Raw genomic sequence first — 115343 nt, forward strand, 5'->3', positions numbered from 1 at the left:
CCACCGCCACCAGCTCAAATCGAGGAAGTGGAGGAAGAAGTAGAAGAAGTGGAACAGGAAGATCAAGAAATAGAAGAGGATACAGAAATTAATGATACTCCTACCGACTATGATGGTCCTTATGGAGATGGTCCAGCTCCAGAACCGGAGCCAGAACCAGAGCCGGAACCAGAGCCAGAGCCAGAAATCTTTACAATTGTAGAGCAAATGCCTCGCTTCCCTGGTTGTGAAGATCAAGCAGGTGACAATAATGCAAAAAAAGCTTGTGCGGATCAGAAATTATTGAAGTTCATCTACGAAAACATCAGCTATCCTACTATGGCTCGTGAAAACGGAATTGAAGGAATGTCTGTTGTAAGTTTTACCGTTATGGAAGATGGTTCTATCAAAGATGCTAAGATTTTGCGTGATCCAGGAGGAGGATGTGGAAAAGAAGCATTAAGAATCATTAACATGATGAATAGAATGCCTCAAAAATGGACTCCTGGAAAACAACGTGGTAAAGCTGTACGTGTAAAATACAACTTGCCTGTTCGATTCAAATTAAACTAAACTATTTTTATAATAGTAACGATATAAAAAGTGCTTCTCAATTAATGGGAAGCACTTTTTTTTTTACCTTCTTGCCAACAAGAAAACAATTTATAAAGACAAATTTTAGGGGATTAAAAAAACAGCAAACGACTTTAGGTAAACAAATTCTTTTATCTAAACTGTTTTAATTATGATGAATCAGCAAATTCTTATTTTTTTTATAGGCTTGTCTTTCGTCCTTCTTTCCCTCTCCTCTTGTCAAACCGAAGCCATTACCTATGATTGTACGGCTGTTGCTCCTACCTATACCAATCATATAAAATCTATTATGGATGCTAACTGTGCTTATAGTGGTTGTCATGATGCTACAACAAAAGCCGATGGGATTAACCTTAGTAACTATGGTGCTGTTGTTTCAGAATCTTCTAGAGCAAGATTTATGGGAAGTATGCAGCACGAAGGCAGTTATAGTAGAATGCCAGAAGGAAAAGCTCAATTAAGCACTTCTGACTTGCAAAAAATCTACTGTTGGATTCAAAATGGCACTCCAGAATAAACTTTTCATATTTCTAGAATTAACAATGCTATCTTGTTAGCAGTTAGCTTAGTTACTCCCTGCGGTCATCAGCCAGCAAGCTGGGTTTGCTGCTACTTCGTGGTCGTTGATTCGTCTATTCGTAATATCAAAAAAGTGGTCTCTGTCAAAAGAAAACTGCTCTTTCATTGAATCAAAAGACCCTATCTAAAAGAATAGAGCCAATTATAATACCAATCCATGCTTAGAATATGGATTGGTATTAGACCATAAACTCACCTTTTTTTCGTATTTTTGAAAAAACGAATAGAATACATGAAAATAGGACTTTTTTTTGGCTCTTTTAATCCCATTCATACAGGACATTTAATCATTGCTAATCACATTGTAGAAAATACTCCTTTGGAAGAACTTTGGCTGGTAGTTACCCCACACAATCCACATAAAAAACGGGCTACTTTGGCGAATGATTATGATCGATTGCATTTGGTCAACCTAAGTATTGAGGGACATTTGAAGTTACGATCTTGTAATATTGAATTTGAGTTACCCAAACCTTCTTTTACCATTGATACTCTAACCTATCTCAAAGAAAAACACCCAGAGCATGATTTTGTATTGATTATGGGTGGAGATAATTTAGGGTCTTTCCATAAATGGAAAAATTACGAAGTCATTTTAGCTAACTACGAAATTTATGTCTATAGTCGTCCTAATTATGATTTAGGTGCCCTACAAGAACATCCTAGTATTCATATGGTGGAAGCCCCTTTGATGGAAATCTCTTCCTCTGTTATTAGAAAATTAATTAAAGAGCGTAAGTCTATTCGATATTGGGTTCCTGATAAAGTTTTGGAAGAAATAGAACAATCGGGAATGTACTTGTAACATTTTTATATCGTGATGGCTCTTGTTAACTTTTCAACTTCTAGAAATTACTCCATGCACTATTTTTTTATCTTTTGGCTATACTATTGTTGCTGCTCTTGCCAATCGGCAGAATCGACATCAACGGTTGTGGAGGTTCCTAGTCCATCTATCACAGATAGCTTAACAGCATGGGAACAAAATTTATTAGCAATTCCTGAAATCATACAAGATACCATTGCTCAAGAGCTTTATATTAAGTCATTGCCCAAGCTTCCTGACACAAAGAATTTTTTTGGAAATTTGCAACTGAATGCCTTACAACATGGCAGTAGAAAGTCATTGAGAAAGGTCTATCAAAATATTGCAACCCCTTATCAAAATAATGCTTACGAACGCACCAAACATTTAGACTTATCCTATCAAAACATCTACTACATCCCCAATAAAGTTGCCAACTATCCCAACCTAAGGTATCTATCATTGAGCAACAATAGGGTTCAAGCCCTCAACCCTAATTTGGCTTCTTGCAAACAACTTAGAAAGCTTGACCTTTCGTCCAATGGCATGTTACAACTCCCTATGGGTTTATCATTGCTTACACAGATTGACGAATTGGTATTGGCTGATAATCGCTTAAATTCGCTACCCAATTACTTTTCAAATTTAACCAATTTAAAAACAGTTGACATCAGCAATCTACACACAGGAATGTCTGAGTTTTACAATAACTTTACTAAATTTCCTATGGTATTAACTCGAATGTCAAACGTTGAAAAATTGTTTTTGGAGAAACTCCCCATACGAAGCTTGCCTAAAAGCATTCAAAATATGACAAAGCTTCAAGTTTTGAGTTTGAATGGGAATCGTGTCATCAACCTAAATCAAGCATTTAATGCTTTGGCGAATGTTCCCGATCTTATTGCCTTAGACCTTTCATTTATTGGTCGTAAAACGCTCCCACAAAGCATTCAAAAATTAAAAAATCTAAAAATATTGGTGTGGCACGAAGAAAAACAAAGGAACCGTGCTTTTGTAGAAGAAACATTGCAAAAATGGCTGCCCAATACCAAAATATATTATGGAAAAAAAGGAATGGCAACGCTCTTTCTTAGAGGCAATACCGTAACTACTATTCGTACTATTGGAAATGAATGAATAGTATCCGATGCTTCTACCGAAGCGGGTATTTTTTAACATGACCATCTGGGTGTATCAAAACTACTTCTTTATTTTTATATTTGTATTTATAAGAACTATACTCAGCTGGAACAATGACACGTCCTCCTGCAGCTACAACTCCCCAAAGTCCTTTTACTTTGACCATATAAGTTCTATTCGGAAGCGCATACATATCTTCATACTTAGGAGGCAAAATAACTCCTTTGGTAATCGAGACAATCCCCCATTTACCATTTTTTAAGACAAAGAAAAATTTCTTTTTAGGTCGATAATCAAATTGATCATAAATAACAGGAATCATTTCCTTTCCCTGCCCATTTAACACTCCCCATTTAGTCCCCTTTTGCACCATAAACTGATTGGCATTCATAACATGAATTTTAGAATAAGCAATGGGAATAATTTGTTCACCTTCTACCGTTAACATCCCCCATTTAGTGCCTTTTTTGACCATCACACGATTAATATCTTCATAGTATTGCACATCGTTATACGCCAAATCAAAAAGCGTTTGATCATTATAATAATAATCGATTTTATCGCCTAATCGAACTTTTAGTTTAAAGTTATTTTCATCAATCCAAATATCGCTATATTCAATTGGTACCGCAGTATGTACTTGGTCACTAGTATCTATCCTCAACAAGCCTACTTTTTTATCCTTCCCTACCAAGACACTATTCAAGTATTTCAAGAAAAATGGAGACATAAAATCATATTCAAAAGGCAGAATTTCTTTTGCATTAATATCTAACAAACCAAACTTACCCTGTTCTCTAACCACAAAGTAACGAGAGAAATAATCAATATCATCGTATTTTTTTTCTGTCTGACAAGGGTTATCCTTAATCCAGTTATAAACCGACCATTTCTTGCCAATTTTCACACGAGTGTGGCTAATATATTGGTGATCCCCTATTTGATCAAAACAAGTAGGAATTAACTCCTCTCCTTTGGCATTTTTTAGCCCCCACTTAGCTCCTTTTTTGACCTTATAACGGTAACCATCAAACAAAATATCATCGTAGATCGCTTCTAAAACAGGGGTTCCATCAGTATTTAGGACACCATATTTATCGCCGATTTCAATACTGATATAAGGATGTTGACGTTTAGATATATAGTTTAAAGCATCGTATTGTACAGGCACCCAAACGCTACGATCGTCCCCCAACATTCCCCATTTGCCATTTTCTTTGATTCTATAAAAACCTTTTTTTTCTTGATGCAAGTAACGATAAGTTATAGTATCATACTTAGCCTTGGTTAACTTTTCTTTGGTTTTATCATCATAAAATCCCCAATTAAATCGCTCTCCATCCCAAACTTTATAAATACCATCTACATACAAAAACTCCTGCCCTTTTTCCAAACCTTCTGTTGGGTCTTTAATTTGAAAGGCATATTTTTTTTGATAATTACTAGAATCCTGCTGTGCGACAGCTATTTGTAACGTAAAAAATAAGGTAAAAAAAATACTGATTTTATAATGCATATCGATTTAAAATTATAGTCCTTGATTTTATAAATGTACCAATCCTTGGTAAAATAAAAAACGTCTTAATATTAAAACTAGTATGTGTTTTGTTTTTTTATGGCGCTTATTAGACATTAAGTAATCGTTCATAAAAATTTATAGGCAAAATAGAATTCTTTTTGCACTGTTCTTCATCAAAAAATCTCGTTTTAGCCCGCTAAAACTTCAATTCTTTTCTTTGAACAGCACTAAAAACAATTACATTTTTAACTATACTTTTTTCTGTCCACTTACTTATCACGAATTAATTTGTATAGCTAAAAAATAGCATTTTCCAATTTCTCATAAAACCAATTCGTGATAATGTCTTTTTGGGGAGCATTGAGCAGATTTGTAGTAAGTAAGAACAAGTTCTAAAACTAGATTTAAAGCCTCCTTACTTATTCTGAAAAAAAACGTCTTGCTCCTCTATCCAAATACTTAAAACCCCTGTTGTCTTACAGCCTTGATCTAGATTGATAACATTACCCATTTTTTGTGGAATCGACCAATTATACTTAATCGTTGGCGTATGCCCGATGTAAATTTTCTCAAATTGATCTATTTTTGTTACTTTTTTATCAACCCAAGCCCCCTCCTGTTCCAAATTCCATAATTGTACCACTTTTCGAAACAAGGTTCTATCCCATAGCAACGACTCTGGATAAAATTGCAACGATGCTTCAAAGCCCATTTGATAATCAAAACCAGCATGTACAAATAATTTTTGGTTTTCGATGTGATATAATTTTAACTTATCAAAAAATGCCGTTTTATGCCTCAAAATTTCCGCATCACTTCGTTGCGCATAAGATAGATAGGTAGACAAACCACCACTCAGCATCCAGTCTCTGTATTTGGTAGTTATAAATCGATCTACTCTAAATTGTTCAAAATTTTGATTCAGTACCTCCAAAAACCATTCTTCATGATTCCCTTTCAAGTAAATATTTTCAAAGGGCGATGCTGCTTGCAACGCAATCAACTTATCTACCACCTCATAAGAATACTTCCAACCATCAATATAATCTCCCAAACAAATAATTCGATCTTCGCTAGGAGAATAATGGGCTGCCTTCAAAGCACTTTCTAGTGCATCAATACTGCCGTGAATATCTCCGATAACTAATGTTCTTTTATATTCCATTTTGATGTGTTTAGATATCAGTTTTTAAATCAATGGCATAAAAAAGTATAGATAAATTCAACGATGCTTGCTACTACATGAAGTTGCTTGCCTTAATGAGCTATTATCTTAATGAGCTATTATTAAAAGAAAAAGGAAACTGCAAACAGTTCCCTTCCTTTTCTTAACAACTATTCTGTTTATAGTTTTTTTCCCTTCATCGCATTGGCGATATTAGCATCCAAAGCTCGATGTGCCAATGGCGTTGTATATTCGTTTAGTTCTTCCATTCGTTGATGAATCAAATCTTTGTCTTCACCCTTAGAAGCTGTTTCAAGAGCTGTTACCAACTCCATTGTCTTCTCTACCTCTTCTTTGGTCAATATGGTGACATTTTGTTGGATAAATTTACGAGAAGCCAATACGACATTTTGAGCTTCGGTACGAGCCTCAATCAACGCCCGTACAGCCATATCTCCTTTAGCATTCTGAATTGACTCTAATAGCATACGCCCCATTTCTTCTTCAGAAATCCCATAAGGAGAACGCATTTCTACTGTTTGCTCTACCCCTGAGCGTAATTCTTTTGCCCGAACTTTTAAAATACCATCCGCATTCAACAGAAAATGAATTTCAATTTTGGGAATTCCTGCCGCCATTGGAGGTATGCCACGCAAAACAAACTCTCCTAACTTTCTATTATCAGCAACCAAATCACGTTCACCTTGATATACAGCTACTTTTAGGTTGGTTTGCCCATCTACCGAAGTAGTATATTGACGACCAGCTTTGATTGGAACTTTTGTATTTCTCGCTATAATGGTATCCATTAGCCCTCCTACTGTTTCAATTCCCAACGACAAAGGCGTTACATCTAATAACAATATATCCTGATTATTTCCTGCCAAAATATCCGCTTGCACTGCGGCGCCCAAAGCAACAACTTCATCTGGATTAAGCGTATTGTTAAGCTTTTTATCAAAAAACTGTCCTACCCGTTGCTGTATTAAATCCATTCGAGTCGAGCCACCTACCATAATAACTTCATCAATATCTCTAATACTTAACTCTGCATCTTTGAGTGCATTTTCGCAAGCTGCCAAAGTTCGTTGTACCAAAGGTTGCACCATTTCTTCAAATTGATCTTTGGTCATTTGGCAAGTAATTCCAGCGATAGTTGTTTCAAAAGTAGCTTTCTTTGCAAAAGATTTTTTGGCTGCTTCTGCTGCTAATCGAAGTTCTTGTGTCAGTGCGGCATTATTATCTGTATCAAATTTGTAGGTATCCATCCAATATTGCTGAATCGCACGATCAAAGTCATCCCCTCCCAAGAAAGTATCTCCATTTGTAGACAACACCTCAAAGATACCATGTTCTATCTTAAGAATAGAAATATCAAATGTTCCGCCTCCCAAATCATAAACAGCAACCGTTTTAATATCATCTGCATCCAACCCAATTCCATATGCCAAACTTGCCGCAGTGGGTTCATTGACAATACGCAAGACATCCAGTCCTGCTAATTTCCCTGCATCCCGTGTTGCTTGACGTTGGGCATCGTTAAAATAAGCAGGAACTGTAATAACGGCACGAGTCACCTCAGCACCAAGCGTTTTCTCAATACGTCGTTTGAGTTGTGCCAAAATTTTTGCCGACAATTCAATTGGCGTATAAAATTTATCCTTAATCCTAATTTTAACCAAGCTATCTTCTACCTCATTATCAATAATTTGATAAGAAAAAAAGCGCTTATAGTCTTCCACATCTTGATACGATTTTCCCATCAATCGCTTAATCGAAAAAATAGTATTCTCTGGATCTGTCACTAATTTTTCAATCGCATCATGCCCTACCACTACAGAATTTTCATTTTCAAAATGTATAATAGATGGGACTAAGGCATTTTTACCAATATGATCCGTAACAACAGTCGGCGTTCCATCTAACATATAAGCAACTAAACTATTTGTTGTTCCTAGGTCTATACCAATAATAACGTTTTCTTTTGGTACTTCTACTTCTTTTAATGTTCCCTTCGTTAAGTCTATTGGAATTTTTGCCATAACGTTTTATTTGTTCTCATTTTGTTGGTTCTTGTACAAATCATGTTTTTACTATTATTATAGTACGTAAAAAATCAACGAACTACTTATATATAAATACACATTATTTATCAAAGAACAGTTTTGTTTAAACTAAAAAGTTTGCCTGCTGTATTTCAGACAACATATTATCACACAAGTTTGTTGATATCTTATATGAATTAGCCACAAAAGTACTAAGAACCAACTATAATTTAAACCTATTGGTCTAAAAACATTTGTTCTTCTTTAACAAAATGAAATTCTCCTTCTAGTTTTTATGCTTCATTTTCTTCTTTTAGTTTTTTATTTTTAATATAAGGCAGTGTCCTCTCCAATAGAAAAAGAAAAATGGTTTGTTTTTTCAGTTTTTTTTTCTTAAATTTACTCGAATTCTTAAAGTCCACCTATTGGAGTATTGGGCTTTGTAGGTAATTGTTTCTATCAATCATTTTTAACCCATTTTACTGTGGCATTTAATATTCTAACCAAATTCAAACCGGATCAAATAAAAAGTAGAAATCTTGATACTGGCTTTTTGAGTAAGTATTATAAAGGTATACAAAACATACTGATTCAAAAGACGCATGTTGAGCAAACAACAGAGTATTTCTTTTGTGAGAATTATACTGCTGATGAGCATCTACTAGTTTTTGGTACACCCACAGCAACGCAAAAAATGCTATTTAAGGCAGCAGGAAAAGGGCAAGAAGGATTTGATAAGACAAAAGTCTCGATGGGAACTTGTTTTATTTTGAACGAAAAAGGCAGCAAAGTACTTTGTCTTTATCCCAATTTATCGCTAGCTAAAGGCAAAAAAGCTAGTGTCATGAGGACACTAAAAAAAATGCAACGTACTTCATTAAAATTAATTGATGAAATTCGTTGGTTAGATGCTCCTCTTATGGTCGATTCTGAAGATCCTTCGAAAATAGAACAGGTTGTTGACCCCAATACTTCGAATACTGAAAACAATCAAACGGTACTGGTTAGTACAGAGGAAATTGTAGATAAAGCCAAAAACTTAAAACGGGGAATTGAAAAATTGGTAAAGGATGTCATGCCTCGTTATAAAAAGAGAGAAACCACCAATAACGATGCTGCTTTTGTAAAAGCGCTTCGAAAAGCAGGGCATCTTTTTTTAGCGCAATTAACTCAAACCGATGAAAAAACTAGAAATAGTTTTACTTCTCAGAAAAAAGTTTTGGAATCTGGATTACCTCAATGGAAAGAGTTAGAATCAAGAATTCATTCACAAAAAAGCAAAGCAGAAAGTAGGGCAACATTAAAAAAATCACTACTAGGAGTAGTTGAAAAAATGAATGAACGCCGATCTGAAATAAAAACAATTTTGAAACGAGTAAACCTTAAAACACTTGGATAAAATATAGCATTTTGCTTCATGGATTACTCTTATCTGTAATTTTAACATTCACACTTAAAAAAACATAAAAACCAATGGCAAAGGAATTATTTGACTTTAAGGCATTTCAAGCATTAAAATATGCAGAATACAAAAAACAACACGCTAAAACAGCTGTTGTAAAAAAAGCAAAAGCAGGTCTAGTATTTACAAAGTATAACCTTGGTAGCAAAAAGAAAATTGCTGTTTTTATTCCTTTTCTAAAATGGGACGAAGCAGACAAAGCCTATAAAGCATTAAAAAAAGACAAGAGTATCCACTTAGTTAAATGGACTTCTTTGGTAAAAGCAACTCAAGGCAAAGGTGAAATCACTTTAGAAATCAAAAAAGGAGGTCTAACAGCAGATGTCATTGTAGAAGAATTGAACGAGCTATTTGACAAAACAATTAAATTAAAACTAAATGTAACGGGTACATCAGAAGATGCTTCTGAAATTGATACCAATACAGAGCTTGAACCTGAAACTAAGACTGAACCCAATAATAACACGGACGATACGCTTGAAGAAGAAACGGAACTAAGTACATTAGGTGACTTGAAAAGCGCATTCCAAGAGGCTAAAAAGATTTACGATCAAGTTGCAAAAGTAGACAGTTCTAAAAAGCCTAAGGTAATACTTTCTGCTTGGAATAAAATTGAAGAATTGATGCCTCAATTGGAGACTTTCATTTCTAGCTCTGATAAAGACAAACAAGTAGAAGCGGCTAAAAAAATTAATGAAGCGGCTAAAACTATTCAGAATAAACTTCAACCTCATATTGACAAAATTAGAGCAAAACAAGGAGAAAAATCTAATAGCAATTTAGATACCTTAACTAGCGGTATTAGCAACAAAGCAGCTCAGTTATTATCTAAATACAAAGACCAAATTGAATCTATCGAAGGTTTGGCAGAAAAATTACAAAACATCAGTCAAATTGCCTAAATTGCTCCGTAAGCAGCGACTAGGAAAAGCGCTGTTTTAAGACTCGAATTATACAATACATTTAATATAAATCAAAGGTTGTGTTCAATGAATGCAACCTTTTTTGTTGAAGTAGATGAGCATAAAAACTAAGTTTATTTATAGTATTAATCGAAAAGCAAAGAGGAAACAGTTCGATGTTACGATACAGTAGCCCCCAAGATGTTTTTTGATAAAAAATCGTACAAAAAGAAATGCAGTTTACTTGTATATTTTCTAAACGATTAGTTATTTTAATTAAATTTGGATTTAACTTTTTGTCTCTCAAACTACTCAAATTGGACTAAGTATGATAATCAAAACTAATTACGTTGATATAAACAATCGAACCATCTTTGCTGCTAAAATTGAGCTAAAGGACAAAAAAATAGCTCAAATTACTCCCATTAATGAATCAGTGGAAGGCTATGCTATTCCTGGATTTGTCGATGCACATGTGCACATAGAAAGTTCTATGCTCATTCCTTCTGAGTTTGCCCGTTTAGCAGTCATTCACGGTTCCGTCGGAACGGTCTCTGATCCTCATGAAATTGCTAATGTAATGGGGCTTGAAGGGGTTTATTATATGATTGAAAATGGGAAAAAAGTGCCCTTTAAGTTTAATTTTGGGGCTCCTTCTTGTGTTCCTGCTACTAGTTTTGAAACAGCAGGGGCAGAAATTGATGTGGAAGGAATCAAAACATTGATGGCGGACAACGACATCAAATATATGGCAGAAATGATGAATTACCCTGGGGTAATTTTTGAGGATCCCATGGTTATGGCTAAACTAGCAGCTGCCAAGGCTGCTAACAAACCTATTGATGGGCATGCTCCAGGTGTTCGAGGGGAACAAATTCAAAAATACATTCAGGCAGGTATTAGTACCGATCACGAATGTTTTGAATTGGAAGAAGCCTTGGAAAAACTCAGCTTGGGTATGAAAGTTATCATTCGAGAAGGTTCTGCTGCTAAAAATTTTGACACCTTAATTTCTATACTTCCCGAGCATACAGCTAACGTTATGTTTTGTTCGGATGATAAACATCCTGATGACCTTATGTTGGGTCATATCAACCAACTAGCAGCAAGAGCAGTGGCACAGGGTATTCCCTTATTTGATGTCCTTCAAGTTGCCTGCATCAACCCAGTACAACATTACAATTTAGATATTGGATTATTACAAGTGGGCGATTGGGCAGACTTTGCCATTGTAAAAGATCTACAGAATTTTGAAGTTGAAGCTACCTATATCAATGGGCAACTTGTTGCTCAAGACGGTAAATCACTTATTCATAGAGTGGATGAAGTAGCTATTAATAACTTCAATACCTACCCTAAAGAGGCTAAAGAGTTTGTCTGTGTTCCTCAAACAGAAACCCTTCATGTGATCAAAGCAATTGATGGCGCCTTGATTACTGAAAGTTTTGAAGCCCCTGCCAAAATTGAGCAGGGCAATACCATATCTAACACCGAAACAGATGTTCTCAAAATGGTCGTTGTGAATCGTTATTCCAATACACCTCCCGCTGTTGCCTTTATCAATGGATTTAATTTAAAAGAAGGGGCATTGGCATCTTGTGTAGGACACGATTCTCACAATATTATTGCGGTCGGAACAGATGATGATGCCATTTGTAAAGCAGTTAATTTAATTATAAAAAACAAAGGGGGTATTTCGGCAATTGGTTCTCAACAAGAACACGTTTTGCCACTTCCTGTCGCTGGTATTATGTCAACCGATGAAGGTGAGCTTGTCGCCAATTTATATTCTACAATTGACCGATTTTCAAAGGAGCAATTGGGCTGTAGTCTAAGAGCCCCTTTTATGACACTATCTTTTATGGCTTTGTTGGTTATTCCTAGATTAAAATTAAGTGACAAAGGGCTATTTGATGGAGGTGATTTCAAATTTACGCCTTTATTTGTATAAAGCTATCTATAATGGGTACAATAGTTCGTTCCAAAATGAATGGGCTATTGTATTCCTATTCCTTTACTAAGGCTGAATAGTGCATTCCCTACTAGAAGTAACAGGCATTTGCTCCTCGCTTTCAGCTTCTTTTTCATTCCATCCCAAGCGAGCAATCAAAAAAGCCCCAACAACAGATGGCAACACAACATTGATCATCCAAAGACTAAACGTAGCAGACAAGATCGCCATTGATGCATCTTCTTTTACAGTCAAATATCCCAAGATTAACACGGCAATATTACCTCTTGCCAATAGACCTGTTGAGGGTGGTAACGGTATTCCTGTTTGCAATAAATAGACGATTATGACCCCCAAAAAAGCGCTTAAAATGTTCGCATCAAATCCAAAAAAGAAAAGCAGGCAAACATACTGAGAAGAATAAATCCAGTAACGTGTTATTGAATAGCCTAAGGCTTCTATTAATTCTTTGTTATTGTAATAATCAAAAGAAGAACGTTGCATCTTCATCGCCCAGTTTCTTGTCCATTTAAACTTCATGCTATACGGCACAATTTTTCGTAGATTAAAATAGATTCCCAACAAACAACTCGATGCGACTCCACCCACTAAGATCAAGCTACTTAACAATGCTTCATGGATAGGAATAAGTCCCCCATAAAATGCGCCCATCAATCCCCACCATCCTCCAACAACCAAAACAATCCATTGGCTAGAAATACCAACCATTGTTGCCCAAATAGCCAATAAGCGGTTTTGGGGAGATACCATCATTACACGTCCTCCATACTCTCCTACTCTATTGGGTGTAAACAAAGAACAACTCAATCCGATTAGCACTACTTTTAGGGCTTGGAAAAATGAAATAGATTCAATTTTACGCATCAAAGCTAGCCATTTTTGAGTTTCAAAAAACCAATTCAAAGGCATTAATACAAGTACAAGCATCAATAAAGGAACTTTTTTCCAAGACAAATGCTGCCAAAATTCTACTCCTAATTTTTGCAAGGTCAAATCTTCTCTGCCAAAAATTTGATGATATAGAATAGCTCCCAAAACAATAACCAATGTCAGTTTTAGAATACGTACAAAAAATTTATGTTGTGCTAACGACTTAAAAAGAAAGCCTTTACCTTTAATAGATAGCGATGATGTTGTATTTGTATGCATGTTGCAAATTTACAAGAATTTACTAATCTTCTGTAAGATCGTAAGCTTCTAATTTTGTGTCTCAAAAAAAGAAACAATTTGTTTTTCGCTTTGTTTTTTAAACTTGTTTGTATCTTTGTCTTTTACCAATTAGCAAATAACGAACTAAACGTATGAGCATAAAACCAAAAATCATATTGGGCATAGACCCTGGTAGCAATGTCTTGGGCTATGCCTTTATACAAGTTATTAACAAAAAAAAGCCGCGCATTATTACAATGGGCACCCTCAGTATGGCTAAATATGACAATCATGGTCAAAAGTTAGCACATATTTTTACAGAACTTCAAAAACTTATCCAACTTTACCAACCTACAGATGCAGGCATCGAAGCTCCTTTTTATGGTAAAAACGTGCAATCTATGCTAAAACTAGGTAGAGCTCAAGGAGTTGCTATGGTAGCCATTGCTCAGAAAGGCATTCCCGTTGAAGAATATTCTCCTCGTAGCATAAAAAAAGCTGTTACAGGTAATGGAAATGCCTCCAAAGAACAGATTGCTAGAATGTTGCCACACGTCGTAGATGGAGATATTAAAACAGACCTCTTGGATGCTACGGATGCCCTAGGGGTTGCTTTTTGTCATCACATCCAAACTCAAGGAATGGCTTTAGGGCAAAAAAAATACAACGACTGGGGTAGTTTTTTAAAAGATAACCCTAATAAAAGAGCAAAATTTTAGTCGTTTTGCCTATTGAATGGCATACCCTCTTCTACTTTTATAACTGCCTATTCATACTGCTTTGAAGAATAAAAAGCTTATTATTAACAAGCAAAAATCTCAAAAACAGAAAGATTTTTTTGACACATTATTCACAAAAAAGATAGAATCTATCTAAGCACTTTTTTGTCCTTGCTAAAAATAAAGCGTATTTTTGTAGGCTTACTCTTAAGAAGTATTTACGAATCATTTCATGTTTAAGTAATCGTTCAGAAAAAATTATATAAACCACGCTAGCAACGTAGCTAACTAAAAGCAAAACGCTCACGAAGTAAACAACCTTTTTTGTAAAGACATCAACTTAGTTTTTCAATTTCTTATAAACTAAAAAAGGCAACTTGCCTTAAATTAATAACTAAGTTGACGGACTCCTTTGGGCAGACTACGATTAAAAAAACATTAGAATTAAAAAAATGATTTTGTAGCATTTACAACATCAACTCTAACATCAACTAACCAGTATAGATTACAAGGATATAATGGACGAGAATAAAAATTTCACAAAAAAATTTACTAAAAAGAAAGATGCTTTCTCTGAGCACGGGAAGGTGCAACCTCAAGCTATTAACTTAGAAGAGGCGGTACTTGGTGCATTAATGCTTGATAAAGATGCCGTTGCTTTGATTATTGATATTTTACGTCCTGCTTCTTTTTATAGGGAAGCTCATCAGCATATTTATAAAGCTATCTGTGTACTCTTTGAAAAAAGCCATCCTATTGACTTGTTAACAGTGACAGAGGAGTTGAAGAAAATGGGGAAACTGGAAATGGTCGGAGGACCTTATCAATTAGTAGAATTGACCAATCGTGTCGCTTCGTCTGCTAACATTGAATTCCATGCCCGAATCATAGCTCAAAAATTTATTCAGAGAGAACTAATCAGAAGTTCTACCGAAACCATCCGAGCTGCTTATGAAGATACGGTAGATGTTTTTGACTTGCTCGATAGCGCAGAGCAAAATTTATTCAACATCACAGAACAGAACCTAAGCCGTGGCTCGTTGGGTATGAGTACATTGGTCAATATGGCTGTTAAACAGCTGGAGGAAATGAGTGGAAAAGAAGAGGGCTTAACAGGGGTTCCTACAGGTTTTGTCAATTTGGATAAATTGACATCGGGTTGGCAGCCTTCTGATTTAATTATTATTGCAGCTCGACCAGGTATGGGAAAGTGTTTGGGCAAAGGCACGAAAGTGCTCAAATATGATGGACAACTTGAAAAAGTCGAAAATATCCAAGTTGGAGATTTATTGATGGGAGATGATTCCACGCCTCGAACAGTTGCGTCTATTGCTCGTGGCAAAGAAAAAATGTACTGGATTTATCAAAATGAAGGCATTCCTTACAGAGTCAATGAAAGTCATGTCTTGTCACTAAAATCTAGTGCTACTTATGATTCTTATGCCAAAGGAGAGGTCTTAAATATTTCTGTTAAAGACTGGCTTGGCAAATCGGATTCTTTTAAATCTAATTTCAAAGGATATAAAGTTCCTGTTGATTTTCAAGCACAAACAACCTCATTGCCTTCTTATTTCATTGGTTTGTGGTTAGGTCTTGGTACAGGTACAGCTAATCATGCATCATATAAAACACAAAACCAAAAAGCGGTTCGTTATATTCGTCAATTTGCGACACAACAAAACTTGTCAATTGAAACCAGACAGTTAAGAGAAAATATTTCTCAGTCTACTGTTGAGCACTCTCAAATATCTAGTGGTTATAGTTTGATGAATGATTTACAGCAATTGAACTTAATTAAAAACAAACATATTCCGACAGAATATCTTATCAACTCCTCAAACAAGCGTTTGGATTTATTGGCAGGGTTCATTGATAGTAGTGGGCGTTATATCGCTGCATCCGATTGCTATGAAATTGCCATAACAGAGCTATCTATCGCTGAACAACTTAAGTTTTTATGTGATTCTCTAGGATTTAGAACCTCATTGGTAAGCACCGAAAAATCCCAAACCTCATCATCTAGCCTTGCTACTTATACCCTTTCTATTCGTGGTAACATTGCCAATATTCCTGTAAGGATCAACAACCAAGCCGAAGTTCGTGCTTATCAAAAAGATTGGCGCTTAACGGATATTCGAGTTGAAGAAGACATAGTAGACGATTATTATGGTTTTACTCTAGATAAAAACCACCTGTTTTTATTAGAGGATATGACTGTGACACACAATACTTCTTTTACAATGGCTGTCGCTAGAAATGCTGCTATTGAGTTCAACAAAGGAGTTGCCTTTTTCTCTTTAGAGATGTCTTCATTGCAGTTGGTCAATCGTTTAATTTCTATGGAAACAGAAATTGCTTCTGAAAAATTACGTAAAGGACAATTGGAAGACTACGAATGGCAACAACTACATGCTCAAGTCGATAAACTAAGTAATGTTCCATTGTATATTGATGATACACCTGGTATTAGTATCTTTGAACTACGCGCTAAGTGCCGCCGTTTAAAAATGCAACACGACATTCAGATGGTTATTATTGACTACCTACAATTGATGACTGGTGGTGGCGATAATAAAGGCAATCGAGAACAAGAGATTTCGATGATTTCTCGTGGTTTAAAAGGATTGGCAAAAGAGTTAAATGTTCCTGTTATTGCACTTTCTCAATTGTCTCGTGCTGTAGAAACTCGTGGAGGGTCTAAACGTCCTCAATTATCGGATTTGAGGGAGTCTGGAGCCATCGAGCAAGATGCAGATATTGTATCCTTTATTTATCGTCCAGAGTATTATCAAATTTTAGAAGATGAAGAAGGGAATTCGCTCAAAGGTATTGGAGAAATTATTGTCGCTAAACACCGTAACGGAGCGTTGGATTCTGTTCGCCTTAAGTGGGATGGGCAATATGCAAAATTCTCAAATTTAGATGATGATGCCTTTACTGGTTTGGATGATTCAAGTTTCTTTGATCAAGCTAACAACGAATTAAGCGGAGAAACTTTTTCGTCTAAGATGAATGAAGCTAATGAAAACAATAATGGGATTGATGATGTTCCATTCTAGCCTATACGCAAGCCTTGGTATTTTTCTCTAAGGAAAATTTATCGTTTTTCTTTTACTTATGAGAACAATAACAAAAAGTTAACATTTTTTTTTGAAAAAAACTTTTTTTTACAGTCAACATTAATTTAGATTCCTTGTTAATTATAATACAATCACTTATCCGTATCTATTCCTTCTAATGTAACCTTTAGAACCTTAGCAGATACACCGTAAGAATATAAAACAAGAGTCTTATGCAAAGACTCTTCATTCGGCAACAACAATAGTTGCACAGCTAGTTGACAGGGAATGAATTATAATTTGTATTATATAATTCATACCACCTAACTATGCATGTCAATGATTAAAATATTATACACACATGGAAACTACTAATACTATCAAGAGCTTCTGGAACGAGCGTTGGGCGAAAGTAAAAACTAGAGTTCCCACCAAACAAAAAGATTACTACTTTTCCGATTATGGTCGAGTTAAAAGTATAGACAAAGTCACAAAAAAGGAGCAACTTTTGAAAGGTTCAAAAACCGTTCAAGGTTTTATGCTTTTAAATTTAAGGCTAGAAGGTGACTCAACACAAGGGTGCTATATTCACAAACTGGTAGCAGAGGAGTTTTGTCCTAAAGACAATGAAAATCAAAAATTTGTAGTTCATTTGGACCAAGATAATTTAAACAACCATTACCAAAATTTGAAATGGATGTCGCAGCGAGAAATGACAGATTTTCAGATTAAAAATGGCGTTTATGATCCTAAGAATAGAAAACCTTCTCCATTGAATAAAATGAACCCGACGAGAGTTCGTCTGCTAAAACAACGTCTCAAAGAGGGAAAAACCAAAAAACAAATTTTGGCTAAAAACTTCAATATTACAATGGCTCAACTCAGAAAGATTGAGAAGGGTATTGATTGGGGCTACATTACTTTAGATGACGATGATAATAAAAGTTCTACTTCCTCCTAAACGTGTTCGCCAATATCCTAAAATTAATTAGTGGGATGCTTTGTCTTCAACATCATTGATAAACAACTATTAGTAAAGCCTTAACACATTTCACTAATTCTACTATCATTACACTAACCAAAGTTGCCATTTTTTATTTCAAAAAATAGGTAACATTTAAAATAAAAAATGCATTAAAGTTCAATTACAAAACAAAACACCACTGCCGATGAAGTAAATGAATTTTAATCTTACTTTTAAAGTCACATTACCTTTTTAATTATGCTAAGTTTTAAAGGTGTATGAAACAAGCTTTCTTTTTTAAGGTAGCTTGTTTTTTTTGTACTATCAATACCATCTCCTTCTAACAGTATTTATAAAATTAGAACTTTAATAAGTTGAATTCACATTTTATCTTATTTTTGTTCTATTCTAGAATAGATTACTCCATTGAAACCGCACAACAACAGCGCATCTAAAATATATTTATTTGATTATCAAAAAGATAAACCCTCACTGGTCTATCAACGGAGTATTAAGAATAATAATAGTCTTAAGTAAGAAAGCAGAATTAGTTTAAATTATATTTTGTATTGGTGTCTGAGTTCTCACTTAGTATAAATTACACGGTAACATGGCAAATAGATTAGTAACAGGTGGTACAGGAATGGTTGGTTCAGCAATTCATGCAGATTTAAAAATTGGTCGTAAAGATTGTAATTTGACAGATTGGAATGCTGTCAATGATTTTTTTGAAATGCATAAGCCGAAAGAAGTCATTCATTGTGCGGCAAAAGTTGGTGGTGTTTGGGGAAATATGCACTATAAAGGTGATTTTTTTAGAGAAAACATTCTAATGAATACGCATATTATTGAGGCAGCTCGTTTACATGGAGTAGAACGTCTTGTCGCATTTTTGTCTACTTGTATATTTCCTGATACCGTAGAATATCCGCTTTCTGAAGAAAAAATTCATCAAGGACCACCTCATATTTCCAACGATGCTTATGCCTATGCCAAACGAATGACAGATGTTCAAATTAGGGCATACCGAGAACAATATGGACTAAATTACGTTTCAGTCATTCCTACCAATATCTATGGTCCCAAAGATTTATTTGATCTAGAAAATGGTCATGTTGTTCCTTCGCTCATACATCGTTGCTTTTTAGCTAGAGAACAAGGCAAGGATTTGGAAGTTTGGGGATCAGGCAAACCTCTGAGAGAATTTATCTACTCTGAAGATGTCGCTCAACTATCCGAATGGGCACTGGAAAAATACGAAGAATCCGAGCCTATTATCTTTTCTACTTCAGAAGAAGTGAGTATCAAAACGTTGGTAGAAATGATTGCCGAACTTCTGAGATTCAAAGGCAAACTTATTTGGTTGAGTGACAAACCTGATGGGCAATTTCGCAAACCAAGCGACAATTCTAAATTACGCAGCTATTTACCAGACTTTCAATTCACACCCCTCTATGAAGGTTTAAAGAAAACGGTAGAATGGTTTGAAAACAACTATCCAAACGTTCGAAAATAAAAGCCCTGTTAGACCTTAACGAATAGAACCTCGTTTTAGAGCTTTGACAACTATCCAAGCGTGTTGCCACAGTGTTGAAACGAGTCCAAAATGTTTTTGAAGAATTGCAAATCGTTCTTTCAAAGATGCATTCCTATGTTGAGTGGAGATGCCTCCCTCAGCAAAACGACACCAATAGGTTCCTGTATCCCGAACCGTTTGAGATGCTTTTAAGACTCGTATTAACCAGTCAAAATCTGCAACATAACGATACTGCAAATCGTACTTCGGAGCAATAGAACGCTTGACAAGCATGGATTGATGGCTGATCGCCATCCCCTGTTTCATCGTTTTCCACGATAAGTCTTTATCCTTAGGATGGGGCTTTCTAGTCTCCAAACTACGTTCATTTCCTTTCTCATCAATCAATAGAGCTTTGCCATAAATAAAATCCTCGTATTGGTGATTTTTCATGATAATACTTAGCGTATCTGGGGCATAAATTTGGTCATCAGCATGCATATACCAAATATAATCCCCTGTTGCCTTTTCCATGCCTTTATTCATAGCATCATAAATTCCTTTGTCTGGTTCGCTTAGTATAAGTGCAATTTGATCTTTATACTTCGATACGATCTCTAAAGTGTTGTCTTTGGACTTTCCATCTATGATTAAATATTCTATATTCGGATAATCCTGTGCTACAACGCTTTTAAGCGTTTTTTCGATGGTTTCAGCAGCATTATAACAGATTGTAATAATAGAGACTTTGGGAAATGATTGATTCATTGGATAGAACTAATATTGTTTAGCGTTTTGTTTCGGTCTAATGACTTCTTTAAGCAAAGGCAAAACGCAAGTTATGGTAATCTGAAGTATTTGTCAAAAGTAGGACTTTTTTTTATAAAAATTTACTTTTAATAACTTATAGAGCATCTTTAAAGTAGTTCCATAAGTATCATTAACAGGTATTATTTTAGGAGAAATTCATTAAACTAATTATAACCTCCTACTTACTCATAGGAATTTTACTATATTTAAGGTTTATTTGTAACATCGTTTGTTAATTTCTCAAGCAAACAATTAGATAACTATTACTCAGAACAATATATCTAAAACACTAGATGAATATTTTTAATAAGATATTTAATTCAATGAACGAGGAGCTTCCCACATTCAAATCATTGGATGAAGGAATTGACTTCTTAATGAGATATCTGGCTCGTTTTAGCGAAGATTTGTACGAGCAAGAATTTTATGTCAATAGACGTTGGATGGAAGTTCGAGATGACGTGCATTTTCAGGAAGCTATTTTACATATTTTTGAAGATAATGGTAGTTATCTACGCATTTTAGATGGAGATATTTCTACAGGTAGTTGGGAATATACCTTGGGGGGATTAGTAATTAAATTTGCTGGACGCCACGAATTATACGAACGAGTATTTCTCAACGAAAGTTTCTTTATTTTAAAAAAACACGGTGACCACACCTCTAAAGGCAATCGTTCAAAGTACTTTTTTGTTGCAACCGAATCCCTAGCTCGAAGAATGGAGTGGACAGATTTGCTTGTCATTATGTATGAAATTTATAAAAGTAATACCAACTATATGGTGCTTGTCGTTGGCTTCTTCGTTTTAGTTGCCTTAATTATTTTTCTTTCCATTATCTAAACATTCTATACAAGTTTGCCTTTTGAGAATTGTTATAAACAATCGTATAGAACAGACATTTATAACTTACACCATACAATGCTCCCTAGACTACAAAAATTAGTAGCACAATTTGCTCATTTGTCACCCAAAGACTGGGATAGAGCTTTGTCCAATGCCCAAACAATCTCGTTAAAAAAAGGTGAATATTGGGTACAAGAAGGTGCTATTTGTCAATATATTGGCTTTGTACAGACAGGGGTACTTAGAATTTTTTCTACAGTAAATGGAAAAGAAATGGTTTCATACTTTTCTTTTGAACGACGCAACCCTGTGCTATCAGCTTATCATAGTTTTATTGATCAAGTTCCTTCTATAGAAACGATACAAGCCTTAGAAGATAGCACGCTGTTGGTCTTGCATTATGACCATTTACAAAAGTTATATGAAGAAAAACCTGTTTTTGAACGGCTAGGGCGTTTGCTGATAGAACAAATGTACGTGCTCGCTAAAACTCGCATCTATGATTTGCAGCACAAAACTGCTACGGAACGTTACGTAGAGTTATTAGAAAAGTACCCGCAGATTACCAATAGAATTGCCCATCACCACATAGCATCTTACCTAGGTATTGCCCCTGAATCTTTGAGTCGGTTGCGAAAAAAGCTACAACAAAATAACTAATGTTTCAAATATTCACTAGGTTTCTTTCCATACTGCTCTTGATAAATTTTAGAAAAATAGTGCACATTCGAAAACCCTATCTTATAAGCAATTTCCGAAACAGTTTCATAATGTCTATTCTCTAGGTACTCTCTAGCCTTTTCCAATTTCACAACCCTAAAATATTGATTGGGAGTCAAGCCCGTTTTGGTTTTTATTTTACGACGCAATTGTCGTTCGCTAAGATTTAAGTCATAGGCTAGACTAGTAATCGTAAACTGTGTATTTCCAACCTCTCTTTTTGCAATGGCTTCTAAGTTTTCCATCCACTTATCTCCTCCTACTTTAGAATCATTAACTGACAGTTTGGGGCTTGTTTCTTCCTCTTTAGCTGCTTCCAGTTGCCAAGCTTTGCGTTGCGCATAGTTTTGTAATAAATTTTGAATACGGATAAGCAACTCTTGACGAGAAAAAGGCTTTTGCAAATAATCATCTACTCCTATTCTAAGTGCAAACAACTTATCTTGCTCGGTTGCTCTTGCTGTCAACATAATCATAGGTAATTGTTGCCATTCAGTATGTGATTTGACCTTTTGCAATAATTCAAAACCGTCCATTTCTGGCATCATGACATCGGAAAGAATTAGATCAATTTGATGCGCTTGTTTGGATAAAATATCCCAACCAATACGACCATTCTCGGCAGTTATAATCTGATATTCTTGTAATATATCTGCCAGAAAACTCCGCATATCGTTGTTATCCTCAACAATCAAAATAGTTGTCGTAGATTTAGAAATAGTCGAAGTAACAATTGGAACAGACGCCTCTTTTTCAGGCTCTGATACCCATTCTTGTACAGGATGCTCCACTTTAGTAGAAGGGATCGTTACCAAAAAACTAGCACCTTTTGTCCATTCACTATGTACCTCTATCCTACCTTTTAGCAACTGCACCAATTCTTTGGTCAAAGCCAAGCCTATCCCAGTTCCACCTTGAACAATCGCTTCCTTTTGTTTGGATTGATAAAACCGATCAAACAAATGAGGCAAATCATCTGGATGAATTCCTGTTCCTGAATCGATAACTTCTATCAAAAGCATCAATGCTTTATTATCCATCCATTTATTAGTTACTTTAAGCTCAACCTTCCCTCCTCTTGGAGTATGCTTCAACGCATTCGACAATAAGTTATTTAGAATTTTTTCAATTTTACTAGCATCCAATACGACATATAAATCCTCTGATATAGCACTATTAAAATACCAATCCAATCCTTGTAGATTTGCTTGTGCCTCAAATGCAAAAAACAAACGTTTGAGAAAAGGAATGAGTTGCAGCTCATTTTCTTCTATTTCAACACTCTGCGCCTCTAGCTTTGATAAAATAAGAATTTCTTCAATGAGTCCTTGCAATTGAATACCATTTCGTTTGACCAATTCTAGTACCTGTTCAATATCTTCGAACTTTTCTCCATAGTGCTTTTCTAAAATCGCCCCAATTGGTCCCAACATCAATGTTAAAGGCGTTCTCAATTCATGCGAAATATTGGCAAAAAATCGAGACTTTACATTGTCCAACTCCCTTAGTTCATTTGCCTGTTGCTCTATCTTTTGTGTCCGCTTGGAGACTTCTTGTTCTAAGTGCATCTTGACACGGTACAAACGCTGCACCCGCCACCTAGAGTATAATAACACCACTACAAAAAGCAAAATAGCAATAAAAAGCAAAAATTGCCAAGTTAGGTAAAACGGTTGCTTTACAATAATAGGAATTTTTAATGGCTCTGTTGACCACAAACCATTGCTACCCTCTCCTTTTACCAATAAGGTGTAGTTCCCTGCTGCTAAGCTATTGACTCGAATAGAATTATTAGTTGTAAAATTCCAATCTTTTTCCAACCCCTCTATTTTGTAGGCATATTGTCGTTTGTTGGAAGCTTTGTAGTCTAGCAATGCTAATTCTACCGTAAAAAAACGATCCGTATAATCCAATACAATCTTTCCCTGTTTTACGACTTCTTCGGTCGCATCAATCAAGGCTCCCTCTTTGCCATTAAAATATTGAAATTGGACAAGATGAAGTGGTACATCTTGTAGTTTTTCTTCTAAAAAATCAGCAGGATCAAGCCCCATAATTCCCGACAAGCCCCCAAAATAAAGCTTTCCCGTAGAAGCTTTGTATGCTGATTTTCGATTAAACTCTGTATGCAAAATACCATCTTCTGTTAGATAGGTATTAATGATATCATTTTTAGGGTTTAAACGCATCAAGCCGTAATCGCTACTCATCCAAAAATAGCCATAATCATCTTCTAAAATAGCATTTACGACATTGTGAGATAGACCATTTTCGGTTGTAAATTGCTTAAACGTTCCTGTTTTTATATGATAACGAATTACTCCGCCTCCTTTGGTCGATAGCCACAAAATCCCCTTCTTATCTTCATGAATATGATAGATATGGTTGTACGGCAACTTATAAGGCGCCTTCATTTCCTTGCTGTAACGTTGAATTACCTCCATTTTTAAATTCATCAAATAGAGTCCTTGAGAAGTCCCCAACCAAACACCATGTTTGTTGCCATGCAGAGAATTAACAATAGCACCTGCTAATTCTGGATAATCGCCATAATTATCAAATACAGAAATAGAATCTTCTCCTTGTTGAATATAACTCAATCCATTCACAGTCCCTACCCATACGCGTCCTTTTTCATCCTCATAAATAGACCAAGCTGCGGACAAACGCATTCCCGTTTGCTGCTCCTTTTTGTTCTGGTCTTTTTTCTTGTAAAAGAAAAATTGTTCCTTAAAAGGAGGCATTCGTTCTAATCGCTTGACATGCAATCCAGGAGAACTCAACCAAATAAAACGCCCATCTTGACTTTTTTGAGCATCCAAATAAGCCAATGTATCCAATAATTTTTTTTCTTGTGTAAACAAATGATACGCATATTGCCCCCCATAACTATTCAACAACAAAACACTATCTTGATATAGTTCAATAACAGAACGTGCAGACGTATCAACCAAATATGGTTCAAATCGATTTTTTTGGTAACTGACCTTTACTAGCCCCTGTGCAAGTACCCCAATCCAAACATTTTCTTGGCGGTCAACATATACGGTTCTTACAAAACGTCTTCCTTTGAAAAAGGATTGGCTATAGATCACTTTTTGGTTGGGGGCAAAAATGCACACAGATTTTCTATCTTGATACACCAAACAATTGGTTTTAGGACGGTGCTCAAATCCGGCATTTACTTCCATAGGAATCGTCTTTCCTAAAAAATCAAAAGGCTTGTTGATTACCAATGAATCTTTTTTTACATTCCAATAGTAATTATCATAAGCATGAAATTTATCATTCGTCTCTAGACGAATTGTATACGGACTCTCCTCCCCCATAAAACTGCATCGATAAAGAGCATCTATTTTTATATCCTTTTGATACACAACCTGCCCCTGTTTGTCTAGTGCCATTAATGTATTTTCACAAACTACCCAATTGTACAACGTTCCCCAAAAAAAAGCACGTATTGTAGATGCTTTTGGGTGTTTATAATACAATTCAAATTTTTTGTTGCCCTTATAAATATAAATCGCTCCCTTTTGAGTCGTTATATACAAATTCTTATTTTCAGAGATACTATAGATCTTATAAATGTCTTGAATTTGGCAAGGCAGTTCATCTGCTAGGTGTTTTTCCAAAGGTTTTATCTCAAAAGTATTGATATCCATGATATCGATAGCTGAAAACCTCTCTGTTGCTCCATCGTTAACAGCATGTCCTATCCAAAGATTACTATCAGCATCCTCAAAGATTTTATCAATAAAACTGCTTTGTAGATTGGTGTTTTTTTCTGTAAACACATCAAAGGTATAGCCATCGTAACGGTTTAGACCGTTCTTGGTAGCAAACCACATAAACCCCTTTGTATCTTGAAGAATAGAACGAACAAAACGATTGGACAAACCATCTTCTATTGATAATTGTTCTGTTTGTACCAAATACGACTGCCCCTTTGCAGCAAAACCGTTCAAAAAAAGGAGTAGGAATATATAATAAAATAAATGTAGTTTAATGGGATGCATAAATATTTGTTGCTATTAACAATTATCACGAAACGTCGTTTCTATAATAATAAGGATTGGCTGTAGCCTTTTTCTCTTTATCAGCATCATCAAAAGAGAAACCATCTCTCCTCAGATGCTTGTTTTCACTTCTTGGATAAAAGAATTAATCAAAATAGCTTACTTCTTATAAAATCATTGGTGATAATCGTTATTTTAAAAGGGGAATTTTTCTGAAATAAGTAAGTAATCGTTCAAAAAACGGAGCTTTAGTGGACGACTAAAACGAGTATTTTTGAAGCAAAAAAAACTCAACGGACTTATAAACACAATTTAATATAAAACTAGCGATTAAAAAAAAGAACTGTATCAATTCACACAATATCCTTAGAGACAGGGTAAGACAATACTTAAAAATAAAGAAAATTCAGGAAAAATTCTTCCTAAGAAAAGGATGCAAAGGCTTTTAGTAAAAAAGATACTTTGGGAAAAGTATGTGCTTATTCGGTTATATCTAAAGATTCGTTTTGCTTCTTCTTGTATTGACTGTAACCTAGAACTAGTATAAGTACACCGACTGTGCCAGCCACCAACCACCAGTACCACTGTTTTTTCGTTTCCAATTTTATCGCATGGCTATCTCCTATTTGTATAAATGCAGACCAAAGTGCAGGATGGACTGCCATGCCGTCAAACAACTCTAAATAGTTCAATTTTGCATAACGAAGTGCTTCCGATTTCGTCATTCCTTCTGCTAAATTCTGATAAAACAAACGCATAATAATAACTGTGGCTTGATCGTTAACCTGCCACAAACTCACGACCAAAGAAGGAGCACCTGCATACATAAACGAACGAGCTAATGAGATGATTCCTTCCCCTTGTTGAAATTTTCCGTATCCTGTTTCGCAAGCAGATAGAACGACAAGATTGGCATTGAGGGGCAACTGTGCGACTTCATACGCTTGCAAAAAATTATCTTCCGTTGCTTGATAATCCTCTGAAAAGGCCAAAGCTGATAAAATTGGTTCTGCTTCGTTTGATACTCCGTGCATTGCTAAATGAATCACACTATACTGAGCTGCTAATTTTTTAAAATTTGTTTCACTTGCCTGTTCTCCCGTCAAAAATTCTCCATAAAACATCTTAGACAAACCTTTGACTTCCTTCGTTGCAGCTGGCAAATCTTCTAAAACACTTCGAATAGCACAAACATTTTCTGAACGTAAACTATACAAACTGTGCTGCGGCTTGGGGTAACTGGCAGCAAAAGCCAATACTTGTTGTTCAACACCAGCGCGAGCAATACTAGCAGACTGTTTCAAATTTTCGACCCAAAGACTAGCGGAATAACTATAACTAATATTATAATCCCTTACCAAATATTTCAACGCGCTATAATTGACGCCATTTTGTGGACCAGGCTGAGATAGTAATACCTCAAAAGGAATGTGTCCCAACTCCCCATCTGTCACCACAATCAAATCCTTAATATCCTTGTTGTTATCTAATACTTGTTTTAATAACGTTTGATACAGCCATTCTGCCGATTTGATATAAAGTAGATAAGCCTCCCTAGGTGCTTTATCAAGTAAGTCATAGTCGCTCAAAGACAATCGCAAGCTCCGAATATACTCTGATAATTTGTGTTCTGCACAAGAGATATTAATCACTTCTATCTTATTTTTAGAAATGGCAAAAAGATAGGTAGAGTCTTCCAAGATGAAATATTCCAATAACAAAGCTTGTGGTTCTAATAGAGCCTGTATTTCTTCTACACTAGCGGTTAAGCTATTGTATTTTAGTTGGTGGTATTGAGGGTAATGATGCCGTATCTTTGCCACAAAGCGTTCAATTTTTATATTCAGTTTATTGAGCTGCTCTGTCAATTTCTGTTTTTCAACCAAAGTTGTCGCCAAGAGCTTTTTTTGAAACAATTGCTCCCGTTGTCGTTGTAAACTAGACTCTAACCAGACCAAAGAATCGGGCAAATTTCCCAAAACACGAGTTTGCTGACCTTTTAAGGCTTCCATTAATAAAATGGATTTGTTTTGTTCTGCAAATGCAAACGCTTTTTTATAATACGAATTGCCGCCTAAAAAAACAGCCGCATGAATTCCACATCCTAGACTTTTTACATTGCTTTCTAAAATTCTTAGTTTATTCGCATTACTAGTAAAATCGTTTCTAATTCGTTCATTCAGATGCATAACAACCATACTAATGGTAAAAAATTCTTCCCACTTCTTTTGGAGTATTGTTTCCTTGCAGATTTGCTCAAATATTTCTAACAAAGTCAACAAAGATGTTCTTGCACGCTCGTTACTAAAATAAGTTATGGTATCCAATTGTTGCCAATCTGTAAATTCCGCATCTTCCAAATTAGGAATATTCGCTAGAATCGCTTTTCTGCAATATATTAAAGCCTTTTCTTCACTTCCCTGCTCTAAATACAACCTAGCTAGTTGGTCCCAATATTGAGCCGTAGAAGGGTGCTTTTCTCCTAGTCCCTTTTGGCTACTTGTTAATGCTTGTTGCCACAACGATGCTGCTTTTTCATAGTTTTTTTGTTTAAAGTGCAATTGGGCGGAAGCATTTAGATTATAAATATAATAAGGACTATGGGCATCTAATATCTTCCGAGCTTGTTGATAATAGGTTTCGGCTTGAAAAAACTGATTCATAGCAGCATATAAATTACCTATATTATTTAATCCTAAAGCGTAATTTACATGATTCGTTCCGTATATTTTTTCTCTAAGTTTTTGTGACTCCAAGTATAGTTTTTCAGCTTTTTCATAATGCCCCATATCCTGATACAAAACCGCCAAATTATTGAGACTTGTTGCATAATAATGCGTACTATTACTTTTTTTATCAATTTCTAGAACTTCCAAATAGAGTTGTTCCGCCTCTTCATATTTTCCTAGCGTATTGTATAATAATGCCAAGTTATTGAGTAGACTCGAATAGGTAGGTGCCTCGTCTTCCAATATAGAACGAGCGATTTTTAATGCTTCTAAATAAGATACTTCTGCCGCTTCATAACGCCCCATTCCATAGTAACAATACCCTAACTGACCGATACATTGAATATAAAAGAGATGTTCAACCTGATTGGAAGCCTTTTGCAATTCAAGCAACTTTAAATACAAGCGTTCTGCGGAGGTATATTGCTCGGTTTCTAAATACAACGCAGCAAGATATTGGAGTTCTCCTAAATATGCTTCCTCTAAGCCATGCGTTTCTATAGTTGTTTTCATTTGTTCCCAAAAATGAGTGGCTTGCCTAAAATCTTCTTGATAATAAGCTAATACACCGAGACTATCTAGCTTGGCTATAGCTAGTTTGGGGTTTTCTTGTGCCAACAAAAAAGAGGGAAGTAATCCAATAAAAAAGCAGAAGTATAAAAAATAGTTCATCATACAAAAGGTGTTACAAATGCGGTACCAATAATTTGATCCATAGAATTTGATATTGGTGTATGTTATCATAATCAAACGAACGACAAGTGCTCACCACTATCCTCACTTCCCTATTTCTTTTCAATATCAGCGTATCAAACCCAAATACTCCCTATAAAAATAAAAAGAGTCTAACCAATATGGCTAGACTCCACTATATTTTCAAAAAAAAGCACTTAACTTTCTTTTGGTTTTAACTTATCTAAATCCATCGAGTCAATGAATTTGGTTGTAAAGTTACCAGAGATAAAGTTCTCATTATCCATCAACATACGATGGAAAGGAACTGTCGTTTTAATTCCCTCTACAATAAATTCATCCAAGGCACGACGCATTTTGCTAATACATTCCTCTCTTGTTCTAGCTTTACAAATCAACTTTGCAATCATAGAATCATAATAAGGAGAAATCGTATATCCTGCATATACGTGTGTATCTACACGAATCCCGTGTCCTTTAGAACTGTGGAAAGATGTAATTTTTCCTGGACAAGGACGGAAGTTCATGAAAGGATCTTCTGCATTGATACGGCACTCAATTGCGTGCATCGTTGGATAATAATTTTCACCTGAAATTTTCTCACCAGCAGCAATTTTAATTTGCTCACGGATCAAATCATAATCAATCACTTCTTCCGTTACAGTATGTTCTACCTGAATACGAGTATTCATTTCCATAAAGTAGAAGTTGTGATGTTTGTCCACCAAGAATTCTACAGTACCTACTCCCTCATAGTTGATTGCTTTACCAGCAGCAACCGCAGCAGCTCCCATTTTTTCACGCAATTCATCTGTCAAATAAGGAGAAGGTGATTCTTCCAATAATTTTTGGTGGCGACGTTGGATAGAACATTCACGCTCTGAAAGGTGACAAACTTCACCATATTGATCACCAGCAATTTGCACTTCAATGTGACGTGGCTCTTCTACAAACTTCTCGATATACATACCGTCGTTACCAAAAGAAGCTCTAGCCTCATTTTGAGCAGCAGTCAAATTAGACTCTAACTCGTCTTCATTCCAAACCAAACGCATTCCTTTACCACCACCACCAGCGGTAGCTTTAAGCATGATTGGGTACCCAACTTCTTGAGCAATGGTTTTGGCATCATCCAGATTTTTTACCAAGCCATCAGAACCAGGAATAACAGGCACGCCTGCTTTTACCATTGTCTCCTTAGCGGTAATTTTATCTCCCATTTTGCGAATATGGTCAGGATCTGGACCGATAAATTTCACTTCACTTTGCGCACAAATTTCAGCAAACTCAGCATTCTCTGCCAAGAATCCATATCCAGGATGCACGGCATCGGCATTGGTAATTTCTACCGCAGCCATAATATTAGGAATGTTTAAGTACGACAAATTACTTGCTGGAGGTCCTACACAAACTGCTTCATCAGCGAAGCGCACATGTAGACTGTCAGCATCTGCTGTTGAATAAATAGCAACAGTTTTGATGCCCATTTCTTTACATGTTCTAATAACACGCAAAGCTATCTCGCCTCGATTGGCAATTAATATTTTCTTGAACATATTATTTGTTTTTGATTAGGACTTTAATAGAATTCATCCCTTGTAGATAGCACTTATTTATCTTTATTGCTTATACAATAAAGCTTACAAAACAGTCCATCTACACGACGTTATCTAATATTAAGCTGGCTCAACTAAGAACAATACTTGTCCATATTCAACAGGGCTAGCATCCTCTACCATTACTTTCACAATACGACCTTCAACTTCTGCTTTAACCTCATTAAACAATTTCATAGCCTCAATCAAACAAACCGTATCATCACCACCAATAGAATCTCCAACTTTTACAAACGCTGGTTTTTCTGGTGATGCAGAGCGGTAGAAAGTACCTACCATTGGCGATTTAATTTCAATATAATTATTTGATTCTTCTGCTGCTGGTGCACTTTCTTTGGTAGCGGCAGGAGTGGCAGCATTATCATTGTTAGCAGCAGGAGCTACAGGCGTAGCAGCAACACTTGGTACTTGCATTCCTGGCATAACAGAAGGCTGTACAATAACCTCTTTCTGAGCAGAATAGTTTTTAGTACGAATACTAATTTTAGAAGCCTCGTCTTCATATTTAAATTCGCTGATTTTACTTTTCTGAATCAACTTAATGAGTTCTTTGATTTTCTCAAACTCCATAATAAGTTCGTTTTTATTAGGTATAAAATATTAAGTTTCTATAGTCTTTTAAGTCTTTTAACCACAAGGTTATTTTTTCATACGCTCCATATAAGCGCCTGTTTCAGACTCAATACGAATCAAATCTCCTTGCTTAATAAATAAAGGAACACGTACTTCCGCTCCAGTTTCAACAATAGCAGGTGTTAAGGTATTGGTTGCTGTATTCCCTTTTGCTCCTGGTTCTACCTCTGTTACCTCTAAGATAATATATTGTGGCAAACTACAAGCCAATGGAATTTCTTTTTCTGCATGGAACAATACTTCTACGTCCATACCTTCCTTCAAAAATTGAAGATTGTCTACCATTTCTTTCATGACATCAATCTGGTTGAATGTTTCGTTGTTCATGAAGTACAGACGCTCCTCATCATCATACAAATATTGATATTGACGACGCTCCACGCGCACATCTTCAATCTTGTGTCCTGCAGGAAAAGTGTGATCTACTACTTTTCCATTTGTTAAGTTCTTTAGTTTCGTGCGTACAAATGCGTTTCCTTTACCAGGTTTCACATGTTGAAACTCCACGATGATATATGTCTGCCCGTTGTGTTCAAGACACATTCCTTTGCGAATATCTGATGTTGTAGCCACTAGTATTTTTTTTGTATTAAATTTTGTAATTTGGACTTAAAAAAGTCAATTTTACCCATTTCTAATACCAGAAAGATAAAAGAAATTTGAAACAAATATAAGGCTTCTATTACAAAAAGCAATTATTTGGTACGCATATCTAAGGTAGAATTACCTCCCTCCTTACAACAAAAACACATAAACAACTAAATAACAACTACTTAAACACAAATATCAAATCCAAAAAATGAATGAAATTTTCATCTATACCCCTACTCTAAACCCTAGGATTTCTTATATTTTTGACTTAATATTCAATCAAATTTTAGGTATTCCTAAGGTAAGCCTTAGCACTGATCTTTATGCTTTTAACCAAACAAAAGAAGTCGCCAAAATCAATTATAGCAATCACTTTATTGAAGATGTGTTGCAGTTTTCTCCACATTCTTTTTTATTTGAAACGGGAATACGAGCTATTCATCTTGATTTTAAAGAGCATAAAAACTTAATGGCTGCATTTTTTCACCCTTCTACCCTTCATAATCAACAGGCTATTTTTCCTTTTGACCCATTTGCCCTTAGTTTTTATCTTGTCAGTCGTTACGAAGAGTACCTACCTTTTGATGCCGATCAGTTTGGGCGTTTTTCAGCCAATAACAGCCAAGCTTATAAACATGGATTTTTGCAACAACCCTTGGTCAATCTTTGGGCTCAAAGAATTAAAAGATTGTTACAACAACACTATCCTTACCTCGAATACCATTCCCCTTCTTATCAATACACGCCTACTTACGATATTGATTATGCCTATGCTTTTTTAAACAAAGGTTGGCTTCGACAAGGAGCAGCTTTTGCCAAAAACCTCTTGCGTTTAGACCGCACGACTCTTCTAGCACAAATCAAGACTTGGTTACGATTGCAAAAGGACCCTTATTATACATTTGATTATTTAGACAGTTTAGATTCAACCTATCAAATCCATCCCATCTATTTTTGGTTGGTAGGGGATTATGGGACTTATGATAAAAACATTCATCATAGTAATAAACATTTTCGAGAGCTGATTCAGACCAAAAGCCAAACACATCCAATAGGAATACACCCCTCTTTTGGATCTAATCGAAATCAAGCCATTACGAAAAAAGAGCTTTATCGTTTACGAGACATTACGCAACAATCCATACAAAAAAGTAGGCAGCATTTTTTAATGTTGCAATTCCCTAAAACATATTCTGAACTTGCCCAATTAGGAATTCAGGAAGATTATACCATGGGTTATGCCCAACAGCTAGGTTTTAGAGCTAGTATAGCCCATCCATTTTATTGGTATAATTTGGAAACAGAAGAATGTACCGAGCTCCAAGTTTTTCCATTTCAGTTGATGGATGTTACCTTAAATACGTATCTAAACCTTACTCCCAAAGAAGCTATTAAACAAGCTCATCAGATTATTGAGCAAACCAAGCAAGTAGAAGGGCATTTAATTAGTATTTGGCACAATAACTCTTTCTGTGAACAAGCTCAATGGAAAGGATGGCGAGCTGTTTATGAAGCAATTTTGCAAGAAGCAGTCACTAAGCTTTAAATTTGGCTTGTATTTGTTCGGCACGCTGGCATTCCATAGCTATTTTGTCTGCAAATTCGTGCAAAGCTTCTATACTAAGAGCTTTGCCCGTTACCTTTAACTTAATTTCTAAGGTATAATCCTGTGCCATCCGAAACAACTCCTTTTCTTGCTCAGCAGTCAATTCAAATATTTCTGCAAAACGACTTAACTTCTCTTGCTCCTCTATTTGAAATTGGTTGTCAGTCAAAGCGACCGCAGCTACAATAACAAAAATCGTCAAACGACCATGCAAGCTTACTTTTTGGCAATCCGACTTTGTTAAATAAGGAGCAGTAATTAAATCACTTAGTTTTCCCATTTCATTATTCAAAAAATGGCTAAAAAACAAGCGTTCTTCTTGCTCTATCCGACCATCCGCACGAGCCATCTCGACCAACATTCGAGACATAATTTTTTTATCATAATTCTCTGTCAATGGGTGTTGTCGAATATAGACTTCAAATTCTGAAAAATGAGTTGCCAAACGCCATTTTCCTGTTGTTTCAATATAAACAATCTCATCTAAAATAGATTCAAAAGCACGAACGACAGCCGCTTCCAATTCCTTTTTGGCAAAATAAACTGGTGGCGTATTTTCTGTAGCCGTTTCTTTTCGTCTAACCCCTTTGTTTAGAGCCCTCAACAACATGGAGCGCATCTTATTGGGATTCTTAACAATAATCCCTAAGCCACTAGCATCCTCTATTTTTTCTATCGTTGCATCGGCTTCAAACTCTCGCTCCTCTATTAAAAATCGACAGTACATCATTTCTCCCTGTTGTACTTCTGCGACAATATAAGGCTGAATAGCTTTGTAGGTTAGTTCTATCATGAACTCTATGAATTTTTAATCGTTAAGAAGCTGTATTGATATTATTAATACTCCGTTGATTTTTCAGCTTGATTATCAGCCTTTTATTGCAAAGATCAACAAAAAGTTCATTTTACTGATAATCAACTGCGAAGCACTCATGTAATAAACTAATACGATTTACTGCGTGAGCGCTTTGCTTTTAGTTAGCTGCGCTGCTACTGCGTGGTTTCAATGGAGTAATGATTATAGGAATTGCAAGGACAAATTCAATTTTCTATTTGAAGTTGAATCTAAACCTTAGGTCTCTTAATAGGACGTCTACTATCATCATCGGGGCGATCACCGTCACCACTCGCTAAAGGTTTTCCTTTGGAATTTACTAATTTATCTTCGGCTTCTTTTTGTGATTCCAAAACAATTTGGAAATTGTTTACAATAGCGCCAATTACCAAGTTAATAAGCAAATAAGCTGCTATAATCATCCAAGAAACATGATAAAAAGTAATCACCGTATTCGATGCGACAGGTACACTTCCAGTCACTTCTTTCCCTGATAATAAGTTGTATCTCAAATCGGTCCAGTCCTCCCCCGTTAAAATTCTAAACAACGTAAAAAATGCTTCTCCTAAATCACCGTAAGGGTCAGGATTACTAGATGTCAATTTGATATGCTCCGAATTAGCATAATCGGGATTTTTAAATAAAGTAACTCCTATGATCGCATAAATATACATGATTAGCAAGAAAAGAACAGCGATATACGATAAGGATCGTATCGACTTTATCAAGACACCAATTAGCAACTGAAGTTCTCCAATAGCGCGAATAGAGCGTGTCAATTGGACAACCCTTAGTATTCGCAGTGTCGACATGATATTTTGTTGCTCTGCACTACTGTTTTCGAGTAAAATATCGGCTACTTCAGGAATAACGCCCAACATTAATATAAAGATATCAAACCAGTTCCACCAATCTCCAATATACTCCTCTGTTGTTCTTCGTCCAGTCCAACGAATAATGATTTCCAAAAAGAAAACAAATAAAATGGACAACTGAATCACTCGAATAGAATCGGGGGCATTGTCATAAGTTTGAACTCCAATCAATAATCCGTTTAGGATAATGAGAAACATAATTCCTAATGTAAACCATTTGCTGTCTACAATCCGCCGCGCTATAAGCCTATATTTTGATCTATTTTTTCTCATTTTCAATCTTCACCCCGTTTTTTAGAAGGCATTCTGCCTAATAAAAATTTAGTCACACATGCATCAAAATATCTATATAACTAAAATTGGGCTATCTAAAATGTTGAATTGGTCTATTTTCATTATTTTGCTCACAAGTATAGGTATAAACATCCTTTTAAGCAAGAAGAAAGGAGATAAAATCTAAGTAAAAAGACGAGTTTCTTTAAAAGAGAAAAATCCCACAAACTTTTAAGTTTGCAGGATTTTTAGTAGAGGTCGGAAGCGGATTCGAACCGCTGTAGGAGCTTTTGCAGAGCCCAGCCTAGCCGCTCGGCCACCCGACCATCGTTCCTTGATGGAATGCAAATATACCTTCTTTTTATAAAAGTACAAGTTTTTTGATGACTTTTTTTAAAGTAATTTTGCATTTATTTTTTATACAACTCATTTCCAGAGCTTTAAAAAAAATATTTTTTTTTTAGTAGAATGTTTCTATTTATAATCCTCTACTTTTGTCCATTCTATTTCTTCGATCAATTCATCAAAGAAGTCTTGGTATTCAACCAATCTTTGTGGAGAATCGTTCCGATTATAAATCATTTTTTTCTGATCGCCATCACGAACACTTGTTATACATACAGGGAAGTCAATAATTCCAAGCCCTTTGATAGGATATTTATTTTCCAAATGAATGTACCCTATAGATTTTGCTTTGTCTAACAATTGACGAATTTGTTTGGCAGAAATTCTTCCCTGATACAGTCCAATATTCGCTACATTTTTTCGCCCTTTATACGTGACAATACCATTAGAATATACCTTTGCCTCATAATAAGGGCACTTTCCATAACAAGTTGTTCTTTCTAAAGAAGCTATCAACAACGATTCATCTACATTTTGAGCAATAGCAGTTAACGTCATTAATAGAAAAAAAGATAAAAAAAATACGATTCTCATATATCAGATATACTTTATTTTTTAACAAAAACTCATTCATACAACCATCGAGCCTCCTATTACTCTGTTAAGACTTCGACTCATAGCTATGTTAAAAATTACGCCTTAATAACCTCTAACTCTTTGCTTGTCATACTTGGCACAAATTCAACAATTGTATACGTTGCTACATTGTTTATTTTAAAAGGATCTTTATCCAAAATTTCTTCCAATTCTTTTTGGATAGTAAGGTTGCTAAGAATAATTCCTCCTGTTCTAGGCACCTTGCGTCCTGATACAATAAAATTACCATTGGCATATTGCTCCTTCAAATATTCGATGTGAGCCTCTAAATGTTCGTCTACTTGGTTAAGTTCTACTTTATAGGTTATATCTATTATAAACATCGTTTTGTTTTTTTTTGAAAATACTAATCCACAATTATTAAAAAGAAAAATCGTATGTATTGAATTTTAGAAAACAACACATACGATTCATAATTGTTGTGCCCTTAGTTAGAGGCAAGCAAACCTTAAACCTTTAAGTTAGGATCATTGGGATCAAAATCATCTTTGATATCTCCAGGCATTGGAAAATCAGGATTATCTAAATCGTCTGGAAAATCAGGAATATCAATTGTATCCACATCCTTTATTTCCACCACTTCGCCTTTATCATTAACAATAGGCTCATCAAAATTATCGACTACCTCTGGTTGGTAATTATCCTCTACAATAGGCACATCCCCCTTACTTGTTGTAGGTTGGACAGGTTGGTGTGTTTTAGTAAAATCAATATCAACACCACCTACAGGCTTCATGTATTCATTCATAATTTGATTTAGCCTAAAGGCAATATCATCTTTATTAGCCCCATAATTCAACTCCTCTTTTAATTGCATCAATTTGATCGTAGATTTCATACGTTCAGCACCTTCTATTTGAGCTGTTTTTAGTTTAATGCTATCAATTTGTTGTTGCATTTTTAATTTAGCCGCCTCTTCTCTTGCCACCACCATATCACGAGCAGAACCACTGATAAAGGTTTCTATTGCCTCTACCATAGAATTTAATATCTTGTGTACTACCCTAGCAGAAAAACCACCCAAAAAAGCTAAGACTGGCTTGTAAGTCATAAAACCGCCTAACTCTCTAGATCTAGTAACATTATCTGCTACATCTCCGACATCTTCTCCTAAAATCTCTGGAGATACGAAAATAAATTGTGCCAAGATAACCCCCGAAACAATCCCCAATACAAATCGAATCCAATAAATAGAATCATATTTAGGATCGTAAGAGTTTTTGGTAATGTATTTATAAACTTCAAACAAAGCGTAAAAAGAAGCACCTAGTGCTGCTATACACAAAATCACCAACTCATTGTAAACAAAAGCCATCCCTTCATAAGACAAAATATCGCCATTCACGGTCAAGGAATCTACTTCTGGCAAAAAGAACAAACCTAAGAAAGTCAACAAACAAAGCATGGTAATTACATTGAGTCGACGCACCAATGGTACTGGTCCCAAAAGTCCAAACATCCCACCGTGCTTATTCTCTTCCATCAATAATACCGTCGCAGGAGTTGCTGGAGCAATTACTTTTGCCATTTCACGATGCAGTTGACCAATCAAAGCCATATTTAAAGAACGTGGGTCTAAGTTCTCTATATTTCCTGCTTTTAACTCATCATTTAGCTCATGAGCAATGGCTTTTAAATCAGACATCTGTTTAAGAACATGCGAAGGAACTTTTTTGCCTTGCGACTGTGCATAGCGCACCATTGTTTCACACTCGTCTAATGTTCTAATTTGATTCTTAAAAGTTACAATATCTTTTAAGGCCTTAATTTCTTGTTTTGCCATCTTAGTTTATCTTTGGTCTATTAGATATTATCACGAAATGATTTTTGGGTAAGAATACATTGGCAAATCTAATGCATCAATTTTCTATTCTTGTTCTCTAGTTATTTCTGATAATTTTTAGTGAATGTTATATAGGTTGGGTATTTCCTCCCTTCTTCATATAGAGGAGATTCCCTCATATTTTCAAAGGTTGCCTTACCTCGGTATAAGGTAAATATATCATAAAATTTGTACTTTTCTTAAAGTAAAAGTTTTTTTTATCAAAAAATACCGTACTTTTGCAGAGCTAAAATATGATTTAGAATATCTTGATTAGTAATCAATACAAAAAAATTCAAAAAATGGGTATTTACCTAACAAAAGAAAAAACTGCTGAAATTTTTAAAAAATTTGGTGGTTCAGAAAAGAACACAGGTTCTACAGAAGGTCAAATTGCATTGTTAAGCTTTCGTATTCAAAACCTTTCTGAGCATTTAAAAGCAAACCACAAAGATCACTCTACTAGACGTTCTTTGTTGAAAATGGTTGGACATAGACGCTCTTTATTGGGTTACTTAGCTGACAAAGATGTTATCAAATATCGTGAGCTTATCAAAGAACTTGGAATAAGAGACGTTCTTGGTAAAAACAAATAATGATACATACAAATACGTTTGAAAGTGCTTCCTGTCGGAGCACTTTCTTGCTTTTTACAGGTAGGCTTTTAAAGGTCTATTCTATACCTAGAATAGTATTTTTGAAGCTGCTGCTGCAACTATAACTTACTAATAAAAGATCTTCTCAAAGATTTTTTCGTGATAAGTAAGTGGGCAGAAAAAAATATAGCTAAAAATAGGCTTATTTTTAGTGCTAATCGAAGAGGAACAGTGCAGCTTTAGCGGGCTAAAGCAAGATGTTTCGATGAAGAGTAGCGCAAAAAGAAGGTTGTTTTTTATATAGTTTTTTCTGAACGATTACTTATTAGTAAATTATCATATATTTTGACGCTAACAAAAGACAATGCGATGTTGTCTATGTTGCAAACTAAGGAACCTGTGGATATTTAGTTATACCTTGGTTCCGATTGCAGTTTTCAAGGCTGCAATTTTTTGGATGACGTGATATGTAAATGGCATATCATGATGGATAATATTATTTAAAACTTAAAATTTTTACCAACATGGGTAAACAAATTCCAACAACTGTTTCTAAAGTAATTTCTGGACAAGAAATTACGCTAGAAAGTGGCAAATTAGCTGCTCTAGCAGATGGTTCAGTTGTATTGCGCCACGGAGACATGTGGCTATTAGCAACCGCAGTATCAGTATTAGAAGCCAAACCAGATCAGAGCTTTTTTCCTCTAACGGTTGAGTTTCGCGAAAAATTTTCTGCTGCGGGACGTATTCCTGGCAACTTCTTCAAACGTGAAGCTCGTCTTTCAGATAGCGAAATTTTAGTTTGTCGTCTGATTGACCGTGTTATCCGTCCTATGTTTCCTGACGGATACATGAACGAAACTCAAATCTTTGTTTCGTTGATTTCTGGTGATACTGAAATCATGGCAGACGCTTACGCTGCTTTTGCTGCTTCTGCAGCTTTAATTGCTTCCGAAATTCCTTTCGAAAATCCTATCTCTGAAGTGCGTGTAGCACGTATTGACGGTGAATTTGTCATCAACCCAACTCGATCTGCATTAGAAACTGCCGATATGACTTTTATCGTTGGTGGTACAATGGATAATATTGCAATGGTAGAAGGTGAAGCGGACCAATGCTCTGAAGCAGAATTGATTGATGCTATTAAATTTGGTCACGAAGCGATCAAAGAGCAATGTCAATTGCAATTAGATTTGCGTGAGGCTTTGGGGATTACAGAAAATAGACCTACCGAAGAACCAGAAACCAATCCTGAATTAGAAGCTGAAGTAAACGAAGCTACTACGGATAAAATTTATGCCATTGCCAAAGGAGCACTTAGCAAACAACAACGCAAAGAAGGTTTCTCTCAAATAAAAGAGGAACTAAAAGAAAGCTTGCTAGAAAAATATGGCGAAGAATATATGGAAGAAAATGGTCACTTTGTTAGTGAGTATTTTTATAACAATATGAAAAACACCATTCGTGAAATGGTGATGGCTGAAAAAATTCGTTTGGACGGTCGTAAACCAGACGAGATTCGTCCGATTTGGTGTGAGGTAGATTCTCTTCCTTCTCCACACGGTTCTTCTATTTTTAATAGAGGAGAAACTCAAGCCTTGGCAACAGTTACATTGGGTTCTAAGCTAGATCAACCTATGGTAGACACAGCTATGGATCAACGTTACGATCAATTCTTTTTGCACTATAGCTTCCCTCCTTTCTGTACCAATGAGGTCAAACGTGTCGGAGGTGTCTCTCGTAGAGAAGTTGGTCATGGTAATTTGGCTCGTCGTTCCTTAGAAATGGTTTTCCCTTCGGATTATCCGTATACGGTTCGTGTTACTTCTGATGTATTAGAATCTAATGGTTCTTCTTCTATGGCTTCTGTTTGTTCGGGCTCTATGGCTCTAATGGATGCTGGTGTGCCTATCAAAGCTGCTGTTTCAGGAATTGCAATGGGACTAATTTCAGATGGAAATCGTGCTGTTGTATTGTCGGATATCTTAGGTGATGAAGATCACTTAGGAGACATGGATTTTAAAGTAACTGGTACTGCTGAAGGTATTTGTGCTTGTCAGATGGACATCAAAATTGATGGTTTGGATTACGATCTTTTGGCAACCGCTTTGCAACAAGCTCGCGAAGGTCGTCTACACATCCTAAACTTGATGAACGAAACCATTCCTGCACACAATGAGGATTTAAAACCTCATGCTCCTCGTATCATTCGTTACGAGATTCCTGGCGACAAAATTGGCGCTGTTATTGGACCTGGTGGTAAAATTATCCAAGGTATTCAATCAGATACTGGATCAACAATTACAATCGAAGAAGAAGATAACAAAGGAATTGTATTCATCTCTGGTGTTGGTAAAGATACTGTAGATGCTGCCTTGAAAATTATCAAAGGAATTGCTGCGGAAGCAGAAGTTGGCGAAGAATACGATGCAAAAGTTGTTAGCATCATGCCTTATGGAGCTTTTGTTGAATTCATGCCTGGCAAAGAAGGTTTGCTACACGTGTCTGAGATTTCTTGGGCTAGAATTGAGAATGTAGAAGACGCTGTAGCAGTTGGAGATGTTCTTAAAGTTAAATTATTGGCTATTGATGAGCGTACTGGCAAATACAAACTTTCTCGCAAAGTATTGATGGACAAACCAGAAGGCTATGTTGAACGTCCTCGCAAACCTCGTGAAGATAGAGGTAATAACAGGAATAGAAACAACAAAAGCAATGATAGAAATAGAAACAACAGAAATAACAAGTAATTTTTACAGAACAATTACTTCATAAATAATCGTTGTTCAATTTTGTAGCGAGTCATTTTCAATTAATGAAAATGGCTCGCTTTTTTATTGATGATTATCTTTTAAACGATTACTTATACTAGTCGTTCGTTGCTTTTTTACTTTTTTACCAAAAAGATAAAAAAGCACATTTATATTAGCTTGATAATCAAAATTTTAACACAAAACGCAACGAAGGTGCAACTTACTGATTATCAACTGCGCAGCACTCACGAAGTAAACTAATAAAGTTTTTCAACGAACTATTGTTATACATTACTCCGTTGAAACCACGCAGTAGCAGCGCAGCTAACTATTGATTATAATAGTAAACATTTTAGTCTCCATCATCTGGATTTGCTAAGATTGTAATAGAAAAGTATGTTGAAATATTATTGCTAATATCGGTATACAAAGCTCTCATCTCTTGATAAATCTCTTCTACAGCCGCCGTATCTCCTGTGAGATCATCCAGCATAGTTAATTGCCTTGCTTTGATAAGTATTTCTACTTTTTTTGCTTGCTCTACAATACGGTTGGTTGGCGTTTCATCATTGATCAAGTAAGTCAAATAACTTCCTAAACCTCGCTCGGTAGTTCCAAACATTTGCTGAATTCCTTGTAGATTGTACAAAATAATATCCCAAGAAAAGTGTGCGTAGGGGCTTTCTAAGTATTCGGGGTGCACCAATTGATCCACACTTTCCTTTCCTAGTGGCTTGGCTAGTTTTTTGGCTGCCAATGTTTGGCTCATATGTACAACAGCATTGCTAAAACTTGCAATACCTTCCTGACTTGTATTTCCTGTTCCTTCGCTTAAAGTTTTCCCATAAGCGTTTCGCCATTCTGACTCAATAGTGCGAATCAAAGCATTTGTATTTTTTATACAGTTCAACAAATAGGCAAAACGCCTATCTTTATTGATATCTGTCTGATAAAGTCCCAATAAAGCGACCTGATCATTATTCTCATCAAAAAGCAGGTATTCAATGCTCGCTAATCCTTTGGTATAAGAACTTCTACCAGCAATATAAATCGAATCTATTGTTGTTGTATCACTAATCGAATTTTCTATAGAAATGGATTTAATGGGCGTATTATCCAATTGAGTATAGCGATAGTTTGTTCTTCCTGGTCCAAATACCAACATTTCTACCCTACTCCACGATTGCATGCTTTTCTTCCAAGCATTTTGCATTATTTCTAATTGTGCCATTGTCCGTGTATTTCCAAAGGAAATACAGGCAGCCTCTAACGCTTGATTATCCACTTGTAATTCTTGATAACTAGGCAATACATAATCGTTGATAATCCCCGTTAACATAGATTTTTTATCAAAATCAGCTTGCTTTTTACAAGCGACTATATTTAACAAACCAACACTTATTAAGAGCATCAGTGCTTTTAAAACTATTCGCATACCAATTATTTTTCATTACTCCGTTGAAACCACGCAGTACCAGCACAGCTAACTAAAAGCAAAGCGCTTACACAGTAAATCATATTAGTTTAATTATCAACAAAATGCACTTCTACTAGTCTTTACACTAAAAGATTAACAATCAAACTAAAAAATCAACAGAGTATTAATTTTTATAACTCAGTGTTTATTAATTTTACTAGTCTAAGCAAATTACTTGAGTAGCTATAAAGACTTCACAAATAAAATAAGTTGTTCCCGCTCTTCAGCAGACATGGTTCTAAATGCTTCTTTAGACGCTTCACCTTCTCCTCCATGCCACAGGATTGCTTCTGCCAAATTTCGAGCACGTCCATCGTGCAAAAACTCTGTGTGCCCATTAACATTCTCAATCAATCCAATACCCCAAAGAGGAGCCGTTCTCCACTCTTGCCCATCTGCTAAATATTCAGGACGGTTGTCTGCCAAACCTTCTCCCATATCATGTAACAATAAATCCGTATAAGGATAAATGGTTTGGTTGGATAAAGCATCAAATTTAGGATGCGTTCCTGTCTTATATTTTTGAACATGGCACTTTTGGCAATTAGCTTTCAAAAATAGTTCTTTTCCTTTCAAAACAGCTTGATCGTTCCAATCTCTACGCCCAGGTACTGCTAGCGTGCTAGAATAAAGCTCTACTCGATCCAATACTTGATCATCCAGTTCATACCCATTGTTATTATTACCATTTGGAACAGTTTGACAATCTGTTTGCAGATTAGTGTGATTTTCATCTAAGAACAAACTAGAGGTAATACCTATATCACCAACAAAGGCTCCTGCCACCTGTTGACGGACAGTAGGCTCTCCTGCTTTCCATCCAAATCGCCCTAAATCCATTGTATTGGTTGCACGATTGTAGACCAAGTTTGCTTTTCCTGAGATCCCATCGCCATCCGCATCAGACTCATCAACATATGCTTTTATGGCACTAATTTCTATTGCATCTAGCAGCCCCATCCCGACCATTTGGTTGGCAACTCTTGGCGAAAAAAGGATGCTGTTATCCATATTCCCATAAGCAAGATTTTGAAAAACATAGGTAGGCTTCCGCAACGAATAACTGGTTCCATCGCCATAGGTTCCTGCAATTTCTGTGTAGTGAATTTCGAAAGTACCTTCTCCTTGAATCCCGTTAATTCCTCCAGGACTCAACTGTCCACCATACATAGGCGCTGCCAACGGACCACCATGTGCATTGACACCTGGCACACTCAATCGAATCAACATTCCATGACCAAACTTTTCATTAAACATCGGGGTTCTTCCTCTGCCGTCTTTAAAGTGGCAGCCAGAACAAGCCGTTTCGTTAAACAAGGGTCCTAAGCCATCTCGTCCAGTAGTTGAAGCAACGGCACTCACCCAACTTTGATTAAAAAAAGAATTTCCAGTAGTAAACTGCAAGGCTTCCAAACCTTTGAGATTCGGTGCAGCAAAACTAAACGCATTTCTGGAGGTATTAAAAAAAGTGGTTGCTCCTCCTGCATATTCCTCGCCTTTTTCAGCATAAAGTACTTGTTCTTTCTGGCAAGCACTCAAACTAATCCCAACAATTAGTAACCAACAATAATAAAGTTGAGTTTTCATATTCAATAGTTCGTTAAAAAACTTTATTAATTTGATAATCAACAAGTTACAAACTCGCTGTATTTTATGTTAAAATTTTGATTATCAACTGCGCAGCACTCACGAAGTACCACGAAGTAGCAGCGCAGCTAACTAAAAGCGCAGCGCTCACGAAGTAAACTAATATAAATGTGCTTTTTTATCTTTTGGTAACTAAGCTTGCGAGCTCACGACCGAAGGGAGTAACAAACCAAGCTAAAAAAGTAAAAAACTAAGCTTGCGCCCTCATGAGCGTAGCGAACTAATCAACGACCACGAAGTAGCAGCGTAGCTAACTACTAATATTATAATGATAAAACAAATTTAACTATAAAAATGCAAAAGCTCAGCAACCAAAATGATTGCTGAGTCCATAAATTAAATAACAAATAACGCTAATTATTCAGGTAGTTCGGTACTAATTGTCAATCCTAGTGCTGTTGCAGCTTCTGCAATAGCATCACCTTGATTTTGCAACGCTGTTACTGCTTGCAATACAGGTCCATTATCAGTTACATTTTCTTCTGTTACCGTTTTATCAAATGGTGTCGGAATAGCCAAAACTTTTGCCGTAGCAGCTACATTTTTTGCTGTCAAGTCAGCTCCTTTAGTTGCATCAATTTTAGCGACCAAAGTAAGAATAGAATATTGGGCATCTCCTACTGTTGTTCCAGATACACGTGTATACGTTCCTTTTAATACATTGGTAATTCCTGCTGCATTAGTGATAATATCACGGTGTGTGTTATCCGAAAAACAGGAGTGTTCATCTTCTTGCGGATTATCAACAGCATTGGCTTCTAATGCTGTAAACATACGCTCCCCTGCTAATTCAGATTTACTCAAAACGCCAATACCTGTAAGAATTTTTGATAAAGCCACATCTGTAGACAAACCTTCAAAGTATGTTCTATACGTACCTCCTGGCGCCCACTCTGCTTTCAATGTTGCTAGGTCATCTACCAACAATTGAGCACAAGCTTTGATGTATTCACCACGTCTAACATGATTGGTGGCTATATTGGTGTAATCTGTGTGCAAACGGTTTCCTCCTTGACCTGCATTGGTATTAACATCAATATAATCTTGTCCCCACAACAAAAATTCAATTGCATGGTACCCAATGCTAATATTTTTCTCGCCGCCTACCTCATTCGCTCCTGACAATACAGATGCTGTAATATTTGGATAATTGGTCACATCATAGATGATTCCTGTATTGGCAGTACCTCCTGCATTGTCTCTCGTATAATCAATGTAGTTTTCATCCAAAGGCCAAGCATTCAAAGCTCCCTCTGGTCCATCCGCATCGTCAATTGGTCCATCATAAAAACGATACGCTTCTGTTTGCCCATAAGGTTCTCTAGCAACAAACCAAGCATTTCTAGCAGCATCAAAAGTAGTTTGTGTTGGTGTAGCTACTAGTGCATTAATTGCTGTTTGCAAATCAACCGCTTTATTGTAAGAATCTTCGTAAGAAGCATATACTATTTCACAGTAATTGTTAACAACATTGGTTTTTAAATCCGCATTAGGATCTGTTGTTTCGGGGGTACAAGAAGTCCAGAACAATAATCCAGCTCCTAGCAACAAAGTGTGTTTAAGATTTTTCATTTTTTATAATTATTAAGATTAAGTCTAAATAAAACCGCAGGCAAATCTAGGGTTTCAAATTGCAAAAACAAAATTTAAGTAGACTTAATCTAAATAAATTTAACTGGCATAAATTTATAGTTCTTCTAAGAATCTAGCTTCCAATATTATAAGCACTTTTCCAAACATGCGATCGAATAATTTCGAATGACTTCTGCTCCTGTCTTACTTTTAACTTGTTCTGTTTTATTGCTAATATTTGTTATCTGAAAAGCGGTCTGGGAAATTAAAGCTTGCAGTTTAGTCGTATCATACAACCGAAATCGCTCATTAACAAATGGCAATTCTTGCATAAAGTCTTGATGAGCAAATGTAATATACAAGCGCCCTTTTTCCTTTAAAACTCGATGCATTTCATTTAATAATGCGACAGGATTTTCCCAAAAATAAAGTGTATTAACTGTAAAAATAGCATCAAACATCTCTGCTGTAAAAGGCAATTGTAATCCATCGTATAAAGAGAAATTAGCAAGTCTTTCTTCTACCAAGATACTATTCTCCTTTATGGCTTCTTGCTGCATCAATTCAGAAATTTCTATTCCCCAATAACGAAGCCCTTTAGCTTGCTTTAGGAGGTCAACCAAATGTCCCGCTTTTCCATGCCCTAACTCTAAGAGCCATTGATTGTCCTTAACCTCCATCGTTCGAATAGTTTCTAGACTCATACTTCTATTCGATTGATCCATGTTATCGGCAACAGCCAGTCCTTGTATGCCACTTGGGCAATTCAATTGTTTTGCCAGCTCTTGCAATTCGTCTTCTGAAAATTCTTTTTCCATGTTTGAATTTTTCTGGTTATATTGTCAATATCCCAACCCAATCTAATCGTTCCATTTATTTGCTGCAATTTGAAAAGGCTCGCAAATTAAACGTACAAAAAAGATGCGTCCCATTGCTACAGAAGCAGAACCACTTCCTCCTCCTCCATGCGCAACAGCTGTTCCCAATCGATTAACTTGTTGTACATCCAATACGTTTTTCACACCAGCACTAATAGACAAACCTTTGTTAAAAAAGTGCTTCGTTACCACCACATCCATCAAACCATAGCCTTGCAATTCATTTCGTACAATTTCTTTCTCTTGAGTCATAGGATTTGTTACAGCCACATAATTAATCTGTTTATCATAATCTCTGCGAAAGAGCGCTAATGTCAAGCCCAATTTTTGGAACGTATAACTTAGTTCTTGTGTAAACTCCAAAGTATACTGAAAAGGTTGAATGCTCTCTTCTGATTGACTCAATTGATTGTAATGCCCAATTAAGGTTGCTCCAAATCGAACTTTCAATCCTTTGTATTGATATTTAAGATGGCTGTTGATTCCCCAATTCTGGTACTCTTCCAAATTAAAATAAGCATACTGGTTGGACTGGTCGTTGATAACAAAATTTCCCAAACTATCTTTCTCATAACTATAAAGGGTTATTTGTTGCTGAATATAGTTGTAAAAGCCATTTACTGCAATATTCGCCATATGTCCTCCCTTATAAACCTTGTTGTACGCCCATCCTAAACTCAAGGTATGCGCATACTCTGGCTTTAAATTAGGGTTTCCTTGAATGTTGTGATTGACATCTACAAAATTGAGGTAAAGTTCTTTTAAGGAGGGCGTTCGAATAGCTCTAGCATACGAAAAACGAACATTCATCCCATCTATAACTTTCCATTTCAGTCCTAACGAATAAGTGATGGGAACCAAACCTGTTGTATTATAAGCTGCCCTCACGCCTCCTTCAAGATATAATTGTTGGATGGGTTCGTAACGAAGGTTGATAAAAGCTGCAAAGTCGCCTAATGCTGCACGTTTATTCTGAAGCCTTTGTCCTGTTGTATAATCATATCGAATATCAACTCCTACCTTAAAATCTAACCGTTGGCGATACTGACTCGCTAAAGTTGCTCGAAGGTTCCAAGCTTGAAAAGCAGTTGTATCTGAATCCAGTTGATCTAAAGTGTCTTCGCTTATGTTCTCTTTCATAGAACGGAAATAAGCATTTTTGGATCGTTGGTAATCATTAAAAGCCAATAAAGCATCTAAATAATACCGCTGCTTTTGATCCAAGTATCCTGTAGCAGCAACGGTATGATCTTGTGTAATCGTTACAAAATCATAATCTTTTGCATAAGCTAAGGCAGGAAAAGCGGCTAGCTTAATGTTTCCTCTATCTTGGATAACTTCGTTTAAATAATTGTATTGATATGATAAATTAATTCTACTCGAAGGAATTGTATAAAATAACCTTCCTCCTACAAAATGTTGTTGCTTGGGGTTCCAAGTTTGACTACGTAATGTATCTGTAGAAAAGCCATTAAAATGACTAAAATTGTAGTTAAAATCCAAAGCAATATGTTTCCATTTTTTGCCTAAGGCAAGACTAGCATTATATTGTTCATTGCTTTGTAATTGTCCTGTCAATCGAGCTGTCCAGTCACCTGAAGGACTCTTTTTTGTAATGATATTAATAATCCCACCTAACGCATTGGTTCCATAAGCTACGGACATTGCATTTTCAATAATTTCTATGCGTTCTATATCTTGCACTTGAATCCGATCCAAATCCAAATTTCCATCGCTTCGCCCAATCATAGGTACGCCATCTATCAAAATTTTGATATGTTGTCCCTCCAAACCGTTCATTGTCATAATGGTTCCTAAAACAGGATCCTGTGCAATTCGAATGTTGGCTTCTTGCTGAAAAACTTCCGTTAAATTGGTTGCTGCCCGCTGGGTAATCATCTCTTTGGTAATCACTCGAACTGGTAGTGTGGAGGCTTGCATTTCTGTTGGACTATATTGTCCTGTCACGACGATTTCTTCATCAAAAGAAACAGAAAGCGGTATGCTATCCAACATTTCTTGAGCAACAAGTTGATGGCTCCACAATAAAATCCAAAAAAAATGTTTCATGATTACGCTGATCTATTCGTGAAGATTATGTTGTTAATGGAGTTAATTTAGCAACAATTTTGCGCCACATATCTAACTCAGGAATGCCAGGTTTGCGTTGTCCAAAACAATACAAAATTTGATTGCCTTCTTTATCAAACAACTCCAAACTTGTTACAATCCCATCTGTCGTATATTTTTTTACCACCCAAGCTTCATCAATAGCATCCAATTTTAAGTGCAAATTGAAGTCTTTGTCTAAAACATTATACCAGCCATTCATTTCCACTACTTTGTGTATGTTTCCAGAAAAAATCTGTAGACAAGATTTGTTCCCCAAGAAAACCATAATAGGAGTTCCTGTTGCGACAGCCATTTCCAACATATCAACAATTGCATTTTTTTGTACTCGATAGGTTGTTCCTTCTGGTGCAATACAAAAAGCGGCTTGTCTAGTCAAATTGTATTTTCTCAACAAACCAAAAAAGTCATGCGTATCTTTCATATTCAACCATGCCGTTTGGAAAGCACCAATATCTAAAGCCGTATCTGTTTTGGCAGAAGGTTCTACTTTTTCGACTTCCATCGGAACTTGCATTCGATTCCCTGTCGTATATTTTTCAACCAATGCATGATAAGCATCTAAATTTGATTTAGGAGTAGCATAAATTTTATGAACGGCATTTCCATATTTGTCAAAGAACTGAAGACTATGCATAACACGTTTGCCTGATTGAAAAACAGCAGCGTAAACATGTGCCCAATTACTCAAAAAATAACGCAAGTCAATAATAGGGTTGTGTGCAATCCCCATTGGTGCTTTTTCCATAAAACTAACATTTTCATACACCCCCTTGGTTTCGTGGACACCATGCTCGTTTCTAGTTAGTGCCATCACATGCCCCATTGCATGCACTTCCTTCAAAACTGCTTTAAAATTATTCCCCAAATAAGTCAATTGCTCTACTTCTGCTACTTCTAACAATTCCATTTCTGAAACTCCTAATGCAATAGAAATATCTCTGATTCGTGCTTTCGGATGTGCTTCTTTATACAATGTATATTGTTCTTTTAATGTGATTGTTTTCATCGTTGTAATTTTTATTCGTAGTTAGCGTTGTTACTTCCTATGGTTGTGAGCTCACACAACTCGGTTTGCAGCTACTACTTGGTCATTGATTTTGTTAATAAGTTGACACTTGCAAGCAATCAAAAATTGGATGCGTTTGTATGATAGAAGAAACGCCAAAAGTTTGCTTTATCCAATCGGTTGTCAAAACTTCTAAAGGTGTTCCTACGGTTAATAATTCGCCCTTTTTTAGTAAGGCAATTTTTGTAGCATATCGAGCTGCTAAATTCATATCGTGCAAAACAGCTAGAACCGTTAAGCCATGCTGTTGTACCCTATCTTGTAATAGTTCTAATAAAATATGTTGATAAGCAATATCTAGATTAGAAGTAGGCTCATCCAAAAACAGTAATTTAGATTGTTCGGCATTGCTCTCCCACACTTGCGCCAAAACACGGGCAATGTGTACTCGTTGCTGTTCGCCCCCCGATAGACAAGTAATATCTTCTTCGGCATATTGAGCAACTCCCATTAAATCTAACAATTCATAGGCTATTGCCACATCTTTTGTATTAGGCTTAGCTCCTTGGGTATAAGGATAACGTCCCAGCAAAACAACATCTAGTACATTCATTGGAAAAACTAGAAAGGTATGTTGAGATAAAACGGCTCGTTGTTGAGACAAGGCTATTTGTGTCCAATAATTCAAATCTTCTCCTTTAAACGAAATTTGACCTTTGTGATATGGCAAACTTCTAGCTAATGTCTTTAGTAAGGTTGACTTACCAGCTCCATTCCCTCCCAAAAGCACCATAAAGTCACCATGATCCAAATCAAAGTTAATCCCTTTTAACAACTGTTTTCTATTTAAACAGACACTTATGTTATTAACATTCAACATAGTTTTACATTTTATATTAACTGTATAGTACACACTGGACAACACGCAATAGCACCATAGCCAAGCAATGGACGATTGATTTTAATAACCGACAGACTTTTGCTTGATTAATAACCAAAGAAAAAAAGGAGCGCCTAGTAGTGCTGTTAAAATACCTATCGGTAGTTCAGCTGGAGCAACGACTGTTCGAGCAACTGTATCAGCCAAACTCAATAGTACGGCTCCCAACAGACCTGTATACAGGACATTTTTTGCAAATGAGGTTTCTTTGAAATAAATCCGCACCAAATGAGGAACCATTAAACCAACAAAACCAATTAATCCTGTAAAGGCAACACAAACACCAACCATCAAAACCACCCAAATCACAACCCTTCTTTTTATCTTTTCTACTTCTACTCCAAGATAACTTGCCTCTTGATCTCCCAATTGCATAATTTCCAATTGTTTGGCCGACCGAATAATGCCGATCATTGAAAGCAAAATTATAAAGGCTAATAAACTAACAATTCCCCAATTAGCACCGCTCAAAGAGCCAAAACTCCAGAAAGTAATATCTCTCAATTGTGCTTCTGTAGCATAAAAAATCAAAATACCTGTTAAACCTCCTCCTAATGCGGTCATCGCTACTCCTGCTAGTAACATAACACTAACAGCTGTACGACCATTCTGAGTTGATAAGTTATAAACAAAGGCAGTTGCCAATAAACCGCCCAAAAAAGAGGCACAAGACAAACCTATATAATGCCCCAAAATTCCTAAATCAATTGGCAAATAGTCTTTTAGTACAATAAAGGCGGCAGCTAAAAACATCGCCCCACTCGAAATACCAATCAAACCTGGTTCTGCTAAGGGGTTTCTAAAAACAACTTGTATCGCTGCCCCTGATATAGCCAATGCTGCTCCAACTAGTAAACCAAGCATAATGCGAGGCAGCCGAATCTGGCCAATCAAAAACACACTGCTTTCATCCACCTCCTTGGCAGTTAACCAACTTCCTAAAATATGTATCATCTCTTGAAATGAAATAGAGTAAGCTCCCACGCAAAGGGAAAAAAAGACAGTGCATAAAAGTAGCAAACTTAACTTTACAACAATGGAAATAGGTGCTTTGGTGGAAGCCATAAATACTCTATTCAACTTCATTTAACAAACTTAATTCTTTTTGATGTAGTGCTGTTGCCAATTCTAAAATGGCATCGCTAGATCTTGGACCAAACCCTGATAAGTAAAGGGCTTCCATGGCAATAATCCGACGATTTTGACCAGCAGGTGTTTGCGACACACCAGGTATTCCTAACAATTGTTCTTCTCCTGATTTATTATTAGTCGCATCTCTCAAACTCGCCAATCCTGAATCAAACATCAAGATCACTTCTGGTTGATATTGCAACAAAGCTTCTGGTGTTAATGGTTTAAATGCCTCAAATTCCTGAACAACAGGATTTCCTCCTGCTAAAGTAATAGCTGCTTCTGCAAAGGTATTTTTACCTGCCACCATCATAGCTTGTGCCCCACGAGCATAAATAAACAGCACCTTAGGTCGCTCTGTTGTTTGGCTCAAAATGCGTTCTAGTTGCTGCTTGTTTTTTGAGATTTTAGCCTTTAAAGCATCTGTTTCAATGCTTTTTTCTAATACTGTCTCTAACTGCTCTGCAACTTCCAATGATCCTTCCAAGGTATGAGGAACTTTTATTGTTTTAATTTTAATTCCTGAAGCTTCCAAACCACTCAAAGCTTTATTGCCTTGCATTTTTTCGTCCATCAAGATAAGGTTAGGCTTTAATGCTAAAATTGCCTCGGTGTTGAGTTGACTACTATGCCCTAAATTAGGAATGGACTTAGTTCCTTCAGGATAATTACTCGTTACATCTACCCCTACAATACTCTCTTCCAAACCAAATTCATAAAGTAACTCCGTAATCGTTCCGTTTAGAGAAACAATGCGCCACTCTTTTTCTTCTGTGACATCCGCAGATGTATCTGCAACTTGACTATCTGTTGACGCTTCGGAACTACAAGAACTGACAGTTAATAATAGTCCAGCTATTAAGATCCAATATATTGATATTGATTTCATTGTATGTTTATTATATTGCTTTGCGGCAAGACTGTGTCAAACGAATCCACCATATCACTGGCAAAAATGTTAGTCGTGCCTAAAATTGATTACTAGGCTACTATTTGATCAGGATAGATTGACTTTTTAACACTTGGTCTGATTGTAGTGTCAATACATAGTTTCCTGCTTCAAAACTTGATACATTAAGTTCCACTCCATTCAAACCAGATTGAGCATCCACTGTTTTTTCAACCAATAACCTTCCTAATATGTCTCTTAACTCTATCTTTAAGTTTTCTTCTGCTTGAGCTAAAGTAAATGTGATGTTTACATAATCAGAAGCAGGGTTGGGAAAAGCTTGGAATTGTTCTAAAAGACGGTATTTTTGAGTTGACTCAATAGAAGTCCACTGCCCTATATGTGTCTTGACAAACGTTCCTTGCCCTGTTGAAGAGCCTTGAAAATCTACAAATTGGATTTTGTACAAAGTACTATCTGCTGTCTTAACAAAATATACACGATCAGCATCTACTGTCCAACCATTTGAAAAATCATAGGCTTTCCAATCGTGCCCAATCGCTGTCAAACTATCGGCAGTTGTTGTGTAATTTGCAGGATCGACTGTAGCAGGATTAATACCATCCGCTAAGGCTATTTCTACCTTATCATTTGTCAAAATTCCTGTCACTGTATATGGCATTGGTGCTCCAGAGCTATACAAAGTTGTTTCGTAACGGGTAAATACCCAATCCCAACCTGTAGCAGGTTCTACTGTTACTGTTGTATTTGTTGTAAAAGAAAAATAAGCTAAGGTTTGATCGGGATAAGCACTTTTACTAATTGTTTTTTGCTGCAAATTAGTGCCATCAAAGTCTGCATATCTAAAGGAATAACTACCTCCAGCTAATTCATCGATAAATAGCTTTTTGTAAGTTCCATTCGGTAATTCAATGGCATATAAAGCTGTTCCTTCTACTTTGTGGTTGGTCATGTTGTATGTTCCCCAACCATAGTCTGCCCAGTTAGAAGCCACTTTAATGCTGTTCAAAGCGCCTTCTTTCCAAGACTGTTCTGTGTTCTTTAGCTCGTCTCCCAAATCAGCAGTTACGATATTATCTCCAAATGTTTTATTGGGGATATGATATACCTTGGGTGCTGTTCCCGAAAAAGAAGCTCCTTCGTTGATAAATATTCCTGCATCTGTTCCACCTATTACACTAAAAGCAATATCCCAAGTAGTATGTGCCACATCTGTTGTAACATCGGTAGCTAGATTGTAATACTGACTATTGGCATAAGCTGCGCCAGCTGAAAAATTGTGGGTGGTCTGACCATAAAGGCAACTACTGCCCAAACACAAAAATAGAGTTAGTTGAAGTAGTGTTTTCATTTTTATATAATTATTAAGATTAAGTCTAAATAAAAGTAACACACCGCAAATGTAGTTCTGAATTTCTAAAAAACCAATTTTTATTTAGACTTATTATAAACAATAAAAAACAAAAACCATCTAAATGGTTATAAATAAATCATTTAAGCTAACAAAAGTATCTGGACTTTAACATATGAAGCAATTTAGATTTATTTACCTCCAAAATCACTTATTGGATTAGTTTTATTACTTCCTTTAATAAACTCAGTTTGCTGCGACTATGTGATACTTCTTGAGGATTGCGTTGTTGATAAACAGCCTAATGATTTTGATTATCTCTTTTTTATGCGTAAATTGAAGTAGGTATCTATTTTATACTAGTTTGTATCGTCAATACAAACTATGAATATAAGCTTGCTTATAACTGCTTGAAAGAAAACTCTATTAACTCCTCCCTGAGTAATCTTGATAGTTTGGAGTAGTTGTATTTGAGATATGGACTAGTATTTTATGGGGAGAATATGCACAACGCATGGGCAAAAATATTTTTAATAAAAATAAAAAAGTCACCTTGAAGATATTGATATCTTCATAGGTGACTCTTCATGTTATAGCAAGGCAATACAAGACCTTCTATAACATTACAAACGGAACTATTAGCCTAAGTAACTTACAATTGATATTACTGTACGACAATACGTTTTGTCAGCCAACCACGATCGGTTTTAACTCTTAAACTAAAGATTCCTGTGCCAAAATCCATAGGGATTCTTTTTCTTGGTTCGTGCCATTGTCGCGCATGTTTTCCATAGCGATTAATGACTTCAATATGCTCAATTCCCTCTATATTCATCAGTACCAGCGTTTGATTTTCATATACAGGATTAGGAGCAACAACAAATGCTTCTTTATCTCTTTCTGTAGAAACAACAACAGATTCTGAATACGAATGATCCTTATTAAATCCTACTTGTTTGATTCTATAATGGTTATACCCTACCAATGGTCGCTTGTCAATAAATTGATAGTTTTGAATAACATCTGCACTTCCATTGCTTTCTACAACGCCTATTGTTTCCCAATAAACGCCCGTTTCAGAATGTTGTATTTCAAAATAATTATTATTCATTTCTAGTGCTGTTGACCAAGTTACCCTTATTTCGTAAGGACGTACTAGCTCAGCATCTACACTTTCAAATTTCACCAAAGAAGCATTTTCACAATACAAGCGTTCCAAATCCCAAACACTGATTTCTGGTGTATAATTGACGATTGCTGCATTAAAGTTTGTTCATGTAGGCTGCTGAATCAAATTATTGTTTTCTAAAACTTGACTACTCGCTGAAAAAAAGCTGGTCATCAAAAATAAAGTGGTATATAATGTTGATATAATTTTCATAATTCATTTTCTTTTAAAGAGACTAGAACACTTTTTATTCAAAGTCACAAAACTTTACAAAAAAAAACAAAAATTACAACTTCAAAAAGCATCCTTATAATACATTTATACTATTATAACAAGCAAAACAGGATAATTGTTTAATTAAAATAAAAAAAATATTTTACATATAAAAAACACTACACTTCATTTCATTTACTAACAAAATAACCTAACTCTATGTTAACTAATTTTATTAAACTCAATAGTTCATTACACTTACCCAATAAGCTTGTCATATGTAATACAAAACCCAGAGTTACAAATGTAGTGAATAAAGCTATCGCTATCTCCTAGCAATCCAATTGGTCAAAATAGTTGTAAAAATAATAATAGAAATAGAACTTAACGGCATGAGTATCGCCGCAATAACAGGCGTTAACAATCCTTGCACAGCAAAGAATAAACCAACACTATTATATAGTAAAGAGAGTATAAAGCTAGCTTTGACAACTGACAAGGTACGTTGAGCAACAGTAGTATAGTGGTTTAAATTACTAATTTTGGAAGCTTCTAAGATGCCATCACTGGCAGGCGAAAAACTATGCACGTCGTTGGCGACAGCTATACCTACATCTGCCTGTTGCAAGGCTCCTGCATCATTTAACCCATCACCTATCATTAATACTTTTTTTCCAGTTTGTTGCAATATCTTTACATAGTTTAATTTATCAACAGGAGTTTGTTGAAAATGCAAACTCTCATGCGCAGGAAAAAGATGCTGTAAATAAGCTCGATCTGCATCATTATCTCCAGATAGAAGGTGCAGCGTAAAATCTTTACTCAAATTTTCTAGCACCGTCTCTATGTTTTTTCGATATTCTTTTTTTATGATAAAATACCCCAAACAATAATGGTCAATTGCTACATACACTGCCGTTGTTAAGCCTTCCATTTGATAGGCTGACTTTCCTACAAACTTAGAAGATCCTACTTCTATGAAATGGTCGTCAATCCAAGCTTCGATCCCTTGACCACTTGTTTCCACAAATGCTTTTATTGGAAAATCTTTTTGGGTATCTACAAAATCTAGCCCCTGAATGTATTTTGCCAACATTTGACTCAACGGATGAGTTGAGTTCTGCACCAAAGCATAAATTTGTTGATAATGAATTTCGGATAATGTCTCGCCAACAAATTGAACATTGGCAACATCATTGGTGGTCAAGGTGCCTGTTTTATCAAAAATAACATCCGTCACTTCTGCCAACTGTTCTACAGCCAAAGCATTTTTAAGAAACAATCCTTTTTGACCAAACAGCCGCAATATATTTCCAAAAGCAAATGGGGCTGACAGTGCCAAGGCACAAGGACAAGCAATAATTAATACTGCGCTAAAAGAGAGCAATGCAATGGATGCATCCACCCACAACCAATACAATAATGTTAGCATTGCTATACTCAATATACTAATGGTAAAATAGCGGCTAATGGCATCTACTGTTTTGGACAATACCGCTGTTTTTTCTTCCTGAAAAATAGGTTGGTTCCATAGTTGTGTAAAATAGCTTTGGTTAACTTCTTGGAGTACTTCTAGTGTAATAACGTGTCCAATTTGTCGACCTCCTGCATATAATTTATCTCCTTCTTTTTTGGAAATGGCAATCGACTCCCCTGACACAAAGCTATAATCTATCGAAGCCTCTTTGCTTTTTAGGATGCTATCAGTTGGAATAATTTCTTGATTTCTAATTTTAATAACATCCCCTACTTTCAACTGTTCTATCAACACCTGCTTTTCGCTTCCATCTGAATTTACTTTGGTAGTTGCAATTGGGAAGTAGGCAGTATAATCTCGTTCAAAAGATAAGGATTCATACGTTCTATTTTGATACCATTTTCCAATTAACAAAAAGAAAATGAGCCCCGCAAAGGAGTCCATATACCCCGCCCCCGTTTGAGTAAATATTTCATAACTACTCCGCGCAAACAAGGCAATTATTCCCAAAGCAATGGGCACATCAATCCCAATCATTTTTTGTTGCAAACTAGCAAGAGCAGACTTTAAATAATCTTGTGCACAGTACAACAAAACAGGCAATGCCAACAAGAAATTCAGCCAACCAAAAAAGGTTTTGTAGTTGACCAAATCATTCTCATTGACAATAAAATATTCGGGAAAACTTAGCAGCATGATATTTCCAAAACAAAACCCTGCTAAGCCTATTTTTAGATAAAGCTTTCTATTGATAGACTTCTTTTTTGACGTTTTGTTTGGTGTCAAATCAGGCGTATATCCTATTTTAACCAACAGCTCTACCAAAGCTCTCAGCGAAAGCCTTCTATCATCAAATGTTATGGCTGCTTCTCGACGAACAAAGTCTACTAAAACCTGTTCAATGGCAGGATTTATACGAGGCAAATTTTCAAGCAAATACACACAAGAACTACAATGAATACTAGGGATTGTAATTGTAATTTTAGAACAGCCCTCTTCTCTAAAATTAAGCAAAGCTTCTTGGACTTCAGGCAAATCTAAATAAGCGTATTGCTCCTTAGAGTTTTCTTGTCGAACGGCATTCCCAGGACGGGATTCAAGTTGGTAATAAGCATCTAAATTATTCTCACTTAGCAACTCATACACCATTTTGCAACCATCACAACAAAAATGCTTTTCTTGAACTTTTATTGCTTCTGTTTCGCAATCTTCTCCACAGTGATAACATTGAATTTCGCAGGCAACCATAACATTTATTTTATCCTTTTAAGCCAGGAATTTTTTGAGTCGCAAACCCTAATACTACTAAGAAAACAACTAGTACTAAAACAGGCACTAATGTAATCGCTGTCATTCCTACTGCTTCTCTTGTTGCGTTGGCATCAATTGTATTCATCATTTCTGTATTGGCAGCTGTAGCTAGCTCTGCTATCGCCATAAAAGCAACTACCATAAGACCTTTTGTATTTTTCATGAGACGTTATTTTTTGTATTACAAAATCTTTATGATACAAATATAGCTGCTCTCTACTACATTGGAAATGATGTAAAACATCACTCAAAATGATTTTCCTTAGCATTTAAATTCCAATTCTTCTCGTCCTTTGTACAACTTAATTGATTCTTTTATTCTTGAACAGGTTCTCTGAAAATTGTGTCACCAACTTCCACCTCATTAACAGAACCAACACCCAAATACTTGAAGTAGTTTATAGTCTTCCTACTAATTAACTGGAATATCTTGCACACAATTTAGCACGGAACAAAATGAAATATTGTTATGACAAACAACGCATCTAATTTAGACCCATCGGCTACACTAGTTAGCAAATACAATGTTCCTGGTCCGAGATATACCAGCTATCCAACCGTACCTTTTTGGTACAATAGTCCTAGTGAAACCAATTGGAAAAACCTTGTCAAAGCATCTTTTGAGGCTAGCAATACCACGGATGGTATTAGTTTATACATTCATTTACCATTTTGTAGTAGTCTGTGTACCTATTGTGGATGTACCACAAGAATCACCGTCAATCATGAGGTCGAATCACCTTATATTCGCACTTTGCTAAAAGAATGGCAATTGTATTTAGATACATTTGAAGAAAAACCCAACATCAAGGAAATCCATCTAGGAGGCGGAACACCTACGTTTTTTAGTCCTAAAAATTTACGCGTATTACTAGAAGGCATTCGAAAAACATCAGTCATTGCACCCAATGCCGTTTTGGGTTTTGAAGGACATCCCAAAAATACCACTAAAGAACATCTGCAAACACTATACGACCTTGGTTTCAGACGTGTTAGTTTGGGCATTCAAGATTTTGATCCAAGAGTTCAGTTAATTATCAATAGAATTCAGCCTTATGAAATGGTTGAGGAAGTGACTAAAAATGCTCGAGAAATAGGTTACACCTCTATCAATTTTGACCTAGTATTTGGGCTTCCACTTCAAACATTGGCATCTGTTGATGAAACCATTCGACAAGTCAACCAATTGCGACCAGACCGAATTGCATTTTATAGTTATGCCCATATACCTTGGTTAAAACCTAGTCAACGCAGCTTTGCACCAGAAACATTACCTTCTGATGCAGAGAAACGTGCTTTGTACGAATTAGGAAAAATGCGTTTTGAAGAAATGGGCTATCACGAGATCGGCATGGATCATTTTGCTCTATCGACAGATCCTCTGTATCTAGCTAGCCAAGACAAACAGTTGCATCGCAACTTTATGGGCTACTCCCCTTTCCATACTCGCTTGATGGTAGGTTTAGGTGCTTCATCCATTAGCGACTCATGGACAGGCTTTGTTCAAAATGTCAAAAAGGTAGAAGAGTATGCAGACTTAGTAGACCAAGGGCTTTTTCCTTTCTCTAAAGGACATCAACTTAGCGAACAAGATTTAATCATTAGGCAACACATTTTAAATCTAATGTGCCAACTCTCTACTCAATGGTCGCATGACGATTTAAACAATCCTGCTATTTACAAAGGGCTTCGAAAATTGGAAGAAATGGAAAAAGACGGTTTAGTTGAACGCCTTCCCAATCAATTGTTGATTACAGAAAAAGGTCGACCATATGTACGCAATGTTTGTATGTGCTTTGACGAGTATTTGTGGCAAAAACGCCCCAACACTCCCATTTTCAGTCAAACAGTATAGGTCAGCACACATAGAAATAAAGCACATTGATTAGAATCATTTTTAAGGCTCAAATGCATCATTTCAAAGCAAACTATAGCTCCGTACATTTGTAAAAACAACAAAATTATGAGCGCAATCTATTTATTAATTGCTGTCAGTTTTTTGATTGCTTTAGGCTTTTTAATGGCTTTCTTTTTTGCAATCAAAACAGGACAGTACGACGATACACATACTCCTTCTATTCGAATTTTGTTTGACGATGAACAAAGCGAATCCAGAAATTAAAAAGAACGACCCCGACAACATACAAGTGGGGTGCTTTTAATCTTACAAATCCGATCGAATAACTATTTATCATCATAGAACTAACCATTACGCGATGAATACACAAAATTTAGAAACCTTTCATTATGATAACACCACGGTTAGAAACTTCTCTATTGCCGTCATATTTTGGGGTGTTATAGGGATGTTGGTAGGCTTAATCATAGCCTTTCAACTAGTTTTTCCGAGTTTAAACCTCGCCAGCTTTTTATCCTTTGGGCGCTTGCGTCCTTTGCATACCAATGCTGTTATTTTTGCTTTTGTTGGAAACGGAACTTTTGCAGGAGTCTATTATTCCTTGCAACGGCTTTGTAAAACTAGAATGTATAGTGATTTGCTCAGTAAAATTAACTTTTGGGGTTGGCAATTAATCATTGTTTCGGCTGCCCTAACCTTGCCCTTTGGGATTACCACAGGAAAGGAATATGCCGAATTGGAATGGCCGATAGACGTTGCGATTGCCTTAGTTTGGGTTAGTTTTGGATTGAATATGATGTTAACCATCCTACACCGTAGAGTAAAACATCTATACGTAGCTATTTGGTTTTACATTGCTACCTTTGTAGCCGTTACCTTATTGCACCTTGTCAACTCTTTTGAGCTGCCAGTAAGTATGCTAAAATCATACTCTGTTTATGCAGGGGTACAAGATGCCTTGGTACAATGGTGGTATGGTCATAATGCCGTAGCATTTTTCTTGACCACCTCTTATTTGGGACTAATGTACTACTTTGTTCCCAAAGCAGCTAACCGCCCTGTCTACTCTTACCGATTGTCTATCGTACATTTTTGGGCTTTGATTTTCCTCTATATCTGGGCAGGACCACATCATTTGTTATATACCGCCTTACCCGACTGGGCTCAGTCATTAGGAGTTGCTTTTTCTGTCATGCTAATTGCTCCTTCTTGGGGAGGTATGTTGAACGGTTTATTGACGCTTCGAGGAGCTTGGGATAAAGTACGAGAGGAACCCGTTTTAAAATTCATGGTGGTCGCCTTGACTTGTTATGGAATGGCAACGTTCGAGGGACCTTTATTATCTTTAAAAAACGTCAATGCCATTAGTCACTATACCGACTGGACAATTGCTCATGTGCATATTGGTGCATTAGGATGGAATGGATTTTTAACTTTTGGAATGTTGTACTGGTTGTTCCCTGTTCTATACAAAACAGAATTGTTCTCTAAAAAATTAGCCAATTATCATTTCTGGATAGGAACGTTAGGGATTATTTTGTATGCGATTCCATTGTACTGGGCTGGATTTACACAGAGTTTGATGTGGAAAGAATTTGACGAAGAAGGTATGTTAGTTTATCAGAACTTTTTGGATACCGTTACTCAAATTATTCCCATGTATGGCTTAAGAGCAATTGGAGGTTTGTTATTCTTTATTGGTACGTTGATGATGGTATACAACCTCTACAAAACAGCCAGAAAAGGAACCTTTGCTCCAGACACAGAAGCCAAAGCACCTGCTTTAATGCCTTCTCATGAAGATGGTTATTGGCATAGAGCCGTTGAAAGTCGCCCTGTGCAACTATTGTTCTTAAGTACAGTTGCCATTGTTATTGGTACTGCCTTAGAATTAGTACCCACCTTTTTGATCAAAAGCAACGTCCCTACAATTGCTAGTGTAAAACCACTTACACCACTAGAACTAGAAGGAAGGGATTTATATATCAAGGAAGGTTGTAACAACTGTCATAGTCAGATGATTCGTCCTTTCCGTTCAGAGACGGAACGTTATGGCGAATACTCTAAAGCTGGAGAATTTGTCTACGATCACCCATTTTTGTGGGGATCAAAACGTACAGGACCTGATTTGGCTAGAGAAGGCGTTGTTAGCGGTCGAAATTATAAAAGTAATGATTGGCATTATAAACACTTTAGAAATCCACAAGAAATTTCTCCAGGAAGTATCATGCCTAAATACAGTTGGCTGCTAGAAAATCAATTAGATGTAAGTCAAACCAAAGCAAAAATTAAAGCGATGCGTACCCTTGGAGTGCCTTATCCTGAAGGATATGAAAAAGAACAAGCCATGGAAGATTTACACCAACAAGCCAATGAAATAGCTGCGACCATTGATGGTGCAGAAAGTGACCGAGAAGTAATTGCAATTATTGCTTACTTACAACGTCTCGGAACGGATATTATGCAAAAAGAAACTGTTGAGGAGGAATAGCTCAAAGGCTATTAGAGGGGAAATTGCAGAGGTAGACATTTGCATTCCCCTCACTTTATGCGCTTATCTACTCCCTAAACACTACTAAACAGTTTATCATTATTATTAATACCATAGGAATCATGCTTAAATTCATCAAACATCATATGACGAGTATTGGGAACATCGAAATCTACCCTATTATCTCGTTCCTAATTTTCTTTTTTGTCTTTCTATTCGCCTGCTGGATAGCTGTTAGAGCCAGCAAAGCACATATTACAACGATGGGAAACATCCCTTTAGAGGATTAGTATTATTATCCAAAATATAAACCAAAATATCATGGCAAAGGACTTTATTTCAAATATAAACAATGCAGTTCCCGTTGAGGAAGAAGAAAAAATTTTATTAGAAGGAGAACACGATGGCATCCAAGAACTGGACAATGCCTTGCCTCCTTGGTGGACGTATTTTTTTGCAGGTTGTGTGCTCTTTGGTGTTGGATACATCTTGTATTATCATGCTTTTGGTATGGGAGGCTTACAAACACTAGAATACCAAAAAGAAGTAGCTATTGCTCAAGCTAAAAAAGAAGCCTTGCTGGCGACTAAATATGCCAAAATCAATGAAAATACAGTAGAAGCCTTGACCGATGCAACTGCCTTAGCTACTGGAAAAGAATTGTACGTCAAAAAATGTGCGTCTTGCCACGTAGAAGATGGAGGAGGAAATGTTGGACCTAACTTAACTGACGAGAACTGGCTACATGGATGTGACATAAAATCTGTCTTTAAAACCATTACATATGGTGTTCCTGCCAAAGGAATGATTAGTTGGCAAACACAACTTAACCCTTTACAAATTCAGCAAATTGCCAGTTATATCCTGACGTTAAAAGGCACAACGCCTGCCAAAGCTAAAGAGCCACAAGGAGAAATTTGCGTTCACTAAGTACTAAGACTAAAAAGCCAAACAACATGGAAGAATCATTTAGAGATTCCTTAGCTACAGTAGATGATGCGGGAAATCGAAAATGGGTATACCCCAAAAAACCTTCTGGAAAATTCCACAACTATAGAGTACTGGTCAGTATTATTTTACTTACTTTATTGTTCTCGGGACCTTTTATCAAAATAAACGGCAATCCCATTTTGATGCTGAATGTCATTGAACGAAAGTTTGTCATTTTTGGCAGCATATTTTATCCTCAAGATTTTTATATCTTCATGTTTGTCATGGCTGTTGGGGTCATTGCCATTGGAATTTTTACCTTAGTTTTTGGGCGCTTATTTTGCGGTTGGGTTTGTCCTCAAACGATATTTATGGAGATGGTTTTTCGCAAAATCGAATATTGGATTGAAGGAGATTGGAACAAACAAAAAGCTTTAAACAAAGCCGCATGGACTCCTTCTAAGGTATTCAAAAAAGTGCTTAAACATATCCTATTTTTTGCCGTTTCGTTTCTTATTTCTAATACATTTTTAGCGTACATTATTGGTATTGAAGAATTGACCTCAATTGTCACCGCTCCACCTAGCGATCATATTGTAGGATTCTTGAGTATTCTTCTATTTGCCTTTACCTTTTACATTGTTTTCTCTAGGCTACGAGAGCAAATCTGTACTTCTGTTTGCCCATATGGTCGTTTGCAAGGGGTTTTGCTAGACGAACACTCTATTGTGGTCGCTTATGACTATAAACGTGGAGAAAATAGGGCAAAATTTAGAAAGAACGAAGATCGAGCAGCACAAGCAAAAGGCGACTGTGTCGATTGCCATCAGTGTGTCAATGTTTGCCCCACAGGAATTGACATTCGTAATGGGACACAGTTGGAATGTGTGCATTGTACTGCTTGTATGGATGCTTGTGACAGTATCATGGATAAACTGTCTATGCCAGGCGGATTGATTCGTTATACTTCTGAGTATCATATCAAAAATGAATCGAAGCTAAAGTTGAACAAACGAACCATTGGTTTTAGTTTGCTCTTGATCGCTTTAACATCTGTTATTTTCGGTTTGCTTCTATTTCGAAATAAAATTGAGGCAACGATTCTGAGAACTCCAGGAACGCTTTTACAAAAACAAGTTGATGGTCGATGGAGTAATTTATACAATTATAATATTGTCAATAAATCGAACGAAGATTTTGTCTTAGAATTTAAACTGGAAACACCACAAGGAGATGTCCAAATTATTGGCGACAGTACTGTGTCATTAGCCAAAGGAAGCAAAACATCTGGATCTCTTTTTGTCATTATACCTGAACAAAAAAATGCTACCCGTCAAATACCGGTTGTCATTGGTATCTATAATAATGGCGAACAAGTTGATAAAGTAGAAACCAACTTTTTAGGAGAATAACCAACTTGAAACAGGGGGCTAATACCCGACACGATTAGCCCCCTACCCTCCTAATACTATAACGAACTGAACTACTCATTAACTGTTTTTTATAAAAACGCATAACGTGTCGCAATTATTGGTCTATTTTTTACCCTTAAAATTTAAAAAAGATGAATTGGGGATATAGAATTGCTGTTTTTTTTGTTGCTTTTATAACGTTCATGTTATTCATGCTTTACAAATGCGTGCAACAAAATTTTGATTTGGTAGCTGAAGATTATTATGCACAAGAAGTGACATTCCAAAATCGAATTGATCAACAAAATAATGTGTTGACACTAGACACAAAGCCTAGTTGGCAGATTGAAGAGGATTATTTTAAGCTCTCTTTTCCGAATTCATTTAGCAAAGGAGAAATTCATTTTTTTCGACCTTCTGACAAGAATCTAGACTTTGGCGAAACCTTGCAAATCGATGCCAACCAACAACAACAAATAGCACTCAACAAATTCAAAAAGGGTATTTATAAAGTGCAATTAAGTTGGTCGGATCAAGAGAAGGATTACTACATTGAACAACAGATTTTCATTCCTTAAACCAATCAATATGATAGCGTTATTAACAGCATTTTCAGTCGGGTTGCTAGGTAGCTTTCATTGTATTGGTATGTGTGGTGCCATAGCCTTTTCTTTACCGTTGCAAGAGCAAAACTGGTATAGCAAACTTTGGGGTGGTTTCATCTATAACTTGGGTAGAATCAGCACTTATGGTCTACTAGGATTTGTACTAGGGCTTTTAGGAAAAGGATTTTCTTTTGCAGGATTTCAACAAGGATTGTCGATTTTTTTAGGTGTTTTTATCTTGCTGGTGCTCCTATTCCCCAAATATGTTCAATTACAAAAAAACAAGAGCAGCCTACTAGCAGAACTTCAGTTGTGGGTGCGTCAAAAAATGGGCTTGTTGTTTCAAAATAATTCGACCAAAGCTTTGTATGGTATTGGCTTGCTGAATGGCTTGCTTCCTTGTGGTTTGGTTTATGCAGGTTTGGCGGGTGCTATTGCTACAGGACAAGGTTGGTTGGGCGCACTTTATATGATTTGTTTTGGTTTAGGCACCTTACCTATCATGATCTTAGCCAGTCAATTTCGAGGGTTTATTTCTATTTCGGTACGGAACAGAATGCGCCAAATAGTTCCTTTTTTTGTAGGGTTTATGGCGGTCTTATTTATCATTCGGGGGCTCAACTTGGGCATTCCTTATCTTAGTCCAGTATTGCAAAGTAAGGTGACCTCTTGGATTATGCCTGCCAATTGTCATTAAGGGTGGTTGTCATTTGCTAAACACATCCCTCAAACAAAAAAATGCCCCCTTTTCAAAAAGAGAGCATGCTTATTATTGTGCCAACTAACACAATACTTCATACGTTTTCGCAGTTTTTAAAAACTCCCAAAACGTCTTTGTTCCATTCTTTTTTGTCTTACTTTTCAAGAAAAAGCGTGCTTGAGTTCGATCCCATCCCCAGATGGCTGCATCAAAATCTAATTGTTTATAAATGCGATAGGCTCGATGCGCTTCGTTCAAAAGGCGTTCAAATTTTGCTTCTGTGTAGCCATGGTTCTGCTTTAAGATAGCTCGGATTTTGGATTGCAATAATTCTGGCAATGCTCCTATCCCTTTGGTCTGTAGCAAATCTAGTTGTGCTTCCGTTTCCAATAAATTGGCAATAGAGCGAAGATTCGCTGCCGTAGCATCCATGATCTCAACTGATTTGGTATTGTACACAAGACCATTATTGCTTTTACCCAACATTCCCAAAGGCAAGGGTTTTAACTTAATGTGTACATCTGTCCCATAAATTGGCAGCTCAACAGCTATGTAAAAATAGCTTTGGGTTAATTCTGTTATCGGTGTTTTTTGAGCATCAACAAAAGAATTGATACTCCATCCTTTTGGTAGTACCTCCTCTATATTACTCGAAGTATACAGTCCAAACTCTTGCGCACAATCCCAATATTCCCAACGGACAAATGTATACTTTTTCTGAGCATCTCTAAAAGCAGCAACAGTGGCATTGCAGCCACAGCCACAAGTTGGCCATCCTCCTGATATAGATAAATAGCCCTGTTTGGCATAGGCATCCTTTAGGGTATGAAATTCTTCCCCTTCCTCTTCGAGTGTAGTGGCACAAGGACCTAATTGTTGGTATAACTGTTCGGTTAGGTTCTGCGCCAAAGCTGCTTCTACCCACCCTATTAACAATAGAGCTATCAATACTTGTTTCATACGATTTGTTGTTGGCAACTACTACTTACAACAAACAGCAGTTGGTTCTAAATTTCTAACAATGTATCTACAAAATAAGCTTTATTATCCAAAAAGTGTTCCTTTATTGTAAATCCTGCTGCTGTTGCTAGGCTTTCTATTTCTTTGATGGTATGTTTTTTAGAAATTTCGGTATGGATAGACTCCCATTGTTCAAATTTCACTTCCATATTTAATGCATCAATCGTCACCGTTTGGTCTTTTTGACTTACCAAGTGGCTTCTCAACTCCCCTGTTTGAGGATTATAATAAGGATAAAACCTAAAGTAGTTGGGTTTAAAATTTCCACCCAGTTCTTGGTTGATTCGATGCAACAAATTGAGGTTAAATGCTGCTGTAATTCCCTTCGAATCTAGATATGCTTTGTAAATAATCTCTGGACGTTTTTTCAAATCAAAACCAATTAGTACTTGATCACCTGGATTTAAGTAGCTTTTGAGTGTCGTCAAAAAATCAACACTTTCTTCGTAGGTGAAATTCCCAATATTTGCCCCTAAAAATAAAACCACCTTTCGTTCTGATTTGGGCGTATTATCTTTTAGGATTTCCATGGCATCCCAGTATTCTTTATTCATTGCCTGATGTTTCAAATCAGGATAAGCAGCATCCAAGCTTTCGGACAAAGCCGATAAGATAGAGGTCGATAAATCAACTGGTGTGTAAGTAAACGGAACGCCTTTTTCTACATAATCTTGCAAAAGAATTTTTGTTTTGGAAGCATCTCCTGCTCCAAGATCAACTAAATTAAACCCTTTCTTTTTGGCTTGAAAATATTCTAACAGTTTGCCTTTATAAGTATCTAAAATACAAATTTCGCAAGCTGTCAAGTAATATTCAGGCAATTGCATGATTTGTTGAAATAGCCATGAACCTCGTTCATTGTAAAAATAAATATAAGGAATGGACTTTTGAGTAGCACTTAAACCTGACTGAATGTCATTAGCAAATTTTTGATTCATCGATTGATTAATTTTTTGTTCCCTTACTTTTCGTTCCTTCAAAACTGGACGATTGATTGGTGGATAATGTCCCAAAAATATAGAATTTCAAAAGAAAAGAAACGAATCGCTCTGGTTTTATTCAACTTCATGAAAGCTTAACAATTTTTTAATTAGGTCTAAAATTTAACTCCAATGCCGTTTTTAACATTCTTCTAGTGATTTTTTTGTACTTTTATTTATCATCATTATCCCCCTTATCCAAATTTGGAACAATTATTAAGATTCTAAGTTGCTACAAACTTAAAACAAATTATTATTTAGTTGAAGCACGCGTTGTTGCTCTATTTATTATAGAAAAACAATATACATCATTGGTATTTGTAGTACAATAGTTCGTTGAAAAACTTTATTAGTTTGAAAATCAATAAGTTACACCTTTACAGTGTTTTGTGTTAAAATTTTGATTATCAAACTAATATAAATGTGCTTTTTTATCTTTTTGGTAAAAAAGTAAAAAATCAACGAACTACTATGTAGTAGTAACCAAATCATAATTTAATGAGATACTTTTACCTTCTTCTTTTTATCTATATCGTACCCCTTTCTTCTATTCAAGCTCAATACTTATTGAGCCCAGAAGAATTATCACAAACGCAAACTTATACCTCTTTAGATGAAGCAATTGCTAATCCTGATTTTGTCTATGTATTGGACCTTAGGTCGCAGCGTTTGACAGAATTAAAGGATATTCACAAATTAACAAAACTGCAAATACTATATTTGGATGGAAATGAATTGACAACCCTTCCTGAAGGAATTGGCAAGTGTTTAAATTTGCAAATTTTGCAGGCTAACAAAAATCAACTAGAATCGCTGCCAAAGAGTTTTAGCAAATTAAAAAACTTGGAAGAAGTTTACCTCCAATACAATAATATCCAAGCACTTCCGAGAGGAATGGAACGAATGGTCAACCTCAAGCTATTGGATATTCGTGATAACAAATTTGCTGCATTGCCTGAGGTTTTAACAACACTTCCTGAATTACAAATTTTGGAAGTTGCTTATAATAGCATTCAAAATTTGCCCGAAAACATTGGTGCTCTGTCGACTATGTGGAAGCTCAATTTTAGTGGCAATCCAATTAAAAACTTACCATCTAGTTTTCAAATGTTGTCCAATTTAGAGGAGCTTTATATGGGGCACACAGGACTGCAAGTAACACAATGCATCCCGGTATTTATCAATTTGAACAAATTGTTTACTTTAGAACTTGGGGGGCTCAACTTAGAGCGCTTGCCTGCTGATTTTGCGCAAATAAGCAGTCTCAAAAAACTGGATTTGAGTCTTGCTCAAATGTCAGAGTTGCCTAATGCGATTACGCAACATAGTAGTTTGGAGGAGTTGATCTTGGACAAAACTTCAATCACTAGTTTGCCTGACAACATCCACCATATGGCTGGTCTCAAACGTCTGTACATCAAAGAAGGACAACTAACAACCCTACCAGAAAGTTTCGGGCAATTGCCTAACTTAGAGCTTCTAAAAATAGAGTACAATCAATTGCAAAGCCTGCCTCAAAGTATTGGCAACCTAAAGCACCTTCAAGGATTGCACCTTCAAAACAATCAACTAACTACTTTGCCCGAAAGTATTGGGAATCTAAATAACTTGAGTTTATTAGAAATACCTTCCAACAAAGTCAGTTCCATTCCTGAAAGCATTCATAAATTAGCTAATTTGACGGGACTTTATTTATTTAATAACCCCATTTCAACTTCCCATATTGCAGAGATTCGGGCTTGGCTTCCCAATACAGATGTTCAATTTTAAAATACTATACTAACAAACCAAGCTTGTGCTCCCATGAGCGTAGCGAATAATAATCAACTACCACACAGTAGCAGCACAGCTAACTCCTATTCTATAGCTTCTAATAAAAAACGATTCTAAGTTTGTTGCCTAGAATCGCTTTCATCATATCTTCTTATATACTTATTACAAGCATTTAACTCAAAGCTGCTTCTATTACACCTCCTAACTCTTCGCCTAGTGCATCGTTATAAGCAGGTTCTGTGTCTACTAGTTTTTCGACATTAAAATTACCATTGATACTTATATTACTATAAACAAAACGAAGGGTACGAACAATCGCCCAAGGAAAACCAATTCCTAAGGTAAATACCACTAACAATGCATTGGTGAACATATGCCCGAACAAAGCTCCACCAGTTAATTCAGAAGTAAACTCAATCTCTTCTTCCTCGTGTCTTGCTGAGGTATGGTTCACTAGATAGTTAAAAATATCTTTGTTGTACCAGAAAAAATAGATCCCTAAGGTACAAATGGTCAAAACAATGCCTTTTAAGTGCATGACAAAATAGGTCAACCCATCTCCATCATACTCAAATTCAATGTTTCCAAAACGAGTATTGCCAACAATATACTTTCGGAGTGATTGAGCGTACCATGCCCCATAAATTCCTAAGGTAAATACAGTCATAAAATATCCTATAATAAATTTGCGTATAAATACCCCCAAATTACCTCGGTATCCCCAATGCACACCATTCCATGAAGTTCTAGATGTTTGATAACGCATAGAACCATGTATGGCATACGGAAAGGCGCACAGAAAAAAGGCTACTGAAAGAAGCCCCCCTATGATTGCTCCATATAATCCAAACAACATTGTTAAAAGCTGCACACTAATACCAAACAAAAGAACAATCCCTACTGACTTGATAAATCCAATAAACATTTCTTTCCCTGTTCCATGAAAGACAAAAGGTTCTCCTTCTAATTCTGTTTCGCTATGTATATATCGAGTCATCTTTGCCTTTGCCCAAGGATAATACAATCCGATTGTAATTGCAATTAGAAACATATTGACAATATAAATGCCTAATAATTTTCCGCCATTCCCTTTAAAAGAAAAGGAAATTGATCTTGGTTCATCTAAAATCATAATTTTAATTCTTGAGTGTTTATAAATTGTTTTGGTCTCTTTTTCAAGGATAAAGATAACAAAACTAATTTTAATTTATTTTAAAAGCAAATAAAATATAATTTTTTTGGTAAAAAAAAATCACAAATAAACAAATAAGTTACATTTTATAATCTTTTGCTTTCCAAAGGCGTATAAAAATACTTTCTTCTCAAATGTGTTTGTTTGTTACTCTTTTTTTTAGTATACTCAAAAGTTATAAAGTTGAACAACCATTTTTCCCCTATTTAATAAACATTGTCATGATAAGAACTTCACATATCTTATGGACTATTTTCTTATCCATACTCATGACCGTCTACTGTCTTACAGACTTTGGTCAAACTGCAAACCTTTCCAAGACAGCTAAAAACATCTACAGTCTATTAACCCCCTTGGCTGTTGGACTGGTCATTCTAGAGTTAATCTATTGCTGGTTGGCTCGCAAATCATATTTTACATTTCAAGAGTCTATTGCTAATTTTTGTACGGCAATGGGCAATCAAAGTACCAACGTACTTGTTGCCGTAGCCGTTTATTTTTCTTATGGTTATCTTTGGGAACAGTTTCATTGGTTCGACATCTCAATGGATGCAGCACACTGGTACAACTGGCTATTGTTACTACTAGGCATTGATTTTATTTTTTATTGGGTACATCGCTGGGGGCATGAAATCAATATCATGTGGGCAGCTCATTCTCCCCATCATTCTGCCGAAGAAATGAACTTGATGGTTGGTCTACGTGCTAGCATTACTCAACGTCTTATGTCCTTCTTCTTTTTTTGGCCCTTAACGATCATTGGTTTTGAGCCTTTTGATATTTATATGATGACAGGCATTCATTTATTCATAGGTTATTGGCATCATACAGAAGTGCTACCAAAGTTTTGGCGGTGGGTTGAATTTATTTTTAATACCCCTTCTCATCACAGAGTCCATCATGGAGTCAATTTTAAATATCTAGATAAGAACTATTCAGAGTTCCTAATTATTTGGGATCGGCTTTTTGGCACTTTTGAAGAGGAAACAGACAAGGTTGTCTATGGGATGTATAATGGCCCAAAATCGTGGAACCCAATCAAGATTAATTTTCATTACTATATAATCCTTTGGAACAAAGCTTTGGCGGCTCCTTATTGGTGGGACAAAATACGTCTTTGGTTCATGCCTTTGACTTGGCAGCCTAGAGGCTTGCCTCCCTATGTTCCCAATCAAGAAATCACTTTAAAAAATCAAGTTCGTTACCAATCAGTAATGTTTAGCCATTCAAAAATATATCTTATTCTGCATACTCTAATTGGGCTCATCATCATGCTATTCATCATCAACAGTCATTCACCTTGGACTACTTTTGAGCGCTGGATAGGCGCTGCCTTTTTATGGCATACCATTGTTAATCTAAGTGGTATTTTAGAATCTAAATCATGGTTGTTTACCTCTGAGCTTATTCGGCTCATCTTCGTCCCTATTGGCATCATTTTATTTAATGATTGGTATAGGGAACCTTTCTATTTAATCCTTACCTTTGGTATAGCCACGCTATCTGCTTTCTGGACTACAACCTATTTTAAACCTATTCAAATGACACAAATTAACCCAATACTAACGGAACCGCACTCAACAATTCATTGATCAAGTTATCTAAATCATGCTAGATGAAACCATTCCTTTTAGAATTAGACAAATTATAGCTTCTAATGACGCTACCAATAACTTTTTGGCACTAACACTTCTGCGTTCGCAATTAAGCTTTAATTTTATAAAAGCATTTGAGCAATTACAAATTGTAGATCAGCAGGATTTTAGCATTTGGGGTGTTAGTCAATATCAAGTTTCCATCTTAGAATATGATGTTTTATTTTTAGCGGAACATCAATGGGATGACTTGTCTGAAGCCCCTTATCTATCCATTGAACGAAAAGTTAAACAGCAAGAAACTACTCTGGAAGCTTACCAGAAAACATTTACGATTCCCTTTTTTGAAAGTGAAAACGAGCGAGATATTTACGAAGCGTTGATCGATCTTCCCAACTTGGGAGAAGGCTTAGAAAAACTGTTTTTTTGATCAACAACAACTCAATAAAAACATACACTATTAGTAATCAACACCGTCAACTTTTAAATTATAAAATTGCTCTATATCAAAAATCAAAAATGGTGCAGCAATGTTTTTTTGATTTTCTATAAAAAGAAGAAAAATCTACCAAGTATTAGGCTATCTTAGCGAATTAATATCAATAATCGCCATTTATAAAAACAAGCCGTATGTTGTCCACCTTTATTACTTATGTTCAACAACAAGAATTATTTCGACTGTCTAGAGATCGTATTTTGATTGCAGTTAGTGGTGGCATTGACTCAATTGCTTTGGTCCAACTGTGTAAAAAAGCAGGTGTTAAATTTGGTATAGCCCACTGTAATTTTCAACTAAGAGCTGACGAATCTGAGGCGGATGCACTGTTTGTAGAGCAATTGGCTCAACAGCTTGAAGTGTCATTTCACAGTGTCCGTTTTGAAACTAAAAAAGAGGCTGCACATACCAAAAAAAGTATTCAAGTTACCGCTAGAGATTTGCGTTACAAATGGCTTGAAAATATTCGAGTTCAATACGACTATCAATACATTGCTGTAGGGCATCATATTAATGATTCTATTGAAACTTTACTCCTCAACTTAACTATGGGTTGTGGTATTCGTGGTTTGCATGGTATTTTGCCTAAAAATGGATACCTTATTCGCCCACTACTATCTAGCACTCGTGCAGATATTGAAACGTACGTTCAAAAAAATCAATTTCAATACAGGGAGGACAGTTCTAACAGTAGTACAAAATACACTAGAAATGCTTTGCGACATTTGGTCGTGCCACAGCTTCAGCGAATCAATCCCAATTTAGAACAAACCTTTGAAGAAAATTTCATCCGTTTCAGAGAGACCGAAGCATTGTATGATTATGCCATTCAACAATTAAAAAAAGAACATACAACTCAAAAAGGAACTAGCCTTTGGATTGATATTGCGGGGATTACCCAAGCTCCCTCTCCTATTAGCTTGCTTTATGAGATTTTGCGTCCCTATCATTTCAAAGCCTCCAAAATTCAATACATCTTTCATAGAAAAGAAGAAGAATCTGGTGCTCTATATACTAGCAAAACTCATCAATTATTGAGGGATCGTACCCATTGGATTGTGAGTCCTATTGCTCATGACAAAACAGCATTGCACACCTTAGCCCCTTTTGATACTTCTCAAGGCATCCTAAATATTGCAGATATAAGCTTACAATGGGAAATTTCAAACCAAAAAATTAACTTAAAAACAACTCCACAAACTGTTTATTTGGATATGGATGTCCTACATTTCCCTCTGCATTTGAGGCATTGGAAAGATGGAGATATTTTTTATCCATTAGGTATGCGAGGTAAAAAGAAAAAATTGAGCAAATTTTTTAAAGATATTAAAATGAATCGTTTTGATAAAGATGCAACTTGGTTGTTGTGCGATGCGAATGATACTATTCTTTGGGTGCTTGGGCAACGAGCAGACGAACGCTTTAAAGTTTTAGAAACGACTCAAAGAGTTTTAAAATTAGAAGCCAAGCCCTCTAACATCTAATAATAAATTAAACCTTGTAGATTATGATTGTAATAACAGGAGCCGCAGGATTCATTGGCAGTTGCTTATTAACGCACTTAAATAAAAAGACGAGCAAAGACTTCGTCGTTGTGGATCAATTTGATCGAGCTGATAAAAATAAAAACTTAGCCAATGCACAATATTTGTATAAAATTGATCGGCAAGATTTTTTGCCTTGGTTCTCAGAACATGCTACAGAGATAGAATTGGTGTTACACCTAGGGGCACGAACAGATACTACCGAAAAAAATGTGGCTATTTTTGATCAACTGAATCTGAATTATAGTAAGTCTATTACCAAAATCTGCACGCAACATCAAATTCCATTAATTTATGCTTCTAGCGCGGCAACTTATGGTCTAGGAGAACAAGGCTATAACGACCAAACTCACCCAAGTGCCTTGACACCACTCAATCCTTATGGAGATTCAAAAAATGATTTTGACAATTGGTTGCTCAATCAAGAAGAACAACCACCTTTTTGGGCTGGTCTTAAGTTTTTTAATGTCTATGGTCCTAATGAATACCACAAAGGGCGTATGGCATCGGTTATTTTTCACGCATTTAACCAAATCCAACAAACCAACCAGATGAAACTCTTCCGCTCACATCGTCCAGATTTTAAAGATGGAGAACAAAGCAGAGACTTTATATATATCAAAGATCTATTGTCTATTATTGACTTTTTGATGCATCATTCTGTTGCCTCTGGTTTATACAATGTGGGCACAGGAACTGCTCGCACCTTTTACGACTTAGCCAAACATACTTTTTTAGCAATGGGCAAAACACCCGACATTAGTTTTATAGATACACCACAAGATATTCGAGGTAATTATCAATATTTTACAGAAGCAGACATGTCGAAATTGCGCTCTGCTGGTTATCAAAAAGATTTCTATAGTTTAGAAGAAGGCATTCAAGATTATGTTGAAAATTATTTGATGAAAGGTGTATATTATCAATAGGTGGGGCATTGTTATTTTTTGTGTTAATAACACAAGGAGCGCTTTATCTAATAAACTTTACAACAGGTAATCTTGTTGTTATAATAGGCTATTGGTAAAGTTGTTTAAAATTGCGTTTTTGTCCATTGACTTTTTTACGATTACTACATTATGAATTATCAAGAAACAATACAATGGCTTTTCAGCCAACTACCTATGTTCCAACGGGTAGGCAATCAAGCATTCAAAAAGGATTTAAAAAACATCACTGCTTTATGTGAGCACTTGGGACAACCACAAAATCAATTTAAAAGTATCCATATCGCTGGAACCAATGGAAAAGGTTCGACAGCACATATTTTAGCAGCTATTCTACAAACCGCAGGTTACAAAGTAGGATTGTACACCTCTCCTCATTATAGAGATTTTCGGGAGCGGATCAAAATTAATGGTTCGTATATCTCGGAGCAATCTGTTGTTGATTTTGTTGCCAATAATCAAGCAATATTTGAGCAAATTCAACCCTCCTTTTTCGAAATGACTGTGGCAATGGCTTTTGACTACTTTCATCAAGAACAAGTAGACATTGCCATTATTGAAACAGGCTTGGGAGGGCGACTTGACTCAACAAATATTCTTACTCCTCTGCTCTCGATTATCACCAATATAGGAATGGATCACGAAGCCATGCTAGGCAATACACTGGCGTTAATTGCTGGCGAAAAGGCTGGAATCATCAAGCCTAATGTTCCTGTTTTGATAGGAGAAACACATATTGAAACGGCTCCTGTCTTTGTCGAAAAAGCAGTACAAGAAAATGCAGCAATTATTTTTGTCGATGAAGTGGTAGAAGCTCAATTGATCGAAAAAGATTATCAAAAAGCAATCTATACCGTTACAAGCGAGCCTTATAACCTCAACTTTCACGAACTTATTTTTGATTTAACAGGTGCTTATCAGATTCACAATCTAAAAACAGCTTTATTAGCAACCTTCTTTTTATTAAAAGAAAATTTCAATATTACTCCTGCTCATATTCGAGCCGCTTGTGCAGATGTACAAAACATCAGTCATTTGTTGGGTCGATGGCAAGTTTTGTCTGAATTTCCATTGACAATATGCGACTCTGGACACAATGGGCACGGCTTGCAGTACACACTTCAAGCTTTGAAAGAATTAAACAAAGAGCAAATTCATTTTGTATTTGGAACTGTTAATGATAAAGATTTAAGTAAGGTATTTCCGCTCTTACCCAAAGATGCTATTTATTACTTTTGTAAGGCGGATATACCAAGAGGATTGGATGCGCACACTCTTCAACAATTTGCAGAAGCTTATGGTTTGAATGGAGAGGCTTATGTTTCTGTTCAAGAAGCCTTTGAGGTAGCACAGGCACAGGCTAGCGACGATGATTGTGTGTTTGTTGGAGGTAGTATTTTTGTTGTTGGCGAAGTGGTTTAATCTAGTATTATTATAATACAAAATAACACAGCAGACACTTAAACCTTAATAATCAACCAACTCTACATTGGCCATCACAAAGAAATGTTTATACAACAAATCAATGTATAAAATTTACAATGATTTCTTTGTTGCAAAGTTATCCAATTACTCCTCTTCCTCAAGACTATGTTTAGCAAGTACTTAGTTTGCTAAACATAGTCTATTAATTAAATATTCTCATCTAACCTACTTCTGTCCTACCATTCGCCCTGCAACAATAAAAACCTCATAACATAGGAAAAATAAAGTCTAAAGAACGGCTCTTTTTTGTTATTCGACGTTAAATTCAGTACAAAACCCCAACTTATTCATTAGTATTCTTATTTTAGTTAGTCTGACTACTCGTCTTGAGTTCCCATTTTTTAACTACTTGAAATAAGATTCATGAAACACCTATTGTCCTTTGTCCTTTATTGCCTAGTTGTGACAACAACTTTTGCAGCACACATTCGTGGAAAATTGACGGATGCAAAAGGAGACGTCCTTCCATTTGCCAGCATCTATGTTAGAGGAACTTCCACAGGAACAACTAGCAATATTGATGGTTTATACGACTTGGTGTTGGAAGAAGGAACTTATGAAATTGTTTTTCAATATGTTGGTTATGAGTCTAAAACAGAAACGGTTGTTATCGAAAAAGCAGATATTACATTAGATATTGTCTTAAACCCAATTGCCAATAATATTCAGGAAGTTGTTGTAACGGCTGGTGAAGATCCTGCTTATCGAATCATCCGAAAAGCAATAAAAAAACGTAAATTTTATCTCAATCAAGTAAAACAATATAGCTGTGAGACCTATGTAAAAGGCACTCAACACATTCGAAATTTGCCAAAAACATTTATGGGGCAATCCTTGGATATGCTTCGGGAAGGCTTGGATTCTACGGGTACGGGAATTATCTATCTCTCTGAATCCGTTTCCAAATTGCATTACAAAGATGGTGCATTCAAGGAAATCATGTCCTCTTCCAAGGTAAGTGGCAATGACAATGGGTTTAGTTTCAATTCTGGGGCAGCAATGGCGAGCATGTCTTTTTATGAAAATTCCTTTGAATTGGGCGATACTGAAATTCTATCTCCCATTGCAAATGGTGCTTTGGGGGCTTACAAATATCGCTTAGAGACTTCTTTTTATGATAATGAAGGGCATTTGGTTTATAAAATTGAGGTGATTCCTAAAAATAAATTGGGAGCGGTATTTAGTGGTTATATTTATATCGTAGATGAAGATTGGGCTATTCACAGTACCGATTTATTCACGACAGGCAAAGCCGTCAACATCTCCGTTTTAGATACCGTTTATTTCAAACAAACCCATATTAAACTAAATAATGAAACGTGGCGTCTTTTTTCACAAGACATTAAATTCACCCTTCGTTTTTTAATTATTGCGACTAGAGGGAATTTTGTAGGCGTTTTTAGGAATTATGACTTAACCCCTTCTTTTGATCCCAAATTCTTTAATGCCGAAATTTTTAAAGTAGAAGATTTAGCCAATAAAAAAATCAATGCCTTTTGGGATTCCATTCGTCCAGTTCCTTTGTCGGTAGAAGAAGCTACGGATTATCACGTCAAGGATAGTGTCGAAAAAGTAACCCAAACGAAGGCTTATAAAGATTCTATTGATCGGATTGCCAATCGCCCTAAACTGTTAGACTTGTTGGGGGGCTACACCTTTCAAAATTCTTATCGAAACTACAAACTAACGTTTCTTTCTCCTATCAATACCTTGCATTTTAATACGGTCCAAGGACAAATCATAGGTTTGGGCGTCGAATTTAGAAAAGAAATCAATGAAGAAAAGCGGCAGTGGTTTCGATTACATGCCGAAGGGGAATATTCTTTTGATGACAATCAATTTAGGGGCATGGGCTTTTTTCAAATCCGTTTTAATGCCATTGATAATGCTTTTCTCCATGTAGAAGGTGGTCGTATGAAAAGACAATTTAACCCTAGCAAACCTATTCCTGATATTGTCAATACCTATTATACCTTACTACTAAAACTCAATTACATGAAACTCTATGACGAGTATTATGGTCGAGTTTTTTATTCTCAACAGGTTGTCAATGGGCTATTGCTTAGAGGAGGCATCAAATACGCTCACCGAATAGCCCTGACCAATACAGCAGAAGGCAACTGGGTGCCCAAAAACACCAATCGTTTTTTTTCAAATAACCCTACTGATCTAGGACACCCTAGAACCATGAAAGATGCTCCTAGCTTTTTAGCGCACAATCATTTAGAAATTTCCCTCGCCTTGCGCATCCGTTTTGGACAAAAATACATCTCTTACCCCAACCGTCGATTCTACACCGAATCAAAATTTCCAGATATTTGGATTCGATACAAAAGAGGCATCCCAATATTAGGCGGTGGCACCAACTATGATTACTTAGAATTAAAAGTAGAAAAAGACAACATCAAAATTGGTACCGTAGGTTTATTGAGTTTCAAAGCAACAGGTGGATGGTTTCCTTATAAGCCCAAACTTTACTTCATGGATTTTCAGCATTTTAATGGAAACCAAACCATTATTGCTAAAACTAGTGAATATTTAAGTACCTTTCAGTTATTACCCTATTACGAATACAGCACTAGTTCAGCCTTTGGTATGCTACACGTACAACACGATTTTAATGGCTTTATTTGGAATAAAATACCAGGTCTCAAAGCACTTGGTTTTGAATTTGTAACAGGTTATCACCTGCTATACACACCAGAAAAAGGAGAATACATGGAGTTTAACCTTGGTTTGGATAGAATTGGATGGAATTTGTTTCGTTTTCTGCGTGTCGACTTTGTTATGGGGTATAAAGTAGGCGAACCATTGCGCTATGGAGGTGTCATTGGTTTAACGCTTTCCTTGTAATCAATAATACTTTAAGGACTTTTCTACAAAAAAATTCTCAAAGTAGTGACCCCATGTATCACCTAATCATTCTAAAGTTATTAGCTAACCTAAGTGAATCTAAAGAAATATGCATCAACCATTAGATGAAAAAGAAAAAAAATCTTCTTTCAGCTTTCCCACTGCCCATACGGTTTTATTGATTATTGCTGCCTTAGTTGCCTTGTCTACTTGGCTAATTCCTGCTGGAAAATACGATAAACTAGAATACAAAGCTGCTACCGAAAACACAGCAGCTCTATTCATTCATCACGCACAAGATGGCGATCGAGAACTTCCAGGCACTCAAGCCACCTTAGATGCTTTAGGTATGAAAATAGATATTCAAAAGTTTGAGAATGGAGATATTTGGAAGGCAGTAGGGATACCAGGAACGTACCATCAAGTAGAAGCAAATCCACAAGGAATCGTAGACTTCATTCAGTCTCCTCTAAAAGGAATCAAGGATGCTATTGAAGTTATTTTGTTTGTCTTAATTATTGGTGGTTTTATAGGTATTGTTAACCATACTGGTGCTTTTGATGCGGGAGTTGCTCGATTAGCAAATCGCTTAAAAGGACGAGAAACTTGGTTGATTATCATTATTTCTTCTTTGATCGCCGTAGGAGGAACGACTTTTGGTTTGGCAGAAGAAACCATTGCTTTTTATCCTATATTAGTTCCCGTTTTTTTAGCCGCTCGATACGATGCTATGGTTGCTTTGGCGACCATTTATATAGGTTCCTCCATGGGAACAATGGCCTCTACGGTTAACCCATTTAGTGCCATCATTGCTTCTAATTCGGCAGGTATTAGTTGGACGAGTGGACTTTATGGGCGTTTGTTAATGTTGATTTTAGGAATGGGCATTTGCCTTTGGTATATTATCCGTTATGCCGAAAAAGTGCGAAAAGAGCCAAATTCTTCCTTAATTTATGATCAAAAAGAATCTATTGAGGCGCAATTTATGAATACCAATCTGGATAAAGAACACCAATTCACCTTATCCATACAATTGGTACTCCTTTTATTTTTGCTCTCCTTTGTTGTCATGATTATTGGTGTCTCTCAGTTAGGTTGGTGGTTTATGGAAATGACAACGGTCTTTTTTGTGGGCGCTATTCTAATTGGTGTAGTCGCCGGAATAAAGGAAAAAGAATTTGTGCAAGAATTTGTCAAAGGTGCCAATGACTTGTTAAATGTGGCGCTAATTATAGGAATAGCAAGAGGTGTTACCTTCTTAATGGACGAAGGATTGATTAGTGATACCTTACTTTACTACGCTTCTGGTGCAGTAGAAGGAATGCCTAAAGCTTTATTTGCCAATGTAATGTTGTTCATTTATGCTGGCTTATCCTTCTTTATTCCTTCTTCTTCAGGAATGGCTGTATTGTCAATGCCTGTTATGGCACCATTAGCAGATGTTGTCGGTGCACCTCGTGAAATTGTCGTGGACGCTTATCAATACGGGATGGGCTTGATGGCATTTATCACCCCTACAGGCTTAATTTTAGCTTCTTTAACAATGGTAAACGTCACCTATGACAAATGGATAAAATTTGTAACGCCACTTCTGGTTATTTTAACCCTCTTTTCAATGATCTACTTAACAATATCTGTTTATCTTTTTTAATTATTTACTAAAATGTCTTCTATACTAGATGAGCCTACTACCTCTAATCCATACCATTATAAACCTTGTTATAATTGCCAAAAGACGGACTATACCAAAGTAAAATCAACTTGGTGGGGCGGTCTTTTAGGACCTCAATTGTTAAATCATGTAAAATGCAACTCTTGTGGCAAGACTTATAATGGCAAAACCGGTCAATCTAACCACAAAAACATTTGGCTCTATTCTGGCGCTATTTTAACAGTTACTATTATCCTCATTTTCGGACTTTCATTTTTAGGATTATTATGAAAAAAACAAAGCTCGCCATCTTTGACATTGATGGCACACTAACCCAAACCAACGAAATTGATCACGTTTGTTATATAGATACCGTTCAAAAATTCATTACCAAGCAATTTGACACATTTGACGGAAGCATGTTCAAACATTTTACAGATAGTTCTATACTCATTGAGCTTTATGAGCATTTTCACCAACGTGTCCCAAGCCAATCAGAGGAAGTAGATTTTAAAAAATATTACTTTGAAGCCTTAAATAATTCGTTGCATACCAATCCTCATTACTTTCAAGCTATAGAAGGAGCCCCCGAAATTCTACATGCTTTTTCAGACGAATGGGCAGTCGCTCTAGCAACAGGTTGCTGGGTTGAATCTGCAGAAATAAAACTCAAGGGCGGAGGTGTTGATATTAGCAATTATCCTCTAGCAACAGCTAGCGATGCAATTACTCGACAAGAGGTGATGTTAACGGCTGTTGAGCGTGCCAAAACCTTGCATCAAGTGGAGGATTTTGAACACATTGTTTACATTGGTGATGGCTTGTGGGATAAACATAGTTGTGCTTCCTTGAAGATGCCTTTTGTAGGAATTGATGCAGAAAATCACGCCTTGCAAACTGGCGTATTAGGCGATTTTCATTTATTGGCGAACTATACGGATGCTGAACGTGTTTTTGAATTATTAGAACAAGCTACGCCTCCTAATTTATAATTTGTATTTTATCATGCACCACAACACTATTTTCCCGCCGCATTATCCTAAAATAGACACACAAGTGCCTGTTATTTTTTTAGCAGGTCCAATTCAAGGGGCGCCTGCTTGGCATTCAGAAGCTATTGATTATTTGCAAAGACAAGCCTCTAATACATTCGTTGCTTCTCCCAAAAAAGCTTATCTTGATAAAGACTTTGTTTATGAGCAACAAGTTGATTGGGAAAGTTACTTTTTGAAAAGAGCGGCAACCTGTGGCTGTATTTTATTTTGGTTAGCAAAAGAAAAAGAACATTTCTCAGAACGTGCCTATGCTCAAACGTCTCGATTTGAACTTGGAGAATGGGCAGCAAAACAAGCTGCACTCAATTGTAATCTAGTGGTTGGTATTGAGGAGGGCTTTAGTGGTGCTCGATACATTCGCAGGCGTTTGCAACAACAAAATCCAGCTGTTTTGATTGCGAGTGATTTAAAAGAGACTTGTAATCATGCTTTAAAACTACTTCGGTAGTCGTATCTATTAATCATCAAGCGCATGCAATTCCTCTATAAAATAATGATAAATCTAATTGATGTGAACTATGAAAAATGATATTCTAGATGACTTTTCTCCTTTGAGCAATTCAGCAAAACAACATCTGAAAAAACATGTAAATAAAGGAGAACGCATTATTTGGGCCAATCGACCTAAACAGGGCATTATTTTTCGTGCCTCTGATGGTTGTTTAATTCCGTTCAGTTTGGCTTGGGGAGGTTTTGCTATTTTTTGGGAATCTATGGTCATTATTATGGACGCTCCTATTTTTATGGCTTTGTTTGGAATTCCTTTTGTCCTAATTGGGCTTTACTTGATTATTGGTCGCTTCTTTCACGATATGTATATTCGCAAGAAAATCATTTATGGTCTAACAGAAAAAAGAATTGTTATCAAACGGGGTGACAACCTACGCTTTGTTGATTTGTCCGCCTTGACAGACATTCAAGTATTAGAAAAAAAAGATGGCTCTGGCTCTATTTTGTTTAATAGCAAATTTGACCAAAAGAGTAATCGAAATAGTTCCTCTAATCTTAATTTTGCCCCACTTAGTATGGGGCTTGGCTTTGACGCTATTCCTAATGTAAAATATGTTTACCATCAAATCGAGGAACTAAGAAATTTATAGACTTACCATGCGCTCTGACCCTAAAATTGGTAGAATTTTAGCCGCTATCGAATTAAAAAAGTACGATTTAGCCTTACAAGAAATTACACAAGCTTTAGATTCTGATCCAGAAAATACACAGCTGTACTTTTTGAAAGGCATCTGCCTACAAGAACAGCATAAAATCAAACAGGCAATAGAGGCTTTTTATCAATCCTTAGCTCTGGACTCAGATAATTTGTTGTGTCACGAAAGATTGGCGTTATTGTTTTATCATGCTGCTGAAAAAGAAAAAGGATTAAAACATATTGAGTACTGTCTAAATGCTTCAACCGAAAACCCTACAGTATTGGCCATTGCTTCTTTATTGTATATGGACAAGCATCCTTTTAGGGCTGATAAATTACTAAAACAAGCATTAGCCATTGATGCAACAGATCCTACAGTAGAATACGCAGAGACGATCCATACGATTATGGGATTAAAAATCAATAATTTTAAAAAAATTTTGATTCGAAATATGGCAAATAACCCCGAATCAAAAGAATCTATGATCGGAATGGGAGCTGTGGAAATTTCTAGAGGAAACTTTGGCAAAGCAGCAAAATTATTGCAAGAAGCCTATGCATTTGCTCCATCTCCTACCGTTCTAGATGCCTGGATAGATGCTCGATTAGCAAAGTCCCCCCCTTTTAAGTGGTTTGTTCCTTTGGGTTGGATTGGCTTTATCTTCACCCCTCATTTTCAAATCTTGGTTTATTCCTTTCTTCTCTTTTTCAGTTTAATTATTGTAGATAAGAATCCTATGTATTTTTCACCTTGGGCACTCTATTTATTAGGCGCTATTGCTTCTTATTTGAGTCTTATTTATCTACTAAAATATCCTATTCAATATGTCTATCGACGAATATATCATTCCGAAACGCCTTGGATTAGACATCATGATTTGATCAAATTACAACTAGGAATTACGACCATTATCTTTTGGTTAGAGCTATATCATTTTAAGTTTATCTATCTACTTTGTACCATCTTTGCCAACATTCATTTGCTAATGTGGCACTTTGTAAAAACTAGAACCTTACCTTGGACCAAGGTACTGATGGCAAGTATATACTTTTCTATTTGGGGATTATTTGCACTTAATGTAGGTAGTTATTTTCTAGCTATTAACACGCACAAATGGTTGAGTTTGCCATTAGTAATTTGGCTATTGACAGCTTTATTTCTAGACTCTTATCTAGAAAAAATAGAACAGAAATGAAAAATGCAACTATTTAGGTAGTAATCAAATCAGTTAAAAGGATTTGGAAAAGCATACTCTCTTTAATTGTTAAAAGACATTATGCCCTTGTTAGGGGACGTTTAATTTACTTTACAAAATTAAGAATTGGTTTCATATGAAAAGATTTTTTTTCTTGCTCACTATTTAGTTCTAAATATTTTTCTGGAACAAACTCTATTAAATCAAGCTTATATCTATAATTATTATGTTTCGGAAACAAAATAACGACACTATCCCGATAATATTCAACAGGTAGTTCCCTACAGTGCCATCTTTTAGCCAAAATAACTCTATCTAAACTATCTAATTTTAATGAGACATTACAATTTTGAACAGAGTCTTTATTGAATTCCAATGTTATAGATCCCTTATCTAAAAATTGAGGCATACGTTTTGTTTGATAAAAACTGTCTATAGGAACCCAGGCAGTTCCAATTAAGCATTTAGTATGTCTACCGCAAGAAAACAAGACATTTAGTCCAATAAATAGTATAATATATTTCATTTTTATTAGTCTAGGGTTAAAGAATTTACATTAATAACAGACCAGAAAGTTCTATCATTAATAATGAGCGCAGCAGCTTCTATAGCATCTTGCTTTTTTGAGAAATTATGATCTAAAAGCTCCCATTGACCATTTATTCTTCCTGCTTTTATCTCATTAGGTGCAAAACCTTCTCCAAAAATTACATATATCTCAATATCAAGAGGAGTTGCTAAAATAGATTTATTTTTCCATAATTTTTTAAATAGGTCAAGGGCTTTCTGATTTTCTAAATCATCAATGTCTGCTTGTGAAAAAACAGGGAAATTAATTAGTTTTCCTGTAGCATCATTTACAAAGTATCTAGCCTTTAGGTATATGAAACCTGCATCTAAATCAATATGAGTACTTCCATCAACAAAATCATCTTCTAAACTCTTCATCCAAATTTCAAGCATCGCTTTTTGAATGGCATTTTCTTGAGGGAGCCCCTTTGCACCTCCTCTGGGCCAGTAAGCAATTTCTTCTAATAATTTACCTTCACTTACATTAAGTCTATTAGCTATAAATTTTTGAAACATTTTTTGGTGTAAGGAAATGTCTTTTTGAAAAGTTGTAATTTTATCATCCCAAGCATGAGCAAGGTCTCTTAATGAAACCTTATCATCATCATTCTTTTTGCCTTCTAATTCATTGACTATTTTGATAAAAAGTTCAATACCCAATTCAGAGACTAAATCATATTTTCCTACAACTTTATTGAGCACTTCTTTAAACACAACGAGTCCAAAAAAATCTGTCTGGCTAGTTTCTCCACTATTGATTTCTTTTTCAAATTCATTGATAGTATGTCTAATAGTTTGACACCAATTTTGTATGCCTGCTAAAAACGAAGATTCTACATGACTAATATCTTCAGGAATACCTGTATAATCATCAAAATTAAGACTATCTTTTAATTTAGTTTCTCCTAAATCAATAAAATTTGATTGGTTTTTAGATTTAAAATCTTCTTTTATTGTTAGGAGTTTTAAGCGTTTTTCTTCAATAGCATTTTCTATTTTTAGAATAGTATTTTGAATTGAATCAAGAGTTTTTTGCTCGTTTTTAGTTATTTTACCATCTTCTTTTAAAGCCTTTTCATACTTTTCAAATTCTCTCTTGCAGTTATTTTTTTCTTTATTAAGAGATTGCAAATCTTTAATTTCTTTTTTTAATTCTTCTTTTGTCATCATGTTTTAGTTTTTATTGATTCTTACTTAATCGCACCTAACATGCGGTGTTCCACAGATTATTGTTCTAAATCAACAATCTAAAGTACAATATAAGGGGTTGTTGCATACAGATAAATTTATCAAGGTAGATAATATTTACAATATCATTGAAAATCTAATACAGTAAGACTAAAACTTCAATTTATAAGTATACACCCGATTGTTATTAGCAACAACCAAGGTATTGCCCCGCTCACCAAACAAATCTACTATTTGAAATTCAGAAGTTCCAGCCAAGGGGAAACCATTTTGCACTTCTCCTTTGGCATTGACTAGAGAAATACTAGCATTTTCTGGTTCCCAAAGACCGATATACTGCTTCGTTGTTCCCAACAGATTGACAGCAAAAGCTTTTCGTTTTGCCTTGGCTCCCAAAGGATAAACCCCAGCCTCTTTTAAAACATCTTTCAATCGTCCTTTTTTATCTTCTTCCTTAGTGTAGTAATGCACAGCCATTTTATCCTCCCCTATACGAATGTAGTCCTTCCGTTTGTCCCCCAAAACATCAGCATAAACAAATTGTACATTTTTATGCACTCCCTTTACTGGCGACAACCCAAATCCCTTTCCTTTGGTATTTAAAATGCGAATTTTTCCATTGCCATTTCCTGCTGCAATCCGACCGATAGGAGCATCTACTCCCCATCCTGTCATATTTCCAGGCAATTTCCCACCTTTAAAATAAGGTTCGCCATTTCGTTTAAATGCTTTACAATTCCCAGCTTTAGTTGCCATGATGAAATAGCGCTTATTTTGATAGTTCATGTATTCCATTGGGTAGTACACACGACCAACCCGTTCCAATGGTTGCCAACCTGATAATGGTTTCCCATTTTGCTCATAAGCATAAAAAGCACCATTTCGACAAGCTATAAAAAAGCGAGGTCCTTTGCCATAATCCACTGCTAGAACGCCATTAGACGCCCTGCTAATTAACGGAATAATCTTCAAATAACTTCCTGCTTTATCCATCACATAAATAGCAGAATCGGTACTAAAAGCATATTGAATTTGGTTGTTAGAATAAAAATCGATTTCAAAAATATCTGAATTAATTTTTCGAGTCAATACTTTGTCTTTTCCCCATAAATTTTCCCCATTCTTATTAAAAAAATACAACCGATTATTAACATCTTGAGCCAAAATATAATAATTCCCATCGTGTGAACGCAATGTCTTGGGAGCAATTGCTGCTGTGGCATCCAAATCTGCCTGCCAAGCAGAGGTTGCTTTAACTTCTTCTTGCTCTTTGAACACATTATAAGCTGTTGATAAATTGACTAAAAAATGGTTTTCAAATCCATATAACTGAACTCCTATAGGGTAGATATTTCTAAACTTTTGAAAGGCAGTATTTAGATAATCATGTAGTTGAGGTCGAACCAAATATTGCAAAAACTTGGCGGCATTGGGCGTATTTAACAAAGCATAAATATTAGACTTATTCTTAGCCTGCGCAAAAAAAGCATGGTATTCGGGTAAATCTAAAATCATCTGCCGTGTATTAAAGCTCTTAATCCAGCCTTCTAAAGTAGTCCGTGCATTAGCAAAAACAATATAATTGTCAATAATAGTATAATAAGGATTCTGCAATGGGGCTAAATCTTCTCCAAATAGTGCTTTTAAAGGGCTGTTGGCTGCAATTTGAGTCACCATAAAATTCTGGTAAGCAGCTCTATTAAGTTCTCCAAATTGATGGGCATATCGGTTGAGCAACCTCCAAGTTAAAGCTGTATCGGTGCTCTGGATAAAAACCAATTTATCCTTTACAAAAGCATTTTCATCATCGGTTGGATCTTCTATAAATAAGGTTACTTCTTGACCAATCCAAGGCATAAAATATTTTTCAAAATCTTTGTCTTCTCCCTCCTTATAACTATTATAAAAAGTTTTGAAATCATTCCAACCTAAGTAAAGCATAGCTCCCATATTCTGAGGCAAATATTCTGCAATTCTACTATTTTTAGGTGCCTCTTGTTGTGCTAATGCTTGCAAAAATTTATTTTCTTTTGCAGGGTGCAAGTGCCCACTTAACAGAAACCCTTCCTTCAGAAACTGGGTATCCAACCCCATCCATGCTCCTACTGACATTAAACCAACAATAGCTCTAGGATTTGACTTTGTAAGTACACTTGTCAAGCTTGAAATAGTTTCTAAATTAAGATAAACCACTAAATTCCTTGTCTTATCATTGTCTTTAATGTCTTGCTCTATTTTGGTAAAAGAGGGGCTCTCTGCTACACTAGAGCTGATATTATCCAGTTGCTCTATCCCCGATTCCACTAAAATAGTAATTGGGCTAATCAAAATTAGATTCCGAAAAATAGACATAGATATTTCTTGTCCATTCCCCAAAGATAGATTGTAAATGGGGTACCCCCTGTATAACGTTTTTAAGGTGTGCTGGGGAGCTAATTCTTCGATGAACTTAGTTATCTCAAAGTCTATTTCGTAAGATTCTAGGGCATACAACCAATCTGCGGTTTCGTTGCTAGTAATTTGAGCACCACTAGTAATCGTTGCTTGATGAAGTAAATTTGCATAAGAATTGGTAGCATGAAAAAGAGAATCCATCAGTTTTAAACCTCGTTCCCATTTGCTCAAAAGCGAAATGCTCTTTAAATCTTGATAATAAGCTGCTTGTTCTAATTGGTTAAGTGTTCTTTGATAATGAGTAGTTTCAAGAACAAGTGCTGTTGTATTTTCGGACATTGCCTCCATTCCTCCTACTGCTACAAAAGGAAGTCTAAACAGGTGATAACTAGTTCCTACCGATACAATCATCCCTATCCCTAATAACACTCCGAACAGTTGTCGGCGATATCGATACAACATGGGTCTCAATAGATAAGCCCAAAAATTCTTAAAAAAATCTATAATCATCTACTCTTATTCTGATATGCAATATTTGGTTCTTTCCTATTCCGAAGAATCGTTCTCGAACAAAGTTATTCTATTCGAAACACAAAAAAGAAGGTATCTAGATATTATACACCTAAGTTGTGTATTTGGTATTTCTTTTGAGCTTTTGGTTATAGCCAACCACTATTTTATTTTTCATATTAATCTTGTACACAACGGCAGGCAAAACCCATTTTTTGAGTAGCATAACTTCGTCGAATAGATGCTTTATCATAAGACAACGCACGCATCCAAGCTGTATTTGTAGTATCATAGGGCGTTGCCGTCCAATAACTTGCTTCCTCGCCTAAATGAAAAAAAGGACCAAAACTAGGATTCCATTCGCCAGAGGGCAAGGCATTAAAACCTGAAGAATTAGTTCCCACTACTCCAGCATTCGCACTAGCTACCCAACCATCTATTGACTTTAGCTGTCCACCTTGATCTACACCTCGCTCATTGAGTCCATTGGCTTCTGCTACAGACATCCCTAAATTCATTTCCAATGTTTTCCATTCTTCATCAGTTGGCAAATGCCATCCATTCGGACAAGCTTTGTTAGCTTCGCTAAAGGTATACAAACGCCCATACACAGCATTGACAGAACTAGGGCTAGATGGATTCGTGTAGGTGTTACTATCCGAAGCATAATTCAAATTATCAGCCATCCATACTTGGTTACCTATCGTCACCATACAATACTCGGTACCATCTCGCTCATCTACAAAACTATTGGTACACATTTTTGACACTTCTTTTTTACAAGCAGTGCCCAATACGATAAGACCAACCAACAAACAACCCCATAATATATGTTTCATAATCCAAATGATTTAAAGAATGGTTCCTTATTCTGCTGTTTGCTATACAAGCACTATTTATTTAACAGACAGTCTACTAAGGAGTTTAAAATTCTCCTAAAGTTATTATTTTTTAAATAAAAAAAGGTAGAACGCAAGATGTTCTACCTACTAATACCTATGGTATCTATTTTTTCTATCCTTTTTCTAAACGCTCGACTAAAAGATGATTTTGTTTTTGTAAAATGACCGTATAGCGTCCTGGATTTGCTGCGAATGAAATCGAATAATTCTTATTTATAGTAACGTTATTCTGTTGGATTACAATCTTCTCCCCTCTATCCTTTATCGTAATATTTACTCCTTCAATTCGATGAGGTGTTTTGAAATAAATCCTGTTCCCATCTTTATCCATCGTAATACTAACGGTGTTTAAAAGGTTTTGTTGATTTGCCTTTTGATACTCTACATAAACAGGCTTGAGTTCTTCTAACATGCTTACTAACTCACTGTCTGATTGTGCCATAAGTAACAAGGTAGATAAAGACAAAAGGCCAATAAAGAGTATTTTTTTCATGTTATTTATCTTTATATCGTCCGTGATCACTTTTTTCTTTGGTTAAAAAAATATGCAACAAAGATAGGTTGTGATTTCTTGAACGTGTAATATCTTAAGTAATTATTTTTGCAATTTACATTTCCACGTATTTGGTTTTAGTAAGTAACCTCTCTCCTTTTTATCGCTTTAATGTATTATTATTTTTACTCTATAGCTAAATCTATTCCAAGTTGAATAATTGGAGCAAAGTTTTTTTCTTTCTATACAAAAAATTTGTGTTCTTCTATTTTGGATTGTACATCCAGTTATAAAGTTAACACTAACTTTATAGTTAAATAATTGGTTAATCCTAATCCCTTTCGTATTTTCTCCGCATGCCCCCGACCGAAAATTTATATTTTAAATTAACACTTCAAAACTACTTTCTTTCAACATGAGACTTTATACAACACTTCTACTTAGTATGCTATATTGTAGCATTTCGAGCTATGCAGCGCCTGGAGATACCACTACCGTATTGGTACATAATGCTGTAGACATGACTTGGTTCGGCAATTATGACCAACAAGGAGTGTTTCCAGATGGTAGTACAACTTATCGAAAAGTAATCATGACCTATACATTAGGTTGTGCTTCTGGGGGTTGTAGCGATTGGGATTATACCACACAAATATGGTTTAGAAGACCGACAGGAACACTTGACTCTACCGTAACTAATTTGGATACCGTTTCTACCAATCCTTTAGTAGTAGACACAACATGGAATGTATATGAAGTGATCGAAAACATGGAATTAGGACGAGTCATTACACCTTACGGGACCTACATGGACAATGGTAGCAATGGTTTTAACAATTCATGGTCTCATCGGTATACTTTTGATGTAACAGACTATGTGCACTTATTAAAAGACACTTGTGATATTCGTGCTCATTATAGTGGATGGAGCAGTGGTTTTAGTGTCACCCTCCGATTTGATTTTATAGAAGGTACCCCACCTAGAGACATTTTAAGCATTCACAACTTGTACAAAGGTTCCAAAGGTTATTCTACTTTCAACGATTTTGAATCGACTTATTTCACCCCAAAAACCGTCAATGTTCCTGCCAATGCTACGGGAGCTAGAATTTTTTCAACAATTACAGGGCATGGCTTTGATAATAACGTCAATTGTGCCGAATTTTGTCCACGACAATACACCGTCAAGACCAACGGTGCCCCACTTAATAGCGCCATGATTTGGAAAGATGACTGTGGCTCTAACCCAATTTATCCACAAGGCGGAACATGGATTTACGATCGTGCGGGTTGGTGTCCTGGCTCCAAGGGAGATATTCACGAATTTGAATGGACGAATTTTAATGCAGGTGCTGCCAATACAATTGACTTTGATATGCAAAGCTATACATGGTCGGGCAATCAAGCACCTTCTTATACGGTCAATGCACATGTTGTTTTTTATGGTAATAACAACTATACCAACGATGCTTCTTTAATAGATATTATTGCTCCAAGCAAGCATGAAGAACATTTGCGCAAAAATCCATTTTGTGGCAACCCTGTTGTAAAAGTTAAAAACTTGGGAGCCGCACCAATCACTACTTTGGTCATTGAGTATGGCTTAAACGGTGCTGGCACTTGCCGTTATACATGGACAGGTAATCTTCCATTTTTAGAAGAAACAAACATTGAGCTACCGACCTTACAATGGCAAGGTGCAAATCCCAACGACCCTACCTTTACTGCAACCATTGTGAGTGTAAATGGCGTAGCCGATGAATTCCCACAAGATAATACGTTAAAATCAACCTATGATGTTCCAGACATTCATACATTGCCATTTTTGTTGTTAAGTGTTCAAACGAACAACTACGCCAATGAAACTAGTTATGCTGTAAAAGACAAAGATGGTAACATCATTTTCGAGCGTATTCAAGGTTCTATGGCTCCTAATACGGTTTATAAAGATAGTATTTTCTTGTCTGATGGATGTTATAATCTAACGGTCAACGATGGCGGAGGCGATGGCTTAGGTTGGTGGGCAAACACAGCACAAGGAAGTGGTCATGTTCGTATTCTTAGTCCTATCTTTACCTTTATCACCTTAAAGAATTTTGCTATTGACTTTGGTAATTCTATTGATTATAATTTTGTATGGACAAGTACTGATAGCATTCAAAGTGCTTGTAGTTTGATTACAGGGAAAGAAGTCATTCCAACCTTAACAGAGCTAACACATGCTTTATATCCCAATCCAACTACGGGAGTTTGTACCGTAGAAATTGGTAGCCCAGAAGCGCAAGACTACACTTGTCGTGTCTATAATATGATGGGGGGTTTAGTACATCAACAACGAGTTCAAAACACAACTCATTCAACGTTAGAGTTGAACTTAGAAGATCAACCTTCTGGAGTTTACCTCTTTGAGGTAGAAGGTTCTTTGGGAACCAAGCGTGTAGAGAAATTCATCATTGCTAAGTAACACCATCTTCTATTTCAAAAAAGCCTGTTTTTCTTTATATCGAAAAACAGGCTTTTTTTTACACACATTACATCTATTCACATAGATTCTATCGAGTAGTCTGAATGACCTCCTCCAAGTCTGGTGTCAGAAACTGGATGTCTACTAAAAAACTATCTACATCTCCTACCAAAGTTCCATAGTCTTTGCTTCCACAATGATAAACAAAAGCATCAAAAGCGTTTGCTTCGTTCTTTGCAGACCAAGAAATTGATTCTGTTGTCCCCCCCGTACATCCCTTGCTTTGCTTTTCTTTCAAACGTCGATTTATCTTATGTTTCAGCAAAGCTACTCCTATCCTCTCAAACCCATTTTCAGGCATTGGATATTCTTTCTGTGCCAATGTATCTCCATAACTATCCACTGTCAAGCGAATAGAATCCTTATTGGCATCGATGGTATAACTACGATGAAAAGGTGGAGGAACAGAAGAATCTGTGAATTCATACGTAAATCGCTCCAAATTTTTTAATTGCTCTTCCATTTTTCTTTTTGATAAAATGCCTTTACAAGCGCCAAAGCTAATGGTCAAAAATAGAATGAGCATCCACTTACTCCACCAATAATGCTCCATACCGTGTTGTTTGTTGTCTCGAATCGAATCCTTCGTTATAAGGTTCCTTGTTTTTTGTTATCCTTAGACGTTTTCTTATCTTTTTTCTTTAAGTTGATTTGCTGTTCTGCTGCTTCAAAAGTCCATCCATTGCCGTTGCTACCAAACACATATGTTAACATAATTTCATGATTGGTTCCTAATTGACTGGTCAGACCATTAACGGGCAAACTAAAGGCGTAGCCAATTCTAAAGCGTTTTTTAACATGGACATTCACATCAAAAGAAATCGTCCCATCCGTAGACCCTCCAAAACCTATGCCTAACATTTGATGCCAAACATAACGTAAGTGCAAATTCATATTAATGGGGCTTGATGGAGCATACCGAAACCAAATCGATGGAATTAGCAAATGTTTAGATTTTTCTTTTAAAGAACGTTTGCTCAAGCCATCTTTTGGGGATCTTAACTCAATTTTGACTCCTGCATTCAAATAAAAATGAGCAATCCGTTGAATGTTTGACAAAGCATTATCACTATCAAACTTTACATTCATCGAGATCATTTGAGGCACAGAAAAACCAACATAATACAAATCATTATAATAAAACAACCCTAAACCTGCATCTGGTAGTATTTTAAAATCGCTATTGCCTACAATTAGAGGATCATTGGCATCATTATATTGCAGTTTGGAGCCGTCCAATCGATATTGATTTGCCGCTAAAGAAAGCCCTATAGATAAACGGTGGCGTTTTTCTTCTTTCTTTTTCTCGGAACCAAATTTCAAGTGATAAGCGTATTGAATATTCAAACCTGTAAATGAAGTTGGTCCTGTCTGGTCGTGCGTTAAACCTCCTCCAAATGCCATGTTGCGCTTTTCATCAAAATGCCTAAAATTGAGTGCAAAAGTAATGGGATTGTTTTTCATTCCCGTCCACTGATGCCGATAAGTAGCTGTGATCGCTGTCAAATCTTCCCAGCCCACCATTGCAGGGTTAATCAATGCAGGGCTGTGCATGTATTCGCTCAACAATGGCATTTGTTGTCCCCAACTAGTACCGCTTGTTAATATAATAAAGCCTAATATAAGATTGTAGATTTTTTTCATTTTGATTATATCATTAGTCCGCTAGGAAATCATATTAAATTACGTTGTAACCTACTGATTACATGACAACACTCTCTTTCAGCCTAAAAAACTGAAAATAAGACTTCTAAAACTACTTACTCCCTAATAATAGTTACATCTCCTTTCAGAATGCCCCACTCACCTCCAACATCGAGAATATAATAATAGGTACCCGCAGGCAACTGTCCTCCACTGTAACGACCATCCCAATCATTTTGATAATTGTTTGTTTGAAAGACAATATCCCCCCAACGATTGACAATTTTCACCCCATTCTTAGGAAAAAACTCAATATTCTTAATAAACCAAGTATCGTTAAAACCATCATTATTTGGAGTCAGTACATTTGGTATAAATACAATTTGATTAACATCCTCCCGAACATCCACCACAACACTTGCCGTATCTTTACACCCATCCATATTTTCTACTTCTACCCAATAGGTCGTTGTTTCAACAGGGCTAGCTGCCGTTGCAGCACAAATGTTACAACTTAGGGCAGTATCAGGCAACCAATTATAAAAATCGCCTCCTGTTGCCAATAAATTGGCACTTGTTCCTGCTACAATAATTGTATCTGAATAGGCATTTGCCACCACGCCTTGATAAACGGTTAAAACGGTTGTATCACTAATATCCCCACAATCAGCAAGGCTTCCTACTACCCAAATAGGCACTTCTCCTACTCTTGCATCTGTCAAGGCATAACGATCAAAAGGTCCTGATTGCACCAAAAAAGAATCTACATAAAAATCATAATTTGTAAAAGCAGTAGCACTAGAACTGGCAGTAATGATTGTTGTATCATTCGAGCAAATAGGATTGGGTGCAACAGCCGCCGTTACCTCTGGGCTTAGACGCGCTAAAGCAAATGGATTCGGTGAGAAATTAGCAATAGGTTGACTACTGGTTCTAGTATCTAAATTATACGTCGTATTGGTACCTGATATTCCCGTAGAGGCAGCTGCCCAAATCGCTGTGTTCGTCCATCTGGCAATATCTTGAAAAGATCCGTCCTGTGTAGCATCAAATAAAAACTCTACAAAAGCATCTGTTGCTCCACCTGTTCGACTTATTCTATGATAAAAATTAGGGTTAATTTCACAGACTTGCCTACTCCTAAAATTTCGATCCCAGCCTTCAGAACTTGGGTCTACATTTGCCATGCGTACTTTAAATGCTACAGCATTATTACTCGTTGGTCTAATATTAACTGGACGAAAACGAGCTGTACCTAACTTGGAACCAACAGGATAAAAGTACACACTAGACCTATCCATATGCCTCAACAAGCCTCCATTTTCTAAGCTAGAAACAAAACCCCAGCCATTGCCCCCTTGCTGATGTTCCACAGCCACCAAGTCGGTATTAAATACATGCGCTGTATTCGTATCAACATCAAACTCTCTGTCATTTAACCTCAAAAAACCATCTACATAAACATCTATGGTGGCATATTTAACTCCTATATTCTCCAAACGCAAATCGTAAAATCGAGTAATCGAATTTCCTTGTATCGTTTGATTATTTCCATTTAAATGAACGATTCCCTCCCCATTACTCACAAAAGCTTCATTATTGGCATTGTTCTCCCAATCTCCAGAAACATAAATTTCATTACTGTTATGAAATGTTCCATTCCGATCGTTTTGAACCTTGCCTTGTACAGAGACAACAGCGTTATTTTGCACTGAAATTAATGCGCCTTGATTGCTCAACATTGGTGTTTGAGCCATACTTTTATAGCCGCCACTCAATATTAACAATGTTATTAAAATGCTTTTTTTCATCTTTATTCACCTTCGATTTATTGGCAATATTATAGTATTAGGTTGGAATCCAAACTTGTTGCTCATAGATGGTCTACTAGGTAGACATTAACTCATAAATGTACTATTTTTTTTCTATATTTTAAGCATAGATTCTAAACTCGTTTTTTAGAAAATCACCGATCTTTATGACTTCATCTACCTCTAAATCAATTTTGTAAACTAATTCATCTAAAAACTGTTTATCTAAATGTTCAGATCTGCTATCTAGAAAAAATTATTGACTAATTTTATCATAATTTCACTTGGAGGCATCAAGTAGTAGTTCGTTGATTAGTTCGCTACGCTCATGAGGGCGCAAGCTTAGTTTTTTACTTTTTTACCAAAAAGACAAAAAAGCACATTTATATTAGCCTGATAATCAAATTTTTAACACAAAACACAACAAAGGAACAACTTACTGATTATCAAACTAATAAAGTTTTTCAACGAACTATTGATCAAGCATTCAACAATATAATGAATCATTTTCAAAACCGTCTTTCTCTTTTATTTTAAATTTAGTTTGACTTATTGTATTTTAGCTTAATCGTTTCTCATAAAAAATGATGACCTCGTGCATACACAAGAAGGAATAGGCTATATTTGAGAACTCCTAAAAAGACATTTCTTATAAAACTTAGTAGTTCGTTGATTTTTTACTTTTTTACCAAAAAGACAAAAAAGCACATTTATATTAGTTTGATAATCAATATTTTAACACAAAATGCAGTAGATCTGCAACTTATTGATTATCAAACTAATAAAGTTTTTCAACGAACTATTGAAAACTAATAAATCAATGTTTGGCAGCAAAAAAAGTATTACCGACCGCGTAAAAGAGTCCTTAACAGATTATCTAGACGATAAGTTTGAAGATTATCGTGGTCAAATTGCTTTAGATTTGGCGAGAGGTCTTGGCTCACTAGCTGGTTTGGTTGCGGTATGGAGTCTTGCCATTATTTCTGCAATGTTCCTTTCTATAGCCGTTGCTTTGTTATTAGGATGGTTGCTTTCTTTTTTCATGGCTTCTTTTGCATATACTTTAAGTTTTTTACTCATTGCTCTTGTTTTAATTGGGGCAGCTGCTTATATCATCAAACATCAAGAAAAATATATCATTACGCCTGTGTTTAATATTATGTCTAAATCATTGCGAACAAGTTTGGGGGTAGAAGAGGAAGAAATGCCTGAAGATCCCCACCCCAATGAAGATATTGATGCGCCTCCATTTAATGATAAAAACAAAGCTCCTCTTTCTATCAATGCCCCCATTAATCCTGACGATGACCTTTCTCCTGTGAAAACGAGTACGCCCCCACCGCCGCCTCAAAAGGAGCTATAAAATAGGATAAATCATTTATGTGTATTGCAATAGGATCGATTATTTTTGCCTCTCTCAAAAAATTTCGATGCAACATTAGTTAGCATGACGTGAAGTTCCTTAACTTTGTATTTTTAAGCTAGATTTGAGAAATAATATTGGTATTCATACTAGTATATACATTGTTGACACATAAGGTTGCAACAATAAAGTAGTTTCCCAATCGCTAACGACAATCAAAACATTTGCTCATATCATTAAGAATTGGGCAATCAATCAATTAGACATGAAGCGTAAGCCAAATAAAGAAGACAAACCTTTCAGCAAGTTTTACAAAAAAAAGCCTACTGATTATAATTTTGATGAGCCATCTTATTATGCCGATGCAGAAGAAAAACCTTCCAAGAAAAAACGAACTCCTCCTAAAACAGTAAAGAAGAAGTTTACACCCAAAGGCAAAGGAAATAAATTCTCAAAAAAAGAGGCTTCTCCAAAGACACACGAAGCACCTGTTGAGGAAAATATGCGCCTCAATAAATACATTGCACATGCTGGCATTTGCTCTCGAAGAAAAGCTAGTGAGTACATCAAACAAGGCTTGGTGACGGTCAATGACCTTGTGATAAAAGAAATGGGGTACAAAGTTCAAAAAGATGATGTGGTAAAATTTGAAGACAAGGTCATCCAGCCTACTAGAAATCACGTCTATATCTTGCTTAACAAGCCTAAAAATGTCATTACAACTCTGCAAGATGAAAATGGTAGAAAAACTGTTTTGGATTTTGTTTCAGATTTAACTCAAGAGCGTATTTATCCTGTTGGTCGTTTGGATCGAAACACTACGGGGCTACTTTTGTTAACCAATGACGGAGCCTTTGCTCAAAAATTATCTCATCCAAGTTTTGGGGTTTCAAAAGTATACAAAGCCAAACTGGATAAAGCGCTACATCCTGATGACTTGGAAAAAATTCGCAACACCTTGCAATTAGACGATGGTCCTGCGCCTGTCGATGCTATTGAATATGGAGAAAATAACAAAACCATTGGGATAGAAGTCCATATTGGTCGAAATCGTATTGTTCGCCGAATTTTTGAACACTTAGGATACGAAGTTGTAAAACTTGACCGAGTTCGTTATGCTTCATTAACCAAAAAGAATATTCCTGTTGGCAAATGTCGATTTTTGACAAAAAAAGAAGTCATCATCTTAAAACATCTTGCTTAGGCTCTTGTCATCCAATTTAATACTCTGTTGCTTTTTTAGTTTAATTATCAGCTTTCTAGCAGCAAGATCAACAAAAGCACATTTTACTAATAGACAAACAATACGTTTCTTAAGCAGAGTAATGCTAATTCGAATAACACTACTAAAAAAACATATATTATGAAACAAATCATCCAAACTAAAAATGCGCCTGCTCCTGTAGGTCCCTACAACCAAGCTGTTGTTGCCAATGGAATTTTGTATGTTTCTGGTCAAATTGCCATTAATCCAGAAACTGGAGAATTGGAATCTGGGGGCATAAAATCAGAAACCGAACGTGTCATGCAAAATCTTGCAGGCGTATTGGCTGAAGCTAATACAACTTTCGAGAATGTAATTAAGTGCACTATTTTTATGACGGATATGGGCAATTATGCTGCCATTAACGAAGTCTATTCTCGCTATTTTAATGACGATACAGCTCCCGCACGAGAAGCCGTAGAAGTCTCTAATTTGCCAAAATATGTCAACGTAGAGATCTCTTGTATCGCAACCGTTTAGGAACTTAATCAAATTATATTTTGCCCTTCAATTGGTATTATAAGCAGTAGACTAGGTAGGTTTGTCAAAAATCTTCTATCTTTGCCCGTGATTTAGACAACTAACTATTCACTTTTTCAAGTCATTTATCAATCATGATTATTGAAGATATTTTTGCAAGAGAAGTTTTAGACTCAAGAGGAAATCCTACTGTAGAAGTAGAAGTATATACCTCTAGTGGAATTATGGGTCGTGCGATTGTTCCTTCTGGAGCATCTACAGGAAAATATGAAGCTGTAGAACTTAGAGATGGAAATCAAGATCGTTACTTAGGAAAAGGCGTCATTGACGCTTGCATCAATGTAATGGAACACATTGCTCCTGAACTTATTGGTCACAGTGTTTTGGACCAAGGTATTATTGACCAAATCATGTTGGATTTGGATGGTACTCATAATAAAGAAAAATTAGGAGCAAATGCTATCTTAGCTATTTCTATGGCCGTAGCCAAAGCAGGAGCTCAAGAGGCTGGATTGCCTTTGTACCGTTATATTGGAGGTGTTGGTGCAACTACCTTACCTGTTCCAATGATGAATATTTTAAACGGAGGTTCTCATGCAGATAATTCTATTGACATTCAAGAATTTATGGTTATGCCTGTTGGAGCAGATACGTTTCACGAGGCATTGCGTATGGGGACAGAAATTTTCCATCACTTAAAGAAAGTACTAAAAAGTAAGAACCACTCTACCAACGTAGGAGATGAAGGTGGTTTCGCTCCAAATTTGGGCTCTAACGAAGAAGCCATCGAAACTATTTTAGTTGCTATCGAAAATGCAGGTTACAAAGCAGGAGAAGATGTCTTGATTGCTTTGGATGCAGCTGCTTCTGAGTTTTATAATGCAGAAGAAAAAGTATATCACTTCCATAAATCAGATGGCCGTAAGTTGACTTCGGGTGAAATGGTTGCTTTTTGGGAAGAATGGTGCAGCAAATATCCAATTGTTTCTATTGAAGATGGTCTAGACGAAGATGATTGGGAGGGCTGGAAATTGATGACTGAAAAACTAGGAAACAAAGTGCAAATTGTCGGAGACGATTTATTTGTAACCAATACAGAACGCTTGGCTAGAGGTATTGAAGAAAATACAGCTAATTCTATTTTGATCAAAGTGAATCAAATTGGAAGTATTACAGAAACCATTCAGGCAGTAAACATGGCACATAAATCCGCATATACTAGCGTCATGAGTCATCGTTCTGGAGAAACAGAAGATACAACGATAGCTGATTTGGCTGTTGCCTTAAATACAGGACAGATCAAAACAGGATCGGCTTCTCGCTCTGATAGAATTGCTAAATACAATCAACTACTCCGCATCGAAGAGGAGTTAGGAGATTCTGCTTACTATCCTGGTCGTTCAATTTTCAAGTTTTTAAGATAATTTGGGAATCTTGTATTCTTTATATAAAGATGGGGTGCCGCATAAAAATGTAGCACCCCGTTTTTTATTTTATTGCAAACACTTTTCTTGAATTATTTCCCAATTTAATATTTGAGTATTGGTCCATAATGTATCTAATATATTTTGAGTATTTAAGGATTTATGAGGAATATAAGCTAGAGAAAACACTGTTTCATTATCTGTGGGATTTGCCCAAATTAAATTCAATCCTCGGACAACTTGCTGTTGAGGTGGAATTAAAATCGTAATTGGAAAATTGGCAAAGCAAATAAAAGGCTGAATAGAAATATCTGTTGTTGAAACCATGAATTCAGCATCATATGAACAAGACATACTCCTTAATTTTATAGTATCCTTAGATTCATTATGAAAAACAACTTCGGTTTTTAATAGTAAACAGTCTTTAGGAAGAGTTGTTCTATTTTGCTTTTCATATGCTACGCATTCTACCCTAGAAGTAGTCATAAAAAAGTCGTCTTGTTTTATGATTTTATGTTCTTCTTCCCTTACTTCGCATCCAAGCAATAAGCAACTAATAAACAATGACACTCCAATCCATATCCATCTATTTTCTTTAAATAATCCTTTATTCATTCTTTTACTCATTGCTTCATAAAACATCAATTAATTTAATTAAGCTCGCCTTTATCTTGAATCTCAAGCTTTGCTACTAAAACCAAACAACATATCTCAAGAATAAATACAATAAAAATAACAGAGTAGCAACTAAAGTTAGTTTCATTGATCTAAACACTACTCATAATCTATCGCTGTTCTAGAAGCGGTTACCATTAACATTCCTTTACCGACTGTTTCGCAATCTAAATCAATTCCAATAACACCAAATCATCGAATCACGTGAATAGATTTTTTCCAAATCTTTGTTTTACTTTGAATCGACAGGAAATAAATTCCATTCTTATCAACATCTATTTCCCAAAAATAAGTTCCATATTGGTTTCCTAAGATAGCACGTTGCAACAACTGTCCTGTTGGACTATACAACTTTGCCTCAACTCGCTCATCTGTCCCCTCCTCAATTTCAATGCTTATGCTGCCTGTAGTTGGATTTGGATAAATCTGAATTGCCTCTTCTACTCTTTCCACACGCTTCGTATTTGAGAAAACAGAAAATGGCAAGCTACAATTGACATTGTTCTTAACCTCACACCAACGAGCAGTAAATTCTTGTAAATACAAATTAGCAATATCCGCATCATGAATAATTAAAGTATTCTCATCGTTACGTTCCTCCGCAGCTGTTGTCCAATTGTGAGAACCTGTAATAACCAAAGGGTCAGAATTTATATTACCTGCATCGACAACTGCATATTTGTGGTGCAACATCGTGCTATGGTTATCCGCCAATAAGTTAACCCCTTGCCCCGTCAACCAATTATATTCTGAACCAGGATCGTTGATATTTTCCATAATACCATGTTCCAAAGTTCCTGATTGATGTTCGTTGCGAATAGCTGTTCCCAGTTCATTTCTTGTATATGATAACAAGCAAAATTCAATGTCATTATCCGCAGAATAAAGACTGGATTCAATTTCGTTGGTTGTATTGTCAGAAGGTGAAAAGTAAGCCTCCACTAACCGACCACCAATATTAAATGTATGAGGCGTGTTATTCAATTTTTGAGCACCAACTTTTGAATTACTAGCGTTGTAACTTGCGGTATTACTCCCCCACATTTCTTCAAATTCTAAGATATAGGCTTGCGCCAATGCTTGGTCTTGAATCAAAACAGAATTATTATAATTGGTATACATATCTGTATACGTCCAATTACAGGATCCAGTCCAAACCCAAGAATTGTTAACACTATGGGCATCTATAACCATAAATTTATTGTGCATCAAATCGGCTGTATTGGCATAAAAAACAGGAAATGCAAGGGTAGAATTATTCAAAGCAGCATTGCTAGTAATTGCTCCACTATTGGCAATATAACGAACTTGCACCCCGTTGCTTTGTGCATTATTTAATGCTGTTACAATGGCACTTCTTGTATTATTATAGACAGCAATATCAATACTAGTTGTCGCCTGATTAATCCTACTAATAATTTCATTTTCAATATTACTTCCTCCTGAATTAATGTAAGGAATCGAACCATTGGAGTACAAAGGGTCAATACCTTGATTAAACATTACATGAATCACTCCTGTAGAATTAGACTGTGTACTGTAGTATCCTGTTGCTCCCCAAATTGTATCGGTTCCATTGGTTACAAATGGTCGAACATAATAAAAAGTAGCTGCCTGAAGATGGTGTAGTGTAACTTGATAATTAGATGCATTCTTGGTTGGGGATGCCTCTTGTACGCCTATCTCCAAATTAGGAGTTAAACCGTATTGCACAGCAGCTTTTCCTGCCCAACTACTTTCCCAACAAAGCTGAAAACTATTTTGTGTAATTTGCTTCTGTTGGATATGATTAATTTGTTTTTGAGCCAGTAATAAATTGGGAAGTGCAAAAATTAAAAGTAAAAATTGTTTCATTTTGTTCTGTTCAAATTAATTGTTAAAGTATCAATTACCTACCAAGTTCATGCTTTAGGAAGCTGAAACACGTAATATTTGTATTATTTTTGTTAGTAGTTAGCTACGCTGCTACTTCGTGGTCGTTGATTATTATTCGCTACGCTCATGAGAGCGCAAGGCTAGTTCCCTGCTGTCATGAGATTACTATCGCTTAGTTGTTTACTTTTTTAGCTCGCTGCGCTCGTGAGAGCGCAAGCTTAGTTAGCAAAAAGACAAAAAAGCACATTTAATATTAGCTTGATAATCAAAACCTTAACACAAAACGCAACAAAACCATAATTCGTTGATTGACAAAACAATAGAAATATTATCTACTTAAAGTTACATCAAGTAATTTTGAATCGTTATATAGGACAAGTATTTTATCTAAAAAAATAATCATGAAAACATCTTTCCTTTTCTTATTCTTCTCTCTTTTAGCCAGTTACAACTACGGGCAAGCTCTAACGACAGATTGGGTCACCTCTATTCCAGGAGATGCCTTTGAGCAAAATAGCAATATGGCACAGTCTCCTTGTGGTGACATTTATACCGTTGGCTTTTTTCAAGGCGCTTCATTTGGTTCGTTAAGTAGTGCTGGAATCGAAAAAGGCTTTATTTCTAAATACAATGAACAAGGGCAACTTCTGTGGTTAAAACAACTCGCTGGCAATAGCATTGATCGCATTAATAGTATTACTATTGGCAACGATAATGAAATCTATATTGTTGGAGAGTTTAGAGGTACTTTCCGATATAATAATGATAGTTTGGTTAGTTTTGACGAACTAGATGTTTTGATTGCAAAAATAGACAGTTCTGGAAATTTTCAATGGGCAACTAGCTTAACAGGATGGGGACAAGAAAGCGCCTACGATGTTTCTATATCTAACAATGGGCAACTTATCGTTACGGGATATTATGAAAATAATTTAACGATAGGTGCTTTTAGTCTGACAGCAAACAACTTAAGGGATATATTTATTGTATCCATTGATCAACAAGGTAATCCTGTTTGGTTAAAAACATTGAGTGGGCCGGGAATTGAGTATGGTCGATCTATTGCTATTGATAGTAGCAATAATATCTATGTTGCTGGAGCCTTTAGAGACGCCTTATACCCCAATAGCGCTACTACGGTTTATGGATTTGGAAGCTACGATGCTTTTTTAGCAAAATACGACGCTACAGGGCAATTCTTGTGGATCAAGGTAATGGGTGGTCCTAGTGTAGACGAAGGGTATTATGTTAACATTGACAGTAAGCAAAACCCTGTCCTTGTTGGCTGGTATGATCGCTCTATGCAAATTGATACGTTTATCTTAAATGGTGCAAAAGAAGAAGATGGATTTGCTGTAAAATTTTCACCCAACGGAGACTTAACATGGGCATTCCCATTGGCTGGGACATTTGATGAACGAGTGTATGCCGTTGACTTTGATTCAGATGATAATATCTATCTCTTGGGAACGGTCGATAGTTTGTTGGTGATAGGTGGGGATTCTTTAACCAATCGTCACTTAAATCGCCCCACAGATATATTTGTTATCAAAATAGATGAGAACTCAAATTACAAATGGGGGCAAACGTTAGGACATTACTACAACGACTTCTGTTTTGATTTAATCGTTCATGATCCGACTACAGTATACATCGTAGGAAGTTATCAAGACACCTCTATCTTTGTCAACGATACTTTAATAAGTCAAGAAGGATACGATGTATTTTTGGGTCGATTTAGTATGGACACAACCGTCTCTATCCATCAAATATCCAACAACTCTGATATCGCAACTATTAACCTCTATCCCAATCCCGCTGTTCAACTCCAAAGCACTTTAGAGTATACTCTAACTCAGTCTACCGATGTTATCATTAGTGTTTACGATCTTTTAGGACAAGAACTGCACAAAAAAATATTTAAAAACCAACCCGCAGGAGTTTATCACACTCCCATTCAGCTCCCGCAACAAGCTTCCTCTATTTACTTTGTTCGGATAGAAACCAAGTCTACGACTCAAGTATTAGAATTAGTTAGTCCTTAAAAACCAACTGAAATTAGAGCACGAAGTGCTGTTTAAAAAGCAAAAGAGGCGTTCGGAAATTTCTGAACGCCTCTTTTAGTTACTAAAAACAATTATTATTTAGAGATTACTAATTTCTCCGTTTTGATTAGCTTTCCACTATTATCAGTCATCACTACAAAATAAGTACTGTTTGACCAATTGTTGATCATAATTTCAAGACTTCCACTACCTTTGCTTTGTTCTTGGCTATAAACAGACTTACCATTTGCATCCAAGATAGCAATATTAACAGCTGTTGCCGATGTTTGATAACGCACTTGAACCAAAGAAGAAGCAGGGTTTGGATTTACAGACAAGATTGGACCTAAACCAGTAGCTGTTCCTAACGATACAGGGGCACGACCATCTACTCCTGATCCACATCCTTCCAAAACAAAGTTCTCTGCACAGTTTACACTACAACCATTCGCATCTGTTACATTGACAACATGCTGACCTGCATTTAAGTTTGTAAAGACACCTGTTGCATTAGACAAAGTCGTTGCTGTTGTAAAGTTAGCTAAATCGATAACATAAGGAAGTGTTCCTCCTGTTATATTCAAAACAGCAGTACCATCGTTTCCTGCACAAGTTTCATCAGAACTAGCAACTAAATTAACACTAACTGGATCAGGATCACTAACAGTTGCCGTTACGGTTACTTCACAGCCATTAGCATCTGTAATGGTAGCCGTATATACACCAGCGCAAAGATTAGCAATAGAAAGACCTATTTGACCATTGTTCCATACTACAGTGTAAGTGTTAGAACTATCTCCACTGATAGCTACAGTAGCTGTTCCGTTACAATCACCTTCACAAGAAGGACTAGTAGTAGTTGTTGTTGCTGTGAAACCAGGAACGCCAGGAATAACAATAGTTGTATCGTATAAACAATAGTTCATATCACAAACGCTGAAGGTATACGTACCTGCTGCTAAGTTGGTAAATGTTGGACTACTTTGTGATTGACCATTGATATAGTATAAGTAATTTCCATCACCACCTGTTGCAGAAATTGTAATACTACCATTTGCTAAGCCACAAGTTGCTGGTGTTACTGAAACCACTCCAATATTGATAGGATCTGGTTCGCCAACAGTTGCCGTAGCCGTAGCACTACAACCATTTGCGTCCATTACAATAGTATTATATGTCCCGACACCTAGATTGGCAAAAACACCTGAGCTTTGGAAATTAACACCATCTATAGAATATAAATAGGGTGCGGTACCTCCTGTTGCTGTTACAGTAACAGAACCTCCACTATTAGTAGAGTCCATTACATTAGTAGAATTAGATGGACAAGGCACATCTTGACCTGCTGCCGTTGCAGATAAAGGCACTACATTTCCTCCAATAACAAACGTATGTCCAGAACAAGCAGGAGTACAACCATTTGCATCTTCTACCCACACACTATAAGATCCTGGTGTTAACGTATTAAAAATACCTGTTGTATTGGAGAAAAATTCACCTGTTGTCCAATTTACCAATTGATAGTTATAAGGAGCAACACCATTACTTGCAACCAATACAGCACCACCATCATTACTAGAACATGTAACATCATTGGTTGATACAATATTAACATCAATACTATCACAAGGAACAGAGTTATCTTGAACAGAAATTGTAAAAGTGTATATATTTTGACCTACTATCGGGCAATAATCATCGGATACAGTCACTGTAAAAGTATGTATGCCTACATCGCTTGAAGATGGCGTCCAACAGAATGTTCCTGTAGCATGAGGCGTTCCTCCTGTTGTAAAAATAGCTCCAGCAATGCCATTATTCCAAGATAAAGATGTTGTCTGTCCTCTATCTGGATCAGTTGAAAATACATCAAAACACAATTGAGTTCCAACAGTAGCTGTTGTCGAAAAGTCAGTTGTATTGTTAATTCCACTTAATGTAGGAACATTATTAGAACAAGGAACAGCTGTAAATTGAATATCGCGGATAATTTCTCCAATAAAAACACCATTTCTATATTCCTTTACAGACACACAGAAAACACCAACTTGAGCAACATCTGGTGTAAATGAAATAGCTCCAGTAGCAGGATCAATCGTTACGCCATTAGTAGTACTTAATGGAGCTGTTGCACTATATCCAGCAGCATAACCAACTGTCGTACTAGAATCGTCCATGCAATCCACTAATGAATAGACTAAATCATCTCCATCAGCATCTGACGCTCCATGATTGTAAAAAACAGGTTGACCAACACAGCCAAAAGGCACTGGGTCATTTGTAAATATAGGTGAGTTGTTGCACAAAGCAGGGTCTACGATTTCTGTTTCCACATAAATACGCTCACCACTTGGTGAATTCAATGTTGTAATGGCATTGTTTCTACAGCAATTAGAGTAGCTCAAAGTCACATTACTACACCCTGCAGGCAGAGTAAGGATTCCTTGAAATTTATACTCTTCAATTCCATAAACACCATTGCCTCCATTACAAGCTGTTCCAACAATACCTGGACAAGACGGTGTAATTTCTTGCATGCTAACTTGAGACAATCTCACCGATCCAGAACCACAAACAGCGGCCCAGTTGACATTCGTTGTTTGAGGTACTCCAATACCATTACAGTCTCGATAAAAAGTCAAATTAATTTCATATTGATTGTTACCCACGCAACGATAAGTAAGGTCTAGTCCCATGGAGTGAGAGGCACTAGCTTCTGAAGAAAAGAACAGTAGAGTTCCTAAGCAACAGATTAATTGCAAAAACTTTGAAGTTGATTTAAACATAAACGATTACTTTAAAAGGTTCTAAATTTTGTTTTAAAAGTGCGATTAAATATATCATATTGATAATGACACTCTAATAACGTGTCATTTTTCAAAAATGTGCCAGCAAAGATATAAATTTATTTATTTTTTCTTAGTAATTGCTAAGCTTCTTTTCAGCTATTCAAATGTATAAAAAAACTTAATAAGAAAAGAATACAAAACAGCTTCAACATAGATTAAAACAAATACAATAACAAATGATTATCAATTAATTAAAAACAATTTCATAGACAATCAAAACGTTATTTTTTTTTAAATATTTATCCAAAAGTTCATAAATGAAAAAACAAATAAAAGATGATTTCAATTATCATTTTTAGCGAAAAATTATATTATTTTTTTCCTCTAAAACTGGTTCTATTTTCTATTTTGAAGTCCTAAATTTAAGTCTCAGAAATGCCTCAATGCTTGACTATATGCTTGTTTCACGTCAAGTATCCTCCTATTAATTTTTCTTTATTTTAAAACATTTTCTCAGCCCTAATTTCACTTATAATTGCTACAACTTTGTCTAAAAAATTTGATAATTAAAGTGCTGGAAAGAAAATTGTCAACGACTAAATTTTATTGCAAATGGCTTGTCTGAAACATTAGGCTAAAAGAAAAATTGAAACAAATAGGCTTGACAGTCCCCCCTGTTATGCGTGAGCTTGCATCCCAGTTTTTTAGTTTGAGCAAACTATGAAATAACTGCCTCTAAATTCTTGTGCTGGTTAAACTATATTCAACACCAAATCCCGTCATCCTCAACTCAATGACGTTGTTTAAATTTACGTTTTTCAATCCCTTTATATAATAATAGAAAATAGCCCAGAGTAGGTTGCTCTGAGCTATTTGATTTTCGTAAGTTTGGTAAATACTCATCGAAAGTTGGTTATGTTTGTTCGTTACTGTTATAAACGCAATTGATATGCCAAATAGTTTAAAACGATACGTTAAGAATTACTTAAAAAATAAATTGATTCGATTCATTTAATAGTTCAAACAAACTTTCTCGCTCATTTTCCTCTCGAATTATCAGGCAAAAAACTCCCAAATTCTTCAACAAAACGGTTCAACAAGACTTAATCCTTATTTTTGTTTAACTTTTTAACTAAAAAATTAAACACAACATAACTAAATAAAAACCAACACTTTAAAGCAAAAATAATTGTACCTACATTTAATTTTGTTTAAGTTTTTTGCAAATTACTTTACACAAAACTTGTTTTCTGTTTAACTTTGAGTTATATTTGTTTCAACAAACAAAGGGTGATATTACTCAGAACAAAAAAATAATACATTATGTCAGCGATCAATTTCACACAAGAAATCTCTAATCTAGAAGGTGTATTAAATAATTTTGCATTTAAACTTACCAGAAATAGAGAAGACTCAAAAGATCTTTATCAAGAAACGGCATATAGAGCTTTAGTTAATCAAGATAAATTTCGAGTAGGAACTAATCTTAAAGCATGGTTATTTACAATGATGCGTAATATCTTTATCAATAACTATCGAAAAAAGATCAAAAGAAATACTATCCTTGATTCTACTGACAATCAATTTTTCTTGAACTCTGGTGGACCAGCCATCTTAAATGGTGCTCATTCTTCTATGATGATGGATGAATTAGAAGAGTTGGTCGATGAGCTACATGATAGTACTCGCATTCCTTTTATGATGCATTATTATGGTTACAAATATCAAGAGATTGCTGAACAATTAGATCTACCTTTGGGTACAATAAAAAGTCGCATTTTCTTTGCTCGCAAGGAACTAAAAGGGGCTGTCTTATCTAACTACAAAAACGTTTTGAGCAGAACGGCTTAATTGAGAATAAAAACACTTTAATACAAGTATTAGTTTGCTTAAACTACGTCGTAACAAGCGAAAATCAAGCGAATAACCGATAAATATAATAGCGTTTTCAACAAATGTTGAAAGCGCTTTTTTTATAAAAAAAACTATTTATGGGAACCTTATTTTTAATCTTTTGTTCTTCTTATCAAATCCAAATTATATTGGTATACTCAATCCAAATAAACATAAGTACTTAATAGTAGTAGTTAGTTATCTTGTTAACCATTACCATTTTAAAAAATTATAAAAACACTGTCGAAAAACTAGTATCTAGTTTGGGTTTCTATACTCCTTGATTCAAAGTAATTCCTGCTTGTTGTTTATTGTGAATCAAGCTGTTTTAGTTCAATCTATTGAATCTTAAATGGCGCTCTATCTTCACAGAACACCTTTGCCTATATGCATTAGAAATATGTTTAAATATTAGCTTCTGCAAAATTTGTTTTTTGTTTAACTTTAAAGTATCTTTATTTAAACACAAAAATTAATCCGCCAATTAAAGCAAAACTTACAATTATGACTACTATCGATTTTAACGAGGAACTTTCTAAGTTAGAAGAAGCTCTTAGTAAATTCGCATATAAGTTGACCAAAAATAAGGATGATGCCAAAGATTTATATCAAGAAACGGCTTATCGAGCGTTGACCAATCAAAATAAATTTCGTGTAGGCACAAATCTAAAAGCCTGGTTATTTACGATGATGCGAAATATTTTTATCAATAACTATCGAAAGAAAGTAAAAAGAAATACAATTCTAGACTCTACCGACGACCGTTTTCACCTCAACTCTAGCGGTCCTGCTATTGTGAATGATGCCGATTCATCTATTATGATGAAAGAGCTACAAAATTTAATGGACAAATTGGAAGATCATATCCGAGTTCCTTTCTTGATGTATTACTATGGATACAAATACCAAGAAATTGCCGAGCAATTAGATGTTCCTTTAGGCACTGTTAAAAGCCGTATCTTTTTTGCGCGTCAAGAATTAAAAGATGCTATCTTAAAGAATTACAAAGAAGTTTTAAATAGAACTAGAACTGCTTAATCTCCTGCTCCCTAAAAATGTAAATTTGTCTATAATTGGAACAACTGGCTGTCTCATATTGAGGCAGCCAGTTGTGTTTATAACCTTCCTCTCCTTCAGCAAAACTATATTAGACTTAAGCTCAAAAGCTCCCCAAAAACGCCTATTTCAAAGCTCTATTTTTGTTTAACTTTTATTTAACCATGCTTAAAACTTCATCATAAAAACCTAAAAAACAAACCTTTAAAACATAAATAGATGTATAGACATTAATTGTTGATAAATCTATTTTTGCTAAAAACTTGCTTTTCGTGAAATGGTACATTACCTTTATTCCAACAAACGAAACAACCTATTTTTATATAGTCAAAGAATACATTATGTCAACAATAAATTTTAGCAGAGAGATTTCAAATCTAGATAGCGCCTTAAGCAATTTTGCCTATAAATTGACTCAAAATAAAGAAGATTCCAAAGACTTGTGCCAAGAAACTACTTATAGAGCCTTGGTTAATCAAAGCAAGTTTCAGGTAGGTACGAACCTAAAAGCATGGTTATTTACGATGATGCGCAATATTTTTATTAATAATTACCGCAAGAAGATAAAACGCAATACTATTTTAGATTCTACCGATAACCAATTTTATTTGAATTCTGGAGGACCTACCATTCTTAATGATGCAAACTCTTCTATTATGATGAACGAACTACAAGAATTGGTCAACAAGTTAGATGACAAAACTAGAGTTCCATTTATGATGCATCATTATGGATACAAATACCAAGAGATTGCGGAGCAATTAGATGTTCCATTGGGAACCATCAAAAGTCGCATTCATTTTGCTCGCAAAGAGTTAAGGAATGCTGTCAAAAACAACTATAAAATGTTCCAATTTTAAATAATCATTAGAATTAAAAATGCAGGCTATTTCAACGATGTTTGGAATAGCCTTTTTTGTTTTTTATCCACCTTTTTGTTCTAGTTTTTTCATCTCATTTTTTGTTAAACAAAAACGTTAAACAAAAAAAATTGCTTCCCCCTAAAAAAAGCCCACACAGCACCTAACAAACTAACAATCAAAACATTTAACATGTTTTAACAAAAGTTACCGTTTAACATGTTTCACAAAAAAGTTCCACAAAACTTGATTTTTGTGGAACTTTTCTATAGCTTTGTATTAACAACAAACGGAAATCACATTAGTTAACACTCAAAAAAATACATGTTATGTCAACAATCAATTTTAGCAGAGAAATTTCGAATCTAGAAGGTGCATTGAGTAATTTTGCATTTAAGTTAACTAAAAATAGAGAAGATTCTAAGGACCTATATCAAGAGACAGCATATAGGGCATTAGTCAATCAAAAGAAATTTCGAGTAGGAACTAACCTAAAAGCGTGGTTATTTACGATGATGCGCAATATCTTTATCAACAACTATCGTAAAAAAATGAAGCGCAATACAATTTTAGATTCTACAGATAATAACTTTTATCTTAATTCTGGAGGACCTATCATTGTTAATGATGCTGATTCTTCTATTATGATGCGCGAGCTGCAAGAACTGGTGAACAAATTAGAAGACAACATCCGTGTTCCCTTTATGATGCATTACTATGGCTACAAATACCAGGAAATTGCCGAGCAATTGGATTTGCCTTTGGGAACTATCAAAAGTCGTATTTTCTTTGCTCGTCAAGAGCTAAAGAATGCTGTTCTTAAAAATTACAAAGGCACGTTAGGAAGAACTGCTTAGTAATTTTAATCAAACAGTTTATATAGGAGCAGCTTCAACAAATTGTTGAAGCTGCTTTTTCTATTTTAAACCATACCAAACTAGCTCTACACTATAAACACTGCTCCTTTTTTTTGTGTTTTTTGTGGAACACTTCAACATTAAACAAATAAAAAAAAAACAATTCCATATAAAACAATCAAACAAGCCCAATTAACTAATAATCAACAAACTAAAACCAAAAATAGAGAGTAAAAAAGCATTTATTGTTTACACTTAAACACAAAAACATTAAACAAAATTTGCTTTTTGTTTATTTTTACCCTATCTTTGTTTAAACAAACGGAGAGTTATTTTACTCAAAAACAAAAAATACTATATTATGTCAACGATCAATTTCGCAAAAGAAATCTCTATTTTAGAAAATGCATTAAGCAATTTTGCATTTAAGCTAACTAGAAATAGAGAGGAATCTAAAGATCTTTATCAAGAGACGGCATATAGGGCTTTGGTTAATAAAGATAAGTTTCGAGTAGGAACCAACCTCAAGGCATGGTTATTTACGATGATGCGCAATATCTTTATCAACAACTATCGCAAAAAAATGAAGCGCAATACA

Annotated in this window: 89 protein-coding genes and 1 tRNA gene (1 of these 90 running past the window's edge); 47 read left to right on the top strand and 43 right to left on the bottom strand. The window is 35.8% G+C overall.

What is annotated here, in order from left to right; all coding sequences use genetic code 11:
• The 4 genes from CG11_RS14550 to CG11_RS14565 all read left to right on the top strand — a co-directional run.
• Window positions 1–552: energy transducer TonB (locus CG11_RS14550; RefSeq protein ID WP_156039785.1), on the top strand; the 552-nt coding region annotated here is incomplete at its 5' end.
• Between the two features lie 172 nt (window positions 553–724).
• Window positions 725–1090, top strand: coding sequence for a hypothetical protein (locus CG11_RS14555; protein WP_156039786.1), 366 nt, complete (start codon window positions 725–727; stop codon window positions 1088–1090).
• A gap of 294 nt (window positions 1091–1384) precedes the next feature.
• Window positions 1385–1957, top strand: a complete 573-nt coding sequence (gene nadD / locus CG11_RS14560; RefSeq protein WP_052597457.1) for a nicotinate (nicotinamide) nucleotide adenylyltransferase — start codon at window positions 1385–1387, stop codon at window positions 1955–1957.
• 54 nt (window positions 1958–2011) lie between these two features.
• On the top strand, window positions 2012–3094 hold the full coding sequence (locus tag CG11_RS14565) for a leucine-rich repeat domain-containing protein (RefSeq protein ID WP_052597459.1): 1083 nt from the start codon (window positions 2012–2014) through the stop codon (window positions 3092–3094).
• Window positions 3095–3110: 16 nt separating this feature from the next.
• Here CG11_RS14565 and CG11_RS14570 read toward each other — a convergent pair whose 3' ends face one another.
• From CG11_RS14570 to dnaK, 3 genes are all read right to left on the bottom strand, one after another.
• A complete protein-coding gene (locus tag CG11_RS14570; RefSeq protein WP_052597461.1) occupies window positions 3111–4613 on the bottom strand; it encodes a WG repeat-containing protein in 1503 nt (500 codons plus the stop codon).
• 418 nt (window positions 4614–5031) lie between these two features.
• A complete protein-coding gene (locus CG11_RS14575) occupies window positions 5032–5781 on the bottom strand; it encodes a metallophosphoesterase family protein (protein ID WP_052597463.1) in 750 nt (249 codons plus the stop codon).
• Between the two features lie 179 nt (window positions 5782–5960).
• Window positions 5961–7823, bottom strand: a complete 1863-nt coding sequence (gene dnaK / locus CG11_RS14580; RefSeq protein WP_052597465.1) for a molecular chaperone DnaK — start codon at window positions 7821–7823, stop codon at window positions 5961–5963.
• A gap of 487 nt (window positions 7824–8310) precedes the next feature.
• Between dnaK and CG11_RS14585 the strand changes: the two genes are divergently transcribed.
• The 3 genes from CG11_RS14585 (at window position 8311) to ade (ending at window position 12141) form a co-directional block, all read left to right on the top strand.
• Window positions 8311–9225 carry a hypothetical protein gene (locus CG11_RS14585; RefSeq protein ID WP_052597467.1) on the top strand — a complete coding sequence of 305 codons (915 nt, stop codon included), beginning with the start codon at window positions 8311–8313 and terminating at the stop codon, window positions 9223–9225.
• 74 nt (window positions 9226–9299) lie between these two features.
• Window positions 9300–10190 (top strand): hypothetical protein, encoded by an 891-nt coding sequence (locus tag CG11_RS14590; RefSeq protein ID WP_052597470.1) that lies wholly within the window; start codon window positions 9300–9302, stop codon window positions 10188–10190.
• A 328-nt stretch (window positions 10191–10518) separates the two neighbouring features.
• Entirely contained in the window at window positions 10519–12141 is a 1623-nt protein-coding gene (gene ade / locus CG11_RS14595; protein ID WP_052597472.1) for an adenine deaminase, read from the top strand.
• 66 nt (window positions 12142–12207) lie between these two features.
• Here ade and CG11_RS14600 read toward each other — a convergent pair whose 3' ends face one another.
• Complete coding sequence (locus CG11_RS14600) at window positions 12208–13311, bottom strand: lysylphosphatidylglycerol synthase domain-containing protein (RefSeq protein ID WP_052597473.1); 1104 nt, start codon at window positions 13309–13311, stop codon at window positions 12208–12210.
• Between the two features lie 152 nt (window positions 13312–13463).
• Between CG11_RS14600 and ruvC the strand changes: the two genes are divergently transcribed.
• The 4 genes from ruvC (at window position 13464) to CG11_RS14620 (ending at window position 19569) form a co-directional block, all read left to right on the top strand.
• On the top strand, window positions 13464–14030 hold the full coding sequence (gene ruvC, locus CG11_RS14605; RefSeq protein ID WP_052597475.1) for a crossover junction endodeoxyribonuclease RuvC: 567 nt from the start codon (window positions 13464–13466) through the stop codon (window positions 14028–14030).
• Between the two features lie 518 nt (window positions 14031–14548).
• On the top strand, window positions 14549–17089 hold the full coding sequence (gene dnaB, locus CG11_RS14610; RefSeq protein ID WP_052597477.1) for a replicative DNA helicase: 2541 nt from the start codon (window positions 14549–14551) through the stop codon (window positions 17087–17089).
• A gap of 361 nt (window positions 17090–17450) precedes the next feature.
• Entirely contained in the window at window positions 17451–18050 is a 600-nt protein-coding gene (locus CG11_RS14615) for an NUMOD4 domain-containing protein (protein ID WP_052597479.1), read from the top strand.
• A 613-nt stretch (window positions 18051–18663) separates the two neighbouring features.
• Complete coding sequence (locus CG11_RS14620; protein WP_052597482.1) at window positions 18664–19569, top strand: GDP-L-fucose synthase; 906 nt, start codon at window positions 18664–18666, stop codon at window positions 19567–19569.
• Window positions 19570–19584: 15 nt separating this feature from the next.
• Here the strand turns inward: CG11_RS14620 and CG11_RS14625 are convergent, their stop codons facing one another.
• On the bottom strand, window positions 19585–20337 hold the full coding sequence (locus CG11_RS14625) for a glycosyltransferase family 2 protein (RefSeq protein ID WP_052597484.1): 753 nt from the start codon (window positions 20335–20337) through the stop codon (window positions 19585–19587).
• 365 nt (window positions 20338–20702) lie between these two features.
• Here CG11_RS14625 and CG11_RS14630 point away from each other — a divergent pair, with 365 nt between their 5' ends.
• Both CG11_RS14630 and CG11_RS14635 read left to right on the top strand, forming a co-directional pair.
• Window positions 20703–21221, top strand: a complete 519-nt coding sequence (locus tag CG11_RS14630; RefSeq protein ID WP_231512803.1) for a hypothetical protein — start codon at window positions 20703–20705, stop codon at window positions 21219–21221.
• 78 nt (window positions 21222–21299) lie between these two features.
• Window positions 21300–21884 (top strand): Crp/Fnr family transcriptional regulator, encoded by a 585-nt coding sequence (locus CG11_RS14635; RefSeq protein ID WP_052597488.1) that lies wholly within the window; start codon window positions 21300–21302, stop codon window positions 21882–21884.
• On the opposite strand, the gene CG11_RS14640 is transcribed toward CG11_RS14635, so the two are convergent.
• From CG11_RS14640 to efp, 5 genes are all read right to left on the bottom strand, one after another.
• Window positions 21881–25960, bottom strand: coding sequence for a hybrid sensor histidine kinase/response regulator transcription factor (locus CG11_RS14640; protein WP_052597490.1), 4080 nt, complete (start codon window positions 25958–25960; stop codon window positions 21881–21883). The genes CG11_RS14635 and CG11_RS14640 overlap by 4 nt on opposite strands.
• A 479-nt stretch (window positions 25961–26439) precedes the next feature.
• A complete protein-coding gene (locus tag CG11_RS14645; protein ID WP_197043856.1) occupies window positions 26440–29364 on the bottom strand; it encodes a CHAT domain-containing tetratricopeptide repeat protein in 2925 nt (974 codons plus the stop codon).
• Window positions 29365–29579: 215 nt separating this feature from the next.
• Window positions 29580–30938: an acetyl-CoA carboxylase biotin carboxylase subunit gene (gene accC / locus CG11_RS14650; RefSeq protein ID WP_052597494.1), complete on the bottom strand. Its 1359-nt coding sequence runs from the start codon at window positions 30936–30938 to the stop codon at window positions 29580–29582.
• Between the two features lie 120 nt (window positions 30939–31058).
• Window positions 31059–31568 (bottom strand): acetyl-CoA carboxylase biotin carboxyl carrier protein, encoded by a 510-nt coding sequence (accB, locus tag CG11_RS14655; protein ID WP_052597497.1) that lies wholly within the window; start codon window positions 31566–31568, stop codon window positions 31059–31061.
• 69 nt (window positions 31569–31637) lie between these two features.
• Complete coding sequence (efp, locus tag CG11_RS14660; RefSeq protein WP_052597499.1) at window positions 31638–32204, bottom strand: elongation factor P; 567 nt, start codon at window positions 32202–32204, stop codon at window positions 31638–31640.
• Window positions 32205–32430: 226 nt separating this feature from the next.
• Here efp and CG11_RS14665 point away from each other — a divergent pair, with 226 nt between their 5' ends.
• A complete protein-coding gene (locus CG11_RS14665) occupies window positions 32431–33768 on the top strand; it encodes a polysaccharide deacetylase family protein (RefSeq protein WP_052597501.1) in 1338 nt (445 codons plus the stop codon).
• On the opposite strand, the gene CG11_RS14670 is transcribed toward CG11_RS14665, so the two are convergent.
• The 6 genes from CG11_RS14670 to CG11_RS14695 all read right to left on the bottom strand — a co-directional run bounded on the left by CG11_RS14670 (window position 33758) and on the right by CG11_RS14695 (window position 38596).
• Window positions 33758–34621: a hypothetical protein gene (locus CG11_RS14670; RefSeq protein ID WP_052597503.1), complete on the bottom strand. Its 864-nt coding sequence runs from the start codon at window positions 34619–34621 to the stop codon at window positions 33758–33760. The genes CG11_RS14665 and CG11_RS14670 overlap by 11 nt on opposite strands.
• A 272-nt stretch (window positions 34622–34893) precedes the next feature.
• The gene (locus tag CG11_RS14675) at window positions 34894–35811 is read right to left on the bottom strand and encodes an ion transporter (protein WP_072010999.1); all 918 of its coding nucleotides are present in this window, start codon (window positions 35809–35811) and stop codon (window positions 34894–34896) included.
• 255 nt (window positions 35812–36066) lie between these two features.
• A tRNA-Cys gene (locus tag CG11_RS14680) sits at window positions 36067–36137 on the bottom strand.
• Between the two features lie 148 nt (window positions 36138–36285).
• On the bottom strand, window positions 36286–36750 hold the full coding sequence (locus CG11_RS14685; protein WP_052597508.1) for a DUF6438 domain-containing protein: 465 nt from the start codon (window positions 36748–36750) through the stop codon (window positions 36286–36288).
• A gap of 98 nt (window positions 36751–36848) precedes the next feature.
• Window positions 36849–37136: a YciI family protein gene (locus CG11_RS14690; RefSeq protein WP_052597510.1), complete on the bottom strand. Its 288-nt coding sequence runs from the start codon at window positions 37134–37136 to the stop codon at window positions 36849–36851.
• Window positions 37137–37261: 125 nt separating this feature from the next.
• Window positions 37262–38596, bottom strand: coding sequence for a hypothetical protein (locus CG11_RS14695; RefSeq protein ID WP_052597513.1), 1335 nt, complete (start codon window positions 38594–38596; stop codon window positions 37262–37264).
• Between the two features lie 347 nt (window positions 38597–38943).
• On the opposite strand from CG11_RS14695, the gene rpsO reads away from it, so the two are divergent.
• Together rpsO and pnp are read left to right on the top strand one after the other, a co-directional pair.
• On the top strand, window positions 38944–39231 hold the full coding sequence (rpsO, locus tag CG11_RS14700) for a 30S ribosomal protein S15 (protein WP_052597787.1): 288 nt from the start codon (window positions 38944–38946) through the stop codon (window positions 39229–39231).
• A 524-nt stretch (window positions 39232–39755) separates the two neighbouring features.
• Window positions 39756–41981 carry a polyribonucleotide nucleotidyltransferase gene (gene pnp, locus CG11_RS14705; RefSeq protein ID WP_052597514.1) on the top strand — a complete coding sequence of 742 codons (2226 nt, stop codon included), beginning with the start codon at window positions 39756–39758 and terminating at the stop codon, window positions 41979–41981.
• A 355-nt stretch (window positions 41982–42336) separates the two neighbouring features.
• Here the strand turns inward: pnp and CG11_RS14710 are convergent, their stop codons facing one another.
• The 13 genes from CG11_RS14710 to CG11_RS14770 all read right to left on the bottom strand — a co-directional run bounded on the left by CG11_RS14710 (window position 42337) and on the right by CG11_RS14770 (window position 59361).
• Complete coding sequence (locus CG11_RS14710; RefSeq protein WP_081909561.1) at window positions 42337–43419, bottom strand: imelysin family protein; 1083 nt, start codon at window positions 43417–43419, stop codon at window positions 42337–42339.
• Window positions 43420–43644: 225 nt separating this feature from the next.
• Window positions 43645–45048: a di-heme oxidoredictase family protein gene (locus CG11_RS14715; RefSeq protein ID WP_052597519.1), complete on the bottom strand. Its 1404-nt coding sequence runs from the start codon at window positions 45046–45048 to the stop codon at window positions 43645–43647.
• 417 nt (window positions 45049–45465) lie between these two features.
• A complete protein-coding gene (locus tag CG11_RS14720; RefSeq protein ID WP_052597521.1) occupies window positions 45466–46680 on the bottom strand; it encodes an imelysin family protein in 1215 nt (404 codons plus the stop codon).
• Window positions 46681–46826: 146 nt separating this feature from the next.
• Window positions 46827–47498: a class I SAM-dependent methyltransferase gene (locus CG11_RS14725; RefSeq protein ID WP_052597523.1), complete on the bottom strand. Its 672-nt coding sequence runs from the start codon at window positions 47496–47498 to the stop codon at window positions 46827–46829.
• A gap of 42 nt (window positions 47499–47540) precedes the next feature.
• Window positions 47541–49628, bottom strand: coding sequence for a TonB-dependent siderophore receptor (locus tag CG11_RS14730; RefSeq protein WP_052597525.1), 2088 nt, complete (start codon window positions 49626–49628; stop codon window positions 47541–47543).
• A gap of 25 nt (window positions 49629–49653) precedes the next feature.
• The gene (locus CG11_RS14735; RefSeq protein WP_052597527.1) at window positions 49654–50697 is read right to left on the bottom strand and encodes a hemin-degrading factor; all 1044 of its coding nucleotides are present in this window, start codon (window positions 50695–50697) and stop codon (window positions 49654–49656) included.
• A gap of 94 nt (window positions 50698–50791) precedes the next feature.
• The gene (locus CG11_RS14740; protein ID WP_052597529.1) at window positions 50792–51577 is read right to left on the bottom strand and encodes a heme ABC transporter ATP-binding protein; all 786 of its coding nucleotides are present in this window, start codon (window positions 51575–51577) and stop codon (window positions 50792–50794) included.
• 81 nt (window positions 51578–51658) lie between these two features.
• A complete protein-coding gene (locus CG11_RS14745; protein ID WP_052597531.1) occupies window positions 51659–52723 on the bottom strand; it encodes an iron ABC transporter permease in 1065 nt (354 codons plus the stop codon).
• The gene (locus CG11_RS14750) at window positions 52710–53657 is read right to left on the bottom strand and encodes a hemin ABC transporter substrate-binding protein (RefSeq protein ID WP_052597532.1); all 948 of its coding nucleotides are present in this window, start codon (window positions 53655–53657) and stop codon (window positions 52710–52712) included. The genes CG11_RS14745 and CG11_RS14750 overlap by 14 nt, the downstream gene beginning before the upstream one ends.
• Before the next feature lie 100 nt (window positions 53658–53757).
• Window positions 53758–55029: a T9SS type A sorting domain-containing protein gene (locus CG11_RS14755; RefSeq protein WP_052597535.1), complete on the bottom strand. Its 1272-nt coding sequence runs from the start codon at window positions 55027–55029 to the stop codon at window positions 53758–53760.
• Window positions 55030–55693: 664 nt separating this feature from the next.
• Window positions 55694–56215, bottom strand: a complete 522-nt coding sequence (locus CG11_RS14760; RefSeq protein WP_197043857.1) for a T9SS type A sorting domain-containing protein — start codon at window positions 56213–56215, stop codon at window positions 55694–55696.
• Between the two features lie 520 nt (window positions 56216–56735).
• Window positions 56736–59135, bottom strand: coding sequence for a heavy metal translocating P-type ATPase metal-binding domain-containing protein (locus tag CG11_RS14765; protein ID WP_052597539.1), 2400 nt, complete (start codon window positions 59133–59135; stop codon window positions 56736–56738).
• A 10-nt stretch (window positions 59136–59145) separates the two neighbouring features.
• On the bottom strand, window positions 59146–59361 hold the full coding sequence (locus tag CG11_RS14770; RefSeq protein WP_052597541.1) for a hypothetical protein: 216 nt from the start codon (window positions 59359–59361) through the stop codon (window positions 59146–59148).
• Window positions 59362–59667: 306 nt separating this feature from the next.
• On the opposite strand from CG11_RS14770, the gene hemN reads away from it, so the two are divergent.
• The 7 genes from hemN to CG11_RS14800 all read left to right on the top strand — a co-directional run bounded on the left by hemN (window position 59668) and on the right by CG11_RS14800 (window position 67191).
• A complete protein-coding gene (gene hemN / locus CG11_RS14775) occupies window positions 59668–61053 on the top strand; it encodes an oxygen-independent coproporphyrinogen III oxidase (RefSeq protein WP_052597543.1) in 1386 nt (461 codons plus the stop codon).
• 108 nt (window positions 61054–61161) lie between these two features.
• The gene (gene ccoS / locus CG11_RS29080) at window positions 61162–61320 is read left to right on the top strand and encodes a cbb3-type cytochrome oxidase assembly protein CcoS (protein WP_063833116.1); all 159 of its coding nucleotides are present in this window, start codon (window positions 61162–61164) and stop codon (window positions 61318–61320) included.
• A 94-nt stretch (window positions 61321–61414) separates the two neighbouring features.
• Window positions 61415–63547 (top strand): cytochrome-c oxidase, cbb3-type subunit I, encoded by a 2133-nt coding sequence (ccoN, locus tag CG11_RS14780; protein ID WP_052597546.1) that lies wholly within the window; start codon window positions 61415–61417, stop codon window positions 63545–63547.
• A 321-nt stretch (window positions 63548–63868) separates the two neighbouring features.
• A complete protein-coding gene (locus tag CG11_RS14785) occupies window positions 63869–64477 on the top strand; it encodes a cbb3-type cytochrome c oxidase N-terminal domain-containing protein (protein WP_052597549.1) in 609 nt (202 codons plus the stop codon).
• A gap of 26 nt (window positions 64478–64503) precedes the next feature.
• Window positions 64504–65889, top strand: coding sequence for a cytochrome c oxidase accessory protein CcoG (gene ccoG / locus CG11_RS14790; RefSeq protein WP_052597552.1), 1386 nt, complete (start codon window positions 64504–64506; stop codon window positions 65887–65889).
• Window positions 65890–66041: 152 nt separating this feature from the next.
• Window positions 66042–66467 carry a FixH family protein gene (locus CG11_RS14795; RefSeq protein ID WP_052597554.1) on the top strand — a complete coding sequence of 142 codons (426 nt, stop codon included), beginning with the start codon at window positions 66042–66044 and terminating at the stop codon, window positions 66465–66467.
• 10 nt (window positions 66468–66477) lie between these two features.
• Window positions 66478–67191, top strand: a complete 714-nt coding sequence (locus CG11_RS14800) for a sulfite exporter TauE/SafE family protein (protein WP_052597557.1) — start codon at window positions 66478–66480, stop codon at window positions 67189–67191.
• Window positions 67192–67275: 84 nt separating this feature from the next.
• Here the strand turns inward: CG11_RS14800 and CG11_RS14805 are convergent, their stop codons facing one another.
• Window positions 67276–68154 carry a hypothetical protein gene (locus tag CG11_RS14805; RefSeq protein WP_052597559.1) on the bottom strand — a complete coding sequence of 293 codons (879 nt, stop codon included), beginning with the start codon at window positions 68152–68154 and terminating at the stop codon, window positions 67276–67278.
• Window positions 68155–68201: 47 nt separating this feature from the next.
• Window positions 68202–69152, bottom strand: a complete 951-nt coding sequence (gene egtD / locus CG11_RS14810) for an L-histidine N(alpha)-methyltransferase (RefSeq protein ID WP_052597560.1) — start codon at window positions 69150–69152, stop codon at window positions 68202–68204.
• 540 nt (window positions 69153–69692) lie between these two features.
• Between egtD and CG11_RS14815 the strand changes: the two genes are divergently transcribed.
• The gene (locus tag CG11_RS14815) at window positions 69693–70964 is read left to right on the top strand and encodes a hypothetical protein (protein WP_052597562.1); all 1272 of its coding nucleotides are present in this window, start codon (window positions 69693–69695) and stop codon (window positions 70962–70964) included.
• Window positions 70965–71139: 175 nt separating this feature from the next.
• Here CG11_RS14815 and CG11_RS14820 read toward each other — a convergent pair whose 3' ends face one another.
• Window positions 71140–72099: a YjgN family protein gene (locus tag CG11_RS14820; protein WP_052597564.1), complete on the bottom strand. Its 960-nt coding sequence runs from the start codon at window positions 72097–72099 to the stop codon at window positions 71140–71142.
• Window positions 72100–72380: 281 nt separating this feature from the next.
• Between CG11_RS14820 and CG11_RS14825 the strand changes: the two genes are divergently transcribed.
• From CG11_RS14825 to CG11_RS14880, 12 genes are all read left to right on the top strand, one after another.
• Complete coding sequence (locus CG11_RS14825; protein ID WP_197043858.1) at window positions 72381–73751, top strand: sterol desaturase family protein; 1371 nt, start codon at window positions 72381–72383, stop codon at window positions 73749–73751.
• Window positions 73752–73767: 16 nt separating this feature from the next.
• On the top strand, window positions 73768–74184 hold the full coding sequence (locus tag CG11_RS14830) for a hypothetical protein (RefSeq protein ID WP_052597567.1): 417 nt from the start codon (window positions 73768–73770) through the stop codon (window positions 74182–74184).
• Window positions 74185–74384: 200 nt separating this feature from the next.
• On the top strand, window positions 74385–75734 hold the full coding sequence (tilS, locus tag CG11_RS14835) for a tRNA lysidine(34) synthetase TilS (protein ID WP_052597568.1): 1350 nt from the start codon (window positions 74385–74387) through the stop codon (window positions 75732–75734).
• A 23-nt stretch (window positions 75735–75757) separates the two neighbouring features.
• Window positions 75758–76723: an ADP-glyceromanno-heptose 6-epimerase gene (gene rfaD / locus CG11_RS14840; protein WP_052597569.1), complete on the top strand. Its 966-nt coding sequence runs from the start codon at window positions 75758–75760 to the stop codon at window positions 76721–76723.
• Between the two features lie 150 nt (window positions 76724–76873).
• Complete coding sequence (locus tag CG11_RS14845; protein WP_052597570.1) at window positions 76874–78163, top strand: folylpolyglutamate synthase/dihydrofolate synthase family protein; 1290 nt, start codon at window positions 76874–76876, stop codon at window positions 78161–78163.
• Between the two features lie 426 nt (window positions 78164–78589).
• A complete protein-coding gene (locus tag CG11_RS14850) occupies window positions 78590–81079 on the top strand; it encodes a DUF5686 and carboxypeptidase regulatory-like domain-containing protein (protein WP_052597571.1) in 2490 nt (829 codons plus the stop codon).
• A 109-nt stretch (window positions 81080–81188) separates the two neighbouring features.
• Window positions 81189–82730, top strand: a complete 1542-nt coding sequence (locus CG11_RS14855) for a YfcC family protein (protein ID WP_052597572.1) — start codon at window positions 81189–81191, stop codon at window positions 82728–82730.
• 12 nt (window positions 82731–82742) lie between these two features.
• The gene (locus CG11_RS14860) at window positions 82743–83021 is read left to right on the top strand and encodes a hypothetical protein (RefSeq protein WP_052597573.1); all 279 of its coding nucleotides are present in this window, start codon (window positions 82743–82745) and stop codon (window positions 83019–83021) included.
• Complete coding sequence (locus CG11_RS14865) at window positions 83018–83722, top strand: HAD family hydrolase (RefSeq protein WP_052597574.1); 705 nt, start codon at window positions 83018–83020, stop codon at window positions 83720–83722. The genes CG11_RS14860 and CG11_RS14865 overlap by 4 nt, the downstream gene beginning before the upstream one ends.
• A gap of 13 nt (window positions 83723–83735) precedes the next feature.
• Window positions 83736–84233: a nucleoside 2-deoxyribosyltransferase domain-containing protein gene (locus CG11_RS14870; protein ID WP_081909563.1), complete on the top strand. Its 498-nt coding sequence runs from the start codon at window positions 83736–83738 to the stop codon at window positions 84231–84233.
• A 70-nt stretch (window positions 84234–84303) separates the two neighbouring features.
• The gene (locus tag CG11_RS14875) at window positions 84304–84885 is read left to right on the top strand and encodes a hypothetical protein (RefSeq protein ID WP_052597576.1); all 582 of its coding nucleotides are present in this window, start codon (window positions 84304–84306) and stop codon (window positions 84883–84885) included.
• A gap of 7 nt (window positions 84886–84892) precedes the next feature.
• Window positions 84893–86128: a lipopolysaccharide assembly protein LapB gene (locus tag CG11_RS14880; protein ID WP_052597577.1), complete on the top strand. Its 1236-nt coding sequence runs from the start codon at window positions 84893–84895 to the stop codon at window positions 86126–86128.
• A 106-nt stretch (window positions 86129–86234) separates the two neighbouring features.
• Here CG11_RS14880 and CG11_RS14885 read toward each other — a convergent pair whose 3' ends face one another.
• The 5 genes from CG11_RS14885 to CG11_RS14905 all read right to left on the bottom strand — a co-directional run bounded on the left by CG11_RS14885 (window position 86235) and on the right by CG11_RS14905 (window position 92134).
• A complete protein-coding gene (locus CG11_RS14885) occupies window positions 86235–86654 on the bottom strand; it encodes a hypothetical protein (RefSeq protein WP_052597578.1) in 420 nt (139 codons plus the stop codon).
• 5 nt (window positions 86655–86659) lie between these two features.
• On the bottom strand, window positions 86660–87868 hold the full coding sequence (locus tag CG11_RS14890) for a hypothetical protein (protein ID WP_052597579.1): 1209 nt from the start codon (window positions 87866–87868) through the stop codon (window positions 86660–86662).
• Between the two features lie 168 nt (window positions 87869–88036).
• Entirely contained in the window at window positions 88037–90790 is a 2754-nt protein-coding gene (locus tag CG11_RS14895; protein WP_052597580.1) for a DUF3352 domain-containing protein, read from the bottom strand.
• A 179-nt stretch (window positions 90791–90969) separates the two neighbouring features.
• Window positions 90970–91629 carry an FISUMP domain-containing protein gene (locus tag CG11_RS14900; protein ID WP_052597581.1) on the bottom strand — a complete coding sequence of 220 codons (660 nt, stop codon included), beginning with the start codon at window positions 91627–91629 and terminating at the stop codon, window positions 90970–90972.
• Between the two features lie 175 nt (window positions 91630–91804).
• A complete protein-coding gene (locus CG11_RS14905) occupies window positions 91805–92134 on the bottom strand; it encodes a DUF3244 domain-containing protein (RefSeq protein ID WP_197043859.1) in 330 nt (109 codons plus the stop codon).
• Between the two features lie 466 nt (window positions 92135–92600).
• On the opposite strand from CG11_RS14905, the gene CG11_RS14910 reads away from it, so the two are divergent.
• Entirely contained in the window at window positions 92601–94649 is a 2049-nt protein-coding gene (locus CG11_RS14910) for a peptide-N-glycosidase F-related protein (protein WP_081909564.1), read from the top strand.
• Between the two features lie 88 nt (window positions 94650–94737).
• Here the strand turns inward: CG11_RS14910 and CG11_RS14915 are convergent, their stop codons facing one another.
• From CG11_RS14915 to CG11_RS14925, 3 genes are all read right to left on the bottom strand, one after another.
• On the bottom strand, window positions 94738–95262 hold the full coding sequence (locus tag CG11_RS14915) for a hypothetical protein (protein WP_052597584.1): 525 nt from the start codon (window positions 95260–95262) through the stop codon (window positions 94738–94740).
• A 35-nt stretch (window positions 95263–95297) separates the two neighbouring features.
• The gene (locus tag CG11_RS14920) at window positions 95298–96353 is read right to left on the bottom strand and encodes a type IX secretion system membrane protein PorP/SprF (protein WP_052597585.1); all 1056 of its coding nucleotides are present in this window, start codon (window positions 96351–96353) and stop codon (window positions 95298–95300) included.
• A 116-nt stretch (window positions 96354–96469) separates the two neighbouring features.
• Window positions 96470–98164: a gliding motility-associated C-terminal domain-containing protein gene (locus tag CG11_RS14925; RefSeq protein ID WP_052597586.1), complete on the bottom strand. Its 1695-nt coding sequence runs from the start codon at window positions 98162–98164 to the stop codon at window positions 96470–96472.
• 820 nt (window positions 98165–98984) lie between these two features.
• Between CG11_RS14925 and CG11_RS14930 the strand changes: the two genes are divergently transcribed.
• The 4 genes from CG11_RS14930 (at window position 98985) to eno (ending at window position 102695) form a co-directional block, all read left to right on the top strand.
• The gene (locus CG11_RS14930) at window positions 98985–99527 is read left to right on the top strand and encodes a phage holin family protein (RefSeq protein WP_052597587.1); all 543 of its coding nucleotides are present in this window, start codon (window positions 98985–98987) and stop codon (window positions 99525–99527) included.
• 265 nt (window positions 99528–99792) lie between these two features.
• Complete coding sequence (locus CG11_RS14935; protein ID WP_081909565.1) at window positions 99793–100731, top strand: pseudouridine synthase; 939 nt, start codon at window positions 99793–99795, stop codon at window positions 100729–100731.
• 159 nt (window positions 100732–100890) lie between these two features.
• Window positions 100891–101271 carry a Rid family detoxifying hydrolase gene (locus tag CG11_RS14940; RefSeq protein ID WP_052597588.1) on the top strand — a complete coding sequence of 127 codons (381 nt, stop codon included), beginning with the start codon at window positions 100891–100893 and terminating at the stop codon, window positions 101269–101271.
• 131 nt (window positions 101272–101402) lie between these two features.
• The gene (eno, locus tag CG11_RS14945; protein WP_197043866.1) at window positions 101403–102695 is read left to right on the top strand and encodes a phosphopyruvate hydratase; all 1293 of its coding nucleotides are present in this window, start codon (window positions 101403–101405) and stop codon (window positions 102693–102695) included.
• A gap of 69 nt (window positions 102696–102764) precedes the next feature.
• On the opposite strand, the gene CG11_RS14950 is transcribed toward eno, so the two are convergent.
• Both CG11_RS14950 and CG11_RS14955 read right to left on the bottom strand, forming a co-directional pair.
• Window positions 102765–103310, bottom strand: a complete 546-nt coding sequence (locus tag CG11_RS14950; RefSeq protein ID WP_156039787.1) for a hypothetical protein — start codon at window positions 103308–103310, stop codon at window positions 102765–102767.
• 252 nt (window positions 103311–103562) lie between these two features.
• Window positions 103563–105224 (bottom strand): phospholipase D-like domain-containing protein, encoded by a 1662-nt coding sequence (locus CG11_RS14955; protein ID WP_052597591.1) that lies wholly within the window; start codon window positions 105222–105224, stop codon window positions 103563–103565.
• Between the two features lie 422 nt (window positions 105225–105646).
• Between CG11_RS14955 and CG11_RS14960 the strand changes: the two genes are divergently transcribed.
• A complete protein-coding gene (locus tag CG11_RS14960) occupies window positions 105647–107290 on the top strand; it encodes a T9SS type A sorting domain-containing protein (protein ID WP_052597592.1) in 1644 nt (547 codons plus the stop codon).
• Window positions 107291–107385: 95 nt separating this feature from the next.
• On the opposite strand, the gene CG11_RS14965 is transcribed toward CG11_RS14960, so the two are convergent.
• Window positions 107386–110076, bottom strand: coding sequence for a T9SS type A sorting domain-containing protein (locus CG11_RS14965; RefSeq protein WP_052597593.1), 2691 nt, complete (start codon window positions 110074–110076; stop codon window positions 107386–107388).
• A gap of 1326 nt (window positions 110077–111402) precedes the next feature.
• Between CG11_RS14965 and CG11_RS14970 the strand changes: the two genes are divergently transcribed.
• The 5 genes from CG11_RS14970 to CG11_RS14990 form a co-directional block, all read left to right on the top strand.
• Window positions 111403–111930, top strand: a complete 528-nt coding sequence (locus tag CG11_RS14970) for an RNA polymerase sigma factor (RefSeq protein ID WP_052597594.1) — start codon at window positions 111403–111405, stop codon at window positions 111928–111930.
• A gap of 546 nt (window positions 111931–112476) precedes the next feature.
• The gene (locus CG11_RS14975; protein ID WP_052597595.1) at window positions 112477–113010 is read left to right on the top strand and encodes an RNA polymerase sigma factor; all 534 of its coding nucleotides are present in this window, start codon (window positions 112477–112479) and stop codon (window positions 113008–113010) included.
• 290 nt (window positions 113011–113300) lie between these two features.
• Window positions 113301–113888, top strand: coding sequence for an RNA polymerase sigma factor (locus CG11_RS14980; RefSeq protein WP_231512804.1), 588 nt, complete (start codon window positions 113301–113303; stop codon window positions 113886–113888).
• Window positions 113889–114217: 329 nt separating this feature from the next.
• Window positions 114218–114745: an RNA polymerase sigma factor gene (locus tag CG11_RS14985; protein WP_052597596.1), complete on the top strand. Its 528-nt coding sequence runs from the start codon at window positions 114218–114220 to the stop codon at window positions 114743–114745.
• A 361-nt stretch (window positions 114746–115106) separates the two neighbouring features.
• Window positions 115107–115343 carry the 5' portion of an RNA polymerase sigma factor gene (locus tag CG11_RS14990; protein WP_052597597.1) on the top strand. 291 nt of this gene lie beyond the right edge of the window, so only the first 237 of its 528 coding nucleotides appear in the window; it begins with the start codon at window positions 115107–115109; its stop codon lies beyond the right edge, outside the window.

Source organism: Aureispira sp. CCB-QB1 (assembly GCF_000724545.1).
In the GTDB taxonomy this organism is placed as follows: domain Bacteria; phylum Bacteroidota; class Bacteroidia; order Chitinophagales; family Saprospiraceae; genus Aureispira.

What these genes read in the sequence shown, in the direction of transcription:
- CG11_RS14975 (WP_052597595.1), top strand. Translation starts at nt 112,477, where the DNA reads ATGACTACTATCGATTTTAACGAGGAACTTTCTAAGTTAGAAGAAGCT.
- CG11_RS14555 (WP_156039786.1), top strand. Translation starts at nt 725, where the DNA reads ATGATGAATCAGCAAATTCTTATTTTTTTTATAGGCTTGTCTTTCGTC.
- accC (WP_052597494.1), bottom strand. Translation starts at nt 30,938, where the DNA reads ATGTTCAAGAAAATATTAATTGCCAATCGAGGCGAGATAGCTTTGCGT.
- CG11_RS14765 (WP_052597539.1), bottom strand. Translation starts at nt 59,135, where the DNA reads ATGGTTGCCTGCGAAATTCAATGTTATCACTGTGGAGAAGATTGCGAA.
- CG11_RS14825 (WP_197043858.1), top strand. Translation starts at nt 72,381, where the DNA reads ATGATAAGAACTTCACATATCTTATGGACTATTTTCTTATCCATACTC.
- dnaK (WP_052597465.1), bottom strand. Translation starts at nt 7,823, where the DNA reads ATGGCAAAAATTCCAATAGACTTAACGAAGGGAACATTAAAAGAAGTA.
- CG11_RS14830 (WP_052597567.1), top strand. Translation starts at nt 73,768, where the DNA reads ATGCTAGATGAAACCATTCCTTTTAGAATTAGACAAATTATAGCTTCT.
- CG11_RS14935 (WP_081909565.1), top strand. Translation starts at nt 99,793, where the DNA reads ATGAAGCGTAAGCCAAATAAAGAAGACAAACCTTTCAGCAAGTTTTAC.
- ruvC (WP_052597475.1), top strand. Translation starts at nt 13,464, where the DNA reads ATGAGCATAAAACCAAAAATCATATTGGGCATAGACCCTGGTAGCAAT.
- CG11_RS14900 (WP_052597581.1), bottom strand. Translation starts at nt 91,629, where the DNA reads ATGAAACATATATTATGGGGTTGTTTGTTGGTTGGTCTTATCGTATTG.
- CG11_RS14590 (WP_052597470.1), top strand. Translation starts at nt 9,300, where the DNA reads ATGGCAAAGGAATTATTTGACTTTAAGGCATTTCAAGCATTAAAATAT.
- CG11_RS14740 (WP_052597529.1), bottom strand. Translation starts at nt 51,577, where the DNA reads ATGTTGAATGTTAATAACATAAGTGTCTGTTTAAATAGAAAACAGTTG.
- CG11_RS14710 (WP_081909561.1), bottom strand. Translation starts at nt 43,419, where the DNA reads ATGCGAATAGTTTTAAAAGCACTGATGCTCTTAATAAGTGTTGGTTTG.
- CG11_RS14635 (WP_052597488.1), top strand. Translation starts at nt 21,300, where the DNA reads ATGCTCCCTAGACTACAAAAATTAGTAGCACAATTTGCTCATTTGTCA.
- CG11_RS14915 (WP_052597584.1), bottom strand. Translation starts at nt 95,262, where the DNA reads ATGGAGCATTATTGGTGGAGTAAGTGGATGCTCATTCTATTTTTGACC.
- CG11_RS14950 (WP_156039787.1), bottom strand. Translation starts at nt 103,310, where the DNA reads ATGAATAAAGGATTATTTAAAGAAAATAGATGGATATGGATTGGAGTG.
- CG11_RS14970 (WP_052597594.1), top strand. Translation starts at nt 111,403, where the DNA reads ATGTCAGCGATCAATTTCACACAAGAAATCTCTAATCTAGAAGGTGTA.
- CG11_RS14670 (WP_052597503.1), bottom strand. Translation starts at nt 34,621, where the DNA reads ATGATAGAACTAACCTACAAAGCTATTCAGCCTTATATTGTCGCAGAA.
- ccoS (WP_063833116.1), top strand. Translation starts at nt 61,162, where the DNA reads ATGAGCGCAATCTATTTATTAATTGCTGTCAGTTTTTTGATTGCTTTA.
- CG11_RS14600 (WP_052597473.1), bottom strand. Translation starts at nt 13,311, where the DNA reads ATGCATACAAATACAACATCATCGCTATCTATTAAAGGTAAAGGCTTT.
- ccoN (WP_052597546.1), top strand. Translation starts at nt 61,415, where the DNA reads ATGAATACACAAAATTTAGAAACCTTTCATTATGATAACACCACGGTT.
- CG11_RS14925 (WP_052597586.1), bottom strand. Translation starts at nt 98,164, where the DNA reads ATGAAAAAAAGCATTTTAATAACATTGTTAATATTGAGTGGCGGCTAT.
- CG11_RS14965 (WP_052597593.1), bottom strand. Translation starts at nt 110,076, where the DNA reads ATGTTTAAATCAACTTCAAAGTTTTTGCAATTAATCTGTTGCTTAGGA.
- CG11_RS14850 (WP_052597571.1), top strand. Translation starts at nt 78,590, where the DNA reads ATGAAACACCTATTGTCCTTTGTCCTTTATTGCCTAGTTGTGACAACA.
- egtD (WP_052597560.1), bottom strand. Translation starts at nt 69,152, where the DNA reads ATGAATCAAAAATTTGCTAATGACATTCAGTCAGGTTTAAGTGCTACT.
- CG11_RS14800 (WP_052597557.1), top strand. Translation starts at nt 66,478, where the DNA reads ATGATAGCGTTATTAACAGCATTTTCAGTCGGGTTGCTAGGTAGCTTT.
- CG11_RS14795 (WP_052597554.1), top strand. Translation starts at nt 66,042, where the DNA reads ATGAATTGGGGATATAGAATTGCTGTTTTTTTTGTTGCTTTTATAACG.
- CG11_RS14820 (WP_052597564.1), bottom strand. Translation starts at nt 72,099, where the DNA reads ATGATTTTAGATGAACCAAGATCAATTTCCTTTTCTTTTAAAGGGAAT.
- CG11_RS14640 (WP_052597490.1), bottom strand. Translation starts at nt 25,960, where the DNA reads ATGCATCCCATTAAACTACATTTATTTTATTATATATTCCTACTCCTT.
- CG11_RS14885 (WP_052597578.1), bottom strand. Translation starts at nt 86,654, where the DNA reads ATGAAATATATTATACTATTTATTGGACTAAATGTCTTGTTTTCTTGC.
- CG11_RS14685 (WP_052597508.1), bottom strand. Translation starts at nt 36,750, where the DNA reads ATGAGAATCGTATTTTTTTTATCTTTTTTTCTATTAATGACGTTAACT.
- CG11_RS14895 (WP_052597580.1), bottom strand. Translation starts at nt 90,790, where the DNA reads ATGATTATAGATTTTTTTAAGAATTTTTGGGCTTATCTATTGAGACCC.
- accB (WP_052597497.1), bottom strand. Translation starts at nt 31,568, where the DNA reads ATGGAGTTTGAGAAAATCAAAGAACTCATTAAGTTGATTCAGAAAAGT.
- dnaB (WP_052597477.1), top strand. Translation starts at nt 14,549, where the DNA reads ATGGACGAGAATAAAAATTTCACAAAAAAATTTACTAAAAAGAAAGAT.
- CG11_RS14735 (WP_052597527.1), bottom strand. Translation starts at nt 50,697, where the DNA reads ATGAAAACAATCACATTAAAAGAACAATATACATTGTATAAAGAAGCA.
- CG11_RS14730 (WP_052597525.1), bottom strand. Translation starts at nt 49,628, where the DNA reads ATGAAACATTTTTTTTGGATTTTATTGTGGAGCCATCAACTTGTTGCT.
- tilS (WP_052597568.1), top strand. Translation starts at nt 74,385, where the DNA reads ATGTTGTCCACCTTTATTACTTATGTTCAACAACAAGAATTATTTCGA.
- CG11_RS14725 (WP_052597523.1), bottom strand. Translation starts at nt 47,498, where the DNA reads ATGGAAAAAGAATTTTCAGAAGACGAATTGCAAGAGCTGGCAAAACAA.
- CG11_RS14675 (WP_072010999.1), bottom strand. Translation starts at nt 35,811, where the DNA reads ATGAGAAAAAATAGATCAAAATATAGGCTTATAGCGCGGCGGATTGTA.
- CG11_RS14750 (WP_052597532.1), bottom strand. Translation starts at nt 53,657, where the DNA reads ATGAAATCAATATCAATATATTGGATCTTAATAGCTGGACTATTATTA.
- CG11_RS14630 (WP_231512803.1), top strand. Translation starts at nt 20,703, where the DNA reads ATGAACGAGGAGCTTCCCACATTCAAATCATTGGATGAAGGAATTGAC.
- CG11_RS14565 (WP_052597459.1), top strand. Translation starts at nt 2,012, where the DNA reads ATGCACTATTTTTTTATCTTTTGGCTATACTATTGTTGCTGCTCTTGC.
- CG11_RS14875 (WP_052597576.1), top strand. Translation starts at nt 84,304, where the DNA reads ATGAAAAATGATATTCTAGATGACTTTTCTCCTTTGAGCAATTCAGCA.
- rfaD (WP_052597569.1), top strand. Translation starts at nt 75,758, where the DNA reads ATGATTGTAATAACAGGAGCCGCAGGATTCATTGGCAGTTGCTTATTA.
- ccoG (WP_052597552.1), top strand. Translation starts at nt 64,504, where the DNA reads ATGGAAGAATCATTTAGAGATTCCTTAGCTACAGTAGATGATGCGGGA.
- CG11_RS14690 (WP_052597510.1), bottom strand. Translation starts at nt 37,136, where the DNA reads ATGTTTATAATAGATATAACCTATAAAGTAGAACTTAACCAAGTAGAC.
- CG11_RS14940 (WP_052597588.1), top strand. Translation starts at nt 100,891, where the DNA reads ATGAAACAAATCATCCAAACTAAAAATGCGCCTGCTCCTGTAGGTCCC.
- hemN (WP_052597543.1), top strand. Translation starts at nt 59,668, where the DNA reads ATGACAAACAACGCATCTAATTTAGACCCATCGGCTACACTAGTTAGC.
- CG11_RS14575 (WP_052597463.1), bottom strand. Translation starts at nt 5,781, where the DNA reads ATGGAATATAAAAGAACATTAGTTATCGGAGATATTCACGGCAGTATT.
- CG11_RS14625 (WP_052597484.1), bottom strand. Translation starts at nt 20,337, where the DNA reads ATGAATCAATCATTTCCCAAAGTCTCTATTATTACAATCTGTTATAAT.
- CG11_RS14770 (WP_052597541.1), bottom strand. Translation starts at nt 59,361, where the DNA reads ATGAAAAATACAAAAGGTCTTATGGTAGTTGCTTTTATGGCGATAGCA.
- CG11_RS14860 (WP_052597573.1), top strand. Translation starts at nt 82,743, where the DNA reads ATGTCTTCTATACTAGATGAGCCTACTACCTCTAATCCATACCATTAT.
- CG11_RS14985 (WP_052597596.1), top strand. Translation starts at nt 114,218, where the DNA reads ATGTCAACAATCAATTTTAGCAGAGAAATTTCGAATCTAGAAGGTGCA.
- CG11_RS14715 (WP_052597519.1), bottom strand. Translation starts at nt 45,048, where the DNA reads ATGAAAACTCAACTTTATTATTGTTGGTTACTAATTGTTGGGATTAGT.
- CG11_RS14955 (WP_052597591.1), bottom strand. Translation starts at nt 105,224, where the DNA reads ATGAAACAATTTTTACTTTTAATTTTTGCACTTCCCAATTTATTACTG.
- ade (WP_052597472.1), top strand. Translation starts at nt 10,519, where the DNA reads ATGATAATCAAAACTAATTACGTTGATATAAACAATCGAACCATCTTT.
- CG11_RS14745 (WP_052597531.1), bottom strand. Translation starts at nt 52,723, where the DNA reads ATGAAGTTGAATAGAGTATTTATGGCTTCCACCAAAGCACCTATTTCC.
- CG11_RS14880 (WP_052597577.1), top strand. Translation starts at nt 84,893, where the DNA reads ATGCGCTCTGACCCTAAAATTGGTAGAATTTTAGCCGCTATCGAATTA.
- CG11_RS14570 (WP_052597461.1), bottom strand. Translation starts at nt 4,613, where the DNA reads ATGCATTATAAAATCAGTATTTTTTTTACCTTATTTTTTACGTTACAA.
- CG11_RS14920 (WP_052597585.1), bottom strand. Translation starts at nt 96,353, where the DNA reads ATGAAAAAAATCTACAATCTTATATTAGGCTTTATTATATTAACAAGC.
- CG11_RS14865 (WP_052597574.1), top strand. Translation starts at nt 83,018, where the DNA reads ATGAAAAAAACAAAGCTCGCCATCTTTGACATTGATGGCACACTAACC.
- CG11_RS14870 (WP_081909563.1), top strand. Translation starts at nt 83,736, where the DNA reads ATGCACCACAACACTATTTTCCCGCCGCATTATCCTAAAATAGACACA.
- CG11_RS14910 (WP_081909564.1), top strand. Translation starts at nt 92,601, where the DNA reads ATGAGACTTTATACAACACTTCTACTTAGTATGCTATATTGTAGCATT.
- CG11_RS14615 (WP_052597479.1), top strand. Translation starts at nt 17,451, where the DNA reads ATGGAAACTACTAATACTATCAAGAGCTTCTGGAACGAGCGTTGGGCG.
- CG11_RS14720 (WP_052597521.1), bottom strand. Translation starts at nt 46,680, where the DNA reads ATGAAAAATCTTAAACACACTTTGTTGCTAGGAGCTGGATTATTGTTC.
- CG11_RS14855 (WP_052597572.1), top strand. Translation starts at nt 81,189, where the DNA reads ATGCATCAACCATTAGATGAAAAAGAAAAAAAATCTTCTTTCAGCTTT.
- nadD (WP_052597457.1), top strand. Translation starts at nt 1,385, where the DNA reads ATGAAAATAGGACTTTTTTTTGGCTCTTTTAATCCCATTCATACAGGA.
- pnp (WP_052597514.1), top strand. Translation starts at nt 39,756, where the DNA reads ATGGGTAAACAAATTCCAACAACTGTTTCTAAAGTAATTTCTGGACAA.
- CG11_RS14815 (WP_052597562.1), top strand. Translation starts at nt 69,693, where the DNA reads ATGAGATACTTTTACCTTCTTCTTTTTATCTATATCGTACCCCTTTCT.
- CG11_RS14620 (WP_052597482.1), top strand. Translation starts at nt 18,664, where the DNA reads ATGGCAAATAGATTAGTAACAGGTGGTACAGGAATGGTTGGTTCAGCA.
- CG11_RS14645 (WP_197043856.1), bottom strand. Translation starts at nt 29,364, where the DNA reads ATGATGAACTATTTTTTATACTTCTGCTTTTTTATTGGATTACTTCCC.
- CG11_RS14960 (WP_052597592.1), top strand. Translation starts at nt 105,647, where the DNA reads ATGAAAACATCTTTCCTTTTCTTATTCTTCTCTCTTTTAGCCAGTTAC.
- CG11_RS14665 (WP_052597501.1), top strand. Translation starts at nt 32,431, where the DNA reads ATGAATGAAATTTTCATCTATACCCCTACTCTAAACCCTAGGATTTCT.
- CG11_RS14890 (WP_052597579.1), bottom strand. Translation starts at nt 87,868, where the DNA reads ATGATGACAAAAGAAGAATTAAAAAAAGAAATTAAAGATTTGCAATCT.
- CG11_RS14805 (WP_052597559.1), bottom strand. Translation starts at nt 68,154, where the DNA reads ATGAAACAAGTATTGATAGCTCTATTGTTAATAGGGTGGGTAGAAGCA.
- CG11_RS14755 (WP_052597535.1), bottom strand. Translation starts at nt 55,029, where the DNA reads ATGAAAACACTACTTCAACTAACTCTATTTTTGTGTTTGGGCAGTAGT.
- CG11_RS14785 (WP_052597549.1), top strand. Translation starts at nt 63,869, where the DNA reads ATGGCAAAGGACTTTATTTCAAATATAAACAATGCAGTTCCCGTTGAG.
- CG11_RS14930 (WP_052597587.1), top strand. Translation starts at nt 98,985, where the DNA reads ATGTTTGGCAGCAAAAAAAGTATTACCGACCGCGTAAAAGAGTCCTTA.
- CG11_RS14695 (WP_052597513.1), bottom strand. Translation starts at nt 38,596, where the DNA reads ATGGCAAAACAAGAAATTAAGGCCTTAAAAGATATTGTAACTTTTAAG.
- CG11_RS14905 (WP_197043859.1), bottom strand. Translation starts at nt 92,134, where the DNA reads ATGGCACAATCAGACAGTGAGTTAGTAAGCATGTTAGAAGAACTCAAG.
- CG11_RS14845 (WP_052597570.1), top strand. Translation starts at nt 76,874, where the DNA reads ATGAATTATCAAGAAACAATACAATGGCTTTTCAGCCAACTACCTATG.